95 protein-coding genes, 1 tRNA gene and 6 pseudogenes are annotated in these 110,561 nt (G+C 70.4%); 51 read left to right on the plus strand and 51 right to left on the minus strand.

What is annotated here, in order from left to right; translation table 11 throughout:
- Positions 1–458: SMP-30/gluconolactonase/LRE family protein (locus ABR738_RS01685; RefSeq protein WP_350228148.1), on the plus strand; the 458-nt coding region annotated here is incomplete at its 5' end.
- 372 nt (positions 459–830) lie between these two features.
- On the opposite strand, the gene ABR738_RS01690 is transcribed toward ABR738_RS01685, so the two are convergent.
- Positions 831–1,058 carry a hypothetical protein gene (locus ABR738_RS01690; protein WP_350228149.1) on the minus strand — a complete coding sequence of 76 codons (228 nt, stop codon included), beginning with the start codon at positions 1,056–1,058 and terminating at the stop codon, positions 831–833.
- A 31-nt stretch (positions 1,059–1,089) separates the two neighbouring features.
- Here ABR738_RS01690 and ABR738_RS01695 point away from each other — a divergent pair, with 31 nt between their 5' ends.
- The 5 genes and pseudogenes from ABR738_RS01695 to ABR738_RS01715 all read left to right on the plus strand — a co-directional run bounded on the left by ABR738_RS01695 (position 1,090) and on the right by ABR738_RS01715 (position 3,583).
- Positions 1,090–1,311, plus strand: a complete 222-nt coding sequence (locus ABR738_RS01695; protein WP_350228150.1) for a hypothetical protein — start codon at positions 1,090–1,092, stop codon at positions 1,309–1,311.
- Positions 1,312–2,024: 713 nt separating this feature from the next.
- Positions 2,025–2,453, plus strand: coding sequence for an AMP-binding enzyme (locus ABR738_RS01700; RefSeq protein WP_350228151.1), 429 nt, complete (start codon positions 2,025–2,027; stop codon positions 2,451–2,453).
- 315 nt (positions 2,454–2,768) lie between these two features.
- A pseudogene (locus ABR738_RS01705) lies at positions 2,769–3,136 on the plus strand (amidohydrolase family protein).
- The gene (locus tag ABR738_RS01710; RefSeq protein WP_350228152.1) at positions 3,136–3,432 is read left to right on the plus strand and encodes a hypothetical protein; all 297 of its coding nucleotides are present in this window, start codon (positions 3,136–3,138) and stop codon (positions 3,430–3,432) included. Before ABR738_RS01705 ends, ABR738_RS01710 begins: the two are co-directional and overlap by 1 nt.
- Positions 3,433–3,451: 19 nt before the next feature.
- Complete coding sequence (locus tag ABR738_RS01715) at positions 3,452–3,583, plus strand: hypothetical protein (protein ID WP_350228153.1); 132 nt, start codon at positions 3,452–3,454, stop codon at positions 3,581–3,583.
- 323 nt (positions 3,584–3,906) lie between these two features.
- Here the strand turns inward: ABR738_RS01715 and ABR738_RS01720 are convergent, their stop codons facing one another.
- Positions 3,907–4,194, minus strand: a complete 288-nt coding sequence (locus tag ABR738_RS01720) for a TetR-like C-terminal domain-containing protein (protein WP_350228154.1) — start codon at positions 4,192–4,194, stop codon at positions 3,907–3,909.
- 448 nt (positions 4,195–4,642) lie between these two features.
- Between ABR738_RS01720 and ABR738_RS01725 the strand changes: the two genes are divergently transcribed.
- Complete coding sequence (locus ABR738_RS01725; protein WP_350228155.1) at positions 4,643–5,329, plus strand: NAD(P)-dependent oxidoreductase; 687 nt, start codon at positions 4,643–4,645, stop codon at positions 5,327–5,329.
- Positions 5,330–5,838: 509 nt separating this feature from the next.
- Here ABR738_RS01725 and ABR738_RS01730 read toward each other — a convergent pair.
- Both ABR738_RS01730 and ABR738_RS01735 read right to left on the minus strand, forming a co-directional pair.
- A complete protein-coding gene (locus ABR738_RS01730; RefSeq protein ID WP_350228156.1) occupies positions 5,839–6,060 on the minus strand; it encodes a hypothetical protein in 222 nt (73 codons plus the stop codon).
- A 99-nt stretch (positions 6,061–6,159) separates the two neighbouring features.
- On the minus strand, positions 6,160–7,443 hold the full coding sequence (locus ABR738_RS01735; RefSeq protein ID WP_350228157.1) for a LysR family transcriptional regulator: 1,284 nt from the start codon (positions 7,441–7,443) through the stop codon (positions 6,160–6,162).
- Between the two features lie 76 nt (positions 7,444–7,519).
- Between ABR738_RS01735 and ABR738_RS01740 the strand changes: the two are divergent.
- The 5 genes and pseudogenes from ABR738_RS01740 to ABR738_RS01760 all read left to right on the plus strand — a co-directional run.
- A pseudogene (locus ABR738_RS01740) lies at positions 7,520–7,975 on the plus strand (PrpF domain-containing protein); the annotation flags it as partial.
- A gap of 124 nt (positions 7,976–8,099) precedes the next feature.
- Positions 8,100–8,597, plus strand: a pseudogene (locus ABR738_RS01745) (PrpF domain-containing protein); the annotation flags it as partial.
- A 97-nt stretch (positions 8,598–8,694) separates the two neighbouring features.
- Positions 8,695–9,519 carry a cation:dicarboxylate symporter family transporter gene (locus ABR738_RS01750; RefSeq protein WP_350228158.1) on the plus strand — a complete coding sequence of 275 codons (825 nt, stop codon included), beginning with the start codon at positions 8,695–8,697 and terminating at the stop codon, positions 9,517–9,519.
- Positions 9,459–10,127 carry a cation:dicarboxylate symporter family transporter gene (locus ABR738_RS01755; protein WP_350228239.1) on the plus strand — a complete coding sequence of 223 codons (669 nt, stop codon included), beginning with the start codon at positions 9,459–9,461 and terminating at the stop codon, positions 10,125–10,127. The genes ABR738_RS01750 and ABR738_RS01755 overlap by 61 nt, the downstream gene beginning before the upstream one ends.
- Positions 10,128–10,200: 73 nt before the next feature.
- Entirely contained in the window at positions 10,201–10,803 is a 603-nt protein-coding gene (locus ABR738_RS01760) for an FAD-dependent oxidoreductase (RefSeq protein ID WP_350228159.1), read from the plus strand.
- Between the two features lie 316 nt (positions 10,804–11,119).
- On the opposite strand, the gene ABR738_RS01765 is transcribed toward ABR738_RS01760, so the two are convergent.
- The 5 genes from ABR738_RS01765 to ABR738_RS01785 form a co-directional block, all read right to left on the minus strand.
- Complete coding sequence (locus ABR738_RS01765) at positions 11,120–11,599, minus strand: TetR family transcriptional regulator (protein WP_350228160.1); 480 nt, start codon at positions 11,597–11,599, stop codon at positions 11,120–11,122.
- A gap of 373 nt (positions 11,600–11,972) precedes the next feature.
- The gene (locus tag ABR738_RS01770; RefSeq protein ID WP_350228161.1) at positions 11,973–13,646 is read right to left on the minus strand and encodes a DEAD/DEAH box helicase family protein; all 1,674 of its coding nucleotides are present in this window, start codon (positions 13,644–13,646) and stop codon (positions 11,973–11,975) included.
- 156 nt (positions 13,647–13,802) lie between these two features.
- The gene (locus tag ABR738_RS01775) at positions 13,803–16,817 is read right to left on the minus strand and encodes an AAA family ATPase (protein ID WP_350228162.1); all 3,015 of its coding nucleotides are present in this window, start codon (positions 16,815–16,817) and stop codon (positions 13,803–13,805) included.
- Between the two features lies 1 nt (position 16,818).
- Complete coding sequence (locus ABR738_RS01780; RefSeq protein WP_350228163.1) at positions 16,819–17,988, minus strand: exonuclease SbcCD subunit D; 1,170 nt, start codon at positions 17,986–17,988, stop codon at positions 16,819–16,821.
- 376 nt (positions 17,989–18,364) lie between these two features.
- Positions 18,365–20,191 (minus strand): ATP-dependent nuclease, encoded by a 1,827-nt coding sequence (locus tag ABR738_RS01785; protein WP_350228164.1) that lies wholly within the window; start codon positions 20,189–20,191, stop codon positions 18,365–18,367.
- Between the two features lie 553 nt (positions 20,192–20,744).
- Between ABR738_RS01785 and ABR738_RS01790 the strand changes: the two genes are divergently transcribed.
- Together ABR738_RS01790 and ABR738_RS01795 are read left to right on the plus strand one after the other, a co-directional pair.
- Positions 20,745–21,854, plus strand: a complete 1,110-nt coding sequence (locus tag ABR738_RS01790) for an ImmA/IrrE family metallo-endopeptidase (protein ID WP_350228165.1) — start codon at positions 20,745–20,747, stop codon at positions 21,852–21,854.
- Positions 21,851–23,077, plus strand: coding sequence for a hypothetical protein (locus ABR738_RS01795; protein ID WP_350228166.1), 1,227 nt, complete (start codon positions 21,851–21,853; stop codon positions 23,075–23,077). The genes ABR738_RS01790 and ABR738_RS01795 overlap by 4 nt, the downstream gene beginning before the upstream one ends.
- On the opposite strand, the gene ABR738_RS01800 is transcribed toward ABR738_RS01795, so the two are convergent.
- The 6 genes from ABR738_RS01800 to ABR738_RS01825 all read right to left on the minus strand — a co-directional run bounded on the left by ABR738_RS01800 (position 23,078) and on the right by ABR738_RS01825 (position 28,100).
- Positions 23,078–23,707 carry a hypothetical protein gene (locus ABR738_RS01800; RefSeq protein ID WP_350228167.1) on the minus strand — a complete coding sequence of 210 codons (630 nt, stop codon included), beginning with the start codon at positions 23,705–23,707 and terminating at the stop codon, positions 23,078–23,080.
- Positions 23,708–24,226: 519 nt separating this feature from the next.
- Positions 24,227–24,300 (minus strand) — tRNA-Met (locus ABR738_RS01805).
- Between the two features lie 62 nt (positions 24,301–24,362).
- Entirely contained in the window at positions 24,363–24,935 is a 573-nt protein-coding gene (locus ABR738_RS01810) for a transcriptional regulator (RefSeq protein WP_350228168.1), read from the minus strand.
- Entirely contained in the window at positions 24,935–26,512 is a 1,578-nt protein-coding gene (locus ABR738_RS01815; protein ID WP_350228169.1) for a helix-turn-helix domain-containing protein, read from the minus strand. The genes ABR738_RS01810 and ABR738_RS01815 overlap by 1 nt, the downstream gene beginning before the upstream one ends.
- Positions 26,509–26,796 carry a helix-turn-helix domain-containing protein gene (locus ABR738_RS01820; protein WP_350228170.1) on the minus strand — a complete coding sequence of 96 codons (288 nt, stop codon included), beginning with the start codon at positions 26,794–26,796 and terminating at the stop codon, positions 26,509–26,511. Before ABR738_RS01820 ends, ABR738_RS01815 begins: the two co-directional genes overlap by 4 nt.
- 713 nt (positions 26,797–27,509) lie before the next feature.
- A complete protein-coding gene (locus ABR738_RS01825) occupies positions 27,510–28,100 on the minus strand; it encodes a 3'-5' exonuclease (protein WP_502964025.1) in 591 nt (196 codons plus the stop codon).
- Between the two features lie 458 nt (positions 28,101–28,558).
- On the opposite strand from ABR738_RS01825, the gene ABR738_RS01830 reads away from it, so the two are divergent.
- From ABR738_RS01830 to ABR738_RS01845, 4 genes and pseudogenes are all read left to right on the plus strand, one after another.
- Positions 28,559–29,560: a DUF6192 family protein gene (locus tag ABR738_RS01830; protein ID WP_350228171.1), complete on the plus strand. Its 1,002-nt coding sequence runs from the start codon at positions 28,559–28,561 to the stop codon at positions 29,558–29,560.
- Positions 29,561–29,634: 74 nt separating this feature from the next.
- The gene (locus tag ABR738_RS01835) at positions 29,635–30,003 is read left to right on the plus strand and encodes a RacP protein (protein ID WP_350228172.1); all 369 of its coding nucleotides are present in this window, start codon (positions 29,635–29,637) and stop codon (positions 30,001–30,003) included.
- A 101-nt stretch (positions 30,004–30,104) separates the two neighbouring features.
- Positions 30,105–30,970 (plus strand): annotated as a pseudogene (locus ABR738_RS01840) (IS5 family transposase).
- A 72-nt stretch (positions 30,971–31,042) separates the two neighbouring features.
- On the plus strand, positions 31,043–31,408 hold the full coding sequence (locus ABR738_RS01845) for a hypothetical protein (RefSeq protein WP_350228173.1): 366 nt from the start codon (positions 31,043–31,045) through the stop codon (positions 31,406–31,408).
- Positions 31,409–31,584: 176 nt separating this feature from the next.
- Here ABR738_RS01845 and ABR738_RS01850 read toward each other — a convergent pair whose 3' ends face one another.
- The 7 genes from ABR738_RS01850 to ABR738_RS01880 all read right to left on the minus strand — a co-directional run bounded on the left by ABR738_RS01850 (position 31,585) and on the right by ABR738_RS01880 (position 39,489).
- The gene (locus tag ABR738_RS01850; RefSeq protein WP_350228174.1) at positions 31,585–31,785 is read right to left on the minus strand and encodes a DUF6059 family protein; all 201 of its coding nucleotides are present in this window, start codon (positions 31,783–31,785) and stop codon (positions 31,585–31,587) included.
- Positions 31,786–31,799: 14 nt separating this feature from the next.
- On the minus strand, positions 31,800–33,587 hold the full coding sequence (locus tag ABR738_RS01855; RefSeq protein WP_350228175.1) for an acyltransferase domain-containing protein: 1,788 nt from the start codon (positions 33,585–33,587) through the stop codon (positions 31,800–31,802).
- A gap of 278 nt (positions 33,588–33,865) precedes the next feature.
- Positions 33,866–34,090 (minus strand): acyl carrier protein, encoded by a 225-nt coding sequence (locus ABR738_RS01860; protein ID WP_350228240.1) that lies wholly within the window; start codon positions 34,088–34,090, stop codon positions 33,866–33,868.
- A gap of 202 nt (positions 34,091–34,292) precedes the next feature.
- Positions 34,293–35,510, minus strand: coding sequence for a ketosynthase chain-length factor (locus ABR738_RS01865; protein WP_350228176.1), 1,218 nt, complete (start codon positions 35,508–35,510; stop codon positions 34,293–34,295).
- Positions 35,507–36,772 carry a beta-ketoacyl-[acyl-carrier-protein] synthase family protein gene (locus ABR738_RS01870; protein ID WP_350228177.1) on the minus strand — a complete coding sequence of 422 codons (1,266 nt, stop codon included), beginning with the start codon at positions 36,770–36,772 and terminating at the stop codon, positions 35,507–35,509. The genes ABR738_RS01865 and ABR738_RS01870 overlap by 4 nt, the downstream gene beginning before the upstream one ends.
- A 260-nt stretch (positions 36,773–37,032) precedes the next feature.
- A complete protein-coding gene (locus ABR738_RS01875) occupies positions 37,033–38,622 on the minus strand; it encodes an acyl-CoA carboxylase subunit beta (protein WP_350228178.1) in 1,590 nt (529 codons plus the stop codon).
- A 66-nt stretch (positions 38,623–38,688) separates the two neighbouring features.
- Positions 38,689–39,489, minus strand: a complete 801-nt coding sequence (locus tag ABR738_RS01880; RefSeq protein ID WP_350228179.1) for an AfsR/SARP family transcriptional regulator — start codon at positions 39,487–39,489, stop codon at positions 38,689–38,691.
- Positions 39,490–39,759: 270 nt separating this feature from the next.
- On the opposite strand from ABR738_RS01880, the gene ABR738_RS01885 reads away from it, so the two are divergent.
- The 4 genes and pseudogenes from ABR738_RS01885 to ABR738_RS01900 all read left to right on the plus strand — a co-directional run.
- A complete protein-coding gene (locus ABR738_RS01885; RefSeq protein ID WP_350228180.1) occupies positions 39,760–40,068 on the plus strand; it encodes a putative TOMM peptide in 309 nt (102 codons plus the stop codon).
- On the plus strand, positions 40,065–42,341 hold the full coding sequence (locus ABR738_RS01890; RefSeq protein WP_350228181.1) for a TOMM precursor leader peptide-binding protein: 2,277 nt from the start codon (positions 40,065–40,067) through the stop codon (positions 42,339–42,341). The genes ABR738_RS01885 and ABR738_RS01890 overlap by 4 nt, the downstream gene beginning before the upstream one ends.
- A gap of 161 nt (positions 42,342–42,502) precedes the next feature.
- On the plus strand, positions 42,503–43,669 hold the full coding sequence (locus ABR738_RS01895; protein ID WP_350228182.1) for a sensor histidine kinase: 1,167 nt from the start codon (positions 42,503–42,505) through the stop codon (positions 43,667–43,669).
- 34 nt (positions 43,670–43,703) lie between these two features.
- Positions 43,704–44,234, plus strand: a pseudogene (locus ABR738_RS01900) (response regulator); the annotation flags it as partial.
- Here the strand turns inward: ABR738_RS01900 and ABR738_RS01905 are convergent.
- The 10 genes from ABR738_RS01905 to ABR738_RS01950 form a co-directional block, all read right to left on the minus strand.
- On the minus strand, positions 44,154–45,137 hold the full coding sequence (locus ABR738_RS01905) for a 4'-phosphopantetheinyl transferase family protein (protein WP_502964024.1): 984 nt from the start codon (positions 45,135–45,137) through the stop codon (positions 44,154–44,156). The pseudogene ABR738_RS01900 and the gene ABR738_RS01905 overlap by 81 nt on opposite strands.
- A 4-nt stretch (positions 45,138–45,141) precedes the next feature.
- A complete protein-coding gene (locus tag ABR738_RS01910) occupies positions 45,142–46,386 on the minus strand; it encodes an acyltransferase domain-containing protein (RefSeq protein ID WP_350228184.1) in 1,245 nt (414 codons plus the stop codon).
- A gap of 47 nt (positions 46,387–46,433) precedes the next feature.
- Positions 46,434–48,176: an acyl-CoA dehydrogenase family protein gene (locus ABR738_RS01915; RefSeq protein WP_350228185.1), complete on the minus strand. Its 1,743-nt coding sequence runs from the start codon at positions 48,174–48,176 to the stop codon at positions 46,434–46,436.
- The gene (locus ABR738_RS01920; RefSeq protein ID WP_350228186.1) at positions 48,173–49,924 is read right to left on the minus strand and encodes a fatty acyl-AMP ligase; all 1,752 of its coding nucleotides are present in this window, start codon (positions 49,922–49,924) and stop codon (positions 48,173–48,175) included. The genes ABR738_RS01915 and ABR738_RS01920 overlap by 4 nt, the downstream gene beginning before the upstream one ends.
- Before the next feature lie 125 nt (positions 49,925–50,049).
- The gene (locus ABR738_RS01925) at positions 50,050–50,241 is read right to left on the minus strand and encodes an acyl-CoA carboxylase subunit epsilon (RefSeq protein ID WP_350228187.1); all 192 of its coding nucleotides are present in this window, start codon (positions 50,239–50,241) and stop codon (positions 50,050–50,052) included.
- 108 nt (positions 50,242–50,349) lie between these two features.
- Complete coding sequence (locus ABR738_RS01930; RefSeq protein WP_350228188.1) at positions 50,350–51,000, minus strand: antibiotic biosynthesis monooxygenase family protein; 651 nt, start codon at positions 50,998–51,000, stop codon at positions 50,350–50,352.
- Positions 50,987–51,994, minus strand: coding sequence for an aromatase/cyclase (locus ABR738_RS01935; protein WP_350228189.1), 1,008 nt, complete (start codon positions 51,992–51,994; stop codon positions 50,987–50,989). Before ABR738_RS01935 ends, ABR738_RS01930 begins: the two co-directional genes overlap by 14 nt.
- A gap of 120 nt (positions 51,995–52,114) precedes the next feature.
- Positions 52,115–53,140 (minus strand): ketoacyl-ACP synthase III family protein, encoded by a 1,026-nt coding sequence (locus tag ABR738_RS01940; RefSeq protein WP_350228190.1) that lies wholly within the window; start codon positions 53,138–53,140, stop codon positions 52,115–52,117.
- 31 nt (positions 53,141–53,171) lie between these two features.
- Positions 53,172–54,803, minus strand: coding sequence for a citramalate synthase (gene cimA, locus ABR738_RS01945; protein WP_350228191.1), 1,632 nt, complete (start codon positions 54,801–54,803; stop codon positions 53,172–53,174).
- A 189-nt stretch (positions 54,804–54,992) separates the two neighbouring features.
- The gene (locus ABR738_RS01950) at positions 54,993–56,006 is read right to left on the minus strand and encodes a CaiB/BaiF CoA transferase family protein (RefSeq protein ID WP_350228192.1); all 1,014 of its coding nucleotides are present in this window, start codon (positions 56,004–56,006) and stop codon (positions 54,993–54,995) included.
- A gap of 239 nt (positions 56,007–56,245) precedes the next feature.
- Between ABR738_RS01950 and ABR738_RS01955 the strand changes: the two genes are divergently transcribed.
- The 4 genes from ABR738_RS01955 to ABR738_RS01970 all read left to right on the plus strand — a co-directional run bounded on the left by ABR738_RS01955 (position 56,246) and on the right by ABR738_RS01970 (position 60,775).
- Complete coding sequence (locus tag ABR738_RS01955; RefSeq protein ID WP_350228193.1) at positions 56,246–57,475, plus strand: cytochrome P450; 1,230 nt, start codon at positions 56,246–56,248, stop codon at positions 57,473–57,475.
- Between the two features lie 207 nt (positions 57,476–57,682).
- The gene (locus tag ABR738_RS01960; protein WP_350228194.1) at positions 57,683–58,213 is read left to right on the plus strand and encodes a nuclear transport factor 2 family protein; all 531 of its coding nucleotides are present in this window, start codon (positions 57,683–57,685) and stop codon (positions 58,211–58,213) included.
- Between the two features lie 59 nt (positions 58,214–58,272).
- Complete coding sequence (locus ABR738_RS01965; RefSeq protein WP_350228195.1) at positions 58,273–59,730, plus strand: NDP-hexose 2,3-dehydratase family protein; 1,458 nt, start codon at positions 58,273–58,275, stop codon at positions 59,728–59,730.
- A 34-nt stretch (positions 59,731–59,764) separates the two neighbouring features.
- Positions 59,765–60,775 (plus strand): winged helix DNA-binding domain-containing protein, encoded by a 1,011-nt coding sequence (locus ABR738_RS01970; RefSeq protein WP_350228196.1) that lies wholly within the window; start codon positions 59,765–59,767, stop codon positions 60,773–60,775.
- 21 nt (positions 60,776–60,796) lie between these two features.
- On the opposite strand, the gene ABR738_RS01975 is transcribed toward ABR738_RS01970, so the two are convergent.
- Together ABR738_RS01975 and ABR738_RS01980 are read right to left on the minus strand one after the other, a co-directional pair.
- Positions 60,797–61,753 carry an NAD-dependent epimerase/dehydratase family protein gene (locus ABR738_RS01975; protein WP_350228197.1) on the minus strand — a complete coding sequence of 319 codons (957 nt, stop codon included), beginning with the start codon at positions 61,751–61,753 and terminating at the stop codon, positions 60,797–60,799.
- Positions 61,754–61,764: 11 nt separating this feature from the next.
- A complete protein-coding gene (locus tag ABR738_RS01980) occupies positions 61,765–62,346 on the minus strand; it encodes a dTDP-4-dehydrorhamnose 3,5-epimerase family protein (protein ID WP_350228198.1) in 582 nt (193 codons plus the stop codon).
- A gap of 245 nt (positions 62,347–62,591) precedes the next feature.
- On the opposite strand from ABR738_RS01980, the gene ABR738_RS01985 reads away from it, so the two are divergent.
- From ABR738_RS01985 to ABR738_RS01995, 3 genes are all read left to right on the plus strand, one after another.
- A complete protein-coding gene (locus tag ABR738_RS01985) occupies positions 62,592–63,791 on the plus strand; it encodes an acyltransferase family protein (RefSeq protein ID WP_350228199.1) in 1,200 nt (399 codons plus the stop codon).
- Positions 63,792–63,919: 128 nt separating this feature from the next.
- Positions 63,920–65,086 carry a winged helix DNA-binding domain-containing protein gene (locus ABR738_RS01990; RefSeq protein WP_350228200.1) on the plus strand — a complete coding sequence of 389 codons (1,167 nt, stop codon included), beginning with the start codon at positions 63,920–63,922 and terminating at the stop codon, positions 65,084–65,086.
- 171 nt (positions 65,087–65,257) lie between these two features.
- Entirely contained in the window at positions 65,258–66,883 is a 1,626-nt protein-coding gene (locus ABR738_RS01995) for an MFS transporter (RefSeq protein WP_350228201.1), read from the plus strand.
- Positions 66,884–67,054: 171 nt separating this feature from the next.
- Here the strand turns inward: ABR738_RS01995 and ABR738_RS02000 are convergent, their stop codons facing one another.
- From ABR738_RS02000 to ABR738_RS02015, 4 genes are all read right to left on the minus strand, one after another.
- Positions 67,055–67,777 carry an SDR family oxidoreductase gene (locus tag ABR738_RS02000; RefSeq protein ID WP_350228202.1) on the minus strand — a complete coding sequence of 241 codons (723 nt, stop codon included), beginning with the start codon at positions 67,775–67,777 and terminating at the stop codon, positions 67,055–67,057.
- 124 nt (positions 67,778–67,901) lie between these two features.
- A complete protein-coding gene (locus tag ABR738_RS02005; RefSeq protein ID WP_350228203.1) occupies positions 67,902–68,981 on the minus strand; it encodes a methyltransferase in 1,080 nt (359 codons plus the stop codon).
- Positions 68,981–70,024, minus strand: a complete 1,044-nt coding sequence (locus ABR738_RS02010; RefSeq protein ID WP_350228204.1) for a methyltransferase — start codon at positions 70,022–70,024, stop codon at positions 68,981–68,983. The genes ABR738_RS02005 and ABR738_RS02010 overlap by 1 nt, the downstream gene beginning before the upstream one ends.
- Before the next feature lie 61 nt (positions 70,025–70,085).
- A complete protein-coding gene (locus ABR738_RS02015; RefSeq protein WP_350228205.1) occupies positions 70,086–71,075 on the minus strand; it encodes a Gfo/Idh/MocA family protein in 990 nt (329 codons plus the stop codon).
- Between the two features lie 190 nt (positions 71,076–71,265).
- On the opposite strand from ABR738_RS02015, the gene ABR738_RS02020 reads away from it, so the two are divergent.
- Together ABR738_RS02020 and ABR738_RS02025 are read left to right on the plus strand one after the other, a co-directional pair.
- Complete coding sequence (locus ABR738_RS02020) at positions 71,266–71,646, plus strand: hypothetical protein (RefSeq protein WP_350228206.1); 381 nt, start codon at positions 71,266–71,268, stop codon at positions 71,644–71,646.
- 145 nt (positions 71,647–71,791) lie between these two features.
- Positions 71,792–72,814, plus strand: a complete 1,023-nt coding sequence (locus ABR738_RS02025) for a methyltransferase (RefSeq protein ID WP_350228207.1) — start codon at positions 71,792–71,794, stop codon at positions 72,812–72,814.
- A gap of 77 nt (positions 72,815–72,891) precedes the next feature.
- Here the strand turns inward: ABR738_RS02025 and ABR738_RS02030 are convergent, their stop codons facing one another.
- Positions 72,892–73,395, minus strand: coding sequence for a VOC family protein (locus tag ABR738_RS02030; protein ID WP_350228208.1), 504 nt, complete (start codon positions 73,393–73,395; stop codon positions 72,892–72,894).
- A gap of 213 nt (positions 73,396–73,608) precedes the next feature.
- Between ABR738_RS02030 and ABR738_RS02035 the strand changes: the two genes are divergently transcribed.
- Positions 73,609–74,826 (plus strand): cytochrome P450 family protein, encoded by a 1,218-nt coding sequence (locus tag ABR738_RS02035; RefSeq protein WP_350228209.1) that lies wholly within the window; start codon positions 73,609–73,611, stop codon positions 74,824–74,826.
- Positions 74,827–74,915: 89 nt separating this feature from the next.
- Here the strand turns inward: ABR738_RS02035 and ABR738_RS02040 are convergent, their stop codons facing one another.
- Entirely contained in the window at positions 74,916–76,178 is a 1,263-nt protein-coding gene (locus ABR738_RS02040; protein WP_350228210.1) for a cytochrome P450 family protein, read from the minus strand.
- A 360-nt stretch (positions 76,179–76,538) separates the two neighbouring features.
- Here ABR738_RS02040 and ABR738_RS02045 point away from each other — a divergent pair, with 360 nt between their 5' ends.
- The 8 genes from ABR738_RS02045 (at position 76,539) to ABR738_RS02080 (ending at position 88,034) form a co-directional block, all read left to right on the plus strand.
- On the plus strand, positions 76,539–77,771 hold the full coding sequence (locus tag ABR738_RS02045) for a glycosyltransferase (RefSeq protein ID WP_350228211.1): 1,233 nt from the start codon (positions 76,539–76,541) through the stop codon (positions 77,769–77,771).
- A gap of 198 nt (positions 77,772–77,969) precedes the next feature.
- Positions 77,970–79,388, plus strand: a complete 1,419-nt coding sequence (gene ahcY, locus ABR738_RS02050; protein ID WP_350228212.1) for an adenosylhomocysteinase — start codon at positions 77,970–77,972, stop codon at positions 79,386–79,388.
- Positions 79,389–79,420: 32 nt separating this feature from the next.
- Entirely contained in the window at positions 79,421–80,632 is a 1,212-nt protein-coding gene (gene metK, locus ABR738_RS02055) for a methionine adenosyltransferase (protein WP_350228213.1), read from the plus strand.
- 1 nt (position 80,633) lies between these two features.
- Positions 80,634–81,596 (plus strand): carbohydrate kinase family protein, encoded by a 963-nt coding sequence (locus ABR738_RS02060; protein WP_350228214.1) that lies wholly within the window; start codon positions 80,634–80,636, stop codon positions 81,594–81,596.
- Positions 81,593–85,066, plus strand: coding sequence for a methionine synthase (metH, locus tag ABR738_RS02065; protein WP_350228215.1), 3,474 nt, complete (start codon positions 81,593–81,595; stop codon positions 85,064–85,066). The genes ABR738_RS02060 and metH overlap by 4 nt, the downstream gene beginning before the upstream one ends.
- A complete protein-coding gene (gene metF / locus ABR738_RS02070) occupies positions 85,063–85,959 on the plus strand; it encodes a methylenetetrahydrofolate reductase [NAD(P)H] (protein WP_350228216.1) in 897 nt (298 codons plus the stop codon). Before metH ends, metF begins: the two co-directional genes overlap by 4 nt.
- A gap of 120 nt (positions 85,960–86,079) precedes the next feature.
- Positions 86,080–87,075, plus strand: coding sequence for a dTDP-glucose 4,6-dehydratase (gene rfbB, locus ABR738_RS02075; protein ID WP_350228217.1), 996 nt, complete (start codon positions 86,080–86,082; stop codon positions 87,073–87,075).
- A 194-nt stretch (positions 87,076–87,269) separates the two neighbouring features.
- Positions 87,270–88,034, plus strand: a complete 765-nt coding sequence (locus ABR738_RS02080; RefSeq protein ID WP_350228218.1) for an SDR family NAD(P)-dependent oxidoreductase — start codon at positions 87,270–87,272, stop codon at positions 88,032–88,034.
- 315 nt (positions 88,035–88,349) lie between these two features.
- Here the strand turns inward: ABR738_RS02080 and ABR738_RS02085 are convergent, their stop codons facing one another.
- Positions 88,350–89,444 carry a mycofactocin-coupled SDR family oxidoreductase gene (locus ABR738_RS02085; RefSeq protein ID WP_350228219.1) on the minus strand — a complete coding sequence of 365 codons (1,095 nt, stop codon included), beginning with the start codon at positions 89,442–89,444 and terminating at the stop codon, positions 88,350–88,352.
- Positions 89,445–89,485: 41 nt separating this feature from the next.
- Here ABR738_RS02085 and ABR738_RS02090 point away from each other — a divergent pair, with 41 nt between their 5' ends.
- Positions 89,486–90,514 carry a zinc-binding dehydrogenase gene (locus tag ABR738_RS02090; protein ID WP_350228220.1) on the plus strand — a complete coding sequence of 343 codons (1,029 nt, stop codon included), beginning with the start codon at positions 89,486–89,488 and terminating at the stop codon, positions 90,512–90,514.
- Here the strand turns inward: ABR738_RS02090 and ABR738_RS02095 are convergent.
- Together ABR738_RS02095 and ABR738_RS02100 are read right to left on the minus strand one after the other, a co-directional pair.
- Positions 90,503–90,853 carry a hypothetical protein gene (locus ABR738_RS02095; protein ID WP_350228221.1) on the minus strand — a complete coding sequence of 117 codons (351 nt, stop codon included), beginning with the start codon at positions 90,851–90,853 and terminating at the stop codon, positions 90,503–90,505. The two genes, ABR738_RS02090 and ABR738_RS02095, sit on opposite strands and share 12 nt — an antisense overlap.
- A gap of 68 nt (positions 90,854–90,921) precedes the next feature.
- On the minus strand, positions 90,922–92,043 hold the full coding sequence (locus tag ABR738_RS02100) for an epoxide hydrolase family protein (RefSeq protein ID WP_350228222.1): 1,122 nt from the start codon (positions 92,041–92,043) through the stop codon (positions 90,922–90,924).
- Between the two features lie 301 nt (positions 92,044–92,344).
- Here ABR738_RS02100 and ABR738_RS02105 point away from each other — a divergent pair, with 301 nt between their 5' ends.
- The gene (locus ABR738_RS02105) at positions 92,345–93,409 is read left to right on the plus strand and encodes a glucose-1-phosphate thymidylyltransferase (RefSeq protein WP_350228223.1); all 1,065 of its coding nucleotides are present in this window, start codon (positions 92,345–92,347) and stop codon (positions 93,407–93,409) included.
- 115 nt (positions 93,410–93,524) lie between these two features.
- On the plus strand, positions 93,525–94,631 hold the full coding sequence (locus ABR738_RS02110; protein WP_350228224.1) for a winged helix DNA-binding domain-containing protein: 1,107 nt from the start codon (positions 93,525–93,527) through the stop codon (positions 94,629–94,631).
- Positions 94,632–94,728: 97 nt separating this feature from the next.
- Here the strand turns inward: ABR738_RS02110 and ABR738_RS02115 are convergent, their stop codons facing one another.
- Positions 94,729–96,171, minus strand: a complete 1,443-nt coding sequence (locus ABR738_RS02115; protein WP_350228225.1) for an alpha/beta fold hydrolase — start codon at positions 96,169–96,171, stop codon at positions 94,729–94,731.
- On the minus strand, positions 96,171–97,673 hold the full coding sequence (locus ABR738_RS02120; protein WP_350228226.1) for an MFS transporter: 1,503 nt from the start codon (positions 97,671–97,673) through the stop codon (positions 96,171–96,173). The genes ABR738_RS02115 and ABR738_RS02120 overlap by 1 nt, the downstream gene beginning before the upstream one ends.
- A gap of 199 nt (positions 97,674–97,872) precedes the next feature.
- Between ABR738_RS02120 and ABR738_RS02125 the strand changes: the two genes are divergently transcribed.
- Positions 97,873–98,196 carry a 2Fe-2S iron-sulfur cluster-binding protein gene (locus ABR738_RS02125; RefSeq protein ID WP_350228227.1) on the plus strand — a complete coding sequence of 108 codons (324 nt, stop codon included), beginning with the start codon at positions 97,873–97,875 and terminating at the stop codon, positions 98,194–98,196.
- Positions 98,196–99,467, plus strand: a complete 1,272-nt coding sequence (locus ABR738_RS02130; protein ID WP_350228228.1) for an NAD(P)/FAD-dependent oxidoreductase — start codon at positions 98,196–98,198, stop codon at positions 99,465–99,467. The genes ABR738_RS02125 and ABR738_RS02130 overlap by 1 nt, the downstream gene beginning before the upstream one ends.
- 273 nt (positions 99,468–99,740) lie before the next feature.
- Here the strand turns inward: ABR738_RS02130 and ABR738_RS02135 are convergent, their stop codons facing one another.
- The 5 genes and pseudogenes from ABR738_RS02135 to ABR738_RS02155 form a co-directional block, all read right to left on the minus strand.
- Positions 99,741–100,964 (minus strand): cytochrome P450, encoded by a 1,224-nt coding sequence (locus ABR738_RS02135; RefSeq protein WP_350228229.1) that lies wholly within the window; start codon positions 100,962–100,964, stop codon positions 99,741–99,743.
- Between the two features lie 173 nt (positions 100,965–101,137).
- The gene (locus ABR738_RS02140; protein ID WP_350228230.1) at positions 101,138–102,262 is read right to left on the minus strand and encodes an acyl-CoA dehydrogenase family protein; all 1,125 of its coding nucleotides are present in this window, start codon (positions 102,260–102,262) and stop codon (positions 101,138–101,140) included.
- Between the two features lie 192 nt (positions 102,263–102,454).
- Complete coding sequence (locus ABR738_RS02145; RefSeq protein WP_350228231.1) at positions 102,455–102,877, minus strand: transposase; 423 nt, start codon at positions 102,875–102,877, stop codon at positions 102,455–102,457.
- Between the two features lie 903 nt (positions 102,878–103,780).
- Positions 103,781–103,970: pseudogene (locus ABR738_RS02150) on the minus strand (IS5/IS1182 family transposase); the annotation flags it as partial.
- Between the two features lie 132 nt (positions 103,971–104,102).
- Positions 104,103–104,588 carry an SRPBCC family protein gene (locus ABR738_RS02155; RefSeq protein WP_350228232.1) on the minus strand — a complete coding sequence of 162 codons (486 nt, stop codon included), beginning with the start codon at positions 104,586–104,588 and terminating at the stop codon, positions 104,103–104,105.
- A gap of 218 nt (positions 104,589–104,806) precedes the next feature.
- On the opposite strand from ABR738_RS02155, the gene ABR738_RS02160 reads away from it, so the two are divergent.
- Genes ABR738_RS02160 through ABR738_RS02170 form a run of 3 tightly spaced genes read left to right on the plus strand, consistent with a single transcriptional unit; the run spans position 104,807 to position 107,092 of the window.
- A complete protein-coding gene (locus tag ABR738_RS02160) occupies positions 104,807–105,592 on the plus strand; it encodes an SDR family NAD(P)-dependent oxidoreductase (protein ID WP_350228233.1) in 786 nt (261 codons plus the stop codon).
- A gap of 28 nt (positions 105,593–105,620) precedes the next feature.
- Entirely contained in the window at positions 105,621–106,178 is a 558-nt protein-coding gene (locus ABR738_RS02165; protein ID WP_350228234.1) for a flavin reductase family protein, read from the plus strand.
- Complete coding sequence (locus tag ABR738_RS02170; RefSeq protein ID WP_350228235.1) at positions 106,175–107,092, plus strand: MBL fold metallo-hydrolase; 918 nt, start codon at positions 106,175–106,177, stop codon at positions 107,090–107,092. The genes ABR738_RS02165 and ABR738_RS02170 overlap by 4 nt, the downstream gene beginning before the upstream one ends.
- Positions 107,093–107,276: 184 nt before the next feature.
- Here ABR738_RS02170 and ABR738_RS02175 read toward each other — a convergent pair whose 3' ends face one another.
- Complete coding sequence (locus ABR738_RS02175) at positions 107,277–107,735, minus strand: nuclear transport factor 2 family protein (RefSeq protein WP_350228236.1); 459 nt, start codon at positions 107,733–107,735, stop codon at positions 107,277–107,279.
- Positions 107,736–108,471: 736 nt separating this feature from the next.
- Here ABR738_RS02175 and ABR738_RS02180 point away from each other — a divergent pair.
- The 3 genes from ABR738_RS02180 to ABR738_RS02190 all read left to right on the plus strand — a co-directional run bounded on the left by ABR738_RS02180 (position 108,472) and on the right by ABR738_RS02190 (position 110,059).
- Positions 108,472–108,876, plus strand: a complete 405-nt coding sequence (locus ABR738_RS02180) for a DNA/RNA non-specific endonuclease (protein ID WP_350228241.1) — start codon at positions 108,472–108,474, stop codon at positions 108,874–108,876.
- A 249-nt stretch (positions 108,877–109,125) separates the two neighbouring features.
- Positions 109,126–109,449 carry a hypothetical protein gene (locus ABR738_RS02185; RefSeq protein ID WP_350228237.1) on the plus strand — a complete coding sequence of 108 codons (324 nt, stop codon included), beginning with the start codon at positions 109,126–109,128 and terminating at the stop codon, positions 109,447–109,449.
- A gap of 298 nt (positions 109,450–109,747) precedes the next feature.
- On the plus strand, positions 109,748–110,059 hold the full coding sequence (locus ABR738_RS02190; RefSeq protein ID WP_350228238.1) for a transposase: 312 nt from the start codon (positions 109,748–109,750) through the stop codon (positions 110,057–110,059).
- Positions 110,060–110,561: the final 502 nt, after the last annotated feature.

The raw sequence follows: 110,561 nt of genomic DNA on the forward strand, positions 1-110,561 counted from the left end.
AAGGTGGACGAAGGCGAATCCAGGACTTCCAGTTCCTCAACGGCCTGGCCCTCGTCGGTCACGGTCGCACCCTGCTCGTCGCCGAGACCACCCGGCAACGGCTGACCGCCTTCACCGTCACGGGCGACGGGGCGCTCACGGACCGGCGCACCTACGCCGACCTCGCCCATCTGGTCGGTACCCACGCCCGGCCGGACGGTATCTGGCCGACACAGGACGGCGTCTGGGTGGCCACCACCACCGGACACGCCGTCGCCCTGGTCTGGGAGAACGAGCTGGTCACCTCGGTGGACACTGGGGAGCTGCTGCCGATCGCGTGCTGCGGAGACGGCGGGAACCGGCTGTTCGTCACCCTCGCCGACACCCATGGCCTCCCTCTGGGGGAGGCCATGGCCGCGAAAGCGGTGCACACGACGGTCGCACTGCTCGAGGCCACGAAGGAGGGGCACGCTGCATGAGCACCGAAGCAGCCGGACTGGACCCCGATGCTACAGGCCGTCGAACACTCCCGGATCACCGACTTCGCGCGGTTCGCCTCGCCGCGGCGCCGGACGCGACCTGGGCGGTGACTACCACGCGCTGCTGGGCGTGGTCGGTCGACGACGTGAACGGCTTCTGGGCGGCGGTGTGGGACTACTTCCGTCTGCCCGAGCGCCTGGTGGGGCCCGCGCTGGCGGCCGAGGCGCTGCCGGGAGGCGTGTGGTTTCCCGGCAGCACGCTGAACTACACGGCCGAAGTCTTCCGCGACCGGACCGGCACCGACACCGCCGTCATCACGGTGACCGAGGACACCGGCCCGCAGCGGCGATCACCTGGCACGAACTGCGGCGTCAGGTCGCCTCACTCGCGCAGGCGCTCACCGAACTCGGCGTGCGCCTGGGCGACCGGGCGGCGGGTACCTCCTCAACGGCGTGCAGGCCGTCGTGGCCTTCCTTGCCACCGCCGGTCTGGGCGACCTGGCGGGCGCGCGCGGGCAGGACTACACCGCCGCCGCGGCCGAAGCGCGGTTGGCGCAGCTCCGGCCGACCGTGCTCATCGCCGCGACCGGCTGTCTCCACGGCGGGAAAGCACATCGACCGCCGCGCCGATGTGGAAGCCCTGCGCGACGCGCTGCCGACCCTCACGGCGACCATCGCCGTGGGGGACGCGGCAGGGGCGGTGCCCGGTGCCCTCCCGTGGTCCGCGCTCACCGGGCGCGACGCCGAACTGACCCCCGTACCAGTCCCGTTCGACCACCCGCTGTGGGTCGTGTTCTCCTCGGGCACGACCGCCGAGCTGGGCATCGTGCACGGGCACGGCGGGTCGTGCTGAGCAGCTCAAGAACCTGGGCCTGCACCTGGGCCTGCGCTCCGGGGACTGTTTCTGCTCTGGCACACCACACCGAGCTGGACTACGTGGACGTCCTGGTGGCCGGCCTGCTACTGGGCGCAACGGCCGTCTGTTACGAGGGCAGCCCTGCCTATCCCGGCATCGATGCGCTCTGGCGGCTCGCGGCCCGACTGGAGGTGAACGTCCTGGGGCACCAGCCCCGGCTACCTGGCGGCGCGCCGCAAGGCCGGTGTGCGGCTCGCCGACCACCATCCGGCCTCTCTCGAGCGCCTGGGGGTCACCGGCTCGGCGTTCCCCGCCGACCTGCAACACTGGGTCGCCGGCGAACTCGGGTCACGGACACAGGTCGTGTGCACCAGTGGTGGCACCATGTGGTCACCGCGTTCCTCGGCGCCGCACCCACCACGCCGGTCTGGGCCGGTGATGGTTTCGCTCTGCCTGGGCGTGGCCGTGGAAGCCTTCGGCCCGGACGGCAGGCCGGTGCGGGGCGAGGTGGAGCTGGTGGTGCTCCGGCGCATGCCGTCGATGCCGCCTGCATCTTCTGGACGACCCGGACGGCTGCTGCGCGCTCTACCGCGGCGCCTACTTCGACGTCTACCCGGCATGGTGCATGGCGACGGCATCACCATCACCGACCACGGCTCGGTGACCTGCACGGCGGGTCCGACGCGACGCTGAACCGCCACGGCATACGCATGGGAAGCAGCGACATCTACGGTCCGGTGGAGCAGCTCGAGGAGATCGCGGAAGCCCTCGTCGTCGGGGTCGAGCAGGACAGTGGCGGCTACTGGATGCCGCTGTTCGTCACCACCACCGACGGCATCGACGTCGATGACGTGCTGAGCGAGAAGATCCGCGACGCCATACTCCACGGCGCCTCCCCCCGCCACGTCCCCGACGAGATCATCCAGGCCCCCGGCATACCGCACACCCGCACCGGCAAGAAACTCGAATTCTCCTGCTCAAACGTCTGCTGCGCGGAGACGCCCAGCGCTCCGTGGTCGACCCCGGCAGCGTCGACAGACCCGAACTCATCGACTGGTACGCCCACATCGGCGCCGCCCACCGTACGCGCGACGGGCACCGCTGCCGGCTCCGTCGCGTCCCCGTCACCGAACGGCTGACCGGGCGGCATCGCCCCCCGGCAGGGGGCCGGGCCGTCCGGAAGCCGCCGGGCGGGCGCCGGACACGTCTCGCCCCGCCCGGCAGGCCGCCGGCCTTGGGGCTCTCACCGCTGCTGTCGGCCACCGGCACACCACCACAAGGACATGTGACCAAGGAGTCCTGCCATGACCTACATCGCGCTGGAAGAAGCCTTCACCATCCCGGAGCTGTTCGCGCGCCAGCCCTCGACGCCCCAGAAGATCCAGGTCAGCGACCAGTACGCCAAGGACTGCCGACGCCGCCTGGCCGACTTCGAGGAGCACCGTCTTCCCGAGATGGACGCGCATGGCATCGACATCCAGGTCCTGTCGCTGAGCGTCCCCGGTATCCAGGCCGACACCGACGCCGGCGCCGCCGTCGACAACGCCCGGTTCGCCAACGATCACCTGGCCCGGACCATCGCCCGCCACCCGACCCGCTTCAAGGGGTTCGCCGCCCTGCCTCTGCAGGACCCCGCCGCCGCCGTGATCGAACTAAACGCTGCGTCGAACAGCTCGGCTTCAGGGGAGCGCTGGTCAACGACCACACGCAGGGCCGGTACCTGGACCATCCCGCGTACGGGGAACTGTGGAGCGCACTGGAGGAACTCCGTGTGCCGTTGTACCTCCACCCGGCTTACTGCCTCGCGATGACTGGCACGTGATGCGCGGACGGCCGGAGATGTACGGGGCCAGCTGGAGTTGGCAGGCCGAGACCGGCGGCCACGCCATGCGGCTGATCTATGCCGGAGTGTTCGACCGGCACCCCGGTGCGACCCTGATCCTCGGGCACCTCGGCGAGTTTCTGCCGTTCCAGCGCTCCCGCTTCGACTCGCGTCACCGCTCGCTCCAGGTCGACGCGCCGCTTGAGCGGATGCCGTCGCAGTACTTCGGGGAGCAACATCCTGATCACCACAAGCGGGGTATCGGCCCCTGGAGGCCGTGCAGGCCGCCGTGCTGAGCATCGGGGCCAAGCGGTCATGTTCGCGATCGACTACCCGTACGCAGTCCTCACTGCCGAAGCGGTGGACTCGATCGAGAAGTGCGACCTTTCACCCGAGGTGAAGGAGAAAATCGCCCATCTGAACGCCCGGCGCGTGCTGGGCATCTGACCAGCACGGGGCCCTGTGCGGGCGCTCAAGGCAGCCAGCGCAGGCACCGCGTTGCTGATGCCGGCTGTCGACTGCGGTTCGCCCGCCTCCTCGCCGCCTCATCCGGCCAGGGACGGCCGACGGCCGCGCCAGGGCTCAGGGAGACACATGGCCGCCCCACCGGTCACCGGCGCGGCGCCACGTCCGTCCACAGGAGGCAGAAGCAGGTCGCCCATGCCGATGCCACGGCCCTTATGCGTCTCGGAGACCGGCAGGCCGGGACGCCCCCTCGCCGGACAGGAGGGCCCCGATCTCGGCCGCCGGCCGACCGGTGTGCAAGCTGATCAGGTCGGTGAGCAGACCGTCCAAGGGCGGCCAGGGGATGGCTCCGGCGGTCGTTGTAGAGGCTGACCAAACCGTGCAGGGCGGTCCAGAGCATGAGTCCGGCCTGCCACTGCTGATCCGCCGCGCACCGCTTCTGCTCCCCGGCGGTCGCAGCCGCCCAGGGAGGCGACGACGGCGCCGAGCAGCTCGGCCCCGGCGCCGTGGGCCGTACCAGGGACGAGGTCGGCAGGCATCCGGCCGCCGAACAGGGTGCGGTAGTGGCCGCGCTGGTCGACTCCCCAGTGCACATAGGCCGCGCACCGGGCGACGAGGTCGGCCTGCTCGGTCCGCGGCGGGCTGCGCGGCTCCGTCCATCAGCCGGGCCAGCTCCTCATAGCGAAGCCGTAGCACGTGTTCGATCAGTGCGCTCAGGTCGGGAAGCTGGTGAGACGCTGGCCGGCGCGACCCCGACCTCACGCGCGACCTGCCGGAGCGTCAGTGTCTCCGGTTGATCGAGAGTGGCCAGCAGCTTCTGCCGGCGGCGTCCACAAGCTGGGCCTTGAGCACCTGTCCCTGCCCGCGCGGATTGCGGCGACGGGGAGCGGACCACTCCTGACTGACACCTCGCTCCCTTCCGGCCAGGGTGAACGGTTCAGCAACAGGTGTTCACCTTACAGGTGGCCTCACTTTGACACTGATAACCAACGGTTGTTTACTCAAGTCGCCAACGGTTGTTCAGTCAAGGAGCGGATGATCATGCGCATCGCAGTACTCGGAGCCTCGGGCCGGACCGGCGGCACGCTCGTCGACCAGGCGCTGGAACGCGGACACGAGGTCGTGGCCCTGGTCCGCACGCCGTCCAAGGTCACCGTGTCCGCGCCACGGCAGGTCGAGATCAGGCAGGCTGACGTCACCGCCCCGCAGAGCTTCCCCGGCCTGACCGACATCGACGTGGTCGTCTCGGCCATCGGCATCGGCAGGGGCGACGGCCCGGGCGCGCTGGTCGCCGGGGCCAGGAGGCTCGCCGCGGCGAACGTGCGCACGGTATGGCTCGGAGCGCTGGGCTCGGGGCGTGTCGAGCCGGTCCGGCGGCCTGATCTACGCAGGGGTGATGCGGGTGTTCGTCGGATCGGAACTGGCCGAGAAGGCCGAGGCCGACGAGATCGCCCTGAAGGCCGGCGCCACGGTGTTCACGCTCCGGACGTCACGGACGCCCCCCTCAGTCCCACCCGGCGCATCGGCCCGCTGGCGGAGCTGCGGCGCCCGCTGGTGCCGCCCAGGATCTCCCGCACCACGCTGGCCGCGCTGCTGCTGGACGAGGCGGAGACCAGCAAGCACGGCAACGGCATCCTCGTGCCCCTCAAGCCTCGGTCCCTCGGCCGACGCGACAGCCCCGGCAGGTTCTCCACGGGGCGCCAGCAGGTTTCCCGCCGGGTACTGTGACCGCGGTCGCGCAGCTGGCTGCGGCCGGAACCGAGGCATGACGAAGGAGTCCACCGCGTCCGGCATGCGCATCGATCAGCTCGGCCGTCGCGATTGCGCTTGCCGAAAATATCGTCCGCCCTGGTGGGATGCGGTGCGCACGGTGTACTGGAGGCCGGTTGGCGCGGTCGCCCGAGCGGGAGCTCTCGCGAGGCCGGCGCTCGCGGCGGCAAGATGATCGACCGTGTTGCTGCGACTGGCCTACCTGGGCGTGACGAATGCGTTCGCCATGCTGCGCCTGACCAATGGGCGGTCGGGATAGACTGCCGGGATACTCGCCTTGCGCCACCAGGTCATGGTGCTGGAGCGCCAACTCGGCCAGGAGCGGCGTGCGGCTCCGCCGCGAGCGACCGGGGATTTCTGGCGGCGCTGCTGCACCGGCTTCCCATGCACGTGCTCCGCGGGGTGCGAATTTGCTGGTGCGTCCGGACACGGTGCTGGTCTTGGCACCGCGACCTTCTCGCCCGCCGTCAGGCTGCCGCCTCCCGGCCCAGGCGCTCGGGACGGCCGCGGACCGTGCACTCGGTGCGGGCCCTGGTGTTGCGCCTGGCGCGGACAATCCCGGCTTGGGGTATCGCCGTCTGCACGGTGAACTGCTTGTCCTGGGCGTGAAGGTGGCCGCTTCCACTGTCTGGGAGATCTTGCAGGAGGCCGGCGTTGATCTCGGCACCCGAGCGGCTTCCTTCCAGCACGTGGGCGGACTTCCTGCGCTCCCAGGCCGATGCCCTGCTCGGCCTGCGACTTCTTCGAAACGGTCATCCTGTCCGGGGCTCGGATGTACGTGCTGGCCGTCATCGAGCATGCCAAGCCGACGGATCCCGGGCTGGTCTGCGCAGCACGTCCCGTGGCAGCCGGTACAGCAGCGCCGTCAGGTATGCCCGGTCGCTCGGGGTGAACCGCCCCCGATCCTCGCCGAGTCGCGCCAGTACCATGAGCTGGTCGTGACTGGCCGCAGCGATTTTCGTGTCTTCGCCGCGGTCGCTCATCGGTAGCAGGCGAAGCACGGCGAACGCGTGAGTTACGGCCAGGTAGCCCAGTCGCAGTACACGGGCGCCGGCCGGAAGGCGGGGCGTCGGCGAGTCCGGCGTGAGTGCGGTGCGGGGCCGGCGCGGGCTGTTTGCCTCGGGCCTGGTCTCGGGCATGGGCTCCGGCCATGTCATGACGACGTGCCGGTCGTAGCGCTGTCGCGCAGGAAGCCCGCGAAGGCCCCAGCGGCGGGGGTGAGGGCGTGGTCGGCCATGCGGACCAGAAGGATGTGGCGTACCGGGGCGGGGGGTTGCAGTGGCAGGCGCACCTTGTTGGACGCCGCCTCGGGTGCCTTCCAGCGCCAGGGTGGGGGCGAGGGCGACGCCGATGCCGGCGGCGACCATGGCCTGTGCCTCCTGGTAGTCGTGGGCCTCGTAGGCGATCTGCGGCTTGAAACCGGCTGTGTGGCAGCTGCGGGCGAGAGCCTCGGCCACCGGGTGGTTCTCGGCGCGGGGCGATCCAGGGGTCGTTCGCGAAGTCGGCGAGGGCGGCCGAAGGGCGGCCGGCGAGGGGGTGGTCCTTGCTGACGAGGAGGGCCGGGGGTCGTCGACGAGTGAGGTGACGACGATGTCCTCGCGGTCGATGCGGTTCCAGTCGTAGTCCCACATCAGGGACATCTCGATTTCCCGGTTCTCCAGCATCGCCCACAGGCCCGCGATGCGGGCGCTGCGCACCGTCAGCCGTACGTCGGGGTGGGCTTTCCGGAAGGCGATCACGGCCCGGGGGAGGAGGGAAGCGCCGACGGTGGGGAAGGTTCCGATGCGGAGGATGCCCGCGCGCAGTCCCGCGAAGTTGGCGAGCTCGTTCTCGGCGGCCGTCAGTTCTCGCTCGATCCGCTCCGCGCTCGGCCAGGGCGCGTCCCGCGTCAGTGAGCGTGACACCCCGCTCGGCACCTGGCGCTCCAACAGCGGCTGCCCAGCCTCCGCCTCCAAGCGGCTGACCTGCTGGGACACCGCTGAAGGCGTGTAGCTCGAGAGCCGCGCGGTCGCGGTGACCGAGCCCCGGCGGGCGACCTCGGTGAAGAGCAGGATGCGCCGCACATCGAGCACCTGCTCACCTCCAGCATTAATTCCAACTTAATACCCATGCAGATTTCCGAAAGATCACTCACGCTCCGCCCCCACCGTGGATCACACCACGCACGGAAGTGCCGGCGGGGTTTCCACGCAGCAGGTCCTGGTCGCGTTGCGTCTCGGCTGGCCCAGACGATCCGCGGAGGAACCAGCAAGTGCTGGACTTCGACCACCACGATGTGGTCGCGACCGGCGTGGACGCCGACACCCTGCTGCTCGCCGCCTACAACGCCGCCGACCCCCGCCAGACACCCGCGTCGGCGGTGCCTCCTCCACCACCTCCAAGGCCGCGATCGTCCGGACACCGGCCGAGCCGGGCATCGACGTCGAGTACGCCTTCGCGCAGGTCGGCATCGGTGACGAGCGCGTGGAATGGACCAGCAACTGCGGCAACTGCGCCACCGCCGTCGCCCTGTACGCCGTCCACAACGGCCTGGTACCGATCACATCGGACTCCACCACGGTGCGGATGCTGCACGTCTACACCGGGGCCCGCCTCACCGGCACCATCCCCACCCCGGGCAGTACGGCCCCCGAAGAGGGCACGGCCGCGGTGCCCGGCACCGCGGCGCTCGGAGGCGCCGGTCCTGCTCGGCTTCGAGGACCCGGCGGGTACGACCACGGGGCGCGCCCTGCCGACCGGCCGCGCCCTGGACACCCTACGGGCCCGCCGGTCCGGCCGAGGCGTCCTGGTCGACGCCGGCGCCCCGGCCGCGCTGTTCGAGGCCAAGGCGTTCGGCCTCGACGGCACCGAGTCGCTCACCGAGTTCGCCGAGGCGGTTCCCGCGCTCACCGTGCTGCGCCGCGAGGCCGCCCTGGACATGGGCCTGGCCGACCGGAACGACCCGGTCAGCGATGCTGTGCCGAAAGTCGGCGTCGTTGCCCGGGCCGCCTCATATCGCACCACTCATGGCACTCTGGTCAGTCAGGACGAGTACGACCTGGCCGTACGCATGGTCTCCATGCACGCACCCCACCCGGCGATCGGCCTCACCTCGGCCGTCGCCCTGGCCACCGCGGCCGCCATCCCCGGCACGCTCGCCCTCCACCGCGTCGCCCGGCAGACCGCCGACGGCACGCTGCGCCTGGGCACCCCGGCAGGCGTCATCACCGCCCAAGCCGTCCCCGCACCGGACGGCGCGTCCCCCACGGTGCTGCTGCACCGCGCCGCCCGCCGCATCGCCCAGGCCGAACTTCTCTTGTTCCCGTCCTGGAAGGACGCCCCGCATGAGCCGCAACGATGCCGCCCCGGGTACCGACCACCGCTCCACCACGCCGCACCCGCCGGCCGCCGTCCCGCTCTACGTCCAATGCCTGATCGGTGTTCTCGCCGGTGCCGTCGTCGGCTGGCTGTGGCCTTCCTTCGGCGCCGAGCTGAAGCCCCTGGGCGACGGCTTCATCGCGCGGCTCATGATGATCGCGCCGGTCATCTTCTGTACCGTCGTCCACGGCATCGCCTCCATGGGCAACGCGCGTGCCGTCGGCAGGGTCAGCCTCAAGGCGCTGCTCTACTTCGAGGTGCTGACCACCGTCGCCATGGTGATCGGCCTGGTCGTCGTCAACGTCGTCCAGCCCGGCAGCGGACTGCACGTCGATACCTCCACCCTCTCCACCAAGGGGCTGCCGCCCGAGGCGACCGCGAGCCACGAGAGCTTCTCCGCCTTCGTCCTCGCCATGATCTCGGACACCCTGCTCAGCGCCATGACCGGCCACGAGATCCTGCCGGTGCTGGTGGTCTCGGTGTTGTTCGGCTTCGGCCTCAACGCCGGCGGCGAGGCGGGCGCGGGGATCGCCCAGGGCATCGAGAAGCTGTCCAGGATCCTGTTCACACTCATCCGCTGGATCATGCGGCTGGCCCTCATTGGCGCCTTCGGCCTCGACGGCCTTCACCATCGGCAACTACGGCCTGCAGATCCGCACCTCTTCCTGCCCTGGTCGGCTCCTTCTGGCTCACCGCCCTGTTCTTCGTCCTGGTCGTCCTCGGTACGGTCATGCGCGTCAACGGCCTGCGCCTGCTGCCCTTCCTCCGCCACATCAAGGAAGAGCCGCTGATCGTCCTGGGCACCTCGTCCAGCGAGCCGGTGCTGCCGCGCATGATGGCCAAGCTCGAGCACGTGGGCGCATCCAAACCGGTCGTCGGTATCGCCATGTTGCCCGCCGGGTACTCCTTCAACCTCGACGGCACCGCGATCTACCTCACCATGGGCTCGGTCTTCCTCGCCCAGGCCCTCGGCATCGACCTCAGCCTCACCCAGCAGCTGTCGATGCTCGCCATCATGCTGCTCACCTCCAAGGGCGCCGCCGGGGTCACCGGGTCCGGCTTCGTAGCGCTGGCCGCCACCCTCAGCGCCGTTCCCCACGTACCCGTCGCCGCCCTGGCGCTGATCTTCGGCATCGACCGCTTCATGTCCGAGGCCCGCGCCTGGACCACGTGGTCGGCAACGGCGTCGCCACTCTGGCGGCGGCCAAATGGGAGGGACAGCTCGACGAGGACCGTGCCAAGGCCGTCCTCCGCGGCGATATCCGCAGACCTCCGCTCCCGAGGCCGGCCACACCCCCGATCGGCAGGTCGATCCCGCACTCGGTGCAGCGGGCCCGCGGAAGCCGACCCGAAAGCAGCGGCCGGAGCGGACCGTGACCCGGCGCCCGCCGTCGGCTGACGCACCGCACACAGCTGGTTGTGGAGCCCGCGCTCCGGACCGGCCCTTCCCGTGATCAGGAGCACCCGCACTGATGGCAGCACCCTGGGGCGTCACCGTGGTCGGCGGCGGAAACGCCGGCTTCTGCGCAGCGCAGTCCGCCCGGCAAGCGGGCGCCCGAGTGCTCGTACTGGAAAAGGCGCCACGGCAGTGGGCCGGCGGCAACTCCGACTTCACCGCCGGCGCCATGCGCACCAGCCACGGCGGACTCGCCGACCTCAAGAACCTCCTGGAACTGACCGCACAGGACTGCTTCCCGCTGACCGACCTCGCCCCGTACACCGACGACGACTTCCTCGACGACATGGTCAAGGGCTACGTGGGCATACCGATGCCGACCTCGCGCGGATCCTGGCCGGCGAGTCCCGCGACGATGGACTGGCTTCGCGACCTGGGCCTGCGGTTCGAGCTGATGTACCGCCGGCAGGCGTATGAGGTGGACGGCCACCACCGCTTCTGGGGTGGCCTGGCGGTCGGCGTCGTCGGCGGCGGCAAGGGGATGATCGAGCAGCACCTGGCGGCCGTCGAACGCACCGGCGTGCACGTACGCTTCGACGCCCCCGTCACTCGCCTGGCCACCGCATCCGACGGCACCGTCCACGGCGTAGTGCTCGCCGACGGAGACGCTCAACTGTGAACTCGAGGTCCTCAGGCGCCTGGGTCGCCGAGGTCCTGGATGCCGGGCTGTACCAGCTGCCCGCGCCGGCCGAGGCGATGGACCGCTTCCAGGCATCCCAGGCCGACCACGGCGGGTCCTCGGGGGTCGCCGGTCTCCCCGGCGGCTTCCGCCGCGGCCTTCAGCAGGCGGGCGGCCAGTTCCGTAAAAGCCAGCAGGTCCGGGCCAGGCGCCGGGCGGCCGCGTCGCGCGCCAGCCGGTGCAGCCGCGTGACCGGCAGCGCGTCCAGCCCGGCCGCGATGTGCCACGTTAACTCGACACTTCCTCCCGTCGTCGGTCATCGCCGGCTCGTGGCGGGGATGGCGTTGTCGATGAGGACGGCGGCGATGGCGGCGGCGGTGGGGAAGGCGTCGGCGTTGAGGCCCGGTGTGCGGGCCGCGGCGCCGTCGATGAGCAGCGCGAGCTGCTCGCCGAGCTGTTCAGGGTCGGCGCTGGCGCCGGCTTCGCGGGGGGTGGTGCGTTGTCGGCGAGCCGCGCGGCGACGGCTTTCTTGTAGTCGCGGCGCGCGTACTGGGATGCGGGGTGCTGGGGGTCGTGGAGTTCGACGGCGGCGCCGATGTAGGGGCACAGGGGGGGTGGTGGATGTCGTCGCAAGGGCTCTGCTGAGGAGCCGTTCGCGGGGCGTGAGGTCGGTGCGGTCGAACACGCCGGGCAGAACGGAGGGGTCGAACCGGCGCAGGTACTCGGCGACGAGTTCGTCCTTGCCGGTGAAGCGCCGCAGGCCGTGCGCTTGGGCAGCACCTGGGCCGCCGCGCAAAGCTGGTCCATGCCGGTGCGGTTGATGCCCTGCTCGCGGAACAGTTGCTGGGACGCGCTGATGATGCGCTCGCGGGCGCCCCGGCCGCGGCGGCGGCCCTGGGGGCCCTTCTCCACCCTCTCTTGTCCACGGGCTCATGCTACCCCGCAGCTGGGTAACGACCGGTGTACATAGTTTGCGTCCCGGCCGCCCGCCCAGTACCGTAAGCAGAACACAGGCCGGTGTACATAACGCCGTCACCCCAGGTGCACACGGCACCACCGACTGAAGGGAGCGACTATGGGAAAGCTTGACGGCAAGGTCGCGGTCATCACCGGCGGCACCACCGGCATGGCGCTGGCCGGCGCGAAGCTGGTCAGGTGCTGTTCGGATTCTATCGTGTTTCCCTATTAACCTTAGCAATACGTAACTGAACGAAGTAAGGTGGCAAAACCAATATCGCGCGAGCAGTTAAGCAGACGACTACAAAATGGAATCCACAGCACCTGGCGGCGGCGAGTCCGGCGCGGCGGGGGGCGGACAGGACGGCGCCGTCGGCGGGCCATACCAGCAGGTCTAGGGCGCGGGCGATCGCCGAAGGGTCGAGGGTGTGGTCGAAGCGGAAGCGGCGGGTGATGTAGGTGTTGGAGTCGCGGGCGGGATGCTGGTTCTTGCCGCGCGGGGCGCGGGCGGCGATGGTCTGGTCGTGGTGGCGCAGGGCGGCGGTGACCAGCCACAGGGCCTCATACGGGGTGCCGAGGAGGTCGGTGGGGTCGGTGCCGGGCGGGATGTAGGCGGGGATGACGAGGCTGGCCGTCTTCGTCTTGAGGGTGGGGGGTTTGCGCAGGGCGCGGCCCAGCGCCTGGACGATGCGGCGGACGCTGGCGGTGCGGTCCGCGAAGACGACTCCGTCGACCGCCGGCAGGTCGACGCCTTCGCCGAGGATCTTGGCGTTGGCCAGTACCCCGCGGTCGGCATCGGTGAAGCGGTTGATGATGCCCGCGCGGCGGCGGGCGTTGTGGGTGCCGTCGATGGACTGCACGACAACCTGGTCCGCCCAGTCGGGGCGCAGGTCGTCGGGGAGGGTGCGCAGGGTGTGGGCGAACTGGCGGGCGAAGTCGGCGGCGTCGGCGATCTGCTGAAAGTAGACGAACACGTGGCGCAGGTCCTGCTCGCGCATGGCCTTGAGGATGGCCAGGTGCAGGGCGGTGGTGCGGCGCGCGGTGGGCCCGGCCTCGGGATCGGTGAGGGCGGTGCGCAGTTCGGTGTCGGTGACGGTGGGGACGACGAGCTGATAGTCGGCCAGGACGCCGTCGTCGATGGCGTCGGCGTGGGAGTAGGTGTGCAGGCGGGGGCCGAAGATCTTCGGCTGGTCCATGGTCGCCAGCAGGGCCGGGTCGTCCCAGGCCGGTGCGGTAGCGGTGGTGCGCTTGGGCTGCGCCCTGGTGGTGGGCGGCTCGGTCAGGCGGGGGGCTTCCCATACATACGGGGTGGCGGTGAGGTAGAGGCGGCGCTCGGCAGGGATGCGCTCGTTGTCGTGCAGTGCGGTCCAGTTCTTCTCCCAGGTGCCGGCCGTGGCGTGTGCTTCGTCCACGATCAGCAGGCCGAAGACGGGGGCAGGAAAGATTGCGGAGTGCTGGGCCTCTTCGATCTTGGACAGCGAGTCGTAGGTGAAGAACACCGTCGCTTTGGGGTGGCGGCCCAGCCAGTAGGCCAGGTACTCCCCCGCGTTGGCCGAGTCGACCTTGGCGTCGGCGAGGAGCGGGTGGGACTCGGCGCGCAGCGAGGAGATGGTGATCATCGGCTCGCTGCGGCCGTCTGCTCGGGCGGCCGCAGCCCACTGCGCGACCAGGTCCAGGCTGGGCACCGCCACCGCCAGGTGGCGCACGCCGAGTTCCTCGGCGACGCGCAGTGCGAAGAGGGTCTTGCCGGTGCCACAGGCTGAGACGGCATGTCCGCGGGTGCGCGGGCGGCGCAGGTGGCGAACCGTATTCACGAGGCCCTTTTGCTGGTCCGTGCGCAGGACCAGACGCTCGGTGTGTTCTGTGGCAGGAGGGCTGGCGGTCATCGCACGGTTCCTCGGCATACGTGAGGGGCTGACTCGCGTTCATTCTCGCGTACAGCAGTGGTTTGGTGCAGCGGGTCTCTATCAACTGGAGCCTAGGGCCTTGGTGTCATGTGCTCCGGTCGGCGGGTGGCTGGGGACCCGTGTTCTGCCATGCGGTCATTCGGCCGCTTCGGTCAGGTGGGTGAGGGTGGAGCCGTCGATGTTCTTGGAGATGTGCAGGCGTTGGGTGATGCGGCGGCGGAGTTCGGGGACGTGGCTGATGAGTCCGACGGTGCGGTCGTGGGCGCGTAGGGAGTCCAGGACGTCGAGGACTTGGTGGAGGGTGTCTTCGTCGAGGGTGCCGAAGCCTTCGTCGATGAAGAGGGTGTCCAGTGCCTGGCCGCCGGCTTCGGCGGTGACGATGTCGGCCAGGCCCAGGGCGAGGGCCAGGGAGACGTAGAAGGATTCGCCGCCGGAGAGGGTGTCGGTGTGGCGTTTGTGTCCGTTCCAGGCATCGAGGACTTTGAGGTCCAGTCCTGATTTGGCGCCTCGGGCGGCTCTGTCGTCGGAGTGGACGAGGGTGAAGCGGTGGTGGGACATGCGTGACAGGCGGGTGTTGGCGGCGTCGACGACGTCTTCGAGTCGGGCTGCCAGGACGTAGGACTCCAGTTGCATGCGGAGCTGGTTGCTGGGTGAGCCGCCGCTGATGAGGCCGTGTAGGTGATCGACGGTGTGGTAGGCGTCCTCGAGGGGTTCCAGGCGCTGGATCTGGGTGTCCAGCTGAGCGGTGAGGGTGGCCAGGGCGGTTGACCGGCCGGCGGCCTGGGTGGAGAGGGCTGCCGTGCGGGTGTGGGTCGTGGTGGCGGTGTTCAGTTCGGTGACGGCGTGCTCGAGGTCGGCGGGCGGTTGGGTGATGGCTGCCTGCAGTTCGGGTTCGGCGAGACGGGCGGTCAATACAAGGCGCTGTTCACGCCACTGGGTGATCTCGTTTTCGATCGCGGTGAGTTCGTCGTCGGGCAGGCGGGCGGCCGAGGCTTCGGCCGGGGAGGTGAAGCCTGCCGCGTGCGCTGCCTCCTGTGCGAGAGCGGTGGCGCTGTGGCGTTCCGCGGCGGTTGTTGCCACGGTGGCCGCGCACGCGGCGGCGGTCTCGAGGCGGCCGGCGTGCTGAGTGAGATGGGTGATGCGGTCGGCGAGTGTGGTGTGTCCGTTGAGGGCGGTTGCCAGGCGGTGGGTGAGCTCTTCGCGCTGGGTGTGCAGGCTGTCGTAGGTGGCGTCGGCGGCGCCCAGGCGTGTTGCTGCGGTGTTGCGGGTGTGTTCGGTGTCGGCTTGTTCCTTTTCCAGGAGGGTGAGTTGTTCGTCGGCCGGTCCGGCGTCGGCTGCCTGGGAGAGAGCGTCGGCGAGGTGTTGTTCGAGGCCGGTGCGGTGGGCGGTGAGGTCGGCCAGAGGGGTGTTGCCGCCGGCTTCACCGCGTGCCGTGGCGGCCTGTTCGTTCAGCTGGGCCAGGGCCTCTTTGGCCTTGTTCTCGCTCTGTTGGGCGCGGGTGTGGGCGGCTTCGGCGGCCTGTTCGTCGGCGGCGGTGGGCTGACCGGGCTGGGCAGTGGCGGGTGCGGGGTGGGTGGGGGAACCGCATACGGGGCAGTCTTCGCCGTCGACGAGCCGGCCGGCGAGCTCGGCGACGATGCCGTCCGTGCGGCGGCGCCGGATGTCGACGTACGTTTTCGCGGCTTGCGCGGAGTCCTTCTCGGCCTGGCTGAGGACCTTGTGGGCGGCGCTGATCTGCTGGTCGAGAGCGTCACGGCGTCTGGCGGCTTCCAGCTGCTTTTCGGCGAGGTTGAGGGTGGGGGTGAGTTCGCGGCTGGTTTCCTGCGCGCTGCGGGCGGTTTCCAGGCGCGTGGCAAGGTCAGCGCGGCGTTGCGGAAGGGCGTTGAGCCATTGCTGGGCGTCGGTGAGGGTTTCGGTGAGCTGCTGGCGCTCGCGGTCGAGTGCGGCAAGCTCTGTCGTGTGGCGCTGGAGGGTGGCCTCGTCGGGCAGCAGTGCCTGGACGGCGCCGGTTTCGGCGTGCAGTTGCTGGCCGGCGTGAGTGAGGCCGGCGGTGTCGAGGGATGCGTGTTCGGGTGGCAGGAGGGCGCGGGCGCGGCTGTCGTCGTCCAGGGCACGGGTGTGCTCGAGTTCGGCGGTGTGTGCGGTCTCCAGGGCGGAGCTCAGTTGTTGGGCTTTGACGGCGCGGTCGCGGCGTTCGGCGAGGTGGTCGTGGTGGGTGGTCTGCTCGTGGAGCAGGCCGAGGTCGTGTGCGGTGGTGCGGTGGGCCTGCTGGAGACGGTGGAGGTCGCGGACGGCCTGTTCTGCCAGGCGGGCTTCGGTCAGCTGCTGCTCGGCGGTCTCGGTGGCAGCGTCGGCGGCGTCTTGGCGGGTGAGGGCCTGGCGGTGCAGGGCGGTGGCCCAGGCGCGGGCGGGTGCGGTGAGGGTGGCGGGGTCGTCGGCCCGGGGGGCGTTCTGGGCTGGTTCGAGGTCGTCTCCGGCTGCCTGCTGGATGCGTTCGGCCAGGCGCAGGACGTCGGCGCGGGCCTCGTCGCGCGTCTTGGCGGTGAGGGTTTTGCGGTTGGCGAGGAATTCTTCGATGAGGCCGAAGCGGCGGGTGCCGAAGAGGGTGCCGAGCAGGACCCGGCGTTCGGATGCGTCGGCGCGCAGGAACTTGGTGAACTCGTTCTGTGGGAGCAGGACGACCTGGCAGAACTGCTGGCGGGTCAGGCGCAGGAGGGACTTGATCTCTTCTCCGGCTTCCTTGTGGGACTTGATGATGCCTTCCCACCGGCCGTGTCCGTGTTCGTCGAGTACCCACTGGTGCAGGTAGGTTTCGGCCTTCTGGTCGACGAGTTCTGCGCTGTTGCGCAGGTGGGGTCGCTTCTGGGCGGGGATCCTGCGGATCTGCAGGCGCTTGCCGGCGAGGGTTACTTCCAGGGTCACTTCGGTCAGCAGATCCGTGGGAGCGTGATCGCTGCGCAGCCGCATGTTGCGTTCGTGGGGTGGCAGGCCGTAGAGGGCGAAGCAGATGGCGGCGAACAGGGTGCTCTTGCCGGCGCCGGTGTCGCCGTGCAGAAGGAACAGGCCGTCGGCGGACAGGGCGTCGAAGTCGACGGTGTGGCGGCGGGCGAAGGGGCCGAAGGCCTGCAGGTGCAGGGAGTGCAGACGCATGTCAGACGGTTTCCTTCTCCTGGGCGTGCACGCGCATGTCGTCGACGGCCTCTTGCAGGAGGCCTGCCTCTGTGGGGGTGGGTGGGGTGCCGCGCACGGCGGTGATGAAGTCGTGGGCGATGTCGAGGTCGCCGCGGCCGCGTACCCGTTCGCGGTAGGTGGGGCTGTCGGTGGCCTGTGCCGGGATGCCGGCGGGCACGTGCCGCATGTCCAGGGTCTTGGAGAAGCGCTGTCTGAGGCGTGCCATCGCCTCGTACGGCAGGGCGGTGTCGGTGAGGGTGGCCTGCAGCCAGGTTTCGCTGAGCGGTTCGTGTGCGGGGTCGGCCAGCAGGTCTTCGATGCGGCCGGTCAGCCGTGCCAGCGGCAGGTGGAGGTCGGCCGGGATGTCGTGGTGCGTGATCGTGGGGGCGCCGTCGGCCGGCAGGTCGGCGAGGGTGAGGGATTTGGTGTGGTTGGTCTCGGAGAAGGAGTAGGCCAGCGGGGAGCCGCTGTAGTGGATGCGGTCGTTGACGCGCTGCGGGCGGTGGAGATGGCCCAGGGCGGTGTAGTCGATGCCGTCGAAGAGGTCGGCGCCGGCGTGGGCGACGCCGCCGACGCTGATGTCGCGTTCGCTTTTGCTGCTGGTGGCGCCGGTGATGACAGCGTGGGCGAGGACGACGGAGCGGGTGCCCGGGCGGGTGGCGAGGTCGGCTCGGATGCGGTCCAGTGCCGAGGTGAGCACGGCCTGGTGCGAGGCTGTCTCGGCGTCCAGCTGGGTGCGTACCAGGGCGGGTTCGAGGTAGGGCACTCCGTAGACGGCGACGGGGCCGTGTTCGTCGTCGAGGAGGACGGGGCGGGCGGCGTCGGCGGGGTTGGTGCGCAGGTGGACGCCGGCTTTGGCGTACAGGCCGGAGCCGGTGCCGAGGCGGTGGGCGGAGTCGTGGTTGCCGCTGATCATGACGGTGGGGATGCTGAGGTCGGCGAGCTGGTGCAGAGCCCGGTCGAACAGGCGTACCGCGTCCAGGCTCGGGATGGCACGGTCGTAGATGTCGCCCGCGATCAGCAGGGCGTCCACCTTCTGCGTGCGGGCGGTGGCGCAGATGTGGTCCAGGACCTTGCGCTGGTGGTCGATCAGATCTTCCCCGTGGAACCGGCGGCCGAGATGCCAGTCCGAGGTGTGCAGGAACCTCATGGGCACAGACCGTAACCAGTGTGGTGGGAGCTACGGGCGGTTTTCCCGATAAACGGTCTTGTTTCAGAGGCTTGGGGACACGCGAGAGAAAGGTTCCTTCGTCTGCGCTGCCGGGTGGCGGAGCCGGACACGGCTCGCGGGGTGATTGTCAGTGGCAGGAGGCAAGATAAGCAGTGGGGGAAGGAGGATGTGATGTCGTTATCGCGTTCTGCCAGGACCGAGCACACTGTGGCGCCCGGGGGCTGCCGATGGTGCGGAATCGAAGCCCGCGCTCACGCGCGGCAATGGACTGCGGAGGCCGGATGGCACGCCTGGACGGCGCCGACCAACGAGCAGCGCAAAGAGCGCATGCTGCAGCGGCGAGCACAGCAGCAGGTCAGCAGGCGAGGGCCTGCACCTCGGTGAAGATGTCCCGTAGCTGCTGGGGGACCTCCTCTGGCGTGGCGAGCATGGACACCAGCGCGTAGAGCATGTCGGCCTTGCCGTTGGGGCTGCTCTCCTCGGCCTGCTGTTTGATCATGTAGAGGATGCGGTCGCTGAATTTGCCGCCCCGGTGCTCCATGAAGTCGTCGGCGCTCCAGGGCCGGCCCTCGGGGCGGGGCCAGTGGACGTTGGCGGCGGCCGCCCACTGAGTGTCGCTGAAGAGCTCCTCCAGCTCGTTGTAGCCCTCGCCCTCGCCGACGTAGGAGACCTGCTTGGTGAGGTCGAGGCCGGCTCTGACGAGTTTCTCGGTCTTGAAGTGCTTGTTGGTGCGGCTGTCGGCGTCGACCATCAGCTTCACGGTGCGGTGGTGCTTGACGAGGTAGCCGGCCAGGTGCAGGGCTCCTTCGTTGTTGTCGCAGGCCCACAGGGCGATGCCGGCCGCCTGCAGGGGCAGGCCCTGAGAGAGGCGGAAGAGCAGGGGCACGCACTGCTGCTCGGTGGGGCCTTCGACTGCCAGGAAGCAGCGTTCGTGCAGCAGGACGGAGTTGCGCAGTCCCACCGCGGCGGCGATCTGTCCGAGGTGGAAGTCGATCCCGTCGTGCGTGTCGTCGTCGAGGCGCTCGACGAGGGTGCGGCCGCTGTCGCTGAGTTTGAGGTGGACGACGTCGGCGATGTCGACGCCGTCGATGAGGTTCATCGAGTGGGTGGCGACGATGACGCTGACGTGGGGCAGGGCGCACTGCTTGCGGATGATGTCCATGACGGTGCGCTGGTGGCGGTAGTCGAGGTGGGTGTCGGGCTCGTCGTAGACGACGATGGTCTGCGTGGGCTGCGGTTCGCCCTGCTCCCCCGTCGCGGCGAGTTCACTGCTTTCGAGGAGGCTGCTGGTCCACTCCCACACGGCGAGGGCGATGCGCCGGGTGCTGCCCTGGCCCGAGCGGGTCAGGTCCACGGGCTCGCCGTCGGCCTTGGAGACCTCCAGCGGCGCCCTCTTGAAGCCGCCCTTGAAGGAGACCTCGGGCTTGACCTCCACGCCGACGAACTCGTGGCAGTGCTGGCGGATGTGCCGGCACAGGGAGTCCGCTTCCTTCTCCAGCCGCTGCGTGATCTCCTTCTCGATCTCGCGGACCTGCCCCTGGAGAGTCTCGTCCTCCAGATGGGTCTCGTAGCAGCTGCTCAAGGCGGTGCGCACCGCGTCGTCCGGGCTCTCGTCCTTGCCGCCGAACGCCAGCAGCCGCGGCAGACGTGCCTCGAGGTCTTTGGGCAGCGGCTGCCACTGGTCGGTCTGCGGGACGGTCGTGGCGTGTGCGGTGAGCGCAGCCAGCAGGTCGTCCTTCAGCGTGCCCGACGGGACGAGCCCGAACTCGGCGACCAGTTCGGTCAGGTCTTTCTTCATCAGTCGGCCTAGTCCCTGCAGGCGGCTGTCGGCGGGCTGCGATCCGAAGAACTCCCAGCACGCCGCCTCGCCGGCCCGTGAGCGGCGCCGGATACGGATCTCGGCCGGTAAGGGGGCCGCTGCGGCCTGCTCGGCGGTGTCCAGGCGGAAGACGCCCTCCACCCATGTCTCCGCGCAGCGCTGTCCCTTGACGCCCTCGTCCTGCTGGTAGGTGCGGTCCTCGTCCGTCAACCGGTGCTCGCCCAGCAGGAAGGCCAGCGCGGCCAGGACGGCGCTTTTGCCGCCGTCGTTGCGGCCGGCCAGGATCGTCGGGCTGCTGACCGGGATGTCCTGCACGTGGGTCAGCGAGCGGAACCCACACGCGGAGAAGCGGATGAGGTGCACGGTCGAGCTGCTCCGTATCTCCCCGCTCCGCCGGGCGACGGACAGGGGTGTGGCGTGCGGGCGTTACGCGTGCGGATGAGGCGCTTGAGGCCTCGACGCAGGCAGTCATCCTAGAGGCACGCAATGCAACCGTGCCCCCTATTGCGCCAGTTAGCGTCTGGGCGGGGAGAGGCTGGGCCTCTCCGCTCGAGGGTGGAACGCCGCATCCCGCAGAAGCCGGGCGCTGCACCGGCGCAGCCTCAGTGAACGTCTTTGACCAGTGCGAAACCGAAATGCATGGTTGCGCGCACTGCGGGAGCTGAGGGGCACCGGATCGGGAACTCGGACGTCGCGTCCGTTTTTATGGCGGGGCCTTTCATTACGGGTATCGCGGCCAACTGATCAGTTCTCCTGGGTTCCCACAGCAGCCGTCGGCGTGAACCAGGAAGGGACAGGTTGCCCAGCCATTACCTGGCCGACTGCGCTTCTTGACGTTCTGTCATTTTTGTCAACTTCGATACACGGAGGAATATTTGAAGCTAATTTTTTGAGGTCTGATCCGAGGTGGTACGACGTGAGCGACGTACGTCCGGCGCAGCCGGGGATGCTGGTGGTGGCCCGGGAGTTCCGCGGCATGACGCAAGCCGACGTGGCTGAGGCGATGGTGAAGGCCTCTGGCGGTGATGTGGCGGTGTCCCAGGGGTATGTGAGCCGCGCCGAGAGCGCCCGGCTGGCGGTCTCGGGAGAGCGGCTGGAGCTGTACGCGGCGGCGCTGGGGTATCCGCCGGATCTGCTGTGTCTGGCTCCACAGGTGCACGGGATCGGCGTGGGGCTCGTCCACCACCGCAAGCGTGCGTCGTTGACCGTCTCCGCCCTGCGGCGCCAGCATGCCCATCTCGCCCTGACACGGGTGCATTTGCAGGGCATCGCCGGGTGCCGCCCCGGTCTCGGCGTGCGGGCTGCGGCCATTCCCACTGTCGAACTCGGCGCCCTGACCACGGCCAAGGACGCAGCCCGGCAGGTTCGCAAGGCCTGGGGTCTGCCGCCGGGCCCGGCGGCAGACATCACCGCATCGCTGGAGGAGGCCGGGGCCCTGGTGGTCGCGCGTGATCTGGGCAGCGGCCGGCTCGACGCGGTCAGCCAGTGGGACGGGAAGCAGCCGCCACTCATCCTGGCCAACGACCACGCGCCCTCGGACCGCTACCGCTTCAGCCTGGCGCACGAGCTGGGGCACCTGGTTCTGCACCAGTCCCCCGGCGACAGCACCGTGCAGGAGCGGCAGGCCGACGAATTCGCTGCCGAGTTCCTCATGCCCGCGCGTGACATCCGCTCCGCCTTCACGCCTCGCGTCGACCTGGAACTCCTGGCCCGGCTGAAGCGGGAGTGGAAGGTGTCGATGGCCGCGCTGCTGCGCCGGGCGCAGAGTCTGAACATCGTCACGGACTGGCAGTACCGCAGCGTGATGGTGGAGATGTCCGCGCTGGGTTACCGCACGGCCGAACCGGTCGGGATAGACCGAGAGCGGCCCCGGTACGTCCCTGGGCTGATCCACTCTGCTCTGGCCACGGGGATGAGCGAGGAAGAGCTGGCCCGCTGCGCGCGGCTGCTACCCGAGGACTTCCAGCTGCTGTACGCCCCGCGCGAAGGCGCGGCGGTGGATTCTGCTTCGAAGGTGAGGCCATGACTGAGTCGTTCTCCTCCCCGCGCCCGGGCAGCGGTTCCGATCCCGCAGAGCCTCCCGCCCCTCCTCTCACCGAACCGCCTTCTGTACCCGGGCAGTTGCAGGGCCGGATGCTGCTGCAGGCCGGGGTGAGCCGGGTTGGTTACATCCGCGCGCAGCTCGATCCGGTGCGCAGTGGGCTCGTCGTCAGCGGTCCCGGGGCGGCGGTGAAAGTTCGCAAGCTGCGCGAGGAGGGGTTCACGGGACCGCTGCTGGCGGATCCCGCCGTCTACACCGTGGCGGCGGCCAGTGAGGACGATCCTTTCCCCGACGTCTCGGAAGGCCAGCTGGCCTTCGGCGACCCGCTGAGGCTGTCGATCGAGGAGCAGGTGGGCCACCGTGCGGGCGCGACGGCGGCCATGACGCCCACCGGATATCTGCACGCGGAAGACTCCGACGCCCTCAAGGCCGCCGTCCACCAGGTCCTCAAGCTGGAGGACCCCAACGTCTTTTTCAGCGTTCCCGTGGGCGTGGCGTGGCTGCGCTACGACTCGGTCGGGCAACTGATCGCCTGGCTCAATGTCGTACCGAACCCCAAAGCGGTCATGCTCGGCGGACAGATGGACCCACTGGCCAGCTTCTCCCAGGCAGTGGGCAACCTCAAGCAGCTGCTGGCGGAGGTACCCGGAACCGCGCTGCTGCGTGCCGACCTCGCGGCGTTCGGGGCCCTGGCACACGGGGCCGCGTTCACCGCCTTCGGCGCCACCAGCAGCGTGCGGCACATCGTCCCGCCCGGCCAGACGGCCAAGCGGTCCCCGGGCGGACCGAACTCGCCCTCCGTGCTGCTGCCGGAGCTGATGGACTTCTTCCTCGGCGAGACGCTGGCGAAGAGGTTCGCCGCCGGCCTGGCGCCGGTGTGCCGGTGCGCGGCCTGCGACGGACTCGTGCTGGACACCTTCGTCAGCAACCACTGGCAGGTGCCGGCGGCCGCCCACAATGCGGCGGTGCTGATGGAGTGGTTGCGCAGCATGGACGCCGTCGAGCCGGCAGGGCGGCCCGCGTGGTGGCAGCAGCGCTGCCGGCGCGCGATCGACCGCTACCCGGTGCTCAACGCTGAACTCGACCACCCCGGGTTCAGCGCCTTCAAGGTGCCCCAACAGTTGCTTCAGTGGGCGCAGGCCCCCGTCGCCCCGCAAGCCTCCACCACGGCACGCCCGGTGGCGGGCGTGGAGCGCGGTGAGCCGTGACTAGCCGATGCGGTGATGGAACTCCTCGGTGAAACACCACGCCGCGGGGGTATGGCGGCGCGGGGTGTAGGGCCGGGGTTCCAGCAGCAGATCCACGCTCTCGCCGTCGGCCGCCAGGACGCCGATGCCGTAGAAGGCGGCTTCCATCAACATCTCCTCAGCCGCCGGTGGAGCGCTGTCCAGCAGAAGGGCGCGCCGGCAGAAGGGGGCGAAACGGCCGGCTCGCTCGAGTCCTCCGCGCCAGCCCGCAGCGCTTGCCCGCACCACGGCGAGATCAATGGTGAGCGGCCGCACCGCGCGACGGGTGACCTCACGGCGGTCGAGCTCGGCGGCCCCGGCCGGAAGCCGCCGTACCGCCGAACGCAGCCGTGCGGGCAGCGACGCCAGTGCGACGGGCTCATCTACGGGCAGCTCAAGAAGAGTCTGCAGCGCATCAAGACTGTCCAGGCGAGCCGCTGACACGCGGGCGCGGCGTGCACATTCTTCCTCGTCAAGCCGGTGGAACAGCAGTGCCTGGCTGTCCATCAGCTGGAGCGAGACAGACAGTACGGCAGGATCCAGCAGGGCCGCGGAGGCTGCGCGTACCGACGTGCCCACCAACGGGCTGGCCAAGGTCACCATGCCGTTCACCCTGCCTCATCCGACTTCAGCCGCACCCGGCGGCCCTGACTATCCCACCCGATGGGGCACGGCCGCCTCGTCCAAACGTTCCAAAAACGCGCCCAATCCCTGCCACAGTGCTATGTCGCCGACCGCACGGCAGAACTACCGCTGTTCCCCGGACACCAGGCCTGCGGGCGGCATGCCGCGCGGTCAGGTGGACCGCGGCGCAGGTCCCGCACAGCACGGCGGCTCGGTGACGGGTATGCGCAGACCGACTTGCAGAGCGGGACCTGCTGCGAGATCCCAGCGCGGACCGCGCACATGGCAACCATGCACTGTGCGCAGACGCCAACCACTGCGGTCCGCGCACCGTCACCGACGACTCCCCTGTTCGCCGCAGAGAGTCCAGCGAGAACGGCCTGAGATCGATCACCTCGGGCAGGCAGCAAGGGCTCCCGGGGCCTCCTGCTGGGCAGGAGGCAGACGTGGCCTTGTGCCTGGAACGCAAAAGAGCCCGGATCGTGTAGATCCGGGCCTCTTCGGCAGTAGCGGGGACAGGATTTGAACCTGCGACCTCTGGGTTATGAGCCCAGCGAGCTACCGAGCTGCTCCACCCCGCGTCGGTGATCCCCACCGTACGCCATCCCAGCAGGCACCGAAGACCACTTTCCGGCGCAGGGTTCTATGCGGCGAAGCCGACGTTGGTGACGTACTCGTACTGGCCCCACTGCGAGCCGAGGTCGACGATCGTGTCCTGCCACGCGGCGTCGAGGCCCTGGGGGTCGCCGGCCGCCCAGGAGCCGACGATTCGGTCCCAGCGGCGCACGTTCATCGTCCGGTACTCCACCATGCGCTGCAGCGGCTGCGGCACCTGGGACTGGTTGAGCGGGTGGATCTCCACTCGCGTACCGCGTCCATCACGGTTGAGGCGTCTGAGGAGATGGCGGGCGACGTTGTGGCGGCGCACCGTCCGGTACGCCTGGTCGATGCGTTTCAGGTTGGCCTTGGAGGGGCGGCGTTCACCCTCCAGCCAGGCCTTCAGCGTCCGGTGGGTCACTGTGAGTCCGGCGTCCTGCGCTGCTTTAAGGGTCTGGGTCGACTTCGTCAGATAGTGCAGGCGCGCCGTCCATCCGCGCTTGGCGGTCACGGGAGTGGCGATGCCGCCCGCGAGTTCGTCGAGCTTGCGGGCGACGGCGTCGCTGCCCTTGATGCCCTGGGCGCCGAACCTCCCGAAGTCGATGTTCTTCTCCGGCACTACTCCCCCTCTCCTGCGTGCTCACCGGCGTCGGTTCCGGCGGTGTACGTGTCCTTGACCTTGACCTCGGTAACACCTCGGCCTTCGGCGAAGACACGGCGCCAGTCACCGATGACGTGGAGTTCGTCGGTGCCCATCGCCCGGACGACGGCCAGGCCTTCGTCGTGGGCCTTGAGCGCCTTGAGCCACAGATTGGCGAAGGCCTGGCTGCGGATGAGGTGCATCCAGTCCGGACGGTAGAGCTCCCGGTTGTAGTTCGACTCCCCCATCGTGGAGACGAACTTGGAGTACATCGCCTTCACGTACTCCAGCGTCACCGTATCGCCATGCTCGATCGCCGTGTCGCGGGCGTCCTTCAACGCGATGCGGAACTTTTCCAGCAGGTTCTCCGTGGCCCCGGAGGTGTACGACTCGTGGATCTGAGGAGGCGCGCACAGCTGGTGCTTCGGGCCGGACAGGCGCAGCAGGAGGCGCAGTGTCGGCTCGGTGACCCACAGCGGGCCGGGCTCGTCCCTTTGGCCGATCGGGTTGGGCAGCACCGCCTCGTGCTCCCACTCGGGCGGGGTGATCAGGTGGACTCCGGAGCGGCGGCGGTCGTGGGCCAGGCCGGTGGAGTGCTCGAGCTGACCCAGGGGGAGGTGCGTCTTGAGGGCGGAGAGGTAGGCGCCGTTGATGTCGAGCGCGGTCACCTCATGCCGGCCGGGCGGGAGTTCGTGACGGGTCCACTTGGGGCGGGCTTCCCAGATCTGGTCGGCGCCGCGCGCGGTCTGCTTCTTGAGGATGTCGGGGATCCAGGGGTGCGCGATCACGTCGTAGCGGGCGCCCTTGCGGGTCTCGTCCAGCAGTCGCATCGCGTCCGGGATCGCCCGCTTCAACAGCGCCGCCGTGGCTGCGTCGACGTCGCCCCGGTGCTCGGCGAGCACGCCCTGCACGGCCTCGCGGATCAGGTCGACCGGGCCGGACGGCTCCTGGAACGCGTGGCGGGCCGGGCCCTTGGAACGCTCCGTCGCACGCGCCGGACGTGCCGTGCGCAGCGGCGCTTTCGGGGTTTGCGCGGTGGGCTGTTCGGCTGGCGGGGCAGGCGCGGTAGCGGTGGCTCCGGTGGCGGTGGGCTGACAGTCGGCCGGGGCCAGGTGCTGAGCGAACCCCGCCACTCGTTGTCCGGCCGGACGGCCGCACAGCACACAGGGCTCGGGTACGACGAGCAGCTCTACGTCGTCCCTGTCCTCGTCCTGCCCGGGATCCGGCGAAGACGAGGGGGTGACGGTCGCGGCTGTGTCTGACGTGAGGGGCTGCTCCGCGGGCGGTGCCGCCTCAGTCTCGGTGGCGGTCTCGGTGGCGAGCTTGGTGTTCAGCCCGTCCAGCAGGTAGGCGTATTTGGTGCGGATCTCGCCGGCCGGGTTCCGGCCGCTTTCCCATCCGCTGAGGGTTGACGGGCTCACGCCGAGCGCGCGTGCCACCTGCGCCTTGGACAGCCGAGCCCGCTCCCGCAGCTCGCGGCGCACCTGCCAGGGGGGGAGTTCGACTTCCGGGCCGACGGCGTCGAGCAGCGAGTCGATCGCGTCGAAGTCGCTCACCGGCTTGTCCCCTTCGCTTCGGTCCGCACGGTACGGCGCCTGTCGGCGGGCAGCGCCTCGCACGCTCTGGTCGGACCCGCCAGCAAGTCCAGCGCGCCGATGCCGTAGTGCTCGGCCAGGACGTCGACGTCGCGCAGGCTCCAGGAGATGGCGCCCGACTGCCGGCGCGACACTTGGGTCTGCGTCAGCCCCAGCGCCCCCGCAACCGACCGCTGCGAGTCGCCCGTCACCTGCATCAACGCGGCCACCGTCAGCCGCAACGACTCCTCCAAGCTCAACCCCATGCCACCATCCTATCTGCATTCATGCAGCTCTCGCATCAATGGCACCTTTACACTATCTATGATGCAAAAAAGCTTTCAATGTCGCACGGAAGTTGAAGACTGTCGGGCACGTGGGTGTCAGCGGTCCTCCGGGCCGCCCTGATCACGCGGAATCCGTCGGGCCGCGCGCCGGGCTTCCCGTTTCGCCTGACGCGCCTCTTCCACCGCACGGACAGACACCGCGGGCACACGAGGGCCACGACACGGCTGCGCAGCGCCCGGCGCAGCCGGAGCCCGGGCGGCGGCCATCCACGGCAGTGGCGGCGCACCGTACGCACTCCAGTGCCCAAGAGCGCCCCGACCACGGAGGCGTTGTCGGCGTAGTTGGCCAGGAGGAACGCCATCTGCGCCCGGTGGCCGGCCGGGAACCGGGCTGCGAACTCGGTCCGCTCTTCCGGCTGCAGGAGCGCGTCGTGGCGTTCGCGGCGCGGCGTCGTCTTGTTGTTCCGGGTGATGCCCAGGGAGCTGATGTTCATAGCTCAGGAAGCCTGCCGGAGGCCGTCTGCGGACAGCGGGCGGGCCATTGAGGGCTTCTCGGATGTACCGTCACCGGCAGGGCCGGCGCCCGTCACACTCAGTGCTGCACCGTCCCGGATCATTGCGATCCGTTCCGCCGCTCCTCCGTGGGCTCCTTCCAGACGGAGGCCCCGAACGCCCGTACCCCGCCCCGTGTATCACTGCGGTGGCTGGGGACTGGCCGATGCTCCTTCCGGGTGCTCGTTGATCCAGGACAGGCCGCCGATGTCGAGGCGGTGCCGGGTGCGGGTGACGGCCACATAGGCCAGGCATGCCTCTTTGTCGTCGATGCGGCGGGCAGTCCCCTGCCCCGTGTCGCGCGGCGGGCCGTCGGAGGGGGTGAAGTCGTCGGCGATCTTCACCTGTGCCCATTCCCGGCCTTTGGCCTTGTGCGCGGTGGAGACGGTTACCTCGGACTGGTCTTCGGGGGCGAGATGGGCGACGGCGGCCAGGATGGCGTCCGCGCCGTGGGTGTCGACCAGGTCGACCAGGGGTTGCAGGTCGCGCCCGGCGGGGTCGTGGGTGGCGTAGTCCTGCAGGCCGCCCCAGGTGGTGAACAGCGCCCTGCCCGTCCTTGCCCCACACCGTGACTCGGTGCATGTCCCGGGACCGAGGGCATCCTGGCGCCGGGAGCCCGGGCGGGCATGCTCGCCCGCCGGGTGTGAGTGCCTGTGTCTGATCCCCTGATATGGATCTTTGGTCGGGTCTAGCCTGGCGAGGTGTCCGGGGTCGTCGGGCTGTCGTTTCAGCGGTGCTGTCCGGTGTGTGACTCACCGCTGGACGCGGGCGCCTCGCCGAGTGCGGTGTACTGCTCTCCGGCATGCCGGGCCAGGCAGTGGCGGCGTGCACGGCGGATTCGGCGCCGGGTCGCGGCTGAGCGCACGGGTGAGGGGCGGCGGGTCTGCCCGGTCTGCGAGACCCGTGTGGGTGGCCGGGGTGGATCATCGCGGCAATGCGGTGTATTGCTCGGGGAAGTGTCGTGGCCGCGCCTCGTACCAGCGGAAGAAAGCGTTCGCCGAAGCGTCGAATAGACGCTTGAGCGAACGGTCCGTATGACCGTTCCGGGTGCTATTCGGTCACTTTCGGTCAGTACTGGTCAGTGCTGGTGTTCGATCTCCGGGCGGATGGACGCTGTCTCGTATCGCGGGCCCGGCCTTGACGCCGGCGCTGTGCCGCCCCCGGTTCCCGCGGCAGGTGGTGAGGGCAGATGCCCACCATGGTCGGCAAGGTGACCCAGGAGCGCTACGACCAGCTCGTGGCGGAGTCGAAGAGCCTGGTCGAGACCGAGCGGGACACGCATTTCAAACTGGGTGACAACGCTTTGGAGATTGAGCCCCTCCAGATGCGAGGGGGTGCACGGCCTGCGGCGGGCGAGGATGTCCAGACGGTCGAGGAGACCCTGGCCCGGTTCGCGGACGACGTCGGGGTGTCGACATCGAGCGTGATGGGCTATCGCAGCACGGCGGCCCACTGGCCGCCGAAGCAGCGCGTCAATGGGGTGTCGTTGGACATCCACCGGATCCTGACGGGGCGTCCGGACCGGTTCGAGCTGATCCGCAAGCCGCCCTTCAACGAGCGCTACGGAACGCACCGGTGGACCCAGGACGCCGCGAAGCGGGAGATGGGCTGGCAGGTCAAGAATCCGCAGTCGGTACAGGAGAAGGTGACCGCGATCCACGGCCTGGCGACCGACGACCGGGTTGCCGCCCAGGTCGCCTCCGACCTGCTGCAACGCCCGGCGGTCGCCGAGAACGTGCCGGCCAAGGCACGGATCGAGGCAATCGGGGGGCTCGCCCACGACGAACAGGTCGCCGCGGAGGCCGCCCGCCGGCTGCTGCACCGTCCCGACGTCGCGTTCAAAGCGATGGGGGACGACCGCGCGCGGCAGTCGGTCAACCACGCCCAGGTCGAACGCGGCCGCCAGGCCCGCGAAGAGTACGAGCGGACCAGCGAACTCGCCCCCGCCATCAGGCACTTCGAGCGGACAGGAGAGTTCCTTGACCTGGTCGGGGCCTGCCACGCGTTCGTGGCCACCACCAACCGGATCGTGCCCGGCCTGCGCGGACGCGTCCTGAGCGACGACGAGCAGTCCGTGTTGCGGGAGAACGTGGCCCGGGTGCGGGGCGCGCTGGAATGGATCGAGCACGCCGCCGAAACCGGCGACGTGGACGTGGACGAGGCCCTGGCCCGGCTCCTGCGGGGCGAATAGCCGTGCCGCGCTCCAGCAGGGAGCGTGACCGGCGTCGTTCTCCCACTTCCGCCCGCCACGCTGAGGCGATCCGCGTGGCACTGATGGAGACCGCGCCGGCCGGGCTGAAGAAGCCCCGGCTCATGATGGTCACTGAGCTCTCCCGGTCGCAGATCGTGCGCGGGCTCGGCGCCTACCACGCGATAGCCGGCGAGAAGCGGTGGCCGCCGCTGCTGTGGTCGTTCAGGGACGGCTACCACTTCTGCGAGGACGCCGACGAGCTGGAGGAGTGGGAGCGGCACTGGGCCGAGGTGAAGGCCACGCAGATCAGCAGCGTGATCAACGGGATCCTGGCCGGGCACGCCCGGCTTTTTCCCAAGAGCCGCTGGGTGGCTTACATCGGCGCCCAGATGAACGCCATCCAGAGCTCGCTTGACATGATCGCCCACCCACAGGACCAGTAGCCCCGAAAGAAAGGTGGCCGCCCTCATGCGAAGAAGGCCAGGAGACCGGACCCAGCCCGTCCATCCGCACTCCCCGCGGGTCCACCTCCTGGCCTTCCCACGTGCGCACTTTCCGTTACCCCTCGGACATGAACGACGCGGAATGGGCCTTGATAGAGCCGCTGCTTCCGATGGCCGCATGCCTGACGCCCAGGGGCGGGGCCCCGGAGAAGTGGCCCCGCCGGGAGGCCGTCGACGGCATACGTTATCTGGTGGATAACGGCATAAAATGGAGGGCGATGCCAGCCGACTGCCCTCCCTGGCGCACGATTTACGGGTTCGCCAGGAGGTGGGCAGCCGCCGGTGTTCTCGGCGTGATCCGTGACCAGCTCCGCCGCCGTATTCGCCTCGCGGCGGGGAAAGCACCCCGGACCGCGTCGGTGATCGTCGACTCCCAGTCAGTCAAGGCCTCCGAAACCGTCAGCCGGGCGACCCGGGGATGGGACGGCGGGAAAAAGATCAATGGGAGGAAACGGCATCTCATCTGCGACCACCGCAGCCTGGTCCTACTGGTCATGGTCACCCCCGCCGACGCTCAGGATCCGCTGGTGGCAAGGGAGTTGCTGTTCCGCCTCGCGCTGATGCACCCCGAGATCGCCATCGTCTGGGCCGACTCCGCCTACGCCAAGAACGGCCTCATCCCGTGGGCGAAGAAGACCTCGACATCACCGTCAAGACAGTCCGCCGCCCACCGGACGCCAAGGGCTTCATCGTTCTGCCGCGCCGCTGGGCAGTGGAACGCTCCTGGTCGTGGATCATGCGAGCCCGTCGCCACTGCCGTGACCACGAACGCCTCCCCGAAATGAGCGAAGCACTCATCACCTGGTCCTGCATAACCCTCATGACCAGGCGGCTCACCCGCGGCCAGGCCCGGCCCGCCGAACGACGTGACATCGCACACGGCTGCGTGATCACCGAAGCCGCCTGAGACCCAGGCATCTACCGCCCGGGATGACACGGTGATCCAGTGTCCGCGCATCTTCCGTCTCGTTCCCCTGGTATGCACCCCTACCGGACCTTTTCCGTCCTGACGCTCAGCGCGGCCGCTGCCGGAACCGTCCTCACCGCCACCCCTGCCCACGCCGGAGGTGTCGGTGACTTCCTGTCACCCGCCTTCGGAACCGACTGCGAAAACCACCGCACCACCCCCCACGCCACCGGAACCACCACCGCAGGCACCGGCGCCGCCAACGGCAACCTCCTCGGCCTCCCCCTCGGCAGCCCCCTCAACCAATGCGGCGGAGCCGACGCACCGGGCGGCCAAGAGGGCCTTGTGAACCTGCACGACACCGCCGTCGGCGTCCTCGGCACCGCAAACATCCAAGACGCAGAAACGGACATTGAGAACGTGTGGAAAGCAGGGTAGGGAAACCACTGAACCCGCACACCCCAGCCGGGCGGCAGGCAGCTCGTGTGCCGGGGCCCGGCTGGACGTCCCCAGCCGCGCCCCGTGACGCGTACGGCCCTCTGAGCCGGCGAGGACAGCGCCACACCGAGGCCGCGGCCCCGAGAGGTTCAGACACAGGCACTGAGCCGTACCGCTCATTCGCCGGTCGTCAACTGGCTGTACAGCGCTAGTTCCGACTCGCTGAACGGGATGTCCGGTCTCAGACGTTCCGGATGCCAGTACGGGATGTCCGAGGGTGGGCTTTCGTTCTCCTCCTCCGGCAGGACGGGCACGTACATCCGTCCTGCGGCGACCATCGCTCGGTAGACGGCGCGCAGCATGCGCCTCGTTGTCATCGGTCCGTATCCCTTCAGGTGGTCGCCGCGCAGACCAGCCGGGCTGCCGGGGTGCCGGCCGAGTGCCGCTCGTGGTCGTCGGTTCGCCAGGTCCAGAGCCGGGAGAGGGCGACGAGGTCCAGGTCGTGCCCCTCGGTCCACAGCCGCGCGGCGGCGCCGAGCACCGACTGACGGTCCGCCTCCGCGGTGCCGCCGCGGGCCGGCAGCAGCGGCACGGCGGCGGACGCGCCCAGCCGTACGGCGCGGTGACGCCGAGCGAACGCGGTGAGCGTCTGTCGGGGGCCGGCCTCCACGAGCAGCATGTCGTCGGCGGCGAGCAGTGATTCCAGGCCCTGCTTGAAGTACACGGTGTCGGTGATCTGCCGGGCCCAGAAGCGGGGGCTGACGGCCTCCTCGGGGCTCAGCAGTTCCCCCGTGTAGCCGGAGTACAGCGGCAGTTGCGGCTCCCGCAGCGGGATGGTGCGGTACGCCGCCTCGACGGCTTCCGACGCCGGCGCCATCGCCGGGGAGTGGAAGGGGCTGGTGGCCGCAACGGTGACAACGACGAAGCGGTCGGCGCGCAGCCGTTCGGCGATCTCCGCGAGCGGCCGCGCCGGACCGGCCAGCATGGTCTGCTGGTTGGCGTTGACCGCGGCGATCGCCACATCGGCCCGGAGGTAGGGGCGCAGTTGGTCCTCGGTCGCGGCCACCGCGAGCATGCCGCCGGCCGGTATCTTGACCGCCTCCCGGATCCGTTCCCGCATCATGGCGACCGCGTCGCGCAGGGAGACGACACCGGCGATGGCCGCGGCGACGAGTTCGCCGGCGCTGTGGCCGAGCACCGCGGTGGGGCGTACCCCCCAGCTGATGACCATCCGGCCGAGCGCGTAGTCGACCGCGAACAGCAGTGGCTGGGCCCGGCGTGCATCGTCCACCGGGATCTTTGGACGGCCCTGGGTGAGCCAGTCGGCGCGGATCCGGGGGCCCTCCTCGCCCAGGTGGGACAGGACCGCGTCGACGGCGGCGGTGAAGACGGGTTCGCGTCCGTAGAGGCCGGCCGCCATCGCATGGTGCTGGGAGCCCTGGCCGGGGAAGAGCAGGGCGATCGGCCGGGGGCGCCGGGCGGTCACGGGCTCGGCCCGGTGCACGGCGGCGGCGGAGAGCGAGGCGACGGTGACGGCAGCGCCGCGCACCGGACCCGGTTCGATGCCGCAGGGCACGGCGGTGGGCAGTGCCGGAAACCCTTCCTGGTGAAGGTTTCCGAGCATCGGAAGGAGTTCATTGCGTACGCGTTCCTCGTCCTGCGGATCCTTGCCGGACCAGAGCAGCAGCCGATGGTGGGTGGGGTCGGTTGCTCGGTGACCGTGGTTGAAAGGCCGCAGCGGCGGGGTCCGGTCGAGGTCGGTTGTGTCGCTGAGGTCGAGCGTGCCGATGACGGTGTCGCCGTCCGCGACCGCCTCGGCGGCGCGCTTGACCGCGTAGACCGTGATGGTTTCGGGGTGCGGCTCACCGAATCCGGCGACGAGCGCGAAGTCGGCGGTCCCGTCGTGGAGTTCCTGGTGGGCGAGCCGCAGAGCACGGCCGGGAGCGCAGGCGGTGCGGACCGCGAATCCCTCGTGCTCGGGTGCCAGTGCCGGGTCCGGTGCGTTCGCCCCGATGTACACGACGGTGCGCACCGGCAGTTGGCGCGGGTTCCGGCCGAATGCACGCAGCACGGCCGAGACGCCGGCGGCCGACGCAACGGCGGGCGGGTGGTCCGGGGAGGCGGGCCCGGGGGTGACGAGCAGCTTGCGGGTCACCGCGCTGTAAGGCGTGATGGACATGGTTCCTCCTCGTCGGCCACGTGCCGCGGCCGCTGTGGTGCCTGATCGTGACCAGGCGGCCGAGCGGGCGGGCCGGCACTGGGGGTGTCCGCGAAGTCCCGTCGTCCGCCCGGAGGGCGGGACTTCCCGGGCCGTTTCCGGCGCCGCGGCCACCCGGAAGGACGCATCGTGTTCACTGGTCCGGGACGCGGTGCGCGTTTGCTGGGGTGCCCGGGGCCCGGGCAGCGGCCGACCCGCGGGCGGGGGGATCGGAGGCGGGGCGGCCGCGCCGGTCCGGCTCAGGCAGCTGTCTCCTGGCCGGCGTTGATGAGGGCGAGCAAGGCGCCCGGGGTCTCCGCGTCGACAACCGCGTCGTCCGGGATCGTGATGCCGTACTCGCGCTGGATCTGCCCGATGACCTGGAGCAGGGCCAGCGAGTCGTAGCCGAGCTCGATGAACGGGGTGTCCATGACATCGCCGTCCAGGTCGATGCCCTCCTCCTCGCCCGCGCTCTCGCGCAGCATCCGGGTCAGGTCGGCCAGGGTCACGGTGGTGGTCGTCGTGGTCACGGTGGTTTCCTCCGTTGGGTGTTGGTTGTGCTGCCTCACTCGGTGGTGCCTGTTCCGGCCCCCTCGGCGGGGTCCGCCGTGGCCGGAAAAGTAAAGGCAGGCCGGCCCGGGTCGGTGACGGCGGGTCTGCCCGGTTGGGTGCGGGTCGGCCGGCGGGTCACTTCCTCCGGCGTACGACGAGGGCCGCGTTGAAGCCGCCGTGGCCCCGGGCGAGGACCAGCGCGGACCGCAGGTCGGCCTCCCGGTGCGCTCCGGCGACCAGGTCGATCGGGTGGCCGGGGGCCGGCTGGACCTGGCCGGTGGGCGGGATCACCCCGTCGCGTAGGGCGAGCAGGGCCGTGGCCACGTCGAGCGCGGCGCCGCCGGCCAGCAGCCGTCCGGTGAGCGCCTTGGGTGCGGTCACCGGCACGGCGTGCGGCCCGAACAGGCCGGCCAGCGCCTCGGCTTCCGCCCGGTCCCCGGCCGGCACCCCGGACGCGTCGGCGAACACGACGTCGATGTCGGCCGGGGAGAGTCCGGCGTCGGTGATGGCCTGCTCGGCCGCCTTGCGCAGTCCGGGCGGCCGGCCGGTGCCGGGGGCCGGGTCGAGGGTGGCGGCGTATCCGGCGATCTCGCCGTAGATCCTGTCCGCGCCTCGTGCGCGGGCTGACGCGAGGTCTTCGAGGACGAGGATCGCGCCGCCCTCACCCGGCACATAGCCGCTCGCGTCGGCCGAGAAGGGCAGGAAGGCGCGCGCCGGGTCGTCCTCGGTGCTCATCAGTCCGGAGGCGAGCTGCGAGACCCAGCCCCAGGGGCAGAGCGCCGCGTCGACTCCGCCGGAGACGACCATGGGGAAACCCTTGCGGACGTGACGCCTGGCGTGTCCGATCGCGTCGATGCCGCCGGCCTGTTCGGTGAGCAGCACCCCGCTGGGACCGCGCAGCTTGTGACGGATGGAGATCTGGCCGGTGTTGACCGCGTAGAACCAGGCGAAGGACTGATAGGCGCTGACGTGCTCCTTGCCCTTGCTCCACAGGTTCTGCAACTCGCGCTGGCCGAACTCGACGGCGCCGCCGGAGGCCGCGGTGACCACGCCCACGCCGTACTCGGGGAGGTCGCCGGTGTGGACGCCGGCGTCCTTGAGCGCCCAGTCGGCGCAGACGAGGGCGAGCCGGGTCATGTGGTCGGTCTGCGGCATCAACCGGCTAGGGATGTGCTCCTCGGCGACGAACCCCGGCACTTCGCCGGCGATCCTGGACGGGTACTGAGTGGCGTCGAAGCGGGTGACGGGGCCAAGGCCCGACTCCCCCCCGAGGGTGGCCTTCCAGTACTCCTCGGTGCCCAGGCCGTTGGGCGCGGTGATGCCCAGACCGGTCACCACGACGGGCGTGGTCATGCGATGCTCCTTTCCGGCCGGGCCAGCACCATCGCGCTCTGGAAGCCGCCGAATCCGCTGCCCACACTGAGTACGACGTCCGGTCGCTTCTCGCGGGCGGTCAGTGGGATGTAGTCGAGGTCGAGCTCGGGGTCGGGGTCGTGGAGATTGGCGGTGGGCGGCAGCACGCCGTGTTCCATCGCGAGGGCGCAGGCTGCGATCTCCAGCGAGCCGATCGCGCCGAGCGAGTGTCCGATCATGGACTTGATGGAGCTGATCGGGGTGCGGTAGGCGTGGTCGCCGAGGCTCCGCTTGAATGCCCCTGTCTCGTGGCGGTCGTTCATCTTGGTGCCGGAGCCGTGGGCGTTGATGTAGCCGATGGTGGTCGGGTCGAGCCGGGCCTCGGCGAGGGCCACGTCGATGGCTTCCGCCATCTCCCGGCCGTCCGGCTTGAGTCCGGTCATGTGGAAGGCGTTGCAGCGTGCGGCGAAGCCGGCTATCTCGGCGTAGATGTGGGCGCCCCTGCGCCGGGCACTGTCCAGTTCTTCGAGGACCAGGACGGCCGCGCCCTCGCCGAGGACGAGTCCGCTGCGCGTCCGGTCGAAGGGCCGGCAGGCGCTTTCGGGAGTGTCGTTGCGGGGGGTGGTCGCGTGGATGGCGTCGAAGCAGGCCGAGGTGATCGGCGAGATCGGCGCCTCGGTCGCCCCCGCGATCATGACGTCACAGGTGCCTTCGCGGATCAGGTCCACCGCATGGCCCAGGGAGTCGAGTCCCGAGGTGCAGCCGGTGGAGACGACGGCCGCGGGTCCCTCGGCCCCGGCCGCCATCCCCACCTCCGCGGCCATCGAGCTGGGCACGAAGTGCCGGTACAGCTCGGGGACGGCGTAGGTGTGGTCCACGAGCCACTTGCGGCCACCGTCACTGACGACCGCGTACTCGCGTTCCAGGCTGGTGGTGCAGCCGACCGCGCTGCCGAGCGCGGTACCGACCCGGCCGGGATCGTGGGCCGAGATGTCCAGGCCGCTGTCGGCCAGCGCCTCCCGGGTGGAGACGACCGCGAACTGCGCGGCCCGGTCCAGCCGGCGGGTCTCCTGCTGGGAGAGCCCGGCGGCCAGGGGGTCGAAGTCGCACTCCGCGGCGACCTGGGACCGGAACGGGGAGGGATCGTAGAAAGTAATGGTGCGGGTGGCGGTACGGCCCGCGGTGAGCAGGTCCCAGTACGCCTTCACGCCCACTCCACCGGGTGCCACGACGCCCAGTCCGGTGATGGCAACTCGCCGCATCGTCTACCTCGCCTTCGACGGGGTGGAGTGCCGGTGTCGGCGCTCCCTGCCGGATGGCACTGTGCGGGCCACTGTCGATCCCTTCGTCCGGAACACATCAGCTGGTTGGGCGGCCGGGGTGAATCGGGGGTGAGCTCCACCCCGGCCGACCGGGCCGGTCGGCAGCCCGCTTGTGGCGTGCCTCCGTCTCCGGCCTTCATATGGAACGTGCGTGCCCTCGACAGGCGCTCGCGCGGGCGTGGACCTGGAGTGATGGGCCTTCACGTCGGGACGTTGCCATGCTTGCGAGCTGGGACTTCGGCCTTTTTGCCGCGCAGCATGGCGAGCGAACGGATCAGTACGGAGCGGGTCTCGCCGGGGTCTATGACGTCGTCCACCAGGCCGCGTTCGGCGGCGTGGTAGGGGTGCATCAGCTCGGTCCGGTACTCCTCGATGCGCCGGGCGCGGACGGTTTCGGGGGCCTCGGCGGCGTTGATCTCCCGGCGGAAGATGACGTTGGCCGCGCCCTCGGCTCCCATGACGGCGATCTCGTTGGTGGGCCAGGCGAAGGAGAGGTCGGCGCCGATGGAGCGGGAGTCCATGACGATGTAGGCGCCGCCGTACGCCTTGCGCAGCACGAGGGAGATCCGGGGCACGGTGGCGTTGCAGTACGCGTACAGCAGTTTCGCGCCGTGCCGGATGATGCCGTTGTGCTCCTGGTCCACGCCGGGCAAGAAGCCGGGCACGTCGACCAGGGTGACCAGCGGGATGTTGAAGGCGTCGCAGGTGGAGACGAAGCGGGCCGCCTTCTCGCTGGCGTGGATGTCCAGGACGCCCGCGAGGGCGGCGGGCTGGTTGGCGACGATGCCCACCGGGTGGCCGTCCAGGCGGACCAGGGCGCACACCACGTTGCGTGCCCAGGCCTCGTGGACCTCGAAGTACTCGCCGTCGTCGACGATTTCCTCGATCACCGCGCGGATGTCGTACGAGCGGCCGGGATCGGCCGGGACCAGGTCCGTGAGCGTGTCGGTGCGCCGGTCCGCCGGATCGTTGGCGGGGGCCGGGGGCGGCATCTCACGGTTGTTGGACGGCAGGAGCGAGATGAGGAAGCGGACGTCGTCGAGGCATTCGGTCTCGTCGCCGTAGGCGAAGTGGCACACCCCGGAGGACGTGGCGTGCGTATCCGCCCCGCCGAGGCCGTTGTGGGTGATCTGCTCGCCGGTCACGGCCTGGACGACGTCGGGGCCGGTGATGAACATCTGGGCGGTCCCGCGGACCATGAAGACGAAGTCGCTGAGCGCGGGCGCGTAGGCGGCGCCGCCGGCGCAGGGGCCGAGCATCACACTGATCTGCGGAATCACCCCGGAGGCGGCGACCGTTCGGCGGAAGATCCCGCCGTAGCCCGCGAGGGCGGTGACGCCTTCCTGGATGCGTGCGCCCGCACCGTCGTTGAGGGACACCAGGGGGGCGCCGGCGGACTCCGCCAGGTCCATGATCTTGTGCACCTTGGCCGCGTGCGCCTCGCCCAGCGCGCCGGCGAAGACCCGGAAGTCATGGGCGTAGGCGAAGACGGTCCGGCCGTGGACCGTGCCCCAGCCGATCACCACACCGTCGCCGTGGGGCTTGCGGTCCTCCAGGCCGAACCCGGAGGCTCGGTGCCGTCGCAACGGCTCGATCTCGGTGAACGTCCCCTCGTCGAAGAGGGTGTGGAGCCGTTCGTGCGCGGTGAGTTTGTTCTTCGCGTGCTGACGCCGGGTGGCGTCGGGGTCGGGGCCGCGCCCCACTTCTTCTTTGAGCCGGCGCAGCTCCGTAGCGGCGCGGCGCAGGCTGGGGGCCGCGGAGGCAAGGGTCAGGTCGTCGAGGATCGTCATCGGCCGAACGTAGGAACGTCGGCTCGAGTGCGGGTCGAGGGGTGACCGGCGCAGTTCCCCGCCGCGTCAGCGGGCCAGGGAGGTGGAGACTTGGAAGTCGAGTGTGGGGTCCGCGTTGAGCACGGACTGCTGCAGCCGCTGCAGACGGGGCGAGGGTTCCATGCCGAGCTCGTCGACGAGCGCGGTGCGCAGCCGCTGATAGGCCTCCAGCGCGCGCCAGGCGTTGTTCGAGCGGTGCAGCGCTGTCATCAGCTGGGCGCAGAAGTTCTCGTGCATGGGGTGCCTGGCAGCCAGCACACGCAGTTCCGGCACCATTTCACCGTGCCGGCCGAGTTCCATGTCGGCGTCTATACGCCGCTCGAGGGCGGCCATCCGGTCCTCCTCGAGCCGCAGCGACTCCAATTCGAGCACGCCGCCCACCCGTACATCCACCAGAGCGGGGCCCTGCCACAACGCCAGTGCCTGGCCGAGGAGTTCGGAGGCGGAGCGGTAGTCGGCAGCGGTGTGGGCGTCGCGGCCGGCGGCGTACAGGCGGTCGAACTCCTGCACGTCCATCTGGCCCGGCTGGACCTCCAGCAGATACCCGCCGTGCTGGGTCACGAGGACGTCCTTGGCCTGCCAGGCCCGGTCGCCCTCCAGGGCGGCCGCGATCTTGCGCCGCAGTTGAAGGATGTATGTCTGCAGCGTGGTGGCCGCGCTGCGCGGGATGTCCTCGCCCCAGATCTCCTCCATCAGGGTCGGTACGGTCACGACGCGCCCGCTCTGCAGAGCGAGGAGGGCGAGGATCTGCCGCGGTTTGGCGGCACTCGGGACCACGGAGACGCCATTGAGTTCCGCGCTGAGCCGACCCAGCATCTTGATGTCCATGTGTGAGTTCTCCCGTCTCGCCCAGGTGATCGCGACGGCCACAAAGGCCGTTGATGTCATCCACGAGCGTGAAGAGAGCGTGACATCAGCGCTGGTCGAGTCCCAGTGAGCGGTTCATGGAGAGCACCATGAAAATGTCATACCCCGATGGTGACAACGGCACTGGGCGACCGCGACGGGGCACCGCAGAATTCGAACCGCGGGACGACGAGAGCGAGCACGGCTCGGATCCCCGATTCCTCAACACTCAGGCCTCATCTGGAGGGTTCCATGAGCACGTTGACCATCGTCACCCCGTCCGGCTCCGCCCGGCCGCCGCTGCCGGACCACCGCCTCGCCCTGCTGACCGCCCGTGCGGGTCTCGAACCGGAGCTGGCCCAGCGGTACTTCATCGACCCGGCGTCGGTGCTGGTGGAATTCGGGCTCAACGCGGCGGAGTCGGTGTACTTCGCGGAACTCGGCGCCTCGGCGGGTGACTTGGTGATCGAGGACCTGGACCGCCCGGACGCGGCCGGCGGCGACATCTGCTATTACTGCCCGCTCGAGGCTGGCCGCCCATCCGAGATGGCGTTCATATGACCGTATCGGAGAGATCCGCCGCCTCGCAGCCCGTGGGCTTCAAGCCTCACCTGCGTGTCGAAGTGGTCGGCGGCGAGGCCGTCTACCTCATGTCGGAGCACGGTACGACCGCCCTGCACGGCCCCTGCGTCGAAGCGCTCGCCCCGCTCCTCGACGGCACCCGGACTTTGGCGGCGGTGCTGGAGCTGGCTTCGAGCACGCTGTCCGCGGACGTGGCGGGCAGGACCATCGCGGCGCTCGCCAAGGCCGAACTGATCGGCTATCAGGCCCCGTTGGCGGACTGCACGGCCGAGGCCTACTGGGAACTCGCCGGCCTCAGCGGGGCGGGCGCCCAGGCCGCGGTGCTCAGTACCCGGGCCCACCTGCTGACGCTGGGGCGCATGGACCGCGAGTCCCTCAGCAGCGCGTGCCGCGCCTCCGGGCTGGGCCTCGCGGAGGCGGGTGAATCCGCCGCCTTCTCCCTGGTGCTGTGCGACGACTACCTGGACCCCGAGCTGGCCGACGTCGATGCCTGGCACCGCGCCGCGGGCCGCCCGTGGCTGCTCGCCAAGCCCTGCGGCGCCGAGGCATGGGTGGGGCCCTTCTTCGGGCCCGGCGGCCGGCCCTGCTGGTCGTGTCTGGCGCACCGGCTGCGCGGCCACCGGGCGGCCCAGTCTCTGGTCCAGCACGTGCTCGGACTGCAAGGGCCCCTCTCGCTCCCCGAGGCATCGCTGACCTCCGTGCGGGCGCTGGGACTCCAGACGGCCGTACTGGAAGCGGTGAAGTGGGCGGCCGGCATGCGATACGCGGAGCAGAGTTCCGTGTGCACGCTCGACACCCGCACCCTACGGACCCGCCACCACCCGGTCAACAGACGTCCCCAGTGCGCCGAATGCGGCGACCCCGGGCTGGTGACGGCGCGGATGCGGCGGCCGGTCGTCTTCACCTCGCGTGTCAAGTCGGCCGGGGAGGGCAACGGCCACCGCGCCCTGTCGCTGACGGCGGTGCGCGCGCGGTACCAGCACCTCATCGATCCGCTCACCGGTGTCGTGCCGGAGGTCCGCTCGGTGCCGGGGACGCCTACGGGGCTCAACCGGTACGTCTCGGGGCGCAATCCCGCGTTCCAGGCACGCTCGCTCGTCAGTCTGCGCAACGGACTGCGCAGCCACAGCGGCGGCAAGGGCACCACCCCTTTGGAGGCCGAGGTCGGCGCGCTCTGTGAGGCCGTGGAACGCTACTGCGGCACCCGTCAAGGTGACGAACCGGTCGTCCTAGACAGCTTCACCGGGCTCGGCGAGGGTGCCGTACACCCCAACGCGTGCCAGCTCTACGCCGACCGGCAGTTCCGGGAACGGGGCCGGTGGAACCGTACGGCCTCCGCGTTCCAGCACATCCCTCCGTCCTTCGACCCCCACGCGGTCAGGGAATGGTCCCCGGTGTGGTCGGTGACGGCGGGTGCCACACGTCTGCTGCCCACGTCGATGCTCTACTTCGGGCCCGGCCCGGACGGCCGTCCGCACGCGCCCTGGGCGGACTCCAACGGCAACGCGGCCGGCAGCAGCCTCGAGGACGCCGCCGTGCAGGGATTCCTCGAACTGGTCGAGCGCGACGCGGTGGCTCTGTGGTGGTACAACCGCACCCGCCATCCGGCGGTGGACCTCGACGCATTCGAGGAACCATGGCTCGCGCAGGCGCGCGCCGCGTACCGCGAGTTGGGCCGCGAGGTGTGGGTTCTCGACCTCACCGCGGACTTCGAGATTCCCGTCATGGCGGCCGTGTCATCCCTCGGCGCGACTACCGCCCAGGGCATTTCCTTCGGCTTCGGAGCACACTTCGATCCGCGCATAGCACTGCGTCGAGCGGTGACCGAGATGGCACAACTGCTCCCCGCCCACAAGGACGGCGCCGAAACGCGTGCGGGCTTCTCCTCCTCCAACCCGGAACTGGCCCAGTGGTGGTCGTGCGCAACCACGCGGAGCCAGCCATACCTCTTGCCGGATCCGGCCGAGCACCCCCGGACCCCGGGCGACTACGTGTACGAGGCACGCGACGATCTGCTCGGCGATCTCACCGCGATCGAGCAGCTGTTGAGCGACCGCGGCCTGGACCTGCTCGTGCTCGACCAAACCCGCCCTGACGTGGAATTGCCCGTGGTCAAGGTACTCGTTCCGGGGATGCGGCACTTCTGGGCGCGGTTCGCGCCGGGCCGTCTCTTCGAGGTTCCGGTCCGTCTCGGACGCCTCGCGGGCCCCACTGCCTACGAGGAGCTCAACCCGATCCCGCTGTTCGTCTGAATCCGGCCGTAGCGGACTCACAGTGGCCTACTTCAATCCTTAGCCATAGCATGCCGTTCGATCAGTACCCTGGCTAGGAGACCGCGATGCCGGACGTATGTCGAACTGCGGAAAGATCCCGAGGGGCCGCAGAGCCGCGATCGCTGAGCGAGCAGCAGACCATGGCACCCCGGCTCGCGCGCATCATCATGACGGTGGTACTTGCCTGTTACTGCTCCGTCGTGATCCTGAACGTTCTCAGGACGGGCAAGGCGAGCACGGCCCAGCTGACGTCCTGCGTGGTGACCGTGCTGCTGGTGTTCGGTCTGCAGTTCACCCTCTCCTCTCCCGCGGCGCGCACCTGGCCCATGAAGCGACAGATCGCGGCGCTCGTGGCCCAGGCACTGCTGACCTATCTGCCCACGTTCTGGTTCCAGCTCAGCTGGGGCAGCATGCAAGGGCCGTTCGCCGCAACGGTGTTGCTCTCGCTGCCGCAGCGCATCGCGTGGCCGCTCTTCGGCGTGGTCCTCGCCGGTGTCCCGCTGTATCCGCTGTCGAAGGGCGCCAACGCGCTGGACTGCGCCTACGCCTTCATCTCCGTCATGCTGGCGGGTCTGGTGATCTACGGCCTGACCCGTCTCGCCGACCTCGTACAGGAAGTGCACTCCACCCGGGAGAAGCTGGCCCGCATGGCCGTGACACAGGAACGGCTGCGCTTCGCGCGCGATCTGCACGATCTGCTCGGATACAGCCTCTCTGCCATCACCCTCAAGGGTGAGCTGGTCAACCGGCTGATCCCGGCCCGTCCGGAGCAGGCCGCGGAGGAAACCGTGTCGCTGCTCCTGGTGGCACGCCAGGCCCTGTCGGACGTACGTCTGGTGTCGCGCGGTTACCGGGACATGTCGTTGCGGGACGAGGCGGAGTCGGCGGCGGCCGTGCTGGCCTCGGCCGACGTCCGCGCGGAGGTGGACATCGGGGACCAGAGGCTGCATCCGGTCATCGACACGGTGCTGGCGACCGCGCTGCGGGAGGGAGTCACGAACATCCTGAGGCACAGCAAGGCAGAGGTCTGTACCATCAAGGCAGCCCACGGGCCCGAAACGATTCTGCTCACCATGGTCAATGACGGTGTCGTCATCAGGGACCAGTCGCTCGACGCCCGGTCCGGCGGCAGTGGTCTCGGCAACCTCCGTGCGCGTCTCACCGAGATCGGTGGAGAGCTGACCGCCGGCGTCGGAGCGGACGGCCTGTTCCAGGTGCAGGCCCGGGCTCCGCTGCGACCGCACAATGGAGAGGCCAGGGTTGCCACGACCACCGCCGCGACGGGCTCCGGCAGAGCCGCGGCCTGACATCCGACGACATCGCTCGCTGGGGGGAGCACCGATGCTGTCCATCAACATCCTTCTTGCCGAGGACGTGCACATGATCCGGGGGGCGCTGGTGGCGCTTCTTCAGCTCGAACCGGACCTGCATGTCGTCGCCGCCGTGGACCGGGGCGACACCATCGTCAGCACGGCGCTCGACACCCGGCCGGACGTCGCCGTGATCGACGTGGACCTGCCCGGCATGGACGGCCTGACGGCCGCCGCCGATCTGCACCGTCAGCTGCCCCGGTGCCGATCCCTGATCCTCACCAGTCTGGGCCGCCCCGGCACCATGCGCCGCGCCATGTCGGCGCATGTCTCCGGCTTCCTGCTGAAGGACTCACCACCGGACCAACTCGCCTTGGCGGTACGCTCTGTGGCCGCCGGCCGGCGCGTCCTGGACCCCCAGCTCGCCCTCAGCGCCTGGGACTACCCGGACAACCCGCTCTCCCGAAGGGAGGTGGAGGTGCTACGGCTCGCGGCCAAGGGAGCCGACGCCGCCGAAATCGCCGGATGCCTGTACCTCACCGGCGGAACGGTCCGCAATTACCTCACGTCGATCGTCAGCAAACTCGGTGCCCGCAACCGCATCGACGCCATCCGTATCGCCGAGGAAGCCGGCTGGATCCCCTGAGCCGTCCGACGCCGAGGCGCCAAGGAGCGCGTCAAGGAGCCCGGCGTCCAGGGTCGTGCCGATGGAGAGGTCCGCCGGCTCACCGAAGCCGGCGTCGGACACCGCCGCGCTCACGACGTAGCGCCCGATCCCGAAGGTCCCGAAGGCCCACTCGTCGGCGCCCGTGTCCGTGCCGTCGGGCCGCACCAGGCGGGCGTCCGGCCCCCGCAGGGCGAAGCCGAATTCGGTGAAACGGAAACGCAGTCCCTGTCCAAGCGCCTTGCTGTAGGCCTCCTTGAGGGTCCACAGCCGCACCAGGGTGTCATTGCGTGCCCCCTCGCCGCCCTCGTCGAGCCGCCGCTTCTCGAACGGGGTACAGGCCTGCGACTCCGATCCGGTGTGGGCGAGTCTGCGGTCGGAGCGCTCCACATCGACCCCGATCCGGCCTCGGCGTGTGATGCCGACGACCATCATCTCCTCGGTATGGCTGAGGCTGACGTCGATCTGGTCGCAGCCGCGCACATAGGGCCGGCCGCCCGGCTGGTAGGCGAGGTCCACCAGCTGCGGGGTCGTCTCCAGCGCCGCTGCCGCCGCGTGCCGCAGCAGCAGTCGGGAGGCAAGGAACCGTTCCTGCATCCTGGGCCGGCCGGCGAACGCCTCGTAGCGGTTCCAGTCTCGGCCGAGCAGCGCACGCAGCTTCCCGGGATCCGCCTCCCCGGGCAGCCAGTCGCGCATGCTGCTGTACGTCAACACGCTTCCGGCCCCGGCGAGTTCCGCGCGCAGGCCCGCCCAGGGGCCGCTCGGCCCGTGCGTGAGCAGCGGCCTTCCGATTGCCCCCATCTCCTCAGGCCCCTGCCAGCACGGCGGCCAGCGGGCCCGCGTCGAGGGCGGAGATGACTCCGGCCAGGTCGACCGCGTCGCTCTGCGGGCCGCGGCAGGCCACCAGGCAGGTCGGTCCTTCGTTGCCGCCCAGCCTGCGCAGGAACGGAGTGAGCACCACCCGGGGGCCGATCTCCACCACATGGGTGGGCACCTGCTGGCCCAGCAACGCCCGTGCGGCGTCGGCGAACCGCACCGGCGCGGTGATCTGCTCGGTCCAGTACGGGCCGTACAGGGGCTCGGTGGTCAGGCGTCCGTACACGGTGGAGTAGAACGGCACGCGCGCGGCGCCGCCCGCCACCCTGCGGGCCACCGGCTCGAACTTGGGCAGCATTGGGGCCATCAGCGGCGAGTGGAAGGGATGCGCCACGGTCAGATGGCGGCAGGCGACGCCCCGGCCCTCCATCTGCTCCTGGATGCGTTCGAGGCCCGCCCGCTCCCCGGAGAGCACCGTGGCCTTGGCCGCGTTGATCGCGCCGATGCCGACGCCGGGTTCGCCCGCCACCAGTTCCGCGGCTTCGTAGGGGGTCGCGCAGGTGGCCATCATCCCGCCGTCGCTGGGCAGGTACTGCATGAGGGCACCGCGCACGGAGACCAGTTTGGCCGCGTCGGGCAGCGAGAGGGCGCCCGCGACCGTGGCGGCGGCGAACTCCCCGATGCCGTGGCCCAGTACGGCCACCGGTGCCACCCCCACCTCCTGGAAGGTCTGGGCGAGCGCGTACCCGACGGCGAAGAGGGCAGGCTGGGTGAAGGCCGTCTGATGGATGCGCGGGTCGTTGTTGAGGATCAGTTCGACGACGGACGTCCCGGTGTACGGCAGCAGCGCGGCGGCGGCCTCGTCGAGGTAGCCGCGGTAGCCGGTCGAGCTCCGGTAGAGTCCGGTGGTCATGCCGGGGTGCTGGGAGCCCTGTCCGGTGAAGACGAAGGCCGCGCGCACCAGGCCGTGCCCCGCCGGGCGCGGATCGCGCATGGCCATGTACCGGCCGAGCTCCCGCACGGTCGGGTAGGCCTCGATGTCGGTGGGTTCGACCAGCGGGCCGAACTCCTCCTCGATGTCGCCGTAGAGGCTGAGCGCCGCCACCGAGTCGAGTCCGTACTCGTTAAACGGCACGCTCTCCTCCACGGGCCGGCCGAGGTAGTGGGCGAGCCGCTCCCGCAGCCACTCCCGGTGGACCCCGTCGAACGAATCGTCATACAGGTGATCAGGCATGGTGTGTGTGCTCCATCTCAGGCTCGGACGGCTGCCCCGGCGGTTGGTCAGGCCAGCGGGGACCCGTACAGGTCATAGCTGCGGCGGCGGTGCGACCGGTCGAGCAACTCCGCGAGCACCCGTTGTTCGCAGGAGACCGGGCGGTGCGGGAGTGGCAGACCAAGGCGTCGCCCCAGCCGGAACAGGACCGCGACGGGCCAGGCGGGGTCGGCCAGGAACGGGTCGGTGGCGCCGGGCTCTCCCAGCTGTTCCCGCCACACCCCGAGGCAGGCCGCCGCGGCCAGCACCATGGTGTAGCGATCGGCGAGCCCGAAGTGGTGCGGGCTGGAGAGCGCGGCGCGGTCATCCCTCGGCACGGACCGGAACGCCTGGCGCAGTTCCCTGAGTTCATGGGTGAAGGCGTCGGTCAGGGTCCGCAGCAGGGCGCGGTCGCCGTGGCCCGGTGTGCGGCCGTCGGCGCTCTGAAGCCCTTCGGCCGACGCTACGAGCGTCGCGGCCAGCGGGTCGCCGTCACCGAGCAGGGCGAGGCGTTGGAGGTCCAGCGGCGGCAGGTCCTCGGACAGCCGGAACAGGCCGGCGGGCGCCGGCCGGTCCCTGAACCAGGCGTGTCGGGCGAAGTGCGGCAGCTGGGGCAGGATGCTGACCTGTCGTCCCGCACTGCCGGCGTGCCCCAGCGAGGTGACCGGGAGATCGCGCAGCTGCTTCAAGAACATGCCGTACGGCCCGCTGACGAGGAAGCTCTCCTCGCCCAGGACCGCAGCCATCTCGTCCATCGACTCCGCGGCGAGTTTGGGGGCGAGGTAGGCGGCCGAGGCCGCGTAGGCGCTCATCTGCCGCGGCAGCAGATGCAGTGCCCGGGTGGCGACGAGCGCGAGGCAGTCCATGACGAGCAAGTCCAGGAAGGCACCGGTCAGAACGTCCCGTACGTGCTGGACGTCGAGTGAGGAACGGCCGTCGTCGCGCCGCCGGGTGGCGAACCTGACCACCGTGCGCAGCGCGGTGTCGACGCCCGCGAGCACGATCGACGGGATCAAGCCGCGGATCTGCAACGAGGACCGCAGCGACATCTCGTAACCGTCGCCCACCTTGCCGAGCACCGCGCCGGGCCGCACCAGGCAGTCGGCGATGCTCAGCCCGCCGAACTGCGCGCTGCGCATCCCGGGGGTGGCGAACCGCTCCACGTCCCTGACCCGGTCCCGGGGCAGTTCCGCGCGGTCCAGCAGCAGCACCGAGTGACTGCGGCCGCCCGCTCGTTCGGCGTCCTCGGTGCGGGCGAAGACGACCAGGCCACGCGCCCTGGACGCGTTGGCGATCCCGGTCTTGCGGCCGCTGAGCACCAGCCCCCCGGGGGCGGGACGGGCGGTGAACTCATCGCGAACAAAACTGTTTCCGTGCGCCACCTCGTGCCGTGCGACGGCGATCCGGTCGCCCCCCAGCAGCAGCCGTGCGACGAAGGCCCGCTGCTCCGGGGTGCCCGCGGCCCACACCGGAGCAGCGGCGAAGAAGCAGTTCAGCCCGAAGCCGAAACCGAGGGAGGCGTCCCGGCGGAACACCGGCCGCAGTATCCGGCCCAGGACGTCCATCCGGCTCAGCCTGCCGCCCAATTCGGCAGGCACGAACTCGGCGTTGAGCCCGAACGCGCTCAGCGCCTCCTCGGCCCCCGGCGCCACCCCGGCCTCCGCCTCGGCGGCGATCAGGGCGTCGCCGCCGAGCGGGTTGGCCGGGTCGTCGAGCGGGCCGAAGGCCTTTTCCAGGGCTGCGATCCGGTCCTCGTACAAGGCTGTCGTCATCGCCGCCTCCCTTGTGCCACCAGTTCGCCGACCTCCGGGTCGATCGACTGGTGCAGCGCTGTGAGCTCGCCGCTCAGGAACATCCGCCGCATGGCCGCGCGTTCCAGCTTTCCGCTGGTGGTCCGGCGGACGGTGCCCGGACGTACCAGGAGCACACCGCCGGCCCGGACCTCGTACACCTCACCCAGGCGGCTCCGGATGGATGCCGCGAGTTCGGCGAGATCGGCGTCGTAGCGTCCGCGGGCACGCAACTCCTGTATGACGACGACATGTTCGCGCGCGGCCGGCACCGCGAATGCCGTACCGGGCCCGAACAGCGCGCTGACGCCCTGGACGGTGCGCTCCAGGTCCTGCGGGTACAGGTTGCGTCCGGCCACCACGATCATGTCCTTGATGCGGCCGGTCACATAGAGCAGGCCGTCCCGCAGCATGCCCAGGTCCCCGGTGCGCAGATAGCCGCCCCGGCCGCCCTCGATCCGGCCGTCGAAGGTGTCGGCGCTCTCCTTCGGCTTGTCCCAGTAGCCACGGGCGACCGAAGCGCCGCGGACCCAGATCTCACCGATCCGGCCGTCCGCGAGCGCCTCGCGACTGTCCGGATCGACGATTTGGATCTCGGTGGCGGCGGGCCGGCCCGATGCCACGACGGTGCGCACCGGCCCGCCGCCCGCGCCGGTCTCTTGCAGCTCGTGCGGCTCGGGCCCGGCACTGTCCGCGGCGGCCCGGCCCCCGGCCGTGCCGTCCCCCTGACCCGCGACCAGCAGGGTCGACTCGGCCAGCCCGTAGCTGGGTCTGACCGCGCCCGGACGCAGTCCGGCGGCAGCGAAGCGGTCCGTGAAGGCCTGTACTGTCGCCGCGTTCACCGGTTCGCCGCCGTTGACGGCGATGCGCCACCGGGAGAGGTCCAGGCCGGCGAGCTGACTGTCGTTGATCCGGCGGACGCACAGCTCGTACGCGAAGTCGGGGGCGCCGCTGACGGTGAGCCCGTAACGCGAGATGGTCTCCAGCCAGTGGGCCGGCCGCTTCACGAAGGCGACCGGGGAGAGCAGGACGGCGGTTCCGCCGAGCCAGAGGGCGTGCAGCAGCTGGCCGACCAGACCCATGTCGTGGTGCAGCGGCAGCCAGCCGCCGATCCTGGCGCCGGGGGCGGTGCCGAACGTCTCACTGATCGCCGCGTTGTTGGCGAGCAGGGAGCGGTGCGTCACCACCACGCCCCGCGGTTCGCGGGTGGAGCCCGAGGTGTACTGGAGGAACGCCACGTCGTCGGGGCCCGCCTGCGACGGTCGCGGTACCTCGGCGCCGCCGGCGGGCAGGGTGTCGGTGGGGATGCAGACCGCGCGCTCGTGGCCCGTGCGGGCCAGGAGCTGGGTGACGCCGGGGGCTTCGGCGCGCGAGGTGAGCACGCAGGAGGCGGCCGCGTCCCGGAAGATGCCCGCGATCCGCTCGTCGTGGTGCCTGCCCCCGCCGAGCGGTGCGACGGGCACGGCGATGACGTCCGCGTACAGGCAGGCCAGAAAGCTGATGCTGAACAGTCTCCGCGAGGTGTGCAGGATCAGCACCCGCTGGCCGGCGCTCACATGCCGGCGGATCAGAGCGGCCAGGACGCCTGCCTCACGGTCGAGTTCCGCATAGGAGAGGATCTGCGGTCGCAGCTCTCCGTTCCGCTCGGTGAGCAGAATGAGCGCCGAGCGGTCGGGCGCCTCGGCGACCCTGCCGCGGATGTGCTCGGTGAAGGTCGGGTTACCGGTCAACGCCTCCCCCTTACATGTCGGGCGGGCGGCCGGGCGGGCGTCCGCGACTGTCTTTGAAGGCGGGACGGTCGGGAGCGTTGGTACACCGGCGCTCCCGGCGCTTCCCGTCCCTGCGCCGGTCCGGGTCACAGCCCGGGCACGGTTGCCGCCGACCGATAGTGGCCGCGCTTGACCGTCCACGCCGCGTACGCCGCCCTCACCTCGTCCGCCGGTTCCTCCGCACGGCGGGCGAGGGCGAGCAGCACGGCGGTCACGGCGGCGATCTCGTCCGCGTCGGGGCGGCCTCGAACCACGGTGATGCGCGTCTCGTTCGACATGGGAGACAGCCTGCACCCAGCCTCTTGAGCTGGCCTCGCGCCCGGAACGGGAGAGAGCCGAGGACCCGTGGTCCTCGGCTCTCTCCCGACTCGAATGCCCGCTCGGCGCTACCCTCCCGGGCCGTCGGTGCGCCCGATCGTCCGCTCGTAGGCGACGTGCAGGGCCCGGTCGACGGCGACCCGGGCGGTGGCGGCCAGGCTCCGGTACGCCCGGTCGTACGCCTGGCTGGCGAGCGCACGGTCACAGGCCTCGGCGTCACGCCACCACAGCATGCCCGTGTAGGCGAAGGGACTGATCGTGGAGCGCAACAGGTCGCTGCCCCCGAAATCGCCCAACTCATCCATCAGTACGCACAGTTCACCGAAGTCGTCCTCGAACCTGCCCCAGTCCCCGTGCACTTCGGCATGGACCAGCAGCACGGTCTCCTCGCCGGCCATCGCGTCGTCCCGCAGCATCCGGCCGACGCTGACCGCCTGGTCGACCTCGGCCACCACCAGCGGCTCGAGCCGGCGGACGTGTCTCAGGAAGGTCGCGTCGTGCACGGTGTCCAGGAAGGCGCGCAAGGTGCGCCAGTGGCCCAGATGGACGTACACCTGAGGCCGTTCGGCCAGGCGCGCGGTCACCAAAAAGTCGAAGTCGTCGCGGCGGCGCAGGAATTGGGAGTGGTCACGAAACAGCCTCTCGAACTCCTCGACATCGCCCTTCACCTCGAAGTGGTTGATTACCGTGATCGGGCCTGCGAGATCACGTACGGCCATGCGCTTCCTCCGCAAACTGCTGTGCGTACCGCAATGTGGTGGAGCTGTTGGTGCCCAGGGCCTTGCGGACCAGGTTTCTCGCCTTGGCGAGGGTGACCTCGGGGCCGAGCGCTGTGCGCACCCCTTCGTGGTCCAGGACCACAGTGTGCCAGGAGGTGACGGTGAGGGTGCCGTCGTCCAGCGGCTCGATGGTCCAGCGCCCGGTGTGCACCCGCATCGCCACCGGGACCTTCAGCTGCTTGTAGACGATCTCCTTGCGGTCCTCGAAGCACACCCGTACCGAGGCGGTGTTGTGGATGGAGCCGTCGGAACTGCGGGTGTCCATGTCGATGTGCTGGATGCCGCTCTCCTCCTCGGTCAGGTCGAGCCGGGCCACGTGGGGCAGCCGCTCGGGCCACATTTCCGCGCGGTCCAGGAAGGCGTACACATCGCCGGCCGCCCCCGCGACGGTCACCGAGTCGCTGAAGGTGAACTGGAGTCCGGCGGCGTCCTCGCCCCGCTCCGCGGCGTTCTTCAGAGCGGTGAGCTCGGCGAGGCTGTTGCGGTCGACCGCCCGCTCGATGAGGGCCTCGGCCTGCGGATCGTCGTCGACCGCACGGTAGTCGTGCAGCAGCACCACCCGTGTCGTCCCGTCCTCGACGGGCTCGATGAGCCAGGTGCCGCCCATCGCGGCGACGGGGGCCGCCGAGACCACCTGCCGGAAGGTGATGACACGGGCGGCCGGGTCCAGGACACGGCGTGAAGTCCAGGTGCGCACCTGCTCGTTGGCGACCGCCCAGATGCGCAGCAGCTGCTCGCCGCCTGCGAACGGGTCGGCCTCTTCGAGAACTTCCACATGGACGGTCGGCCCGAACACCTGGGGCCACCCGGCGACGTCGGCCACCAGGCGGTAGACGTCGTCCGGTGCGGCCGACACGGAGATGGAGTGTTCCGTCAGATGGGGCCCCGTGGCCGGTGGGATCTTCCGGGGCTCGGTCGTAGCGGTCGTCGCCACGGTGGTCCTTCCCTTCGTATGTGCCGTGCGGGACGGCATTCAGCAGAGTGGCACAAGCCCCCTAGGGTGAGGCTCGACCATCGGTCGCCCCTCTGTGGAGGGCGCTCCCGGCGGGACGGCTCAGTCACTCCATCCGGGCTGCTCGGTGATCTCCACGACGGCACATCCCCAGCTGTAACCGGCTCCCACGCTGACCAGCACACAGCGGTCGCCGGGGCGGACGCTGCGGGAGACCAGCAAGTGGTCCAGGCTCGCGAACTGGTCGCCGGCCCCGAGATGACCGACCGTGCGGCTGAACTTCCAGGTGGTGCGCGCCGGGTCGATACCGAACGGCTGGTAATAGATGGCCTTCAGCCTCCTGCCCCCGAAGTGCGGCAGCACCACCCACTGGGCGTCGCCGAGCTCCATGCCGGCGTCCGCCAGCGCCTGCTTGATCACCGTCCGCTGGCCGTGGTGGGCCCGGCTGATGGCGTACGACATCCCGGCCCGGCCGATGAACGCGCGCTTGGCCTGCTCGAAGTCGACCGGCATCCGGTGCCCGAACGGCGCGGTGGTGAACGGTTCGTCGCCCCGGTGCAGCGGCTCCAGCTCCGGGTCGGCGAACAGCGCGAGGGAGACCAGCTGGGCGACGCCGCCTCGGCGGGAGAGGACGAGCGCGGTCGCGCCGTCGGCATAAGGGGTCCCCGGGTCGGTCTGCCAGCGGTCGATGCCCGGCGCGCAGAACCGGTCGGCGGTCGTCAGCAGCGCGTCACCGCGGCCGTGGCCCGCGGTGAGGTAGGCGGTGGCGAGGTCCAGCGCCGCGAGACCGCCATTGGACATCTGCCGGATCTCGATGGCCTGACAGCTGTTGCCGAGCGCCTCACGCTGAATGTACGAGGCGACGGGCCACAGGTCCTGGCCCTGGTGGTAGGTGTCCGCGTGCAGCAGGAGCTCCACCTCTGCCGGAGTGCTGCCCGCGCGCGCCACGGCGGTCCGGGCGGCGTGCGCGGCCATCTCGGCGGCGGACTCATCGGGTGAGTACGCCACGGATTCCAGTCCGGTGGTGGCGGCCAGCCGGGGCGGACACGCCCCGGCGGCCACCGCGTCCTCAACCGTCAGCAGGGAGGGGAGACGTACGGAAGTCCCCCGGATGTAGATGCCTTCCACACGCACAACCGCTCCTGTGGGTTCGAGGGTGTCAGCCGGCCCGGGTGGCCATCAGTCCGCGAGCGTCGCGCCCCTCGCGCTCCAGCCCCGGGCGGCCGGCCAGGACGTAGTGAACGGCGTCGAGCAGGGCCCGCCATCCCGCCGCGACCGTGTTGGCGTCCACCCCGACGGCGCCCCAGCGGCGCTCGCCGTCCTGAAACGACATCAGCACCCGGACGGCGGCTGAACTGCCCGTCTCCCCGCTGAGCACCCGGACCCGGTAGTCCACCAGCTCCAGTTGGCCGAGTTCGGGAAAGTGGGGGTCGAGCGCCTTGTGCAGGGCGGTGTCCAGGGCGTGGACCGGACCGTTGCCGCGCTCCTGGGCCACGAGCGGGACGCCGTCGACCCGCAGCCGTACCGAGGCCTGGGTGCCGGACTGTTCGCCGCGCTTCGCGGAGACGGCCACCTGCCATTCGTCGACGTCGAACGGCGGGGGAAGCGCAACACCCGCCAACTCCTCGCGCAGCAGCAGGGCGAAGGAGGCGTCGGCGGACTCGAAGCTGTAACCGCGGCTCTCCAGGTCCTTGACCCGGGCCGCGGCCCGCGCCGCCACCTCGGAGCCCGCGCTGACGTCGTAGCCCAGCTCCCGCGCCTTGAGTTCCACGGAGGAGCGTCCACCCATGTCGGAGACGAGGGTGCGCAAGATGTTGCCGACCCGGGCCGGGTCGATGTGCTGGTAGAGGCCGGGATCCACGCGCAGCGCCGAGGCGTGCAGACCGGCCTTGTGCGTGAAGGCGCCCGTACTGATGTAGGGGGCCGTGGGAGGGGCGGGGATGCCGGCGAGCTCCGCGATGCTCCGGCCGATGGGGGCGAGTGCGGCGAGCCGTTCCAGCGGGATCACCTCGCAGCCCCGCTTGAGGACGAGGTTCGCGGCCAGGGTGAACAGGTTCGCGTTGCCGCACCGCTCGCCGTAACCGTGCGCCGTGCCCTGCGCGTGCACGGCGCCGGCGTCCACGGCGGCCATGGTGTTGGCGACCGCGCACCCGCTGTCGTCGTGGCAGTGGATGCCGATCGCGGCGCCGGTCATGGCGATGGTGTCGGCGACGACCGCCTTCACCTCGTCGGGCAGCGAGCCGCCGTTGGTGTCGCAGAGCACGACGACCTCGGCGCCCGCCTCCATCGCGGTCCGCACGACTTCCAGCGCGTACTCGCGGTTGGCGAGATAGCCGTCGAAGTAGTGTTCGGCGTCCACGAAGACGCGGCGTCCGGCGTGCGTCAGATGCCGCACGGTGGAGCTGATCATGGAGAGGTTCTCGGCGAGCGTGGTGCGCAGGGCCCGGTCCACGTGCCGGGTGTGGCTCTTGGCCACCAGGGTCACCACCGGGGTCTCCGCGTCCAGGAGCGCCCGTACCTGGGGGTCGACGGACGCCGAGGTGCCCGGCCGCCGGGTGGCGCCGAAGGCGGCCAGCACGCTGGAGCCCAGATCGAGTTCCGTCCGCGCCCGGCGGAAGAACTCGGTGTCCTTGGGAACCGCGCCGGGCCAGCCGCCCTCGATGAATCCCACGCCGAGGGCGTCGAGGCTGCGTGCGACGGAGAGCTTGTCGTCGACCGTGAGCACGAGACCCTCCATCTGGGTGCCGTCGCGCAGGGTCGTGTCGTAGAGGTGAAAGCTCCGCTCCGCCATCACTCCTCCTTGCTGTCGGCCTGCGGCACCGGTCTGCCGCTCTGGGGCCCTCACGGTCGGCTGTGACCCTTGAGAGCGCCTTGAGCGGCCATGCCGGTTCGGGTACGGGGCCGGCGGCCTTCCGCGGACCACGCCCGATCCTGTACGGGCCGGTGCGGTCTGGCGGTCCGGTGCGCACAGTGACGTCGGTCAGTGCAGTTGCGCTCGAGTCCGGCTGAACCTCGGCGCGGGAGTGGCGGGACCGCCGCCGCGGGCCAGGTGGTGGGGGTGCGAGGCCGCTTCCTCGATGCTCAGGACCGGCGTGACACACGCTTCCGTATCGGCGAAGTGACGGGCCCACTCGTCCCGGTCCCGGACGAGGAACCGATGCGCGAACATGCGCCGCAGGGCGGGCCAGTTGACCGGGTCCCCGCGGTCCGGCATCCGCTCCGGGTCGATTTCGAGGCCGGCCAGCAGCGCCTGATAGAAGCGCTCCTCCAGGGCGCCGACGGCCACGTGACCACCGTCCGCGCAGGCGTAGCAGCGGTAGAACGGCGCTCCGCCGTCCAGCAGGTTCACCCCGCGCTCGGAACGCCACTCGCCCGCGGAGAGCATCGCGCTCATCATGCCGAGCATGGTGTTCGTGCCGTCCACGATCGCCGCGTCCACGATCTGGCCCCGGCCGGTGCGCTGGCGCTCGTAGAGGGCCGCGAGCACCCCGGCGACCAGGAACATCGCACCGCCCGCGAAGTCCCCGAGCAGATTGACCGGCGGCACGGGCGGACCGCCCGCCTCGCCGATCGCGTACAACGCCCCGGTGAGAGAGAGGTAGTTGATGTCGTGGCCGGGGGTGCCCGCGAGCGGGCCGTCCTGCCCCCAGCCGGTCATCCGTCCGTACACGAGCCCGGGGTTGCGGGCCAGGCACTCCTCGGGGCCGATGCCCAGCCGTTCGGCGACACCGGGCCGGAATCCCTCGACCAGTACGTCGGACGCCTCCACCTTGCGCAGCAGCCACGCCACGTCCGCGGGACTCTTGAGGTCGAGCTCCGTGGAGTGCCGGCCCCGGTCCAGTTCCCCGTGCCAGTCAGCGAAAGAACGAAGGCCATCACTTCGGTCGATGCGCAGGACATCAGCTCCCAGGTCCGCGAACATCATGCAGGCGAAGGGAGCGGGCCCGATCGCCGCCAGCTCGACCACTCGCAGGCCGTCGAGCGGCCCGGTCATCGCGTGCTCCAGCAGCTGTGGCCGGGAAGCGTCCCCGAACCCGGCAGGGCAGTCAGGACATTCAGGGTGTTCGACATGGGGGGAACGTAAGCAGCGGATCCGAAGCTTCACTCGAGTTCCGCTCGACGGTGACGTCAGCAGGGGCCGGTAGGGCTCCAGCGCCGTCCGAGGGGGAAGCGGCACCGTGAACAGAGCGGATTTCAGTTCCCGCGCCGTGACGCCCTCAGGAAGGATGCACCGTGACAACCAGTGCCGTGGAGGCCGGCGATCCCGCCGGGGCGAAGACCGAGACCTTTCCCTACCGACGCCAGTGCCCCTTCACCCCGCCCAAGGACTACGCGGAGATGGCCGCCAAGGACGTCTCCCAGGTCACGCTCACCGGGTCCGGACTGCGCATCTGGACGGTCACGAACTACCGGATGATCCGGGAACTGCTCACCGACCTGCGGGTCAGCGCCTCACGCAGGCACGACAACTTCCCCTTCTACTTCATCGCCCCGCCGGAGTACCGCACGGAGACCTCGTTCATCGGCTACGACGGCAAGGAACACAGCGACACCCGCCGCAAGGCGGCGCTGACGTTCACCAACCGGCAGGTGCAGCGGCTGCGTCCGCGCATCGAAGAGATAGTCGACGAGCACCTGGACACCCTGCTCTCGCTGGAGCCGCCGGCGGACTTCCACCGGGTGTTCTCGCTGGCCGTGCCCATGACGGTGATCTGTGAGCTGCTCGGTATTCCGCAGGACCAGCACGATTTCTTCATCAAGCACGGCACGGCGCTGCTCGGCGGGCACAGCTCCACCGAGGAGCGGCAGGCCGCGATCGTCGAAGTGAACGCCTATATAGGCGAGTTGATTCAGCTCAAGAAGCGGGAGCCGGGCGAGGACCTGCTCAGCCGCGCGATGGCGGACTACGCGGAGTCCGGCGAGGAGTACACCGACCGGGACCTGTTCAACATGGTCCGGCTGCTGATGAACGGCGGCCACGAGACGACCGCCAGCCAGATTTCCCTCGGCACGGCCTGCCTCCTGGAGAATCCCGGCCAGCTCGAACTGCTCCTGAACGACCCGTCGTTGGTCAAGCCAGCCGTCGAGGAGCTGGTGCGGTTCGCGACCATCGGGGACACCGCCGTCCCCCGCGTGGCCCTGGAGGACATCGAGATCGGCGGCCAGGTGATCCGCAAGGGGGACGGAATCCTGTGTTTGGGTCTCGCCGCCAACCGCGACCCGGAGGTGTTCCCCGAGCCGGAAAAGCTCGACATCACCCGGGGCAGCCGCAAGCATCTGGGTTTCGGGCACGGGGTGCACCACTGCATCGGCGCCGACCTCGCGCGTCTGGAGCTGGAGATCGTGTGGAGCAAGCTCTTCCAGCGCGTCCCCACGCTGAAGCTCGCCAAGCCGTTCCTGGAGATACCGCGCAAGGAAGGCGCGGTCATCTACGGGCTGTGGGAGCTGCCCGTCACCTGGTGAAGCCGCGCGGACAGCCCGCCCCCGGCGATCCGTCGCGGGCCGGCTCCGCGTGCCCCGCCCGGTGCGCGGGGCGTGCCCTTCCCGGGCGGCACGGGCCTGTGGACGCTGTAGCGGCTCTCCAGGGCCCTTCCAGGCACCCGGGCCACGGTGGGGCTCCAGGCGACGCCACCGCACACAGCAGGCGTGCCCCGACCGGAAGGAACCGGTGTGCCCCAGGCAGTGCAGGAAACCGGACAGCGGGTGACCGCGGACCTCTATGTCGAGGTGCAGCAGTTCTACGCACGGCAGATGCCGCTTCTCGAGGAGCGGCGGCTGGAGGAGTTCCTGGAGACGCTCACCGAGGACGGCTCGATCGAGCACCGTCCCGGGGGGTGGAGGCTCGAAGGACGTGCGCAGTTGCTGACCGAGATGCGTCAGCGCCGGGGCGACCCGGAACGGCCGCTGGTCGAGGAGGTGTCGGCCCGTGAGGCACGGCAGAAGAACATCGCGTACTACGACGGCCTCGTGTACCGGTACTGGTTCGACCGGATGCGGATCGACCCGGTCGGCGAGGACACCCTGCACGTCCGGTACCAGGCCATCGTGAGCATGACCGATGCGGCCGGCAAGGTGAGTTTCGAGCCGACGACCGTCGTGGAGGACGTCCTGGTCCGGATCGACGGGGAGCTGTACACACGTTCCCGGCTGGTCACCCACGACTCTCCCCACTGGGCCGACAAGATCCACAACCCGTCCTGACCGACGCGAAGCCCCGCCCGCGCCGGCCCCCGGCAAGCCGCTCACCGCGGAGGTTCCCCTTGTCCACCCGCCCTGGGGCGGCCGAGCGCTTCGCGCGTTCCGCAGCCATCACCCGCGACGGCTCCTGGCTGCGCACCAGCGACGTCGCCGACTGGATGGCACAGCGCGCGCTGTGCCACCGCTTCGCCGTCGACCGCATTCCCTTCGCGGCGCTCGACGGCTGGTCCTTCGCCGGGAGCACCGGGAACCTGACCCATCGCAGTGGCCGCTTCTTCACCGTGGAAGGCATGCGGGTCTCGGTGGACTCCGGTCCCTTCCGCGACTGGCAGCAGCCGATCATCCATCAACCGGAAGTCGGCATCCTGGGCATCCTGGCCAAGGAGTTCGACGGGGTGCCGTACTTCCTCATGCAGGCCAAGATGGAGCCGGGCAACCGCAATCTGCTACAGCTCTCCCCCACGGTGCAGGCGACGCGCAGCAACTACACCAGGGTGCACCGCGGTGCGGACGTGCCCTACCTCGACCACTTCCTGCGGCCCGTGCCGGGCAGCGTGGCGGCCGACGTCCTGCAATCCGAGCACGGCTCCTGGTTCTTCCGCAAGCGCAACCGGAACATGATCGTCGTGACCGATGACGAGGTGCCGGTGGCCGACGACTTCTGCTGGCTGACGCTCGGTCAGATCGGTGAACTGCTGCGCGTGGACAACGTGGTGAACATGGACGCCCGTACGGTGCTGTCCTGCCTGCCGATTCCGGACGCCGGGCCGTGGGGCGACACGGGTCTGCTTTCGTGGTTCACCGCCGAACGCTCCCGTCACTCGGTCCGTGCCGATCTGGTGCCGCTGAGCACAGTGGCGGGCTGGCGGTCGGGGCCGCACGCCATCGAGCACGAGCTCGGCCGGTATTTCCGGGTGGTGGCGGTCCGGGTCGAGGCCGGTAGCCGGGAGGTGGGCGGCTGGACCCAGCCGCTGATCGAACCGTGCGGCCAGGGCGTCACCGCCTTCCTGACACGCCAGGTCGACGGCGCCCCACAGGTCCTCGTGCACGCCCGGGTGGAGGGCGGCTTCCTCGACACCGTCGAGCTCTCCCCCACCGTCCAGTGCCTGCCGGACAATTACGCGTGGCTGGCTCCCGAGGACCGCCCACCGTTCCTCGACACCGTGCTCCGGGCCCGGCCCGAGCAGATCCGGTACGAGGCCGTCCACTCCGAGGAGGGCGGCCGGTTCCTCAACGCCGAGAGCCGCTATCTGCTCATCGACGTGGACGAGGCGGATCTCCCCAACGTCCTGCCGCCGGGGTACCGGTGGGTGGCCCCGGCCCTGCTCCGTTCCCTCGTCCGCCATGGCCACTATCTCAACGTCCAGGCGCGCAGCCTGCTTTCCCTCCTCACCACGGGAGCCGCCACGCTCGAGCGGCGGTCGAGCCCCGACGGCGACAATGGTGCGCATGCCTCATCAGCTCAGCCTGCGCACCCTCAACCGCACGTATCTGGATCGTCAGTTACTGTTGCGCCGTAGCCCCGATACACCTCTCGGGGCCATCGAGCACCTGATGGGCCTGCAGGCTCAGGAGTCGAACTCGCCCTACGTGAGCCTGTGGACCCGGCTGCGGGACTTTTGCCACGGCGACCTCACGGCGCTGCTCCACGACCGCCGCGTCGTACGCGCCAAGCTGCACCGCAATACCCAGCACCTGGTCAGCGCCGAGGACTTCCGCCAGCTGCGCCCCCTGCTCGAACCGGTGCTCAGACGGGCCCGCCAGGGCGCCTTCGGTCGCGCCATCAGCGGTCTGGACACGGCCGAACTGGCGGACGTGGGGCGGGCGTTGATGTCGGGGCACGGACTCACCCGCCCCCAGTTGGGCCGCCGGCTCACCGAGCGCTTCCCCGGACGGGACCGGCAGGCCCTGGCTTACGCCGTGCAGTCGCTGGTGGCCCATGTGCACCCGCCGCCCAGCGGTACGTGGGGTGATCGCGGTGCCACGCCGCTGGTCCTCGCCGAGGAGTGGATCGGCCGGCCGGTGGAGGAGCGGCCCCGCCTCGAAGCGGCGATCCTGCGCTATCTGGCGGCGTACGGCCCGGCGGGCGTGATGGACGTCCAGGCGTGGTCGGGTCTGACACGGCTGCGCTCGGTGCTGGACGGTATGCGGCCCCGCCTTCGTACCTACGAGGACCCCGCCGGGCGGGAGCTGTTCGATGTGCCCGACGCCTCCCCGGCCGACCCGGACGAGCCCGCGCCCGTGCGGTTCCTGGCGGCCTTCGACAATCTCGTGCTCAGTCACGCCGACCGTACCCGGGTCATCGGCGACGAGGACCGGCAGCGGGTGATCACCGGTAGCGAGGTGCGCCCCACCTTCCTGGTCGACGGCTTCGTCCGCGGAATCTGGTCACTGAGCGCCGGTGACACCCTGCGGGTCCTGCCCTACCGACCGCTGACGCCGCCTGAGGAGGACGAGACGCGGCAGGAAGCCGAGCGGCTGCTCGGCTTCCTGCTGGGCCCTGCGTCGGACGGCGCAGCGATCGGGAACGGCACGGTGTCGAAGGGGAAGGTCGTCATCGGCTGACCGGCGCCGGTGGCGCGGCGCTCACGCCGGTTGAACGACCTCGGGATCCCCCACGGTCTCCCACATGCCCCGCAGGGACTCGGACAGGTCGTAGCCGGGCCGCCAGTCCAGCTGCCGCCGGGCGAGGGAGGCGTCCACCTGCACCCAGTCCGCGCCCGGACTCTGGCCGCGGACCTCGGCCTCCCGCACCCGGACCGCCTCCGGCGGCAGACCGCTGATGGTGACCAGGGTGTCGACCAGGGTGCGCAGGTCCACCGCCTCCCCCCGGCCGATGTTGAACAGCGGTGCCGTGTCCGGGCGCGCCGCCGCGGCGCACACCGCGGCGGCCGCGTCCCGGACGTCGACGTAGTCCCGGCGGGCCGCGGCCACCGTGACGTCGAGCCCGTCGGCCGGGTCGGCGCGGCGCAGCCGGACGGCCAGCGTCCCGAGGAAGGTCTCCATGGAGGGATACGGGCCGAGGGTGTTGGTCAGCCGCAGAACCGCTCCGTGGCACTCACCGCGCCGGACCGCGTCGAGGACGAGTCGCGAGGCGGCGAGCTTGGACCGCCCGTAGAGCGAGGCAGGCCGCGGATCCACCGCCTCGTCGGTCGGGGTGCCGGCCGCCACCGGACCGTACTCGTGGATGCTGCCGAGCTGGAGGAGCCGGACGGACTCGGGGAGCAGACGCAGCGCACCGAGCACGTTTTCCACCGGTCCTACGTTCGCCTCGGTCATCTCCTGCTCCGTGGCGGCCCAGCCGAGGGTGGCGTTCACGACCGTGTCCACCCGCTCGTCCGCCAGGACCGCGGCCAGTTCGGCTCCGGTGCACCGGGCGACGTCCAGGGGGAGGAACCGGTAGGGACGTACGTGCGGTGCCTCCCGTCGGGCGATCGCGACGACCTCCGTACCCCGTTCGGCGAACGCGGCGCAGATGTGCCGGCCCACGCATCCGGTCGCTCCCAGGACCGCGACCCGTCGGGTCCCGTCTGCCATGGTCATCGTGTTCTCCCTCAGTTCCGGACGCAGTCGGCGTAACGGGGCAGCAGCCCCTGGGCCGTCGCCTCCGCGAGGCCGGGTGCCGCCCGGTCCCGCTCGGACAGGACGAGGTCGATGTCGTTCGGCCAGGGCAGGGACAGCTCGGCGTCAAGGGGCGTGATCGCCTGCTCCAGCTCCGGCCGGTAGCCGGTGGTCACCAGATAGGACATGACCGTGTCGTCCTCCAGGGCGAGGAAGGCGTGCCCCACACCCTCCGGGTAGTAACCCGCCCTGCAGGTCTCCTCGTCCATGTCGACGGTGTCCCACAGGCCGAATGTCGGGGAGCCCAGACGCAGGTCCACTACGACGTCGAGGGCCCGGCCCCGGGCGCAGTGCACGTACTTGGCCTGGCCGGGCGGGGCGGTGGTGAAGTGGAGGCCGCGGAGCACGCCCCGGGCGGAACGGCTGTGGTTCGTCTGAGCCACCGGGAACGGACGGCCGACCGCGGCGAGGAAGGGCGCCTCCTGCAAGGGCGAGACGAACAGACCCCGTGGGTCGGCGTGGACCTCGGGGGCGAACTCGAAGGCGCCGCTCACGGCGAGTTCACGCGTGCGCATGGCTGACCACCATCCTCGGGACGGGTTCGGGGCGTTCGGGGCGTCGGGTCAACGCACGAGCGGCTCCGCTGCTCGCCGTGGCCCGGGGGGACGAGGTCCAGCGTCGCCGGACGGACTAGAACTGCCATGGAGCGTCGATGCAGTTCCCGCGGCCGGCCCTGGCGGACTCCACGTGCGCGCGAGCGGTCCTCGACGGGGAGCCAGCACGTTGCGGGTCCATACCAACCATGGCTGAGGGAGACCCCATGCGAACGGCTCAATTCACCCCCCTGCGGACGAACCAACAATCAAGGCTGCCTTCCCTCACCGGGATGCGGTTCGTCGCGGCTGTCATGGTGCTGCTCTGCCATGTGGGCACGAGCGTCCTCCCCCGGCTCAAGAACCATCAACTGGCCGAATATCAACGGTTTTTCAGCGCGGCCGGCCCCACGGGTGTCTCCTTCTTCTTCATCCTCAGCGGCTTCGTCCTGGCCTGGGTGGCACGTTCGCAGGACACCCGGCGGCTCTTCTGGCGCCGCCGCCTGGTGAAGATCTACCCGAGCCACCTGGTCACGCTGACCGCCGCCGTCCTGCTGATGCTCGGCGCCGGTGTCGCGGTGACCTCCGCCAACACCGTCCCCACCCTCTTCCTCGTACAGGGCTGGATACCGCGGCAGGACGTCATCTTGAACTTCGGTTCCAACACGCCGAGTTGGTCGCTCGCCTGCGAGGTGCTGTTCTATCTGGCGTTCCCCTGGATCCTGGTGGCGGCCCGGCGCATCCGTGCGGAGCGCCTCTGGGGCTGGGTGGCCGTGACGACCGCCGGGATTATCGCGGTTCCCCTGCTCGCTCAGCTGCTGCCCGCGAAGCCGTACATGCCGCTGACGACCACGTCCTGGTGGGCCACGTGGTTCACGTACTACTTCCCCGGCACCCGGCTTCTGGAGTTCGTCCTTGGGATCCTGATGGCGCTGGTCGTCCTCAACAAGCGCTGGATGGGCCTCAAGCCCGCCGCCGCCCTACTTCTCGCGGCCGCCGCCTTCGTGGGCGGCGCCTATCTGCCCGGTGTGTTCAGCTCGGTGGCGCCGACCGCGCTCCCCCTCGCCCTGGCGATCGCCGCCTTCGCCACCGCCGATGTGCGCGGCCGGCGGACCCTGTTCAACCACCGGGTCTTCATCTGGCTGGGCGAGATCTCGTACGCCTTCTACATGGTGCACTTCCTCGCGGTCTCCTACGGTCCCATCGGCGCCGTCCACCCCGAGAACTGGCTGAAGCCGCTGAGCGTGCCGACCGCGCTGACCGACGCCGGACTGACCCTGGCGATCAGCCTCGTCCTCGCCTGGCTGCTGCACGTCCTGGTCGAGAACCCCGCGATGCGACGCTGGAGCCGGCCGGCCGTGCCGGCGGCCTCGGACGCGGCGAAGAGCGCCCCTGGTGCGGAGCGAGCGGCGGCTCCCACCCGCTAGACCGGTCCGGCGGATGAGGCTGCCCGGGCCTTGGCGCGTTCGCGCCGACGCTCCAGCGGCGCTCGAGGGCCGCTGGGTACCAATGAACTATGACCCGGCGCAGCGCCGGCGAAGCACAGAGGAGTGTCATGGATCGCGCCGTCCCAGTTCTGTCGTGGCCCGAGGTGTCTGCCCGGCGGCTGGAGAGGAGTGCCCTGTCGGCTCCGTCGAAGACGGCTGACCCTGCCGAGACAGTCGCCGCCCTGTGCGGCGCGCACGCCCAGGTGCTCTCCGCGGCCGAACTCTCCATCGCCATGCGGATCGACGGTGCCACCCGCGGCGATGTCCGCAGCGCGCTGTGGGATCGGCGCAGCCTGGTCAAGATGCACGGCCCGCGCGGCACGGTGCACCTGCTGCCCACCGCCGACCTGCCGATGTGGATCGGGGCGCTGGGCTCGATGCCGGCCACCGCGAGCCCGTTCGCCGTGGACGCACGGATGACGCCGGCGCAGACCGACGAGGTCGTGGCGGCCATCGGGGACGTGCTGGCGTCCGCCGAGCTGACCATCGACGAGCTCAGTGAGGCCGTCGTAGCGGCGACCGGGCCGTGGGCCGGCGATCTCGTGATGCCCGCCTTCCAGGGCATGTGGCCCCGCTGGCGGCAGGCCATGACGCTCTCCGGGCACCGTGGAGTGCTGTGTTTCGGCCCGAATCGGGGCCGCAAGGTGACATACACCAACCCACAGCGCTTCCTGCCCGGTTTCCGCCCCCTCGAAGGGCGCGCCGCCCAGGCGCGGTTGGTGCACCGCTATCTGCACGCCTACGGCCCCGCCACGGCACAGAACTTCGCCCAGTGGCTCAGCATCCCGCGCGGCTGGGCGGCCGAACTGTTCCGCTCCCTGGAGGGGGCGATCGAGCAGGTCGATCTCGGCGGCACGGCCTGCTGGGTGAACGCGGGCGACACCACGATGGCGTCGTCTCCCCCGCGCGGGGTGCGTCTGCTGCCGTACTTCGACGCCTACGTGGTGGCCGGGCGCCCCCGCGACCTGCTCTTCCCCGGCCGGGCGGCCGAACGTGCCCTGGTCCCCAGTGGCCAGGCGGGCAACTACCCCGTGCTGCTGATCGACGGAACGGTCGCGGGTGTCTGGCACCAGCGCCGCTCCGGGCGCAGGATTCACGTCACCGTGGAACCGCTCACCCCGCTCGGCCCCGCCGCGCTCGCCGAGCTCGACGAGGAGATCGAACGCGTGGGCGCGATCCTGGAGGGCAAGCCCGAACTCACCATCGGGACGGTGACCACGGGGGCCCACGCGTGAGGCTCCGGGAAGAACGGGGACCGGAACCGAGGGGCCCCCGGACCGACAGGTCGGGGCCCTCGCGGCGAACACCGGAGCGACTGCCTCCGGTCTGACGCGAGTGCCCCTCGAGGCATCTGCCACAGACTCGCGAAGTCACCCCCATCCCTCACAGGAGAGGTCAAGAGGCCCATGAGCTCCGCCAGTGAAGCAGCGGCGCCCCCCGCTGCGGACCCCCGGCGCTGGGTAGCCCTGGCCGTGTTGCTGACCGCAACTCTGCTGGACCTACTCGACGCGACCATCATCAACATCGCGATCCCGAGCATTCAACATGACACCGGTGCCTCCAACACGGCTGTCCAGTGGATCACGGCGGGCTACACGCTCTCGTTCGCCGTCGGACTCATCACCGGTGGCCGGCTCGGCGACATCTTCGGCCGCAAGAAGATCTTCCTGATCGCCATGGCCGGGTTCACCCTCGCCTCGGCGCTCTCCGGCCTGGCCGTCGGCCCCGACATGCTGATCGCGACCCGCGTCCTACAGGGCCTCATGGCCGCCCTCATGGTGCCGCAGGTGCTCGCGATCATGCAGGTCACCTTCGCTCCGCAGGAGATGGGCAAGGCTTTCGGCATGTTCGGTGCCGTCAGCGGCATCGGTGCCGTCTCCGGGCCCGTCATCGGCGCGCTGCTCACCGAGTGGAACCTGTTCGGCCTGGAATGGCGCCCGATCTTCCTGGTCAACGTCCCCCTGGGCATCATCGGCCTGATCCTGGGCCGGCGCTGCCTGACCGAGTCGAAGGCGCCCTCGGCGCCACGACTCGACCTCGGGGGCATCGCCCTGGCCACGCTCGGCATGCTGATGCTGCTGTATCCGCTGACCCGCGGTCAGGAACTGGGCTGGCCCGCCTGGACCCTGGTGTGCATGCCGGCGAGCCTTGTCGTCTTCGGCGTTTTCGTGCTCCACCAGCGCGCCAAGATCAGCCGCCACGGATTCCCCCTCGTCGAGCTGTCGCTGTTCAAGGTCAGGAGCTTCGCGGCGGGCATCACCGTACAGCTGATCTTCGGTACGTCCTTCGGTCTCTTCTCCCTCACCGGGGCCCTGTACATGCAGATCGGCCTGGGCTGGACGCCGCTGCACGCCGCGCTGACCAGCCTCATCTTCGGCGTGACCATGGCCGTCTCGGCGCTGATGTCGATCCAGAAGCTGGTGCCCAGGTTCGGCCGCAAGGTGCTGCAGGGCGGCGCGCTGCTGCTGATGGCCGGCCTGGCGGACTACGGCTGGCTGGCGGACCGGCATGGTACGGGCATCACGTCCGCACAGCTGATCGTGCCGCTCATCGTCGCCGGTGCAGGGCTGGGAATGATCATGGCCCCGCTGACCAGCGCGGTGCTCTCCGAAGTGCCGGGCGAACACGCGGGTTCCGCGTCCGGGCTCGTCAACACGGTCAACCAGCTCGGTCTTTCGCTCGGTCTCGGCCTCACCTCGGTGGCGTTCTTCAACGTCGCGAAGAGCAAGGCCGGGGGGTCCACGACGGCCGGTGAGCCATTCGTCGGTGCCTTCACTCACTCGCTGTGGTGGGTGGCCGGGGGAATGGCGCTGGCCTTCCTCCTGATGTTCGCCCTGCCCAGGGCGGCGCAGTCGCAGTTCGCGGTTCCCGAGCCGGACGGCTCCGGTGACACGGCGCAGGCGGCCGAGTCAGTTCCGGCGCCGGCCGATGAGTCCGTCTCCGGGCCGGTCGCGCGGGCGGATCCCGCTCCCGGGAAGGCCGATCGCGGTTCCGGGGAGAGCGAGCCCGCCCCAGCCCTGCGCACCACCTGAAACAGACGGGTCCGCTGAACGACGACTGCGGTCCACCGACTCGAAGGAGTCCGGTGGACCGCAGTCTTTGTGGGACCGGCCCGCGGCGTCAGCGCGGTGCGCAGTCCTTGGGGGACCGGCCGTCGGCGTCGCAGCGGTTCCGGGCGGCACGCCGTCGGCGGCCGTGCGGGGTCACCAGGCCACCGTGCCGCCGTCGTTGATGAACACGCCGGTCGGGCCGTCGGCGTCCAGCGTGGCGACCCGGACCTCGACGGCCGAGCCTTCCACGGCCGTCAGCACGCCCACGCCGTGGTTGATGTCGGTGGCGACGAACCCCGGCGAGCAAGCGTTGACCTTGATGGACGTGCCCCGCAGCTCGTTCGCGTAGAGCACGGTCAGCATATTCACCGCCGCCTTCGAGAGGGAGTAGCCGGTGATCGCCGGGATCTCGGAGCCTGCCAGCCAGGCCGGAATCCCCATCTCGCTGGAGACGTTGACGATCCGGCCCGCCGACGAGCGACGCAGCAGCGGCAGCAACGCGTTGGTGACCGCGATCAGGCCGTACACATTGGTCTCGAAGGTGGTCCGCAGCGCGTCGAGACAGACCTCGCTCGGCTGGGCCGCCGGCCATTCGACGTTGACCCCGGCGTTGTTCACCAGAATGTCCAGGCGGCCGTACCGCTCGCCCACGTGGCGCGCGGCCGCGGCGACCGAGGCGGGATCCGTGACGTCCAGCTGAACGAAGTGCGCGTCGGTGCCCTCGTCGCGCAGCGCCTTCACCGCGGACTCGCCGCGGGCCCGGTCGCGGGCGCCCACCAGGACGGTCGCGCCCAGCGCGCCCAGACGTCGCGCGGCCTCGTACCCAATGCCCTTGTTGGCCCCGGTGATCAGGGAAATCCTCGATGTGGCAGTCATGGGTGGAGGGTGACAGGCGGCCCTAGGGCGCGGCTGGTCCGCGGCTCGGCGGGGACGCGGCGGGCACGCGCGCGGGGAGGGGCCACCGGCTCCGGCCGGTGGCCCCTCCCCGTGCGCGACCGCGTCAGACCGCGTCGTCCGTGGGCCGCGCCTCAACGATGCTCAGTGACGACTCCGTGCCGATGATGCGGTCGACCCGGAACCCGGCCTCGGTGAGCAGCGCGACGTACTCCTGCTGCGTCCGCTCCTGGCCTCCGGCCATGATCAGCATGGCCAGGTCGAACGCCTTGCTGGGGTGCGGGGCGTTGCCCGCGGGGATGACCCGCTCGATCAGGAGCAGCGTGCCGCCCGGCTTCAGGGCCTTGCGGATGCCGCCGAGGATCGTGACGACCTCGTTGTCGGTCCAGCCGTGCAGCACCGACTTCATCGTATAGAGATCGCCGCCGGCGGGGATGTCGCCGAAGATGTCGCCGCCGACGACCTCGACGCGGTCCTGGAGCCCGGCGTCCTCGACGCGGTTGCGCTCGACGACGTGCGGCAGGTCGAACAGCACACCGGTGGCCCCGGGGTTGCCGCCCAGAACGGTGACGAGCAGGGTGCCGTCTCCCCCGCCCACGTCGACGATCCGGCCCGCACCGGCGAAGTCGTACGCCTGGACGATCGCGGCGAGTTCCACCCGGCTGTGCTCGTGCATCGCGGTGTCGAAGTCGGCGCCCTCCTCCGGGTGATCCTTGAGGTACTCCCAGACGGGCTGCCCGAACGCCTTGGCGAAGGTTCCCTCACCGGTGCGCAGGGCGTGCTCGGCGTACTGGAAGGTCCTGGCGGTCAGCCTGCCCTGCTGCGCCACCGTCGTGCGCACCGAGAGCGGGTGGTCCGACCGGAGGCGCTCGCCTGCCTCCGTCAGCGCGAAGCGGCCGGTGGAGTCCTGCGTGAACACTCCGCAGCCCGCGAGGGTGCGCAGCAGGCGGTGCAGGCTCGGAGCGTGGGTGCCGGTGGGGCCGGCCAGCTCCGCCGCCGAGAGCGGGCCGTCCGCGAGCAGGTCGGCCACCTTCAGCTCGGCCGCCAGATGGAGCGCGCTGGCGTAGATGATGCCGTCGCCGAGCTCGAGGAGCCGGAGGCTGCCGTCCAGTTCAAGTTCGCTGCCCATGGGCTGCTCGCCCTCCTTGGTGATGTCGGAGCCATGGAAGCCGAAGGGCGTCGCCATCAGCGGGCCACCGCTTCCACGAGACTGTCGGGTCCCGAGCTGTGGATGACGCGGGTCAGACGCAGCCCCGAGCGGTCGAGCAGGTCACGGAACTCGGCTGCGGTGCGCTGTCGGCCCGTGGTGCCGACGAGCGTCTCCAGGTCGAGGAGTTTGGCGGCGGAGGGTTCGGGCCCGTCCGGGACCACCGGTTCGCCCAGGAGCACGGTGGCGTGGTCGGGCATCGCCGCACGCACGTTGCGCAGGAGCTCCACCGAGCGGTCGTCGTCCCAGTCGTGCACGACGGCCGTCAGGACGTAGGCGTCGGCTCCCGCGGGGACCTTCTCGAAGAAGGAGCCGCCGACCACTTCACAGCGGTCCGCGACGCCCGCGTCCGTCAGGACGGAGGCTGACCGTTCGACCACGTCCGGCAGGTCGAGCAGGATGCCCCGCAGGTTCGGGTACGAGGAGAGGATTGCGGCCAGATAGGCGCCGTTGCCGCCGCCGATGTCGGCGACCGTGCCGAACCTGCCGAAGTCGTACGCCTCAAGGGTGGCGTAGATCGCGGAGGCGACCGAGGTCATCGCGCCGTCGAAGACGGCCGCTTCCTCGGGATGGGTGCGGTAGTAGTCGAACTGCGGCTCGCCGTGGGCCAGGTCGAAGGCGGGCTTCCCGGAGCACACGCTCTCGTACAGGTGGCTCCAGGCCGCGCGGTGGAAGTGGGAGGCGAAGTGGGTGGCCAGTCCCCGCAGGGAGGGGGAACGGTCGCTGCGCAGCAGTTCGCCCTGCGGGGTGAGCGCGAAGCGGCGCCCCGGCAGTTCCGTGAGCACACCGAAGTCCCCGACCACCCGCAGCACCCGGTACAGGCTGGGCGCGTGCGCTCCGACCTCGGCGGCGATCTCGTCCACGTGCCGGGGCCCGGCGGCCAGCACGTCCGCGACTCCGAGGCGCGCGACCACACCGATGGACTGGGTGACGAAACCTCCCATCAGCAGCGGCATCAGGGCTGTCTCGGGCACAGCCCCCGCCCGTGCCGGCGGGTCCAGCTCGCTTGCCGTGTCGGTCATCGCCTCGTCCCCTTTGGTGGCACTGGCATTGCTCTGTCGCAGTCACCATGAGGGAGGGGCCTCAACGGCCGGTCGAGGCCTGCTGCATTCGGCGAATGGTGTCGAGGAGCCGCGTCTGCTCCCGTACCGCGTCCGAGGGAGCCGTCCGGCGGCGTGCGGCGTCGCAGAAGGCCCGGACCGCGTTGGCCACTTGGTCGTCCGGCGCCACCTCGACGACCCTGCCCCCGGCCGCGTCCTCGAGACGGATCAGGGGGGCGTGGTCCGCGGGCGGGGTGAAGGCCCGCTCGACGGTGATACGGCCCGCGCTGCCCCACAACTCGTAGCTGCCGCGGTAGGCGTGGTCGAGGCCGAAGGACAGCTGGGCCGTGACGCCGCCGGAGGTGCACAGCAGCGCGGCCCCGGCCGTGTCCACCCGGTGTCCGCGCCCCCGGGCCACGGTCGCGCCGACGACGCGCAGCGCGGGCCCGAGGAAGTGGACCGCTGCTCTGACCGGGTAGACACCGGTGTCCCGCAGCGCTCCTCCGCCCAGCTCGGGACGGTAGCGGATGTTGTCGTGCGGCAGTGCGGGCACGGCGAACACGGCCTGGAAGGCGCGGAGTTCACCGATCGCGCCGTCGTCGACCAGGGCCTGGACCGCGGCGTGCTGACCGTGGTGCGGGAACATCACGTTCTCCATCAGCGCCAGCCGCCGCTCGGCCGCGATCCGGAACAGCCGGTCCACCTCGTGCGGCGCGTCGGCGAGCGGCTTCTCGGCCAGCACGTGTTTCCCGGCACGCAGGGCGGCCTCAGCCCAGTGCGCGTGCAGGGACGCGGGCAACGGGATGTAGACCGCGTCGACCTCCTCGCTGCTCAGCAGGGTGTCGTAGCCGTGCACCGCACGGCAGCCGTACGCGTGGGCCAGTGCGTCGGCTCCGGCCACGCGCCGGCTGGCCACCGCCGCCAGGCGGGCGCCGGGCTGCGCGGCGAAGGCGGGCAGCATCCTGCGTCGGGCGATGTCGGCGCAGCCCAGAACGCCGATGCGGACGGGGGCGGGGGGATGGACGGTGGACAAGACGGCTCCTTCGCTTTCGGGGGGCCCGGCTGTCAGGACACGCGGGTGTGGTCCCCGCGAGCCTTCGTATGGCGTTGGTGTCCTCTTGCGGTGTTGTCCTCCCGGCCGGAAGACCGCGGCTCGAGTGGCTGTCGAGCCAGGGGCCCGATGGTGGCGAGCCTGGGCGGCACGCCGAGTGAGGAGAGATGAGATGGGTCAGACGGCCACCGATGCCGAGGCCACGACGCAGTCACCGGTCGGCACCTGGAAGGAGGAGCTGTTCCTGGAGCGGGGGACGTACGCCAGCACCCTGCGCTTCACCACGAACGGCAGAGCGCTGCTGCTGCGCGGCCCGCTTGCGGGGTGCGTGGGCGCGGGCAGCTGGACCGCGACGGGCGAGAACCGGTTCACCTTCCGGATCGCGGAGCTCGTCTACGAGGAGGACGGCACGTACACCGGGTGGGTGGACATCGAGCAGCACGTCGTGCTGGACGGTGACGTCTTCACCAGTACCGGCAGCTCCCACGTCTACGACGCCGAGGACCACCTCCTGGACCGGGCCGAGGTCACGGCGCGCGGCACGCGGCACTGACCGGGGCCCAGCCGGCCCGCGGCCGGGACACCTGGTCTCATGCGGTGCGCGAGCGCCTCTGTGCCGTGGCTCATGCGGGCGCGGTCAGGGTGTTGCCGTGCCCGTCGACGGGCTCCTTCCCACCCCTCAACACTGGAGGCACACCATGACTTCCGCTCAGCCCGACGCGAATGAACTGAGCGCCACGCTCTCGGAGCACATGAACGGCTACCTCTACTCCGCTTCGCTCTACACGGTGACCCGCTTCGGTGTCGCCGATCATCTCGTCGACGGCCCCCGCACTCCGGCGGAGCTGGCCGAGCTGACCGGTGTCAACGGTCCCCATCTGCACCGCATCCTGCGGTACTTGGCGACGCGGGAGGTCTTCCGCGAGGACGAGCAGGGCAGGTTCCACCTCACGGTGCTGGCCAACCTCCTGCGGCCCGGCGTGCCCGCGTCGCTGCACGACAGCTTCCTGATGCTGGGCAACGAGGAGCTGTACTGGAAGCCGATGGGCCGGCTGCACGAGACGGTACGCACCGGGCACACCGTCTTCGACGACATGTACGGAGCCCAGTTCTTCCCGTACCTCCAGACGGTTCCCGAGCTGTCGACGCTGTTCAACTCCGGCACTGCCGGGTTCTCCCGCCAGTGGATCGAACAGATCGCCTCGAGTTACGCGTTCCCCGCGGGCGCGAAGGTGATCGACATCGGCGGCGGAAGGGGCGACCTGCTGCGGGGCGTCCTGGCGGTCAACCCCGAGATCACCGGTGCGCTGTACGACCAGGAGTCGGTCCTCGCCGAGCACCGTCTGGACGTGCCCGAGCTGGCCGGTCGCTGGAGCACCGAGGCGGGCAACTTCTTCGAGCGGGTACCGGCCGGATACGACTACTACTTCCTGAAGTCGGTGCTGCACGACTGGAGCGACGACGACTGCCTGCGCATCCTGAAGTCGGTGCGGGAGGGGATGCGCGAGGGCAGCCGACTGCTGGTCATCGACCCGGTCATCCCTCCGGGCAACGAGCCCGATGCCAGCAAGACCATCGACGCGATGATGATGGTCATCCACGACGGCAAGGAGCGCACCCAGGAGGATTTCGAGGAGATCCTCGGCAAGGGAGGCTTCAAGATCGAGCGGATCCTGCCGACACCCGGCCTGATGTCCGTCATCGAAGCCGTCGTCGCCTGACCACCTCTTGGCTCCGCGGCCGCGGCCGCGGAGCAGAGCCAAGAGGTCAGCTCCCGCGCGGTGAACGGCTCGCCTCGTCAGGCGCCGGCTTCGCCGTCCGCCTTCGGAAAGAACTCGGCGTTCTGGACGTACTCCATCGCCTCTACGAACTCCGGCTTGACGAGCCGCCGTTGCTGCTCCTCGGGGCTGATGTCTTCGATGTGGGTCTGGATCCACCACAGGTTGCCCAGCGGGTCGCGCACCCGCCCGACGCGGTCCCCGAAGAACAGCTCGGTCACCTCGGTCACCGAAGTGGCGCCCGCCGTGACCGCCTGGCGGTGCACGGCGTCGGCGTCCTCGACGAAGAGGCGCAGGAAGGCGGGGGTGTCCGGCCAGTCGGGCGAGTGCCGGTCGAACATCATCACCACCGCGTCCCCGATGCGGACCTCGGCGTGCTCGACGCGCCCGTCGGCCCCCACCATGCGCCCCAGCTCCTCGCCCCCGAACGCCTCCTTCATGAAGTCGATGAGCCGGGCGGCGTCGGCCGAGATGATCCAGGGCGTGACGGTGGAGTAGCCCCTGGGGATCGCCTTGACGGTCATGGTGATGGTCCTCCTTGCAAACCACGTGCGCGAACTGTGTCCACGTTATTGCGGAGTAGGTCAGTCTCTGTCCTAACTGCCCCGTGGAGCGGCGCAGTCCACCCGGGGAACGCATGTGCCCCGCCGGGTCGCTTGACTCCAGGCCGACCGGACCTCCAGCGGTAGCCCATAGCCTGCGACCACCAGCGGAAAAGCAGCGTGAAGGGGTGCGTAATGAGCGAAGAGGACGTCATCGATCTGGCAGCACTCGGCGAGGACTTCGCCCGCGATCCGCACCCCGTCTATGCCGAGCTGCGCGCGCGAGGTCCGGTGCACCGGGTCCTGCTGCCGGAGGGGTTCACCGCCTGGCTGGTGGTCGGTTACGAAGCCGCCCGCGCCGCGCTCTGCGACCCGCACCTCTCCAACAACATGCGCAACGCGAAGGACGCGGGCCTCACCGACCTCGTGGCCGACGCGCCGAACATGCTGATGTCCGACCCGCCCCGGCACACCCGGCTGCGCAAGCTGGTCGTGCGGGAGTTCACTCCCCGGCGCATCCGCGCGCTGGAGGGCCGGGTCCAGGAGATCACCCACGAGCTGATCGACGCGATGCTCGCTCAGTCCGAGGGCCGGGCCGACCTCGTCACCGACTTCGCCTACCCGCTGCCCGCCGCCGTCATCTGCGAACTCCTCGGCGTCCCCTTCGACGACCGCGAGAAGTTTCACGACTGGTCAACACAGATCACCAAGCGCCTGGGCGACGGTGGCGCGGAAGCCGCCATGGGTGAGCTCACGGGATATCTGACCGCCCTGCTGGAGGACAAACGGGCCCGGCCCGGGGACGATCTGCTCAGCGCGCTGGTCCGCACCAGCGGCGAGGACCAGGACGCGCTGTCGACCGAGGAACTGGTCGGCATGGCCGTCCTGCTGCTCATCGCGGGGCAGGAGACGACCACGGGTCTCATCGCCAACGGCATGGTGGCGCTGCTCCGGCACCCCGAGCAATGCTCCGCCCTGCGCGCCGACTTCTCGCTTCTGGACGGCGCCGTCGAGGAGATGCTGCGCTACAGCGGACCGACCGGCACCTCGCTGCACCGGTTCACCACGGCGTCGGTCAGCCTGGACGGAGTGGTCATTCCCGGCGGCGGCGAACTGGTACTGATCGGCAACACACCGGCCAACCAGGACCCGAAGCGCTTCCCGGACGCCGGCCGCTTCGACATCCGCCGTGACGCCGGCGGCCACCTCGCCTTCGGACACGGCATCCACGCGTGCTTCGGCGCCCCCCTCGCCCGGCTTGAGGCGAAGGCTGCCGTGCGCGCCCTCCTGGAGCGCTGCCCCGATCTGGCTCTCGCCGTCGACCCGGCCACCCTGATCTGGCACCCCAGCGTCATGATGCGCGGCCTGACGAGCCTTCCGGTCCTGGTGCGTCCAACGGCACCGGTCGCCTGAGACGGGGCTGACGCCGCCGGCCCGTGGCCCGCACGACGGCGCCCCGGTCCCCCTCCTGCCAAAGGGGACCGGGGCGCCGTTCGTCGTGCTCAGTCGGCCGGGCCGAAGCGGACGGGCAGCCGCTCGAGGCTGCGCAGGAAGAGGGTGGGCGGACGCCAGGGGAGCTGCGCCGGATCGACCGCCAGGGCCAGGTCCGGGCAGCGCTCCAGCAGCGTACGCAGGGCGATGCCCGCCTCCAGCTTGGCCAGCGGGGCACCGATGCAGGCATGGATGCCGTGGCCGAACCCGATGTGGCCCCGGCTCTCGCGCGGGTCGCGCAGAATGTTGAAGCGCTCGGGCTCGGTGAACCGCTCGGGATCGCGTGACGCGGAGGCGAGCCCGGCCATCACCACCTCGCCCGCGGGTATCTCGGTCTTCCCGATGACGACGGGTTCGGTGGTGTAACGGAAGGCGGAGACCTCCACCGGTCCCTCGTAGCGCATCGTCTCCTCTATCGCGCCGTCGAGGAGCGACCAGTCGGCCTGGAGCGCGGCGAGCTGCTCGGGGTGCTGGAGCAGCAAGGAGAACGCGCCGGCGATCAGGTTGTTGGTGGTCTCGTGTCCGGCCACGAGCAACAGGAAGGCCATGCCGAAGAGTTCCTCGTCCGACAGCCGGTCGCCGGCGTCGGTCGTGCGCACCAGGTCGCTCAGCAGATCGTCGCCGCCGTCGGCGCGCTTGCTCGCGATGAGGGCCCCGAGGTAGCCCGCCATGGCCTCCCCCGCCGCCTGGGCCGCGTCGGGCGTCGGCGGTGCGGACATCTCACTGGACCAGCGGTGGAAGTCGTCGCGGTCCTTCTCGGGCACACCGAAGAGTTCACAGATCACGGAGAGCGGCAGCTGGAGGCTGAAGGACTTCACCAGGTCCGCGCTCCCCAACGGCACGACAGCGTCCAGGAGTTCGTCGGTGATCTCCTGGATCCGGGAGCGCAGCGCCTCGATGCGGCGCGGAGTGAACTCCTTGGAGACCAGTTTGCGCAGCCGCGTGTGATCGGGCGGATCGGCCTGGAGCATAGTGGTGCCGATGGCACTGCGGCCCATGTCCGGCCAGGCCTTGAGGTACCGCGCGTCCGTACTGAACCGCGAGTCCTTCAGAGCGGCCCGCGCTTCGCCGGGCCCGACGATCAGCCAGCCGAGCCGGCCGTCCATGACGCGGGCCCGGTGCACCGGGCCGAGCGCGCGCAGCTTCGCGAAATAGGGGTGGGGGTCCGCGGTGAACTCCGGGTCGCAGCCGGTGAGATCGGCGATGAACTCCGTCCCGCCGGGGCCGTTGCGGAGAGCGGGCTCCGGCGTCGCTTCTGCTTCGGTTGTCGTCATGGCCGAAAGGTAGGGCCCCCCGCTCGACTGCCACTCAGGAACGACTCATGCGGAGCGGGCGGGGCGGGCCCGGCACCCGCCGTCCTCTCGAAGGCCGCATCCGCGCTCCCCCAAAGCCGCGTTTCTCGCCCGGCTGCGCCCCGTGCCCTCCCCCTGGGTGGCCAGAGGCCGTTCACCGTCTCGAGCCGCTCTCGACCCGGGCGTGTGAGCCTGCCGCCGCACCGTCATGGCCGGCCACCCGTCCGGAGGCCGGTTCCTGTCTTTCGGTATCGGTCCGGTCCCGGCCCGTAGAGGAGAAACCCATGCGTGTCCTGATCGTTGTGTGGCCCCTGACCTCCCATCTGTTACCCGACCCTTCCGTTGGCCTACGCCCTTCAGGGCGCGGGACACGAGGTCCGGATCGCCTCACACCCCTACCTGGCCCCGGCCATCACGGGGGCGGGCCTGAACGCGGTTCCGCTCGGTAGGCCGGACACCATCGCCTCCCCCACCGCCGTCGGTGACTTCATGCTGTCCGAGGACCACCGCGAACGCCTCGCGAAGGCGTTGGCCGTGGACCTTGCCCGCGACGGCGACAACTGGGCCACCCTCAGCACGTACACCCTGGCGTCCTCACGGATCTTCCACCCGGCGGACGCCACCGGGACATCGGGCTGGGGCGGGGTGGACGACCTGGTGGCGGTGGCCCGCGACTGGCGTCCGGACCTGGTGCTGTGGGACCCCAACTGGCCGGGTGCCGCCGTCGCCGCCCGGGCCTGCGGCGCGGCACAGGGCCGGGTGCTGTGGGGCGGCGACTTCCTGGGCTGGGCCGACCACCGCAGTGATGAGCACCGTGAGGACCTTCGGGCGGCGGGCCTCGCGCACCCGGTGACCGAGATCGTGCGCCCGGCCGCGGAACGCCATGGTGTCGAGGTCGACGACGAGCTGGTGCTCGGCCAGTTCACGCTGGACCCGAACCCCGCCGACATGAGGCTGCCCAGCCGCGCCCGCACCGTGCCTCTGCGGCGCATCCCCTACGCGGGCGCCGCCGAAGTCCCCGGCTGGCTGCGGTCCAAGCCCACCCGTCCACGGGTCGCGCTGTCCCTGGGAGTCACCCAGCGGATGTTCGACAACGACAGGGTGATGATCCCGGCGCTGCTCGACATGGTGGACGGCCTGGACATCGAGGTGGTCGCCACGCTCGACGCCTCCCAGCTGGAAGGGCTGCGGCCGCCGGACAACATCCGCACCGTCGACTACCTCCCGCTGAACCTGCTGCTGCCGAGCTGCGCGGCGATCGTCCACCACGGCGGCATCGGTACCACCGCGGCCGCCGTCGCCCACCGCGTGCCCCAACTGGCCGTGGTGGACGACCGGGGCATTGCATACCACCCCAATGCCGAGTACGTGGTGCGCCACGGCGCGGGCCTCTATGTGCACCCGGTGCGCCTCTCGGCCAAGGAGATGCGCGCCCAGCTGATCCGGCTGCTGTCCGAGCCCGCGTTCCAGGAGGGGGCGCGTCGGGTGCACGCCGACTGGCTGGCCATGCCGAGCCCCAACGACACGGTCCCCCTGCTGGAGAAGTTCGTCGCGCACCACCGGGACCGCGGCTGAGGCCGGCGGCTTTCAGCCGGACCGGGCGGTGCGCGTGAGCAGCCGGGCCCGGTCCAGAGGCGCTCAAGGCAGCACGCGGACACTCACCACGCCGAGCAGACCGGTGGCACAAGTGCCACACACCGAGAGCGGCCCGTGAACGGGCTCGCGGTGGCCGGGGCCGGACCCTGCCGATTCCCTTCACGAGGAGCAGCTCGCATGACGACTGTCGCCACCGGCGCCGGCCAGGACTTCAAGGTCGCCGACCTCTCCCTCGCCGCCTTCGGCCGCAAGGAGATCACCCTCGCCGAGCACGAGATGCCCGGCCTGATGTCGATCCGCAAGGAGTACGCCGCCACGCAGCCGCTGGCCGGCGCACGCATCACCGGCTCCCTGCACATGACCGTGCAGACCGCCGTGCTGATCGAGACCCTGGTCGCGCTCGGCGCCGAGGTCCGCTGGGCCTCCTGCAACATCTTCTCCACCCAGGACCACGCGGCCGCCGCCGTCGCCGCCGCCGGAATCCCCGTATTCGCCTGGAAGGGCGAGACCCTGCAGGAGTACTGGTGGTGCACCGAGCAGGCGCTGACCTGGCCCGGTTACGCGGGCCCCACCATGATCCTGGACGACGGCGGTGACGCCACGCTCTTGGTGCACAAGGGCGTGGAGTACCAGAAGGCGGGCGCGGTACCGGATCCGTCCACCGCCGACAACGAGGAACTGGCCGTGGTCCTGGGGCTGTTGGGCGCCACCTCCATCGACTGGACCCAGCTGGCCTCCGAGATCCGCGGTGTGACGGAGGAGACCACCACCGGTGTCCACCGCCTGTACGAGATGATGCGCGACGGCGACCTCCTGTTCCCGGCGATCAACGTGAACGACGCCGTGACCAAGTCGAAGTTCGACAACAAGTACGGCTGCCGCCACTCCCTGATCGACGGCATCAACCGCGCCACCGACGTCCTCATCGGCGGCAAGACCGCGGTCGTCTGCGGTTACGGCGACGTCGGCAAGGGCTGCGCCGAGTCCCTGCGCGGCCAGGGCGCCCGCGTGATCATCACCGAGATCGACCCGATCTGCGCGCTCCAGGCGGCGATGGACGGCTACCAGGTCACGACCCTGGACGAGGTCGTCGACAAGGCGGACATCTTCGTCACCACGACGGGCAACAAGGACATCATCATGGCCGCCGACATGGCCAAGATGAAGCACCAGGCGATCGTCGGGAACATCGGCCACTTCGACAACGAGATCGACATGGCCGGCCTGGCCAGGATCCCGGGCATCGTCAAGGACGAGGTCAAGCCCCAGGTGCACACCTGGACCTTCCCCGACGGCAAGGTGCTGATCGTCCTGTCCGAGGGCCGCCTGCTGAACCTCGGCAACGCGACCGGTCACCCCTCCTTCGTCATGTCGAACTCCTTCGCGGACCAGACCCTGGCCCAGATCGAGCTCTACACCAAGCCGAACGAGTACCCGACCGACGTGTACGTGCTGCCCAAGCACCTCGACGAGAAGGTCGCCCGCCTCCACCTGGCCTCGCTCGGCGTCAAGCTCACCGAGCTCCGCCCGGAGCAGGCCGCGTACATCGGCGTCGAGGTCGAAGGCCCGTACAAGCCGGACCACTACCGCTACTGACCCGGCCCGGAACACCGACCCCTGGAGTACGCATGTCCCGCCGTCTGTTCACCTCTGAGTCCGTGACCGAGGGCCACCCCGACAAGATCGCCGACCAGATCAGCGACACCGTCCTCGACGCCCTGCTGGCCAAGGACCCCACCTCCCGGGTGGCCGTGGAGACCCTGATCACCACGGGTCTCGTGCACGTGGCCGGTGAGGTGACCACCTCCGCGTACGCGCCGATCGCCGCACTCGTCCGCGAGAAGATTCTGGCGATCGGCTACGACTCGTCGGTGAAGGGGTTCGACGGCGCCTCCTGCGGTGTCTCCGTCTCCATCGGTGCCCAGTCCCCCGACATCGCCCAGGGCGTCGACGTCGCATACGAGCAGCGGACGGGCCGGGCGGCCGCCGACGAACTCGACCAACAGGGCGCCGGCGATCAGGGCCTGATGTTCGGTTACGCCACCGACGAGACCCCGAACCTCATGCCGCTGCCCATCGAGCTCGCGCACCGCCTCTCCCGCCGGCTGACCGAGGTGCGCAAGGACGGTACGGTCCCCTACCTGCGTCCCGACGGCAAGACCCAGGTCACCATCGAGTACTCGGGCAGCCGCCCGGTCCGCCTCGACACGGTCGTCGTCTCCTCGCAGCATGCCGCCGACATCGACCTCGGCTCGCTGCTCACCCCGGACATCCGGGAGTTCGTCGTCGAGCACGTCCTGGGCCAGCTCGCCGACGACGGCATCAAGCTCGACACCGACGGCTACCGGCTGCTCGTCAACCCGACCGGCCGCTTCGAGACCGGCGGCCCGATGGGCGACGCGGGTCTGACCGGCCGCAAGATCATCATTGACACGTACGGCGGCATGGCGCGGCACGGCGGCGGCGCCTTCTCCGGCAAGGACCCCTCCAAGGTGGACCGTTCGGCGGCGTACGCGATGCGCTGGGTCGCCAAGAACGTCGTGGCCGCCGGTCTCGCGGCGCGCTGCGAGGTCCAGGTCGCGTACGCCATCGGCAAGGCCGAGCCGGTCGGTCTGTTCATCGAGACCTTCGGTACCGAGCGCGTGGCAACCGACCGGATCGAGAAGGCCGTCTCGGAGGTCTTCGACCTTCGTCCGGCCGCCATCATCCGCGACCTCGACCTGCTGCGCCCGATCTATGCCCAGACCGCCGCCTACGGCCATTTCGGCCGCGAGCTCCCGGACTTCACATGGGAGCGCACCGACCGGGTGGACGCGCTCCGCACCGCCGCGGGGATCTGACATGCGCATCGCCGTGAGTGGGTCCATCGCCACCGACCATCTGATGACCTTCCCCGGAAGGTTCACCGACCAGCTCCTCCCCGACCAGCTGGACAAGGTCTCGCTGTCCTTCCTCGTCGGCCAACTGAACGTCCGGCGGGGCGGGGTGGCCGCCAACATCTGCTACGGACTCGGTTGCCTGGGGCTTTCGCCCGTGCTGGTCGGCGCCGTCGGCGACGACTTCGCGGAGTACCGGGTCTGGCTCAAGGAGCACGGCGTCGACACCGATGTCGTCCATGTCTTCGAGACCCGCCAGACGGCGAACCAGATCGCCGCCTTCCATCCGGCTGCGATGTCCGAGGCCCGGGACATCGGCATCCAACGGGCCGTCGAGCACGCCGGTGGCCTTGATCTGGTCCTCATCTCCCCCAACGACCCCGCCACGATGCTCCGACACACGGCCCAGTGCCGGACTTCCGGCATCGCGTTCGCGGCCGATCCCTCGCAGCAGCTCGCCAACCTCGACGGCGAGCAGGTCGCGTCTCTGGTGGACGGTGCGCGCTGGCTGTTCACCAACGAGTACGAGGCCTCGCTGCTCCTCGAACGCACCGGACGGCGGCGTGAGGACGTACTGCGGCAGGTCGGCACCTGGATCACCACGCTGGGGGCGGGCGGCGTGCGGATCGACCGCGACGGGGCTCCTACGTGTACGGTCCCGGCTGTGCCGGCCACGGACACGACCGATCCGACCGGTGTCGGCGACGCCTTCCGCGCCGGCTTCCTCGCGGCTGTCGGCCAGGGCCTGTCGGCCGACGATGCCGCCCGCCTGGGCTGTGCCCTGGCCACCACGGCCCTGGGCGCCACGGGCCCGCAGGAGTACGAGGTCAGTCCCGTACGGCTGCTCGCGGACATCACGGCCGCCTACGGCCCGGCCGCGGCGCGGCCCTTCGCGCTGTGGCTGGGTAACCCGGGAGAAACGTCATGAGCGCCCGCGTCGATGCCCTGCGCGGCGCGCTTGCCACCCGGGTGGTGGTCGCCGACGGCGCGATGGGCACCATGTTGCAGGCGCAGGACCCCACCCTGGAGGACTTCCAGGACCTCGAAGGGTGCAACGAGGTCCTGAACGTGACCCGGCCCGACATCGTGCGCTCGGTCCACGAGGCGTACTTCGCGGTCGGTGTGGACTGCGTGGAGACCAACACCTTCGGTGCCAATCACACCGCGATGAGCGAGTACGACATCCCCGAGCGGGTCTTCGAGCTGTCGGAGTCCGGTGCGCGCATCGCCCGCGAGGTCGCCGACGAGTTCACCGCATCCAGTGGACAGCAGCGCTGGGTGCTCGGCTCCATCGGGCCGGGTACGAAGCTGCCGACCCTGGGCCACATCGGCTACAGGACGTTGCGCGACGGTTTCCAGGCCAACGCCGAGGGCCTGATCGCGGGCGGCGCCGACGCCCTGATCGTCGAGACGACCCAGGACCTGCTCCAGACCAAGTCCGCCGTCCTCGGTGCCCGCCGCGCCATGGCGGCGGCCGGGGCCGACCTGCCGCTGGTGGTCTCGCTCGCCTTCGAGACGACCGGCACCATGCTGCTGGGCTCCGAGATCGGCGCCGCGCTGACCGCGCTCGAACCGCTCGGCGTCGACATGATCGGCCTGAACTGCTCGACCGGCCCCGCCGAGATGAGCGAGCACCTGCGCTACCTCACCCGCCACTCCCGCATCCCGCTGCTGTGCATGCCGAACGCGGGCCTGCCCGTCCTGACCAAGGACGGCGCCCACTTCCCGCTCGGTCCCGAAGGTCTGGCCGACGCACAGGAGAACTTCGTCCGCGACTACGGGCTCTGCCTGGTGGGCGGCTGCTGCGGCACGACCCCCGAGCACCTGCGCCAGGTGGTCGAGCGGGTACGCGGCCTGAGCCCCGCCGCCCGCGACCCGCGCCCCGAGCCCGGCGCCGCCTCGCTCTACCAGACGGTGCCCTTCCGCCAGGACACCGCGTACATGGCGATCGGCGAGCGGACCAACGCCAACGGCTCGAAGAAGTTCCGCGAGGCGATGCTGGAGGGGCGCTGGGACGACTGTGTGGAGATGGCGCGCGACCAGATCCGCGAGGGCGCCCACATGCTCGACCTGTGCGTCGACTACGTGGGCCGCGACGGCGTGGCCGACATGAACGAACTGGCCGGCCGCTTCGCCACCGCCTCCACCCTGCCCATCGTCCTGGACTCCACCGAACTCCCGGTCCTCAAGGCCGGGCTGGAGAAGCTGGGCGGGCGCGCGGTCATCAACTCCGTCAACTACGAGGACGGCGACGGACCGGAGTCGCGGTTCGCGAAGGTCACCGCGCTCGCCGCCGAGCACGGCGCCGCGCTGATCGCCCTGACCATCGACGAGGAGGGCCAGGCCCGTACCGTCGAGCACAAGGTCGCCATCGCCGAACGCCTCATCGCCGACCTGACCGGCTCCTGGGGCATCCGCGAGTCGGACATCCTCATCGACACCCTCACCTTCACCATCTGCACCGGCCAGGAGGAGTCGCGCGGCGACGGCATCGCCACGATCGGGGCGATCCGCGAACTCAAGCGCCGCCACCCCGACGTGGGGACCACGCTCGGCCTGTCCAACATCTCCTTCGGCCTGAACCCGGCCGCCCGGGTCGTGCTGAACTCCGTCTTCCTCGACGAGTGCGTGAAGGCGGGCCTGGACTCCGCGATCGTGCACGCCTCCAAGATCCTGCCCATCGCGCGCCTGGAGGAGGAGCAGGTCAAGGTCGCCCTCGATCTGATCTACGACCGGCGCTCTGAGGGATACGACCCCTTGCAGAGGCTCATGGAGCTCTTCGAGGGCGTCAACATGAAGTCGATGAAGGCGGGCAAGGCGGAGGAACTGGCCGCGCTCCCGCTGGACGAGCGTTTGCAGCGCCGCATCATCGACGGCGAGAAGAACGGTCTTGAGGCCGACCTCGACGAGGCCCTGCAGTCCGCGCCCGCCCTGGACATCGTGAACAACACCCTGCTCGCGGGCATGAAGGTGGTCGGTGAGCTGTTCGGCTCCGGTCAGATGCAGCTGCCGTTCGTCCTGCAGTCCGCCGAGGTCATGAAGTCGGCCGTGGCCCATCTTGAGCCGCACATGGAGAAGTCCGACGCGGAGGGCAAGGGCACGATCGTCCTCGCCACCGTGCGCGGAGACGTCCACGACATCGGCAAGAACCTCGTGGACATCATCCTGTCCAACAACGGCTACAACGTGATCAACCTCGGCATCAAGCAGCCGGTCTCGACGATCCTGGAGGCCGCACAGGAGCACAAGGCCGACGTGATCGGGATGTCCGGCCTCCTGGTCAAGTCCACAGTGATCATGAAGGAGAACCTGGAGGAGCTGAACCAGCGCAAGCTGGCCGCCGACTACCCGGTGATCCTCGGCGGCGCCGCGCTGACCCGCGCCTACGTCGAACAGGACCTGCACGAGATCTACGAGGGCGAGGTCCGCTACGCCCGCGACGCCTTCGAGGGCCTGCGGCTCATGGACGCCCTGATCGGCGTGAAGCGCGGCGTGCCCGGCGCCGTGCTGCCCGAGCTGAAGCAGCGCCGCGTCCCGAGGCGCCCCGCGACCAGCGGGGAGCCGGCCGGGCAGGACGCGCCCGAGGGCTCGGTGCGCTCCGAGGTGTCCACCGACAACCCGGTGCCCACCCCGCCGTTCTGGGGCACCCGCGTCATCAAGGGCATCGGCCTCAAGGAGTACGCGTCCTGGCTGGACGAGGGCGCGCTCTTCAAGGGCCAGTGGGGCCTCAAGGGCGACACCGTCGAGAGCGAGGGCCGGCCGCGGCTGCGAAGGTGGCTGGACCGGCTGCGTACGGACAACCTGCTCGAAGCGGCCGTCGTGCACGGCTACTTCCCGTGCGTGTCCAAGGGAGACGACCTGATCCTGCTCAACGAGGACGGTTCCGAGCGCACCCGCTTCACCTTCCCGCGCCAGCGTCGCGGGCGCCGGCTGTGCCTGGCGGACTTCTTCCGCCCCGAGGAGTCCGGCGAGATTGATGTGGTCGGGCTCCAGGTCGTCACGGTCGGCTCGAAGATCGGCGAGGCCACGGCCGAGCTGTTCGAGTCCAACTCCTACCGCGACTACCTGGAGCTGCACGGCCTGTCCGTCCAGCTGGCCGAGGCGCTGGCCGAGTACTGGCACGCGCGGGTCCGCTCCGAGCTCGGCATCGCGGCGGCCGATCCCGGATCGTTGCAGGCCATGTTGCGTACCGAGTACCAGGGCTGCCGCTACTCGCTGGGCTACCCGGCCTGCCCCGACCTGGAGGACCGGGCGAAGATCGCCGGCCTCCTCCGGCCGGAGCGCATCGGCGTGCACCTCTCCGAGGAGTTCCAGCTCCACCCCGAGCAGTCCACCGACGCCCTCGTCATCCACCACCCCGAAGCCAGCTACTTCAACGCGGGAGGCGGCCGGTCATGACCCCCTTGCGTGACATCCTCGCCGACGGCAGGCGCTCCTTCTCCTTCGAGTTCTTCCCCCCGAAGAGCGAGGCGGGCATCCGTGCCCTGTGGAACGCGATCCGCCGGATCGAGGCGCTGTCGCCCACCTTCGTGTCGGTGACCTACGGCGCGGGCGGCTCGTCCCGCGGCCGCACCGTCGAGATGACCCAGCGGATCGCAGCGCACACCACCCTGCGCCCCGTCGCCCACCTCACCGCCATCGGCCACTCGGTCGGCGAGCTGCGGCACATCATCGGGCAGTACGCGAACGCGGGAGTACGTGATGTGCTCGCACTGCGCGGCGACCCGCCGGGCGATCCGGGCGGCCGGTGGACGGCACACCCCCAAGGCCTCACGTACGCCCATGAACTGGTCACCCTGATACGCGAGATGGGCGACCTCAGTGTCGGGGTCGCGGCCTTCCCCGAGCGCCATCCCCGCTCCGCCGACTGGGACAGCGACATACGGCACTTCGTCGCCAAGTGCCGGGCGGGCGCCGACTACGCGATCACCCAGATGTTCTTCGACGTGGAGGACTACCTGCGGCTGCGCGACCGCGTCAGCGCCGCCGGCTGCGCGACACCCCTCATCGCCGAGATCATGCCCGCCACCGATGTCCGCCAGATCCGCCGCTTCGCCGAACTCAGTGGAGCGGCCTTTCCGGAGGACCTGGCCCACCGGCTCGAAGCCGCTCGCGACGACCCCGCCGAGGGGCATCGCATCGGCGTCGAACACGCCACTGTCATGGCCGAGCGGCTGCTCGCCGAGGGCGTGCCCGGCCTGCACTACATCACGCTCAACCGCTCCACCGCGACCCTGGAGATCCACCAGAATCTCGGGCTCGCCACCGCGGTGGCACCGCTTTCACGCTGATCCCATCGACCGCGCGGCACCGGGCACGGCCACGTCTCACCCGGCCGGGTGCGGCCTGCGGTCCGCACTGTGAGGAGGAGTTCCGATGGCGCAAGCACCGGTCCTGGCGGGGGGCTCCGCATGAGGGTCTTCGTTACCGGGGGCGCCGGTTTCATCGGGTCCCACTACGTCCGGACGCTGCTCGACGGCGGTTTTCCGGGCAGCGCGGGCACCGAAGTGACCGTGTTGGACAAGCTCACCTACGCGGGCAATCGCGCGAACCTCCCGATGGACGCGCCCCGGCTGACCTTCGTCCAGGGTGACGTCTGCGACCGCGCACTGCTCTTCGATCTGCTGCCGGGACACGACGCGGTGGTCCACTTCGCCGCGGAGTCCCACGTCGACCGGTCCCTGACCGACGCCTCCACGTTCGTCCGTACGAACGTGTGCGGCACGCAGACCCTCCTGGACGCCTGTGTGGCCTCCCAAGTCCAGCGGGTGGTGCACGTCTCCACCGACGAGGTGTACGGCTCCATCCCCGTGGGCTCGTGGACCGAGGAACATCCCCTGCTCCCCAACTCGCCCTACGCCGCGTCCAAGGCGTCCGCCGACCTCATCGCCAGGTCGTACTGGCGCAGCCACGGCCTTCCCGTGTCCATCACGCGCTGTTCCAACAACTACGGCCCGCGTCAGCACCCCGAGAAACTGATTCCCCTGTTCGTCACCAATCTGCTGCACGGCAGGCCGGTCCCGCTCTACGGGGACGGCAGGAACGTCAGGGAGTGGTTGCACGTCGACGACCACTGCCGAGCCGTCCACAGCGTCCTGACCCGGGGCCGGGCCGGCCACATCTACAACATCGGGCGCGGCAATGAGCGCACCAACCGCCAGTTGACCGATCTCCTGGTGAAGCTGTGCGACGCCGACCCCCAGCTGGTCCGCTCGGTTGCCGACCGCAACGGCCACGACCTGCGGTACGCGCTGGACGACACCAAGATCTGCCGCGAGCTGGGTTACACACCCGCCGTCCCCTTCGAACAGGGACTGGCCAACGTCGTCAACTGGTACCGGGACAACCCGACGTGGTGGGCCCCCTCCTCGCCCGCCCAGCTGCCCGCCCTCGCCGGGCGACTCTAGCCACGGCGTACGGGAGGGGGTGGGCACCGCCGGAGACGGCGGGGCGGCCCAGCGGCGGGCACCCGCCCCGGCGTCGCACCGCGGCCCCAGGGGCGCGGTGCGCGCCGTGTCCCGCTCCTCTTCGCGCGCTCGACCGTGGCCCGAGGCACCCCGGCTGTACTGGCGTCCCCAGCCGGACCAGGAAGGGAACCGCCATGTCCGACCAGCCCTTTGTCCAACAGACCGTCGTGGTCACCGGAGGCGGCACCGGCATAGGCCGGGCCACCGCCTTGGCCTTCGCCGCACTCGGTGCCGCCGCGGTGATAGTGACCGGGCGCCGCAAGGAACGACTGGCCGAGGTTGCCGAGCTCAGTCCGGTGATCGTGCCCGTGACCGCCGACGTGACCACCCAGTCGGGCGCGGAGGCCGTCGCCGAGACGGTGCGTGAGCGTACCGGGTCGCTGGACGTCCTGGTGCACAACGCGGGTGTCTTCCGTTTCAGCCCGCTGGCAGCGCTCGACGCCGCCGACGCCAGGGATGTCCTGGAGACCAACGTCCTTGGCCCCCTCCTGCTGACCACGCACCTGCTGCCGCTGCTGCGTTCGCCCGGCGGCAGCATCGTCTTGGTGTCCAGTCGGGGCGGCCACAATCCGGGGCCCGACAGCTCGGTCTACTCTGCGAGCAAGGCAGCCGTGCACAGTTTCACCAGGAGCTGGGCGGCCGAACTCGCTCCGCGGGGTGTGCGGGTCAATGCCGTCGCCCCCGGTTTCGTACGCACCGAGGCGTACGCGGCCAACGGGCTGAGCGACGAGCAGGTCGAGGGGCTGTTCGCCGGCGTGGTACAGGGCATCCCGCTGGGCCGTGTGTCGGATCCCGAGGACATCGCCCCTTGGATTACGCGGCTCGCCGGGCCCGCGAGCGCCCTGGTCACCGGCCAGATCATCACCGTCGACGGGGGCATGGACATCGCGGGCCGCTAGGGGGTGTCTGGTGGATCAGGGTCGGTCAGGGCGCGGCGTCTGGTGCGGTGCGTCGCAAGGCGCCGGAGCGTCTCGATGGCGGAGCTGTCGGGGCGATTCGGCAACGCCGCGAGGTGCCGTGCCGGACGCCGCGCCCGGCCCTGGTCCACCAGACACCCCCTAGCACCGCGCAGGCACGGTCCTCCACGGTCAGGGAGTTCTCGCTCCGGTGATCGGCGTGGATGACCGTGCCTGTCGTCATGACGTGGTGCCGTTCTCGCGGCCGGCCCCGGACCGGTGGCAGCCCTCCGCCCCGCCCGCTGCGTGCCAACGCCCTCAGGTCGCGTTGGAGGCGTTCTGGCCCAGTGCGACGGCGATCGTCTCGCCGGTGATGAAACGGGCCTCGTCGGAGCAGAGGAAGGCCATCGTGTTGGAGATGTCCTCGCACTCGGCCCATGCCTCGGGGATGGTGTTGAACGCGCGGAAGGCCTGGACGACTTCCTCCCGGCTGGGGTTGTCCAGATGCGGCAGGAACAGCTTGTAGGCGCTCGGGTTGTTGATCATCGGCGTGTCGACGGCGCCCGTGCACACCACGTTGGCGGTGACACCGTACTGGCCGACCTCCGTGGCCACCGACTTGACCAGTCCGATGAGCCCCCATTTCGTCGCGGCGTAGTGGCCGACGTTCGCCATGCCCATCTTGCCGGCCATGGACGAGGTGGCGACGATGCGGCCGCGGCGGCGTTCGATCATGCCGGGAAGCACCGCCCGGATGGAGTGGAACGCCCCGGTCAGGTTGACGTCGACCATGTCCTGCCAGGTCTGGTCGGGCATCTCGGCGATCGTCGAGAACGAGAACACCCCGGCATTGGCGAGCAGGAAGTCGACGCCTCCCAGTTCCTCCTCCACCTGCTGGACGAAGGTGCCGAGCCGCGGGGCGTCACGCACATCGACCCTGCCGGAGACACACTTGCGCCCGAGGTTCTCCACCAACTTCACGGTCTCGTCCAGGTCGTCGGTCCCCGGCATCGAGTACGGCACGGAACCCACCTGCGCGGCGACGTCGAGGACGGCCACGTCGGCTCCTTCGCGGGCGAACCGCACTGCGTGGGAACGCCCCTGTCCCCGGGCCGCACCTGTGACGAGCACAACCTTGCCGTCGAACTTGCCCATCGCTTTCCTCCGCGTCGTGAGTTGGTCGGCGTCCCGCCCACCATCGGTCCGGGGGGTCGGCTCCGGCTTGAGCGTCGCTCGGTCGGTCCCGGCCGGGTGCGTGCCCGCTCCGGGGCGGGGCCGGGCGAGTACGCCAACGCCCCGCTGCCGGCGGCCCGAACCGTCCCGTGAGGCCCCCTGGGCACCTGTTCCGTCGAGTCGTGCTCCAGTGGCTCGTGCTCCAGCCCCTCCCGAGCCCCTCCCGAGCGGACTGGGCATGAATGGAGGCCGTTGTCGTTGCGCAGGTGTGAAGGAGCGTCATGACCGGCGTGGTTTTGGAAATCCCGAAGACGGCCCGCGAAGTGCGGCTGACCCAGCACCTGGAGGGTGAACTCACCCCCGCTCACTTCGACGTCGTGGACGTCGAAGTGAGCGAACCGGCGCCCGGCGAGGTGCTGGTCCGTACGGACTACCTGCCGCTCGCCGCCGCGTACCAAGACCTCATGAGGACCGGCTGCCGCCTGCCCGTACCGCCGTTCCAGGTGGGGCAGCGGCTCGGCGGGGGGGCTCTCGGCACCGTCGTGCGGTCCGCGAGCGACGACCTGGCCGTCGGCGACGTGGTCCAGTCCTTCACAGGATGGGGCGAGTACTCCTCCGGCCCGGCGCACACCTACTTCAAGATCTACCCGGAGCTGTTCCCGAGCCCGGTGTACTTCCTGAGCCAGGGCCCCACCGCGTACTACGGCATGGCCACGCTCGCCCAGGCGCGCGAGGGCGACGTGGTGTTCGTGTCCGGCGCGGCGGGCGGGGTCGGTTCCCTCGCGGGCCAGGTCGCGAAGTGCCGCGGTGCCGCGAAGGTGATCGGCAGTGCCGGCAGCAAAGCCAAGGTGGACTATCTGGTGGACGAGCTCGGTTTCGACGCCGCGTTCGACTATCACGACGGGCCCGTGGCCGACCAGTTGAGAAAACTGGCTCCCCAGGGCATCGACGTCTTCTTCGACAACGTGGGAGGCGAGCAGTTCGAGGCAGCGCTGGAGGTGGCGGCCCCGCACGCCCGGTTCGCGCTGTGCGGCGCTCTGTCGGCGCAGAACGGGCAGCAGGGCAATCCGCGGTTCGACCTCATGACGGCCATCACCAAGCACCTGGAGCTGCGGCCGTTCGCCTGCTATCACACCCCGGAGCAGATCCAGGCATGGGTCGAGCACTTCGCCCAGTGGGTCGCCGAGGGCCGGTTCGTCTTCCCGCACACCCTCGTCGAGGGCGGGATCGAGGCGGCGCCCGAGGGTCTGATCGCGCTCCTGAAGGGCGCGTACCGGGGCAATGTGGCGGTGCGGATCTCAGCCGGCTGACCGGTGGGCGGTGATGTCGACCGGCGCGCGGTAGGCGCACCGGTCGTCCGCGTCGTACACCGTGGAAATGCCGGTGCTGGTGAAGGCAGAGCCCTGCCGGACGGCGTGCTGGTCGATGTCCACCCAGCCCAGATAGCCGCCCTGGGGGTCGAAGAGCGGCTCCGCGATCCGGTACGAGAAGGAGTCCGGGCCGGTGGGGATCCAGGTGCCGGCACCCACCCCGCCGGACAGGAGCAGCGCCTGGCCGTCGGCTGTGAAGCGGAAGGTACTGAGGGAGGTCTTGCTGGGGCGCGCGACCTCGGCGCTCCAGGTGCCCACGACGTCGGAGGATGTCAGCATGGCGGGCAGTATCGGGTGCCCGGCTCGAATCCCTCTCGAACGGGCCGGGTCCGGGACGCAAGGTGTTGTCAGCGCAGGTCCCGGAAGAACGCCCGGAGTTCACCGGCCAGGACCTCGGGGCATTCCAGCGCCGGGAAGTGGCCGCCGTGCTCGTGGTCCGTCCAGCGGCGCAGATCGCTGAAGCGCTCTTCGATCCAGGGCCGCGGCATACGGCCGTCCTTGGGGAAGTTGGAGATGGCCGTGGGGACGGCGACCGGCGCGAGGGCCAGCTTGTTCTGGCTCTCCCAGTAGATGCGGGCGGACGAGGCGGCGGTCGCCGCGAACCAGCCCACCGACACCGCGTCGAGCAGCCGCTCCCGGGAGATCGCCTTCTCCAGGTCACCGTCGTGATCGCTCCAGGCCCAGTACTTCTCTGCCATCCACGCGAGTTGTCCGGCCGGCGAGTCCGTGAGCGCGTATCCGATGGTCTGCGGGCGGGTGGCCTGGAGGACCGAGTAGCCGCCCTCCTGCCGCTGGAACTCCTTCATCGCGGCCAGCCCCCGCAGATCGCGCTCGGAGAGCTCCGCCTGCTCCTGCGCGGGCCGTGCGAACGGCATGGTCAGGTGGATGCCGGCCAGCGAACCGGTGTCGTTCTCGCCCATGATCGCCGTGATGAACGAGCCCCAGTCCACCCCGTGGGCCGCGTAGCGCCGGTAGCCGAGCCGGGCCATCAGGTCGGCCCAGGCGGCCGCCGTGCGTTCGGCGGTCCAGCCCTCGCCGGACGGCTTGTCGCTGAAGCCGAAGCCCGGCAGCGAGGGGCAGACGACATGGAAGGCGTCGGCCGGATCGGGGGGGTCGGTCAGCAGTCCCACGATGTCCTGGAACTCCGCGACCGAACCGGGCCAGCCGTGACTGACCAGCAGGGGCAGCGCGCCGGGGTGCGGGGAGCGGGCGTGCAGGAAGTGGATGTTGAGCCCGTCGATCTCCGTACGGAACTGCGAAACCGCATTCAGCCGGGCCTCGGCGGCGCGCCAGTCGTAGTCGTGCTCCCAGTGGGCGCAGAGCTCTCGTGTCAAGGACAGCGGCATGCCCTGGGAGTGGCCGGGTGCGGTCTCCGCGTCCGGCCAACGGGTCCTGGACAGGCGGTCCTTGAGATCGGTGAGATCCGCCTCGGGTATGTCGATACGAAAGGGCGTGATGGCCGCACTCATCGAGGAGTCCCTTCAGCGCTGCTTCGGGCATCGGTCGCCCGAGGCTAGGGACAGCGCCTCAACCACGGCTTGAGGGCGGGTCGACGCGGCGGATCCGCTCCCTGCCCCGCTGGTCCCAGCGCTCCCCGCCGGGGGTGCGGGCGGCGGGCCGAGCATGCGGGTGTCCGCCCGTACCGCCGCGCGGGCGACCGTGCCCGCCGGGGCTCCTGGGCGTCCCCCAGCGGAAATTGAGCGGGCCCCGACTTTCGCGGCACATGCTCCGGCGGCATGACGCTTCCCTGGCCTACCGAGGAGGATCCTGATGAAGGCGCTCGCCCTGGCGGGAGGGCTGGGCAGTCGGCTGCGTCCGTTCAGCCACTCCATGCCGAAGCAGCTGATTCCGATCGCCAACACACCGGTACTCGTCCATGTCCTGGAGAATCTGCGGGACATGGGGGTCACCCAGGTCGGTCTGGTGGTCGGCGACCGCGGCCGGGAGATCGCGGCGGTCCTCGGCGACAACGCGGTGCCGGGGGTTGAGATCACCTACATCCAGCAGGACGAGCCACGGGGTCTGGCGCACTGCATAGCGATCGCACGGGACTTCCTCGGCGACGACGACTTCGTCATGTACCTGGGCGACAACATGCTCGTCGACGGCATCGGTGACCTCGCCGAGGAGTTCCGGGAGAAGCGTCCGGCCGCTCAGATCGTCGTCCACAAGGTCCCCGATCCAAGGGCGTTCGGGGTCGCGGAGCTCGACGAGGACGGGCGGGTGCTCCGTCTCGTCGAGAAGCCCCAGCATCCCCGCAGCGACCTCGCGGTGATCGGGGTGTACTTCTTCACCTCGGCCGTCCACGCCGCCGTGGCCGCCATCCGACCGAGCGCCCGCGGCGAGCTGGAGGTCACCGACGCCCTGCAGTGGCTGGTGGACCAGGGGTTTGAGGTGGTGGCGCGGACCTACGCGGGCTACTGGAAGGACACCGGCGAGGTCGAGGACATCCTCGACTGCAACCGCGAACTCCTCGACCGCGTGGAGGGATCCGTGCGGGGTGAAGTCGACGACGCGAGCGAGCTGTCCGGCCCGGTCGTGGTGGAGGAGGGCGCGCGTGTCGTCCGCTCGCGCATCGTCGGTCCCGCGGTCGTCGGGGCCGGATCGCTCGTGGAGGACAGTTGCGTGGGCCCGCACACCGCAGTGGGCCCAGACTGTGTCCTCATCTCGGCGGGAGTGCATTACTCGATCATGCTGGCGGGTGCCACGGTCCAGCGGGTCGGCGGTCTGCACGGCTCGGTCATCGGGCGGGACGCCACGGTCGCCTCGGCTGTGATCGCCGAGTGCGGACGCCTCGTCGTCGGTGATCACTGCGTGGTGGAGGTCACCACCTAGAGCGTCCCGGAATCCGCCTCGCACCGCGCCGGCGCGCGGTGCCGTACCGCCGTGTCGCACACTGGGCAAAGATCAGCGGCGCCAAGAACCGCCGAGGAGAGGATTACGGTCCGTGGTGACGGCAGACGCAGAGGTGTGGAACCGGCGGGCCCTCAACCGGGCGCTCCTGGCCCGGCAGTTGCTGACCGAGCGGGCGCCTGTGCCGGCCGCCGAGGGTGTGGCCCGCCTCGTCGGCCTGCAGGCCCAGGCTCCCAATCCGCCGTACATCGGGCTGTGGACCCGGCTGTCCGGCTTTCGCATCGAGGATCTCGCCCGGGCGGTCGGGGACCGTGCGGTGGTCCGTCTTGCGATGATGCGCGGCACGATCCACCTGGTCACGGCGGAGGACTGCCTGGCACTGCGGCCAGTGCTCCAGCCCTCCCTGGAGCGCGCCCTGAACAGCACCTTCGGCCGCCTGCTGACCGGTCTCGACCTGCCCGAAGTGGCCGCCATCGGACGACAGCTGGTCGAGGCGCGGCCGGCCACCCTGGGCATGCTCGGCAAGCTTTTGGCCGAGCGCCTGCCGGATCGGGACGCCTTCGCGCTGGCCAACGTCGTACGCACTCTGGTGCCGCTGGTGCAGATCCCGCCGCGGGGGCTGTGGGGCGAGAGCGGGCAGGCCGTGCACACCACGGCCGAGTCCTGGCTGGGCCGGACACCTGGCCGGGACGTTTCTCCCGACACGATGGTGCGGCGCTACCTGGCGGCCTTCGGCCCTGCGTCGGTCAAGGACATCCAGACCTGGTCCGGTATGACCCGCCTCGCCGAGCCGGTACGCCGGCTCCGGCCCGGTCTGCGCACCTTCCGCGACGAGAACGGGGTCGAGCTGTTCGACCTGCCCGACGCGCCTCGTCCCGGCCCGGACCTCGACGTGCCCGTGCGGTATCTGCCCGAGTTCGACAACATCCTGCTGTCGCACGCCGATCGCAGCCGCGTCATCAGCGCCGAGCACCGTAAGCTCGTCTTCACCCGGAACGGGCTGATCAAGTCCACCTTCCTGGTCGACGGTTTCGTGCGGGGGGTGTGGCGCCTCGAGCAGCACCGGAGCGCCGCGACGCTGGTCCTTGAGGCGTTCGACGGTCCGTTGGCGAAGTCGGAGCGTACGGCGCTGGCCGAGGAAGGGGCCCGGCTGCTGAGGTTCGCCGCGGCTGACGCCGACGTTCACGACATCCGTTTCCACTGAGCGCGCCCGGCCGCTCGCGTGCGCTGCGCCGCTCCCGCAGGGGCGTCCGGCCGCTCGCCCTCCGGGACCCGGCGCCTCGAACGTCGGGCCGTGTCGCTCAGTCGTGGTCCGCGGGGACGTTTGGGCGGGACGTGCGGCCCGGGCAGGAGGCGCGGGGCGCCGGCAGCTCGCCGTCCACCAGGTAGCGGTGCACCACGGCGTCGACGTACGGGTTGTCGCCGAGGACGTAGACCTCGTGCTCACCGGAGTCCTGGACGGTGAGCAGATGGTGGCCCAGCCGCTCGGCCATCGCCACACCGCCCGCGTAGTGGTCCATCGGGTCACCGTCGGCCTGGACCACCAGGCCCACCGGATAGCCCTCGCGGATGGGCGCCACCGGGGCCTGGGGAGCCTCGAACGTTCGGAAGGCGCCGACCCAGGGCTGCGCCCTGAGGACTCCGTAGCCGTACGGGAAGCGCTTGCGGAAGTCGCGCATGTCCTGGTAGTAGACCTCCAGGTCACAGGGCCACGCGTGCTCCAGGGTGGTGGCCTCCAGGACACCGACGCGCAGCTCGCCCTCGCTGTCCAAGGGGCGCCAGGTGCCCTGCCGCGCCAGCAGCGCCCGGCAGGTCTCGGCGTCATGCGGGGAACTCTGCAGGCGTGCGACGAGGAGGGCGAGTTCCGCCCACTGCCCGCGGTCGGCGGCACGGTTGCCCACGGCTCCGTCGAACAGGGTGCGCAGCTGCGGATCGTTGTGTCCCAGCACCTCCAGCCCTTGGGCCACCTCCTCGACGGTGCCGAGCACCTGGGCCGGGAAGAGCCCGAGCCCGAACGTGCCGTTGCGGTCGGCGGTCCAGCGGGCCCACCGCTCGACGTTGCGCTGCACCGCCTCGCCCTGCCACAGGAACTGTTCCCGCCAGGTCCAGTCGGGGTGGACACACGAGTCGAGGACGCTGCGGTCCAGGCGGGCGGGGAACAGCGTGCCGTACACCGCGCCGACGTATGCGCCGTAGGCGTATCCCACGAAGTTCAACCGCTCCTCTGCGAGCACACCGCGGATCACGTCCATGTCACGGGCCGTGTTGGGCGTGCTGATGTGGCGCCGCAGCTCGCCGCCCGCGCGGGCGCAGGCCTCCTCGCGCAGCCGCATGTCCTGGGCGAGGATCTCGAAGGCCGAGTCCGGGGGGCGTGAGTCGAACGGCGCCCTGGGGACGGTCACTTCGGCCAGGAGGTTGGTCGACTCTCCGGTGCCCCGGGGGTCGAAGCCGATGAGGTCGTACACCTCCTGCAGTGGGGTGGCGGCGAATTTGTCGGGCAGCGCCCGGCCCAGTCCCCAGTCCCCGCCAGGGCCTCCGTTCACTCCCAGGAGAATGCCGCGCCGCCGCCCTGGCACGGTGGCCCGGCGGCGGCTGAGAGCGAGGGTGATGCGTTCGCCGTCCGGCTCGCTGTAGTCGCGCGGCACCTCGATCGTCGTGTGCTGGAGTTGTTCGTCGTCGGGCGTGGGCGACCAGCGCGGTCGCTGTGCGTAGAAGTCGAATACCACCGCGAACCTCCCTTTCATCAGGAGGCCAGCGTCTCCTCGGCGCCTTGAGAGGCCCTTGAACGGCCCCTGACCAGGCCGTGCCGACGGCGCCGCGAAACCAGCAGCGCGGCCGGCAGCGCCGCGGCGGTGAGCAGGGCGGCCCCGGTGAGCGCGAGGCCGTAGCCCGCGGCGAGCGCATGGGGGGATGCCGCGCCGCTCGTCGGCTCGACCACGGCGTCGATACGGGCCGAGGAGAGCGCTGTGAGGGCCACCAGGCCGGTGGCGCAACCCAGTTGACGGGTGGCGTTGAGGAGCCCGGAACCGAGACCCGCCTGGTGGGCGGGGAGCCCGGCTGTGGCGGCGTTCGTGGTGGCGTTGAGCACCGCACCCATGCCGGAGCCGAGCAGGAGGACGGGCCCGAGCACATCCGCGGCGTAGGTGGCGTTCTCGTCCAGGCGCGACAGCCACAGCAGGCCGACGCAGGACACGCAGAGCCCGGCCAGCAGGACGGGGCGCGGGCCGCAGCGCGGCACCAAGGAGGAGACGCCCCAGCCGGCCAGGGCGATACCGGCCGACAACGGCAGGTAGGCCAGTCCGGTACGCAGTGGGCTGTAGCCGAGGACCTGCTGAAGGAGCAGGGTGAAGAAGTAGAACGTGCTGAAGAGCGCGGCGATAGCGAAGAAGGCGACCGTGTTGGCGGCGGCGACCGGGCGGTTGCGGAAGATGACGAGCGGCACCAGCGGATCGCGGGCGAATCTCGTCTGGATCAGCACGAACAGCGCGAGCAGCACCGCCCCGCCGATCAGCGGGACCAGCACCGCGGCCGAGCCCCAGCCGTAGGTGTGCGATGCGGCGGCTGCGTACACCGCGCCCATCAGGCCGAGGGTCACCGTGACCGCTCCCGGGATGTCGAGGCGGTGCTTCTCCCTCCGCGGGCCGCGCCCCTGCGGCACCACCCAGCACACGGTCGCGAACAGGGCGATGCCGATCGGCACGTTGACCAGCAGGATCCAGCGCCAGGACAGCCATTGGGTGATCATTCCGCCGGCCAGCACACCGATCGCCCCGGCGGCACCCGACACCGCGCTCCACCAGCCGAACGCCCGTCCCCGGGCTGCGGGTTGGGTGAAGGTGGCGGCGAGGACGGTGAGGGTGGCCGGCGCCATCACCGCGGCGCCCAGGCCCTGGAAGGCGCGGGCCAGGATCAGGGTCGCCGGGCCGTCCGCGGCACCGCCGACGGCACTGGCGAGGGTGAACAGGGCGACGCCGCAGAGAAAGATCCTGCGCCGCCCGTGGAGGTCCGCGAGCCTGCCGCCGAGCAGCAGGAAGCCGCAGACGACGACCGTGTAGGCGTTGTTCACCAGGTACAGGTCGTGCCGGTCGAAGCGCAGGTCCTCGGCGATGGCGGGCAGCGCCACATTGACCACCGACGCGTCCAGGACGTTCATGAACTGTCCCAGGCAGCAAGCGGCCAGCACGAGGCCGAGCCGGCTGCCGGCGGCACCGGGCGGGGCGGGGGTCCGCGAGGTCTGAGGAGTCATGACAGGCACGCTGCGCCGCGCCGATCGACTGGTGATGGCGGCCGGGTCGAGCCGGGGCAGCGCCATCCAGAGGTGCTCCGCCGTGCCGCGAGTACGAAAGGAGCGGGGCCGTCGAGAGGTGCTCCACCGCGCCCCGAGTACCGGTGGCAAGAGTCCGGGTGCGTCTTCGCGGGCGGCCGAACATTTGACGGAGGAAGCCATGGCCAAGATCACGTACAAGCATCCGAACGGCACGGTCACCGTCGTCGACGTCACGGCGCCCAACACGGTCATGCGGGGCGCGAAGCTCAATGACGTCGACGGCATCGAGGCACAGTGCGGCGGTTCCGCCCAGTGCGGCACCTGCCATGTCTACATCGACGAGGCCAACACGCTGCCGCTTCCCGAGATGGATTCCGTCGAGGACGACGTGCTGTACGGCACGGCCTGCCCACGGCAGGACAGCAGCCGGCTGAGCTGCCAGTTGCCGGTCTCCGATGCGCTCGACGGCCTGCTGGTCCATCTGCCCGAGGCCCAGAGCTGATGGCCACGGCGGGAGTTGTCGTCATCGGCGCCGGCCAGGGCGGCCTGGAGACCGTGGCCGCGCTGCGCGGCAGGGGGTACGCGGGCCGCGTCACCCTCGTCGGTGAGGAGTCCGTACGTCCCTACCAGCGGCCGCCGTTGTCCAAGGGCTATCTCCGCGGTGACGTCACGGCAGAGGACCTGGCTCTGCGCGGCGGGTCGTTCTTCGCGGACCGGGACGTCACGTTCGTGTCCGGCGACCGCGCCCGGCGCGTCGACCTCACCCGGCGGGCCGTGCACCTGGGCTCGGGTGCCACGCTGCGCTACGACAAGCTGGTGCTGGCCACCGGTGCCCGGCCGCGCACACTTCCACTGGCCGATGTCGGTCTTTGGGGCGTCCTGTCGCTGCGCACGCTCGCGGACGCCGAGGAGCTCCGGCAGCGCCTGGACGGCCCGGCGCGGCGCGTCGCGGTGATCGGCGCCGGGTTCATCGGGCTTGAACTCGCCGCCACCGCACGCATGTTGGGCCACGGCGTCACCGTGGTGGAGAGCGAGCCACGGGTGCTGTCCAGGGCGCTCACCGCACAGATGTCGGCGTGGCTCGCCGGCCGGCACCGTGATCGCGGGGTGCGTCTGCTGCTGGGCCGGGAGGTGAGGGGGCTGCGAGCCGACGCGTGCGGCCGGGTCGAGGCCCTGGAGCTGGACGGCGGCGAGCGGGTGCCCGCCGATCTCGTGGTCATCGGTGTCGGCGTGCTGCCCAACTCCGAACTCGCCGCCGAGGCGGGGCTCGTCGTCGGCGACGGCATCATCGTCGATCAGCGGCTGCGGACCAGCGACCCGGCCGTGTACGCGATCGGCGACTGCGCCCGCTTCCCCAGCCCGCACCTGGGCCGCTCTGTCCGGCTGGAGTCGGTGCAGAACGCATCGGACCAGGCTCGGTGCGTGGCTGCCGGGATCTGCGGCGAGCCGGTACCGTACACGGCCGTCCCGGCGTTCTGGTCGCAGCAGTACGACCTGCGACTGCACATCGTGGGGCTGACCGCAGGCCATGACGAGGCGGTCACGGTCGGCGATCTTGACGAGGGCCGGTTCTCCGTCTTCTGTTTCCGCCGGGGCCGGCTGGTCTCGGTGGAGACGGTCAACAGGCCCGCCGACCATGGCATCGTGCGTCGGCTGCTCGGCGCCGGCACCGACCTGACCCCGGACGATGTCCGGCTGCCCGGTTTCGACCTCAAGAACCACGCCCGCACGGCCGTGCCGGGGCGTGTGGACAGGCCGGCCGTGCCCGCCTGAGGCGCCGGCCCCCATCGCGTGCCCGGGCCGGGGGCGTGCCTGCCTGCGGCGCGGCGCGGTGAGGCGGCCCCGCCGTCTTGCGCCCGCGGCCCGGCCAGGTCGCGGGCGCAGCCGTGTGCCCGCACCCGGGTGCTCCGCGGGTCATCGTCGCGTCGTTCGCCGAACGTGCCCCGTGCGGGCGCGAGCCGGTGCCTGCCGAACGAGAGAGCCGGCCCAGGCGCCCACGACAAGGGCCGGGACCGGCTCACCGATGCCCGCGGGTGCGCGTGCGGATCACGGGCCCCAGGCGACCGGGAGGCTGGTCAGCGTGTGGTTGATCTCGCCTGCGTGCCAGGGCAGTTCGGACTCCGGCACGGCCAGCCGCAGATCGGGGAACCGGCGCACCAGGCCCTCGACGGCGATCACCAGCTCCATCCGCCCCAGATGCTTGCCGAGACAGTGGTGGAGGCCGTGTCCGAAGGAGATGTGCGGGTTGCGCTCGCGCGCGAGGTCGAGCCGGTCGGGGTCGGCGAAGACGGTCTCGTCCCGGTTGGCCGAGGCGAGGGCGAGGAGCACGGCGTCGCCCTTGCGTATCGTCACGCCGCCGACCTCGATGTCCTGGGCGGCGATGCGCGGGAAGCCGGAGGTGTCGGTGGCGAACAGGTTGACGTGCCGCAGCAGTTCCTCGACGGCTGTGGGGATCCTGGAGGTGTCCTCGGCCAGCCACTGCCACTGGTCGCGGCCCTCGGTCAACAGCGCGAGGACGGAGTTGGCAAGTTGGTTGGCCGTGGTGTCGAAACCGGCGCCGATGAGGGTGAACCCGAAGGTGACCAGCTCCTGCTCGCTCAGCCGGTCATCGTTGTCCCGCGCCGCGATCAGCTCGGACAGCATGTCGTCGGCGGGGTCGGCACGCTTGTGGGCGATCAGTCCGACGATGTACTCGCTGAGCTTCGCGAGGGCATTGAGGGATTCCTCGCCGCCCGCCCGGTCGTCCACCGTGGCGAACGCGCGGGCCCACCGCTCGAAGGCCCGCAGATCCTTCGGCGGCACGCCCAGCAGCTCTCCGATGACGGTCAGCGGCAGCGGCACCGCCAGCTCCTGCACCAGGTCCGCCCTTGCGTCGCCGACCCGCAGGGCGTCGAGCAAGTCGTCACAGACTTTCTGCACGTTGGCGCGCATGCGCTCGACCCGCCGCATCGTGAAGGCGCCCGCGACGAGCTTGCGGAGGCGGGAGTGTTCGGGGGCGTCCAGCGAGATGATCATTTCCGGAGTGGTGTGCATCGTGCCGCCGACCCTCAATGCCCCCTCGCCACAGGCCTGCGCCCGGCTCAGTCGCGGATCGGCCGACAGTTCCCGTACGTCCTCGTAGCGGGTGACCAGCCAGGCGTCCACGCCACCCGACGTGGGCACCTTCACGACCGGCCGTCCCCTGCGCAGCCCCGCATAGCGCGGGGACGGCCCGCGGTAGGTGGAGCCCGGCAGGGGGTACACATCGGTTTCCTGATGAAGGACAGACACGGTGACTCCTCCGCATTGGCCGCCGAATTCCGGCTCACCGTACGGGCATCCGTTGGAGAGCAAGTCGCCTCGTGGTGGAGCTCGTTGAGGCCCCCGCGCCCACGCGCGCAGGGCGCACCGAGCCGAGACCCGCGGCGCCCTGCCCTGTCCGCGGGCTTGTTTGCGCCCCGGTCTCACTGCTCGGGCGGCCCCAACAGCACCGTGGAGTAGTTCTTGCGGGCCGCCGTGTCGTACTGCAGGGCGACGTGGCTGGTCGCCGACGTGACGTCCCGCCACAGCCGCTGCAAGGCGTGGCCCTCGCCGAGGCCGCTGGTGCCGGCCGCGTGGATCAGCAGGTCCAGCGCCTCTTGGAGGAGTTCGGCCGCGAAGGTGGCGTTGCGCTCGTTGCGCGCCATGAGGGCGGAGGTGAACTGCCGCTGGTCCAGCACCTGGGCGTTCTGCAGGACGAGGTGACGGGCCGCGTCGATCCGGCCGGAGGCCCGCACCAGCTTCGTCTCGGCCGTGACCGTACGTTTGCGCCCGGTCACGGTGCTCGCGCATGCCTGCAGCGCTCCCGCGGCGGCCCCGGCCACCGGCGCGATGAAGGTGAGGCCGCCGACCGCCTGGAACGGCACCTGGTGGCAGGCCAGTGAGGAGGTGGCGTTGCGACCGGTCAGCATGTCAGCGCGGGCGAAGGACAGATGCCGCGGCACGAAGGCGTCGTCGACCACCACGGTGTGACTGCCGGTCGCGCGCATGCCCACGCTGTCCCAGGTCTCCTCGATGGCGTACGTACCCCGGGCCAGGGCGAAGAACCGCAGCTCGGGAGGACCGTCGCCGCCCGGGCCGGGCACCGCGGCGCACACCAGCGCCCAGGACGCGAACTCGATCCCGCTGACGTAACTCCAGCGGCCGCTCAGCCGCCAGCCGCCGTCGGCCGGCACCGCGCGCCCGGCCGGCATCAGAGCGGTGGCGATGATCGTGTCCGGGCTGCCGCCCCACAGTGCGTGATGTCCTTCCTTGGGCAGGTGCGCCGCGAACCGCGCCGAGTAGGCGGACAGCGATGCGCACCAGGCGGCGGCCGCACAGCCCTCGCCCACCGCCGTCACCGCTCGGGTGAGTTCGTCGAAGGAGCCCTCGGTGCCGCCCCATTCGGCGGCGACGAAGTGCCGGGCGAAGCCGGCCTCACCCAGCGCGCCGGCCACTTCGGGAGAGAGCCTGCGTCGCTGGTCCGCCTCCAGGGCGTGCCCGGCCGCGAGGATACGTATCTTCTCCGCGGCGGGAAGCAGCCCGGTGCCGTTGTCGGGAGTGGTCCCCATCCTCGTGACCTCCTGTGGTGACACGGTGCGCCGACGCATCGTGATGTCCTGGCTGGATCCTGCTACGCCTCGCTCGAGGTCGCCTGTACCGGCGCTTGGTCTCGGCAGGCCGGTGGCGCGGGCACGGCAGAGGGCCGGCCGCGCCTTTGGACGCTGTTGGTCTATCGGGGCCCTGGTTGCTTCGCCCCGTCGTTATGCGGCGGGGCGAAGTCCTGCCGGGGGGCTGGTGCGGGTGCGGGCATGAGGTTTGCAGGTGAGGCAGGGCTCGATGCGGATGAGGTTGATCGCGGCGCCGGTGAGCTGGTGCTGGAGGCTGGTCTTGGCCAGGCCACGGTAGCGGGATCCGCGCAGGCCGCAGGCTTGCACTGCCTGGGAGATGGTCCCTTCGGCCCCGGCGCGGATCTTGTGACGGTCCTTCCGCTCGTCGGTCGCCTGGAGCTTGCGGGCGAGATGGAGGGCCTCGTACTCCTCACGGGGCTTGATGCCGATCTCCCGTCGCTGGGCTTTCGGGGAGTCGAGGCGGTTCCGCAGCCGGGGGGGCAGGTGCTGCAGCCCGCCGGAGAGAACCGGACCCGGATGGCCAACAGCCCGTCCTGCGAACGGCGCTGGTGCCACTGCGTGCTGGTGACGCCGTGGGGGCAGGTCACGTGCTGGTTGTCCCAGTCGATGCTGAAGGCGTCCTGCCCGAAGGCGGCCTCACCACGGGCATGCGGCACGGTCACCGACTTCAGCGGCCCGTGCAGCGCGACCTGGTGATCACGGCGGGCGGCGGCCAGAGCGGTGGCGTTGGCATAGGCGGTGCCCGCCCCGTGCTCGCCGGGCGGCAGGCCCCGCCTCGCGAGGGCGGTGTGGAGGACGGCGGCCATCCGTCGTCGGGGACGGTGGCGGCAGTGGTGGTCACGTTCGTGACCAGATGCACCGTCTGCGGCTCACACGTCTGGGTGAGAGGGACCTTGAAACCGTCCCAAAAAGCGTCGCGCTTCACGCTGCCCCTGGCCTCGGTGCCATACGGAGTGACCAGGCGCTTCGCGCCCGGCGGCCGGTCTTTTGGGGCGGACGGCGCCCCGGCCTGCGGACACCGCCGCGGGGGTCGAGGCGCTGCGGCAGATGTGGGTCCAGTGCTTCCACCTGGTGCAGGGGCAGGTGGGGCCATCCCCAGCAGCCGCATGCCGTCCGCACCGATCCGCCGGCCCGCTTCGACGCGCTTGGCCTGGGACGTGGGGAAGCGGGAGTCCTCGATCCGGGTCGCGTAGTGCGTGAACCAGTCCGGCACAGGACGCGCATTCAGCCAGTCCGGCTCGGCGAGGGCCACCGCGTTCAGCGCCGCCCGCCCGCTCTCGCCGGCCCACTCCAGCCAGTTCAGCTCACGCGCCGACCACACCACATGCCGGGAGTCCGTGCGCGCGCCGACCACACCACATGCGGGGAGTCCGTGCGCGCGCCGACCACACCACATGCCGGGAGTCCGTGCGCGCGCCGACCACACCACATGCGGGGAGTCCGTTCACGCGCCGACCACACCACATGCGGGGAGTCCGTGCGCGCCCTGCCCCCGCCGCCGAGCAGCCCCTCCTGCCGGGCAGCCAGGATGCCCTCCAGCACCGACCGCCCGCCGTCGGCACTGACCAGCCGGTCCCGGAGCTCCGACAGCACCGCGAAGTCGCACCCCCGGATCGGCCAGGTCCAGCCCCAGCGCGCACTTCCAGTCGGCAACGCCGGTCCTCAAGACCACAACCGGGTCATGAGGACCGGCGTCACGCACCGGCCCGGATAAGCCAACGCGTCCGCCTTCGCGGCCGGGCCCCCGGTCGAGTGGCCGGCGCACCGGCCGGGGAGCGGTTCAGGTGCTCTGCGCGACGGCCGCGGCGAACCGCTCCAGGGTTTCGCCCGGACTCGGCCCGTCCAGCGCCCGGAAGATCCCCTCGGCGCCCTCACCATGTCTGTGCAGCTTGACGTGGGCCAGGGACACCTTGGTCCGGCCGGCGTCGAGTGGCTCGAAGTCGACCTCGATCTCGCTGGCCCGCTCGTCGTTGGGGATGGACTGCCAGCGCCCGTCGATCCGCCACGTCATGACGAGCCGGCGGCCCGGCTCCCACTGAAGGATTTGGCCCCAGGCGATCTCGGTGCCGTCCACGTCCCACTCGTAGTAGCGGCCGCCCACCCCCGGTTCGAAGGCGAGACCGGCCCGCTCCTTCTTGACCAGGATGTGGGACGGCGGCCACCAGTCCTCGGGGCGCTCGGTGAACACCCTGAAGGCTTCCCCGGTCGTGACCGCCACGGTCACCGACTTGCGCACGTCCGGGATGGTCTGCGTCTGCTCGGGCACGGGCCCTCCTCGCTCAGTTGCCGCACGGGACTCCTGCCACGCTGGCCGGGCGCGCTGGACCCTGGATCGAGCCCGGCTGGGGGGGTGGTGAACGTCCGGCGCCGGGGCGCGGTCAGGACAGCCGAACGGCCCGCTCGGCCGGGAGTCGAGCCCGGCGCGAGGCCCCGGCGTGACGGTCGGCCCACCGCAGGACCGCATACGACCAACGGGAGAGCACCATGACAGACGCGAAACGACGGGTCGCCTTCGTCACGGGCGCGACCAGCGGGATCGGCCTGGCCGTGGCCGAGCTGCTGGCCCGGCAGGGCGCGGCGGTGTTCGGCGTGGCGCGCGGCGAGGACAGCGTACGCACCGTGGTGAAGCAGCTGCGCGAAAAGGGCCTGGAGGTCTCCGGCACCGTCTGCGATGTCACCTCCAGCGAGCAGGTGAAGGCCGCGGTCGAGGAGGCCGTCCGGACGTACGGGCGCATCGACATTCTCGTCAACAACGCGGGCAGGGGCGGTGGCGGGGTGACCGCCGAGCTCGCGGACTCGCTGTGGCTGGATGTGATCGACACCAATCTCAACGGCACGTTCCGGGTGACCCGTGATGTACTGAGCACCGGCCGGATGCGGGACGGCGACTGGGGCCGGATCATCAACATCGCCTCCACCGGCGGCAAGCAGGGCGTGGAGCTCGCCGCCCCCTACTCGGCGTCCAAGCACGGTGTGGTCGGCTTCACCAAGGCCGTGGGCAAGGAGCTGGCTTTGACGGGCATCACGGTGAACGCCGTGTGCCCCGGCTATGTCGAGACCCCGATGGCCCAGCGGGTGCGCCAGGGCTACGCCGGCCACTACGGCGTGAGCGAGCAGGACATCCAGGAGAAGTTCAACGCCAAGATCCCGCTGGGCCGTTACTCCACCCCCCAGGAGGTGGCGGGCCTGGTCGGCTATCTGGCGTCCGACACCGCCGCCTCCATCACGGCGCAGGCGCTCAACGTCTGTGGCGGCCTGGGAAATTACTGAAGACCGCTATCAGAGACGGAGCCCTACCATGACCCACACGGGTGGCACACTGCTCGCCGCAGGTCCCGACGTGGCCGCGTTCCGCGCCGCGATGGGGCGCTTTCCCACCGGCGTCACTCTGCTCACGCAGGGAAGCGGCGACGACACCGTCGTCATGACCCTGAACAGCCTGACCTCCGTGTCGCTCAACCCCATGCTGCTCCTGGTCTCGGTCAAGTCCGACGGCCGGATGCGGCCGCGCGTGGTGAACGGCGGCGGCTTCGCGGTGAACGTGCTCAGCGAGGAACACCAGGAGCTGGCAGCGCAGTTCAGCCATCCCGACCGCCCGCAGGGACAGTCCGCGATGCTACGCCTCGGCGCGGTCGAGGGCGTCCTTGGGAACGCGGTGGTCCCGGAGGCCGAGGCCTTTTTCGAGTGCGAGCTGTACGCCACGCACGAGGCCGGGGACCATGTCCTGCTCGTGGGCCGGATCGTCGCCCTGCACGACCGGGCGGGCGACCCGAGGCCGCTGCTCTTCCACCGCGGCCGTTACGCCCGGCTGGGCGCGGCCGAGGCTGACATGCGCCAAGGGGGCCGGGCCGCGTGAACGCGGTAACCATCGCCCCGCCGTCACTGCGCCAAGTCGCCGACGGTGTATGGGCGTTCGAACAGCCCGGCGGCGGGTGGTGCCTGAACAACGCGGGGCTGATCGTCGGCGAGGACCGGGCCGTGCTGATCGATACGGTGGCGACCCAGTCACGCGCCCGGCGGCTGCGCACACAGACCGAACAGGTCGCCCCGCGCGGGGTGGACTACGTCGTCAACACCCATTTCCATGGCGACCACACCTTCGGCAACGGGCAGTTCACCCCTCGTGCGGTGATCGTCGCCCACGAGGGGACCCGGGCGGACTCCGAGGAGGCCGGCCTCGGCATGCGACAGCTGTGGCCGTCCGTGGAGTGGGGTGAGACGCCCCTGACCCTGCCGTCGCTCACCTTCCGGGACACCCTGACCCTGCACACCGGCGGGCCACGGGTCGAGCTGCTGCACGTCGGCCCCGCGCACACCCCGAACGACGTGGTGGCGTGGGTGCCGGAACGCTCGGTGCTCTTCACGGGGGACGTGGTGTGGTCGGCCGTCACCCCCTTCCTCCTGATGGGCTCGCTCTGCGGTTCCCTGCTGGCCCTGGAGCGGATGCGGGCCCTGGAGCCGCGCACGGTGGTCGCGGGCCACGGCCCGGTCGGCGGGCCCGAGTTGCTGGACTTCACCGAGCGGTATGTCCGGCTGCTGCAACGACTGGCCCACGACGGGGCGCGGGACGGCCTGACCCCGCTTCAGTGCGCGGCACAAGCCGAGCTCGGGGAGTTCACGGGACTGGTCGACTCAGAGCGGCTGGTCGGCAATCTGCACCGGGCCTACGCCGAACAGGACGGCCTGCCGCCGGGGGCACGGATCGACGTTCTGGAGTCCTTCAGGGAGATGGTCGCGTTCAACGGAGGGCCGCCCGTCTGCCACGCCTGAGCAGGGGCCAGGCCCGGCGGCGAGAGGAAGCCCCCGCTCGGGGCGGCCGGCGCCGGGGACAACGAGGGCATCGAGGCGCACACCTGCCGGAACATCGGCTGATCCACCAGCACGCCTACGGAAAGGAGCCCTGCCTCAGGGCCCCTTTCCCTATACGTCGGCCCTGCCCCGGTACCGCGGCGCCTCACCGATGCGGATCGGGGCCCGGGGTGTCGCGGCGGATCACCCGCTTGCTCGTGAACAGCACCCCCTCGCGGCGCACCAGCACGTCATCGACGCTGAACGTGGGCTGGAAGCTCACCTTGCCCCCGCGGTCGGTGAGAGCGACCAGGGTGTAGTACGAGACCCGCAGCGTGTCCGGGTCGTCCGCGTCGGCCTCCACCAGCAGGTGATCGAACCAGTGGCGCACCGCGACGTCCTTGTAGCGCGGCAGACTGGCCCGCATCCCGGCGAGCATCTCCTGGCGCCCCCGCTGCACGGAGCCGCCCGCGTGCCACACCTCGCCGTCCTCGGTGAACGTCTGGGCGAAACCTTCGATGTCCAGTGCGTCCACTCGCCGGACCTGCCACGCGTAGTACGTCTGGACCTCGGCGTAGAGGTCCCCGGAGACCAAGGTGTACCTACCGCGAACCGTCTGGGACACGGCGACTCCTTTCCATAAAGGCCCGCCGCCGGAACTGACGGCATCGGCCGCCGCCCACGCTTGCGCAACCCGCTCCAGCCCCGCTGGAGCACCGGTCCAGCCACACCCCTCAAGGTCACCCCCGGAATGTGGACACAGGGGTTCATGCTGCGAGCGAGAGCTCAGCTGTCGTGTGGTCCTGCTGTTCGCACTCCACCGGATAAGGGGTAGTCCAGCGCGCTGCGGCACCGACGGACGCTGCAACAGGCGACCTACGGGAAGATCTCCGGCCTCGCCCGACGGAACGTCGAAAACAGCTCCCGGTGCACCGTTCATCGTTCCAGGCTCAGCCAGCAGCTCCCGGCGAGGGCATCGCCACAACGCGAGCCGACCCGGTGTCAACGGCCACACAGTTCGGTTCTGACACCCCGGCCGAGGTCGTTGACGACGACGCGGTCGCCTGGCGGACCCGGGCCACCGCCCGGGGCACCACCGCACGGAACACCGGGGCCACCGCGTACACCCCGCCGCGGTCCCCCGGCCACTACGCCGATCCCGAAACCGGACTCAGCCACAACTATCTCCGCCCCCACGCCCCCGAGACCGCCCGGTACACCAGCCCTGCCCCCCCCAGTTGAACCCCGGCCCCAATCCGGTCGCCTACGAGACCCACGCCCAGTCCGAACTCGACCCTCTGGGCCTGACCCACTGCAACCAGGCCGACGTCACCTGAGACGGCCGCGCCCAGTACGGGCCCCTGGGCCCGGGCGACCACGCAACCGGCGCCCGTGCCACCCTGGAACCCGACATGACGGACGGCAAGACCCGCCCCCGCGTCCACGTTCCCCGACACCAAAAAGGCGCGGCCCGCAACAAAAGCCACCTACGGGGAGCCCAGCTCGGCGGCTCAAACAGGGACCCACGCAACTTCGTCGCCATGCACGCCTGTGCCAACAGCCCCGTCATGCGGCAGCTCGAAAACGACGTACGCACACCCATGGACCGCGGCGAAACGATCACCCACCACGACACACCGATCCACCCGACCAACGACCCCACCGACGTCGTGCCCGTCGCTACCACCACCCAGCCCCACGGCAACCCAGGGTCCCAGTTCACGCCACTGCACTCAGGCTCCCCACGAACTCCGTCACCATCATGAACGACCCCCCCACCCCAGGACCGCTGATGAACCCTTCTCTCACCCGCCTCACCGAGCTGCCGCCTCCTCCCGACGCAGCCCCCCAGGACTGGGCGACCGAGGAGAGGCAACTGGGCACCGAACCACCCCAGGACTACAAGGAACTGGCCAACACCTACGGCGGCGGCCTGTCCGACGAGAACGTCTGGCTGCTGACACCCGCCTGCCCCCAACCGCGCTACGACCTGCTCTCCATGAACGCCCAGTACCGTGCATCACTGCAACTCCCGTGGGACAGCGGCGAGCCACGCCCCGGCCGAACTGAACCAGGACGGCGCACGCCTCATCCCCTGGGCCCACAAGGACGAAGGCAGCGAAGTGCTCCACTTCCTGTCGGCCCCCGGACACAAACCCGAGAACTGGCCCATCCTCATCAACGAGGGCCGCGGTCCGCAATGGGAACGGCATGCCGGACCCTGCACCACGTTCCTGCTGACACTGATGACCGGAGAGACCGAATCCGCGTACCTCCCCGACACGCCACTGGACCAGCACCTCTTCGAGACCAACAAGGAAATCCCCGCCAACGGGTAAAGACAGGACACGCCAAAGCTCTCCAGCTCCCGGACCTGATCCGTAAAAAGTCCTCGAGTACCAAACGTCATGCATGCCGCTAGCCTGCCGGTTACCGTCGGTGCTTCGGCCAGAGAATGCCGGCCCGTGCTCCGCCCCAGCCGCCACAGGCCGAAGGAGGTGGACCGGACGGCAACGGAACAGCGGTGCTGTAGCACGCCTATGACCACGAACACGGCACCGCTCGGGGCCTTGACCCCTGATGTCGGACACACGAGACACTGGACCCTGCGGATCCGAGAACGGACATCTCGTGGTCATGAAGAACTACCCGCCGCAGTTCAAAGCGGACGCGGTCACGCTGTATGAGACACGACCTGACGCGACGATCAAATCGGTCGCTGCCCATCTGGGGATCAATCCGGAGACCCTGCGCAACCGGGTCAGGGCTGGACGAGCAAGCCATCCACGAGGACGCCGGACGCCGCAGACGGCCCAGCCGCCGGCCCCGCCGGAGGCAAAGAACGCGGCCCTGCACAAAAAGATCCGCGAGCGGGAGGAGGAACGCGAGATCCTGCACAAAGCGGCCAAGTACGCGGCCAAGTACTCCACCGGGCAGACGCGCTGGTGAACCACTTCCAGTGCGACGCCGACCATCAGCGCCGCTACCGCGTGAAGCCGCTGCGCAGCACCCTCCGCGTCAGCCGCTCAAGCTTCCACTACTGGCACCGCACCACCACGGGCCCGGCAGCCCGGCAGCCCGGCAGCCCGGCAGCCCGGCAGCCCGGCAGCCCGCCAGGCGACCGACGCACACTTGGCCGCCCGGACACGGGCCCTGCACCAGGAAACGGACGGCACCTACAGAGCCCCGAGAATCACCGCCGAGCCCCGCAAGACCAGCGCTGAGGCGGCCAACCACCAAGCGGGCCCCCAGGATCATACGGGCGTCCAGGACCGAAGGGGCCCGGTCACGCCACCGGCACCGCACCACCGTCCCCGACCCGGCCGCAGCCAGGACGCCGGACCTGACCAGCCGCGACCCCACCACAGGCCAGCCGAACACGAAGTACATCGCCGACATCACCCACCTCCCCCTCGACAGCGGGAAGTTCTGCCACCCGGCAACCATCATC

Source organism: Streptomyces sp. Edi4 (genome assembly GCF_040253615.1).
Taxonomy (GTDB): Bacteria; Actinomycetota; Actinomycetes; order Streptomycetales; family Streptomycetaceae; genus Streptomyces.

Bases quoted from the DNA above. Each gene is read 5' to 3' on its own strand.
- ABR738_RS01700 (WP_350228151.1), top strand. From the start codon at position 2,025: ATGGGAAGCAGCGACATCTACGGTCCGGTGGAGCAGCTCGAGGAGATC.
- ABR738_RS01710 (WP_350228152.1), top strand. From the start codon at position 3,136: ATGCGCGGACGGCCGGAGATGTACGGGGCCAGCTGGAGTTGGCAGGCC.
- ABR738_RS01715 (WP_350228153.1), top strand. From the start codon at position 3,452: ATGTTCGCGATCGACTACCCGTACGCAGTCCTCACTGCCGAAGCGGTG.
- ABR738_RS01725 (WP_350228155.1), top strand. From the start codon at position 4,643: ATGCGCATCGCAGTACTCGGAGCCTCGGGCCGGACCGGCGGCACGCTC.
- ABR738_RS01750 (WP_350228158.1), top strand. From the start codon at position 8,695: ATGAGCCGCAACGATGCCGCCCCGGGTACCGACCACCGCTCCACCACG.
- ABR738_RS01755 (WP_350228239.1), top strand. From the start codon at position 9,459: ATGCGCGTCAACGGCCTGCGCCTGCTGCCCTTCCTCCGCCACATCAAG.
- ABR738_RS01760 (WP_350228159.1), top strand. From the start codon at position 10,201: ATGGCAGCACCCTGGGGCGTCACCGTGGTCGGCGGCGGAAACGCCGGC.
- ABR738_RS01770 (WP_350228161.1), bottom strand. From the start codon at position 13,646: ATGACCGCCAGCCCTCCTGCCACAGAACACACCGAGCGTCTGGTCCTG.
- ABR738_RS01775 (WP_350228162.1), bottom strand. From the start codon at position 16,817: ATGCGTCTGCACTCCCTGCACCTGCAGGCCTTCGGCCCCTTCGCCCGC.
- ABR738_RS01780 (WP_350228163.1), bottom strand. From the start codon at position 17,988: ATGAGGTTCCTGCACACCTCGGACTGGCATCTCGGCCGCCGGTTCCAC.
- ABR738_RS01795 (WP_350228166.1), top strand. From the start codon at position 21,851: ATGACTGAGTCGTTCTCCTCCCCGCGCCCGGGCAGCGGTTCCGATCCC.
- ABR738_RS01820 (WP_350228170.1), bottom strand. From the start codon at position 26,796: ATGGGGTTGAGCTTGGAGGAGTCGTTGCGGCTGACGGTGGCCGCGTTG.
- ABR738_RS01830 (WP_350228171.1), top strand. From the start codon at position 28,559: ATGCCCACCATGGTCGGCAAGGTGACCCAGGAGCGCTACGACCAGCTC.
- ABR738_RS01845 (WP_350228173.1), top strand. From the start codon at position 31,043: ATGCACCCCTACCGGACCTTTTCCGTCCTGACGCTCAGCGCGGCCGCT.
- ABR738_RS01850 (WP_350228174.1), bottom strand. From the start codon at position 31,785: ATGACAACGAGGCGCATGCTGCGCGCCGTCTACCGAGCGATGGTCGCC.
- ABR738_RS01855 (WP_350228175.1), bottom strand. From the start codon at position 33,587: ATGTCCATCACGCCTTACAGCGCGGTGACCCGCAAGCTGCTCGTCACC.
- ABR738_RS01860 (WP_350228240.1), bottom strand. From the start codon at position 34,090: ATGCTGCGCGAGAGCGCGGGCGAGGAGGAGGGCATCGACCTGGACGGC.
- ABR738_RS01865 (WP_350228176.1), bottom strand. From the start codon at position 35,510: ATGACCACGCCCGTCGTGGTGACCGGTCTGGGCATCACCGCGCCCAAC.
- ABR738_RS01870 (WP_350228177.1), bottom strand. From the start codon at position 36,772: ATGCGGCGAGTTGCCATCACCGGACTGGGCGTCGTGGCACCCGGTGGA.
- ABR738_RS01875 (WP_350228178.1), bottom strand. From the start codon at position 38,622: ATGACGATCCTCGACGACCTGACCCTTGCCTCCGCGGCCCCCAGCCTG.
- ABR738_RS01880 (WP_350228179.1), bottom strand. From the start codon at position 39,489: ATGGACATCAAGATGCTGGGTCGGCTCAGCGCGGAACTCAATGGCGTC.
- ABR738_RS01885 (WP_350228180.1), top strand. From the start codon at position 39,760: ATGAGCACGTTGACCATCGTCACCCCGTCCGGCTCCGCCCGGCCGCCG.
- ABR738_RS01890 (WP_350228181.1), top strand. From the start codon at position 40,065: ATGACCGTATCGGAGAGATCCGCCGCCTCGCAGCCCGTGGGCTTCAAG.
- ABR738_RS01895 (WP_350228182.1), top strand. From the start codon at position 42,503: ATGGCACCCCGGCTCGCGCGCATCATCATGACGGTGGTACTTGCCTGT.
- ABR738_RS01905 (WP_502964024.1), bottom strand. From the start codon at position 45,137: ATGGGGGCAATCGGAAGGCCGCTGCTCACGCACGGGCCGAGCGGCCCC.
- ABR738_RS01910 (WP_350228184.1), bottom strand. From the start codon at position 46,386: ATGCCTGATCACCTGTATGACGATTCGTTCGACGGGGTCCACCGGGAG.
- ABR738_RS01915 (WP_350228185.1), bottom strand. From the start codon at position 48,176: ATGACGACAGCCTTGTACGAGGACCGGATCGCAGCCCTGGAAAAGGCC.
- ABR738_RS01925 (WP_350228187.1), bottom strand. From the start codon at position 50,241: ATGTCGAACGAGACGCGCATCACCGTGGTTCGAGGCCGCCCCGACGCG.
- ABR738_RS01930 (WP_350228188.1), bottom strand. From the start codon at position 51,000: ATGGCCGTACGTGATCTCGCAGGCCCGATCACGGTAATCAACCACTTC.
- cimA (WP_350228191.1), bottom strand. From the start codon at position 54,803: ATGGCGGAGCGGAGCTTTCACCTCTACGACACGACCCTGCGCGACGGC.
- ABR738_RS01950 (WP_350228192.1), bottom strand. From the start codon at position 56,006: ATGACCGGGCCGCTCGACGGCCTGCGAGTGGTCGAGCTGGCGGCGATC.
- ABR738_RS01970 (WP_350228196.1), top strand. From the start codon at position 59,765: ATGGGCCTGCAGGCTCAGGAGTCGAACTCGCCCTACGTGAGCCTGTGG.
- ABR738_RS01975 (WP_350228197.1), bottom strand. From the start codon at position 61,753: ATGACCATGGCAGACGGGACCCGACGGGTCGCGGTCCTGGGAGCGACC.
- ABR738_RS01980 (WP_350228198.1), bottom strand. From the start codon at position 62,346: ATGCGCACGCGTGAACTCGCCGTGAGCGGCGCCTTCGAGTTCGCCCCC.
- ABR738_RS01985 (WP_350228199.1), top strand. From the start codon at position 62,592: ATGCGAACGGCTCAATTCACCCCCCTGCGGACGAACCAACAATCAAGG.
- ABR738_RS01990 (WP_350228200.1), top strand. From the start codon at position 63,920: ATGGATCGCGCCGTCCCAGTTCTGTCGTGGCCCGAGGTGTCTGCCCGG.
- ABR738_RS01995 (WP_350228201.1), top strand. From the start codon at position 65,258: ATGAGCTCCGCCAGTGAAGCAGCGGCGCCCCCCGCTGCGGACCCCCGG.
- ABR738_RS02000 (WP_350228202.1), bottom strand. From the start codon at position 67,777: ATGACTGCCACATCGAGGATTTCCCTGATCACCGGGGCCAACAAGGGC.
- ABR738_RS02005 (WP_350228203.1), bottom strand. From the start codon at position 68,981: ATGGCGACGCCCTTCGGCTTCCATGGCTCCGACATCACCAAGGAGGGC.
- ABR738_RS02010 (WP_350228204.1), bottom strand. From the start codon at position 70,024: ATGACCGACACGGCAAGCGAGCTGGACCCGCCGGCACGGGCGGGGGCT.
- ABR738_RS02020 (WP_350228206.1), top strand. From the start codon at position 71,266: ATGGGTCAGACGGCCACCGATGCCGAGGCCACGACGCAGTCACCGGTC.
- ABR738_RS02025 (WP_350228207.1), top strand. From the start codon at position 71,792: ATGACTTCCGCTCAGCCCGACGCGAATGAACTGAGCGCCACGCTCTCG.
- ABR738_RS02030 (WP_350228208.1), bottom strand. From the start codon at position 73,395: ATGACCGTCAAGGCGATCCCCAGGGGCTACTCCACCGTCACGCCCTGG.
- ABR738_RS02035 (WP_350228209.1), top strand. From the start codon at position 73,609: ATGAGCGAAGAGGACGTCATCGATCTGGCAGCACTCGGCGAGGACTTC.
- ABR738_RS02040 (WP_350228210.1), bottom strand. From the start codon at position 76,178: ATGACGACAACCGAAGCAGAAGCGACGCCGGAGCCCGCTCTCCGCAAC.
- ahcY (WP_350228212.1), top strand. From the start codon at position 77,970: ATGACGACTGTCGCCACCGGCGCCGGCCAGGACTTCAAGGTCGCCGAC.
- metK (WP_350228213.1), top strand. From the start codon at position 79,421: ATGTCCCGCCGTCTGTTCACCTCTGAGTCCGTGACCGAGGGCCACCCC.
- ABR738_RS02060 (WP_350228214.1), top strand. From the start codon at position 80,634: ATGCGCATCGCCGTGAGTGGGTCCATCGCCACCGACCATCTGATGACC.
- metH (WP_350228215.1), top strand. From the start codon at position 81,593: ATGAGCGCCCGCGTCGATGCCCTGCGCGGCGCGCTTGCCACCCGGGTG.
- metF (WP_350228216.1), top strand. From the start codon at position 85,063: ATGACCCCCTTGCGTGACATCCTCGCCGACGGCAGGCGCTCCTTCTCC.
- rfbB (WP_350228217.1), top strand. From the start codon at position 86,080: ATGAGGGTCTTCGTTACCGGGGGCGCCGGTTTCATCGGGTCCCACTAC.
- ABR738_RS02080 (WP_350228218.1), top strand. From the start codon at position 87,270: ATGTCCGACCAGCCCTTTGTCCAACAGACCGTCGTGGTCACCGGAGGC.
- ABR738_RS02085 (WP_350228219.1), bottom strand. From the start codon at position 89,444: ATGCCCAGTCCGCTCGGGAGGGGCTCGGGAGGGGCTGGAGCACGAGCC.
- ABR738_RS02090 (WP_350228220.1), top strand. From the start codon at position 89,486: ATGACCGGCGTGGTTTTGGAAATCCCGAAGACGGCCCGCGAAGTGCGG.
- ABR738_RS02095 (WP_350228221.1), bottom strand. From the start codon at position 90,853: ATGCTGACATCCTCCGACGTCGTGGGCACCTGGAGCGCCGAGGTCGCG.
- ABR738_RS02100 (WP_350228222.1), bottom strand. From the start codon at position 92,043: ATGAGTGCGGCCATCACGCCCTTTCGTATCGACATACCCGAGGCGGAT.
- ABR738_RS02105 (WP_350228223.1), top strand. From the start codon at position 92,345: ATGAAGGCGCTCGCCCTGGCGGGAGGGCTGGGCAGTCGGCTGCGTCCG.
- ABR738_RS02115 (WP_350228225.1), bottom strand. From the start codon at position 96,171: ATGAAAGGGAGGTTCGCGGTGGTATTCGACTTCTACGCACAGCGACCG.
- ABR738_RS02120 (WP_350228226.1), bottom strand. From the start codon at position 97,673: ATGACTCCTCAGACCTCGCGGACCCCCGCCCCGCCCGGTGCCGCCGGC.
- ABR738_RS02125 (WP_350228227.1), top strand. From the start codon at position 97,873: ATGGCCAAGATCACGTACAAGCATCCGAACGGCACGGTCACCGTCGTC.
- ABR738_RS02130 (WP_350228228.1), top strand. From the start codon at position 98,196: ATGGCCACGGCGGGAGTTGTCGTCATCGGCGCCGGCCAGGGCGGCCTG.
- ABR738_RS02140 (WP_350228230.1), bottom strand. From the start codon at position 102,262: ATGGGGACCACTCCCGACAACGGCACCGGGCTGCTTCCCGCCGCGGAG.
- ABR738_RS02160 (WP_350228233.1), top strand. From the start codon at position 104,807: ATGACAGACGCGAAACGACGGGTCGCCTTCGTCACGGGCGCGACCAGC.
- ABR738_RS02165 (WP_350228234.1), top strand. From the start codon at position 105,621: ATGACCCACACGGGTGGCACACTGCTCGCCGCAGGTCCCGACGTGGCC.
- ABR738_RS02190 (WP_350228238.1), top strand. From the start codon at position 109,748: ATGAAGAACTACCCGCCGCAGTTCAAAGCGGACGCGGTCACGCTGTAT.